Consider the following 113,443-nt stretch of genomic DNA (forward strand, 5'->3'; position numbering starts at 1 on the left):
TGGGGGACCAGGAGATGATCCTGCTGCTGTCCAAGAAGAACGCCGAGGAGCGTCTCGCCGCCTTCATCAGCAACCTTGCCAAGCGCTTCGGTAACCGCGGTTTCTCCAGTCGCGAGTTCCGCCTGACCATGACCCGGGGGGACATCGGCAACTACCTTGGCCTGACCGTGGAAACCATCAGCCGCCTGCTCGGCCGTTTCCAGAAGTCCGGCCTGATTGAGGTCAAGGGCAAGTACATCACCATACTGGATCTGGAACGGCTATCGGATCTGGCGGGAAATGCCCGCATCGCACGCTAAAACGGGGGCACCACAAGGTGCCCTTTCTGTCTCCCTCATTCGCCAAGTCGCCAGTTTTGTTCTAGAACAAACAGTATAGTGTCCGACATCTAGACGAGGCAGATATGAGCAGTGAACGACTCCTAGTGGTGATCGATCCGGACCGGGTCGAACAACCGGCCCTGGATCGGGCTCTCCACCTGGCCCGCAAAACCGGGGCCCCAATCACCCTGTTCTCGGTGATCTTCAACCTCACCTACGAAAAGACCGCCCTGCTCTCCAAGACGGAGCGGGATGCCCTCAGAGACGGGCTGATCGACAAGCACCACCGCCAGGTCGAGGAACTGGTCACCCCGCTGCAGCAGGAGGGGCTCAGCGTCGACGCCCGGGTGGAGTGGCATGACCGCCCCTTCGAGGCGATCATCCGCTATGTCCTCGACAACGACGTCGGCTACATCATCAAGAGCACCCAGGAGGGGGGCAATCGGCTGTCGGCCACCTTCTTCACTCCGACAGACTGGCACCTGATCCGCAAGGCGCCGGTGCCGGTGCTGATGGTCAAGGAGCACGACTGGCCCAAGGAGGGCAAGATACTGGCGGCCATTGACATTGACGCCGAGGATGAGGTTCACAGGGAGCTGAACGAACGCATCATCCAAACCTGCACCAGCCTGGCCAAACTGGTCGACGCCCAGGTCCACCTGGTCAACGGCTACCCCGGCCTGCCCGACAACCTGTTTATCGAACAGCCGGAGTTCAACAACCTCGGCTTCAATATCTCGATCAGCAAACAGCACCAGGAGCACCTGGAGGAGCTCGGCGCCAAGCATGGTATCGCCGCCGACCACTGCCACGCGCGCCAGGGGGACCCGGAAGAGGTGATCGTGGCGATAGCCCAGGATCTGGACGCCGAACTGGTGGTGTTGGGCACCATCGGCGAGCAGGGGATCACCGCCACCCTGCTGGGCAGTACCGCCGAGCACGTTATCTATAATATCGGATGCGACCTGCTGGCACTGAAGCCAAGTTCCTTCGAGTCGCCCCTGGCCTGACACCGGAAAGGGGGCAGTGGCCCCTTTTCTTTTGGATTAAGCCTTTGAAAATCATTTAGAAGTGATACTCTAGTTGCAGGAGTGAGTCTCAGATTGCCCGCCCGGGTGGTGGACTGAGGCACCATTGATCTGAAGCAAAGGAATGATCCGCCCCTCTATGCCACGCCGTGGGTAAGGGATACCAAGTTAGGAGAGCGTTATGAGCAGCGAACGATTTCTGGTAGTCATCGATCCCAGCCGGGATGACCAACCTGCGCTGGAGAGGGCCGCCCACCTGGCCCGGTGTGCCGGAGCCAGATTGACCCTGTTCCTCAGTATCTTTGATTTTTCCTACGAGATGACCTCCATGCTGTCCCAGGAGGAGCGAGATGCCATGCGTAACGGGGTGGTCAATCAGAGACGAAAATGGCTGGAACAACTGGCCGAGCCGCTGATCACCGACGGACTGGATGTCACCTTCGAAGTCGTGTGGCACAACCGTCCCTTCGAAAGCATCATCAATCACGTCCTCAGCCACGATGTCGCCTACATCATCAAGAGCACCCATGCCCACGACAAGCTAAAGTCGGTGATCTTCACCCCCACCGACTGGCACCTGCTTCGCAAGGCACCGGTACCCGTATTGCTGGTGAAAGAGCACGACTGGCCCGCCGACGGCACCATCCTGGCCGCCGTCAACGTGGCCGCCGACGATGAGGAGCACCAGGAGCTCAACGACCGCATCGTCGACCATGCGGTGAAGCTGGCCACCCTCATCGACGCCCGGGTGCACCTGGTCAACGGCTACCCCGGCACCCCGGTGAACATCGCCATCGAGCTGCCGGACTTCGACGCCCATGCCTATAACCAGTCGATCAAACAGCACCATACTCAACGTATCGAGGCGCTGGCCGACCGCCACGGCATCGATCACAAGCGCTGCCACGTGCTCGAAGGGCTGCCCGAGGATGTCATCCCCGAATTGGCCAGGGAGCTGGATGCCGAGCTGGTGATGCTTGGCACCGTCGGCCGCAGCGGCCTGTCCGCCGCCCTGATCGGCAACACCGCGGAGCACGTCATCGACAGCCTGGAGTGTGACTTGGTCGCCTTCAAGCCTAAGAGCTTTGTCTGCCCCCTGGCCGAGTAACCCGGCTCACCCGAGGACGCGGCCCAGGCCGCGTTTTTTTGTGCCTGAGCCTTTACCCGCCTGCGGCGAACGGGGATAATGCCAGCCCCAAATTGACACGACACCGAGGTATGGAGTGGAACTTACCCAAAAGCAGAAAACCCGTCTGAACAAACTGCAGAAACGCCTTCGGCGCGAGGTGGGCAGTGCCATCGAAGATTACCGTATGATCGAAGATGGCGACGTCGTGATGGTGTGTCTCTCCGGGGGTAAGGACAGCTACACCATGCTGGACATCCTGCTGAACCTGCAACACCGGGCACCGGTGGAATTCAAGCTGGTGGCGGTCAACCTGGATCAGAAGCAACCCGGCTTCCCGGAGGAGGTGCTGCCCGCCTACCTGGATAGCCTGGGGGTCGCCTACCATATTCTGGAGAAGGACACCTACTCCATCGTCAAGGACAAGATCCCCGAGGGCAAGACCACCTGCTCCCTGTGCTCCAGGCTGCGCCGAGGCACCCTGTACGGTTTTGCCCAGCGCATCGGCGCCACCAAGATCGCCCTGGGTCACCACCGGGACGACATGGTCGAAACCCTGTTCCTCAACATGTTCTTCGGCGGCAAACTCAAGTCGATGCCTCCGAAGCTATTGTCCGACGACGGCGCCAACGTGGTGATTCGCCCCCTGGCCTACGCCCGGGAGAAGGACATCGCCGAATACGCCGAGCTGAAGGCGTTCCCCATCATCCCCTGCAACCTATGCGGATCACAGGAGAACCTCAAGCGCAAGCAGGTCAAGGAGATGCTCCAGGTGTGGGACAAGCAGTTTCCCGGCCGCATCGAGACCATCTTCACCGCCATGCAGAATGTGGCACCCTCGCAGCTGGTCGACCGCGCGCTGTTCAACTTCACCGATCTGCGCGCCGACCCCGACGCCCAGCCCAGTGGTGAGGTGGCCGAATCGGATCTGCCGGCCTTCGATTTCTTCGATGCCGACAACAGCGGCCACATCGACCTGGATCGGGCCAGCCGCATCGACGTGGTCAACGTCTACCAGCCGTGATTCGTAGCGGCTGGACCGCCCCAGTCGGCTTCAGCAAGCCAGCCTCGGCGACGGCCGTTACCAAGAACAAGGGCGCCCTTGTTCTTGTCGGCGTCACACCGGGTTGTCCACATCGACGAAGGTGACCTGCAGGCCATACTCCCCATGCAGATACGCCCCCAGCGCCTGAATCCCGCCCCGCTCGGTGGCGTGGTGACCAGCGGCGAAATAGCTGACCCCCAGCTCCCTGGCACTGTAGAAAGTGCGCTCCGCCACCTCCCCCGACAGGTAGGCGTCCAGGTCCAGCTCGGCGGCCAGGTCGATGTAGTCCGGTGCGCCCCCGGAGCAGATCCCCAGGGTCGAGATTGGACGGTCATGGCCACTGATGCACAGCGGTTGCCGCCCCAATGCCAGATCGATACGCCGGCACAGCTCAGTCTCGGTAACCGGCGTGTCGAACCGGCCCCACACTGGAATGGAGAGGTCATTGCCAGCCTCCATGGGCCCGCACAGCGCCAGGCCCAGGGCCTTGGCAAGACAGGCGTTGTTGCCCAGGGTTGGATGGGCATCCAGCGGCAGGTGGTATCCGATGAGGTTGATGTCATTGTCCAGCAACGCCTTGAGCCGGTTGCGCTTCATGCCGGTAATCACCGGGCTCTCCCCCTTCCAGAAGTAACCGTGGTGCACCAGCAGGGCGTCCGCCCCCTGCTCGATGGCGGAATCGATGGCACTCTGACCCGCCGTCACCGCGGTCACGATGCGGCGGATCTCCTCCCGCCCCTCTACCTGCAGGCCGTTGGGGGCATAATCCTTGAACTGCCTGGGGGTCAGAAGCTGATCCAGGGCGTGGAGTAACTCGTGTCGTTTCATCTTGTCTTGTCATGCCGAAACCGAATAGCCCAAGTGTACTTCGATAGCCGGTCCCTTTGCCAATCTTTGCCCCTTCCTCCAGTGGAAACCAAAGGCTCTTAACTCAATGAATAATTGATTTGAGGGCGAATAAAGGCCGGCAATCCCGAACTACTCTGCTTTGATGGCATAAATCTCAAAACTGCTGAAATCTTGTCGCATTTATTAGACAAATTGGCCTGGAATCGGTATAAAGACAGGCTGAAATATCAGCCCGAGTCGGCGAAAAGACAAAGGTTTAAAACTACATGTCCAAACTGAATAAGGAAGAGGTACTGCAGCAGCTCAATGATGCGTACCTGGCAAAACATGGCAAGGCCCCAACCATCGAGCAGAAAGGCAGCTGGTTCAAGGTAGATGGCGGTAAATCTCTGCGTCTGGGTGACCTGGCCGAAATGGTTAGCGAATTGACCGGCGGTGCTGCAGCTGCCGACACCGCGCCCAAGGCTGAGCCCAAGAAGAGCGCACCCGCCAAGAAAGCGGCTGCCCCCAAAAAGGCGGCCAAAGCCTCTGGCAACGGCGGCCTGAGCCCCAAGCAACTGTGGGCACAAAAACTGGCTCAAGGCAGCACCCTGCCCCGGGGTCAGCGCTGATAAGCGTATGGATGAAAAAAGCCGGCTGACGCCGGTTTTTTTACGCCTGACACTGTACGCCTGATAGGCGGAGATGAAAAAAGGGACCCTAGGGTCCCTTTTTCCTGTCCAGGCAAGCGCGAGCTTACTTGGCCAGGGCCTCTTTCGCCTTCTCTACCAGGGCAGTAAATACCACCTTGTCGAATACGGCGATGTCGGCCAGGATCTTACGATCGATCTCAACAGAAGCTTTCTTCAGACCGTTGATGAAACGGCTGTAAGACATGCCGTTCTGACGAGCAGCAGCGTTGATACGGGCGATCCACAGCTGACGGAACTGACGCTTTTTCTGGCGACGGTCACGATAAGCGTATTGACCAGCCTTGGTAACAGCTTGAACTGCTACACGATAGACACGGCTACGGGCACCGTAGTAGCCTTTAGCCTGCTTGAGTACTTTCTTGTGACGAGCACGAGCGGTCACACCGCGTTTTACACGAGCCATGTTTTAATCCCTCCCAATTAGGCGTACGGCAGCATGGTGCGGATCTGAGCCACGTCAGACTTTGCAACCAGTTGCTTGGAGCGCAGATGACGCTTGCGCTTGGTGGACTTCTTGGTCAGGATGTGACGCAGGTGAGACTGCTTGCGCTTGAAACCGCCGGAGGCAGTTTTCTTGAAACGCTTAGCAGCACCTTTATTGGTTTTCAGCTTAGGCATTCTAAACTCCGCATTGTAAATAAAAATAGAACTGCAAGGCGAACAAATTCAGCCCAGTCAGCGACTGGGCTGAACTGTTACTTGGAAGCCTTACTGTTTCTTCTTAGGTGCGAGGACCATAACAGCCTGGCGACCTTCCACTTTAGGGAAGGCCTCCACCTGGGCCAGTTCCGCCAGATCGTCTTTAATACGATTCAGCAGTTTCAGGCCCAGATCCTGGTGGGCCATCTCGCGACCCCGGAAACGCAGCGTAACTTTCGCTTTGTCTCCGTCTTCCAAGAAGCGAGTCAGGTTGCGTAGTTTTACCTGATAATCGCCTTCATCGGTGCCAGGACGGAATTTGACTTCCTTAACCTGGATCCGCTTGGTCTTCTTACGCTGTTCCTTCTGATTCTTAGACTGCTCATAAAGGAACTTACCGTAGTCCATGATCCGGCACACCGGTGGCTCTGCGTTCGGACTGATCTCCACTAGGTCCAGATTCGCTTCCTGAGCCATCTCCGCCGCTTCGCGACCAGAGACGATCCCAACCTGCTCACCGTCGGCACCAATCAGTCGAACTTCGCGAGCGCGAATTTCACCGTTGATGCGAGTTTGGTCCTTGGCCGGACCTTGCTTTTTTCCGCCTTTTATAGCTTATTCCTCCAGCAATTTCAGACTACGGTCGTTGATCTCATTTTGGATCTGCTCAATCATCTTATCGACTTTGATGCTGCCCAGATCAACGCCATCGCGCGTACGCACCGCCACCTCGCCGTTTTCGACCTCTTTGTCACCAACGACAAGCAAATACGGGGTGCGCTTTAAAGTATGTTCGCGGATTTTAAAGCCAATCTTCTCGTTTCTCAAGTCCGCCTTGGCACGAATTCCAGCAAATTTGAGGGCCTCAACGGTTTTTTCCACGTAATCGGCTTGTTTATCGGTGATATTCATCACCACCGCCTGCACCGGTGCCAGCCAAGTGGGCAGTTTACCCGCGAACTCTTCAATCAGGATGCCGATGAAGCGCTCCAGGGAGCCCAGAATGGCACGGTGGATCATCACCGGTACCTTGCGGGCATTGTCCTCACCCACGTAGCTCACGTCCAGGCGCTCAGGTTGAGGCATGGAGAAGTCTAGCTGAATGGTACCACACTGCCAGGCACGATCCAGGCAGTCGTGCAGGGTAAACTCAATCTTGGGCCCATAGAAGGCGCCCTCGCCCGGCTGAAGCTCGTAGGTCAGGCCGTTGGCTTCCAGGGCTTCGGCCAGGGACTGTTCCGCCTTGTCCCACAGATCGTCGGAACCGATGCGCTGCTCGGGACGGGTCGACAGCTTCACGTCGATCTCTTCGAAGCCAAAGGTCTTGTAGGTGTCATACACCATCTGGATGCAGGCGGTCACCTCGTCGAGGATCTGCTCCTCGGTACAGAATACATGGGCATCATCCTGGGTGAAGGAGCGTACCCGCATCAGGCCGTGCAGAGAGCCGGAGGGCTCGTTACGGTGAACCAGGCCGAACTCCGCCATGCGGTATGGCAGATCACGGTAGGACTTCAGGCCCTGCTTGAAGATCTGCAGGTGGCCGGGGCAGTTCATCGGCTTCACCGCGTAGGTGCGCTTCTCAGACTCGGTGGCGAAGATCATCTCCGAGTACTTGTCCCAGTGTCCGGATCGCTCCCACATCACCTTGTCCATCACCAGCGGGGTGCGGACCTCCTCATAGCCGAACTTATCCAGCTGGGTGCGCATAAAACCTTCCAGCTCCTTGTAGATGGTCCAGCCGTCATTGTGCCAGAACACCATGCCCGGAGCTTCCTCCTGCCAGTGGAACAGGTCCAGCGCCTTGCCGATCTTGCGGTGGTCGCGCTTGGCCGCCTCTTCCAGGCGCTGCAGATGGGCCTTGAGCTGCTTCTTGTCGCCCCAGGCGGTGCCGTAGATCCGCTGCAGCATCTTGTTATCGGAATCGCCGCGCCAGTAGGCACCGGCGATGTTCATCAGCTTGAAGTGGTGGCAGAATTTCATGTTCGGCACGTGCGGGCCACGGCACATGTCGACATACTCTTCATGATGGTAGAGGCCAGGCTGGTCGTCACGACTGACGTTCTGGTCCAGGATCTCTACCTTGTAGATCTCGCCACGGGCATCGAAAGTATCCCGGGCCTCCTGCCAGCTCACGCGCTTTTTCACCACATCGTAGTTGGTCTTGGCCAACTGCTGCATCCGCTTCTCCAGAGCATCGATGTCCTCCTGGGTCAGCTTGTGCTCCAGATCGATGTCGTAGTAGAAACCGTTGTCGATGGTGGGTCCGATGGCCATCTTGGCATCGGGCCACAACTGCTTGAGGGCGTGCCCCAGAAGGTGCGCGCAGGAGTGGCGGATGATCTCCAGGCCATCTTCCTCCTTGGCGGTGATGATGGACAGGTTGCAATCCTGCTCCATGATTTCACAGGCGTCGACACGCTCGCCGTTGATGCGACCGGCGATGCACGCCTTGGCCAAACCAGGACCGATGTCGCTGGCTACATCCATGACGGATACGGGGTTGTCGAACTGGCGTTGGCTACCATCTGGCAGGGTAATAACTGGCATTGCTTTTCTCCACAGTGGTGATCCACACAAAAGATCACATGCTTAGATTTGATTGAGGTCGGTCAAAGGAGTGGGTTCGTGTGCCAAGGTATTCACCTTACAGGGCAAACAGTGCTTGGAACGGCACCCGGTCCAACCGGAGAACGCGTAGTATAGAAAGGTGGGAACGCCATTACAAATGAAATGGAGTTCAATCACCTGTGGGCGGCCGAGGTAAAACCGCCCCGGGTCATTTACACTCAGTATTGAGAGTACAACTTGGGAGTCGGCCCATGAGAACCGATGCCTTCTACAAAACCATTCGTTGCCCCCACTGTGGCCATGAAACCGCCGTGGCGGTGGATGCCAGCGGCGGTGAACAGGATTACTTCGAGGACTGCCAGGCCTGCTGCAACGCCATCCATCTGCACCTGGCGATCGATGAGCAGGAGCAGCAGCTGAGGCTGTTTGTCGACAGCGACGATGAACAGGTTTACTGAGTCAGTCCCTTCTGGGCCAGCACCCGCTCAACGGTGTCGACGATCGCCTGGGTCTGGCTGTCGATCTCAATGTTGAGACTGTCCCCCGCCCGACGCTCACCCAGGGTGGTCATCGACAGCGTCTCCGGAATCAGGTGAATGTTGAACCCACCTGGCTCGGTGTCGCCCACAGTCAGGCTGCAGCCGTCGATGGCCACGAACCCCTTGTGGAGAATGTATTTCATCCACTCCGGGTCCAGGGTCAGGTGCATGGTGCAGTTGGTCTCGGTCCGCTCGATACGGGCGATGCGGGCCTGGGTATGCACATGACCCGAGACCACGTGGCCACCCACCTCCTTGCCAAACACCAGCGAGCGCTCGATGTTGACCCGATCACCGGCGTGCATCTGGCCCAGGTTGGTGACCCTCAGAGTCTCTTCCATTACATCGAAAAAGACTCTATCATCAGCCAGTTCTGTCACGGTCAGGCACACCCCGTTGTGGGCGACACTGGCACCAACCTGCAAGTTATCCCGGTACTGAGCCGGGATGGCCACCTCGAAAGTCCGCAGCTTGTCCCTCTCTGTAATGGCCGTAATCGTTGCCGTGGTTTGAACAATTCCAGTAAACATACAACTCCAACAATCTTTTTGTAGTATCGGACCCTAAGCCCTATATGCACAGTCGCCTCTATCAGGCTAAAAGCCTCATTCGCTTGGCCCTGCCCGTTCTTGCCGCCCAGGTCGCCCAAACCATGATGGGATTCATCGATACCGTCATGGCCGGCCGGGTCAGCGCCACCGACATGGCCGCCGTGGCGGTTGGCACCAGTATCTGGCTGCCCGCCATACTGTTTTTTGCCGGTATCCTGATGGCTCTGACCCCTATGGTCGCCCATCATCATGGTGCCCGGCAAGAGCGCAAGATACGCCCCCTGATCCATCAAGGGGTCTACCTGTCGCTGATCTGCGGCGCCCTGGCCATGGGCTTGTTTACCCAGGCCGAGTGGATTCTGGCACAGATGGACCTCGACCCACAGCTGTTTGCCCTGAGTCGTGACTACCTCAGCGCAATTTTGTGGGGTGCCCCGCCGTTTCTGCTGTTTCAGGTCCTGAGGAACTTCACCGAAGGGCTCTCCTGGACCCTGCCCTCGATGGTGATCGGCTTTGTCGGCCTGGCCATCAACATCCCCGCCAACTACATCTTCATCTACGGCCACTTCGGCATGCCAGCCATGGGGGGGGCGGGCTGTGGCGTCGCCACCGCCCTGGTATTCTGGGGGATGTTCCTGGCGATGGCCCTCTACCTGCTGGTGACCCGGAGGTTTCAAGGCTACCGCCTGTTTCAGGGCTGGCGGGGCCTGAACCCGGCCCTGCAGAGCGCCGTCATCCGCCTCGGGCTGCCCATCGCCCTGGCACTGTTCTTCGAGGTGACCCTGTTCGCCGTGGTGGCGGTGGCCATCGCGCCGCTGGGGCCGATCACCGTTGCCGGCCACCAGGTCGCGGCCAATTTTTCCGGGCTGATCTTCATGCTGCCGCTGGCCCTGGGGATGGCACTGACCATACGGGTTGGCTACTACCTGGGACGAGGAGAGCACGGCACCGCCGCCATGGTAGCCCGCATCGGCCTGCAGCTCGGTCTGGGCATCGCCCTGCTCACCGCCCTGTTCACCGTCCTGTGTCGGGAACAGATCGCCAGACTCTACAGCGGCGATGTCGAGGTTCTCTCCCTGGCCAGCCAACTGATGCTGCTTTGCGCACTCTACCAGCTGTCGGACACCGTTCAGGTGGTTACCGCCGCCACTCTGAGGGGCTATAAGGACACCACGGCCCTGCTGTGGATCTCTCTGATCGCCTACTGGGGCATAGGGTTGACCACCGGCCTGGTACTGGGCCTGACCGACTGGCTGGTCCCCGCCATGGGTGCCGCCGGATTCTGGGTCGGGTTTATCGCCGGCCTGTCGGCGGCGGCGCTGATGTTGAAGATCCGTTTGCGCAGGGTGCAGCGGCGCATGGAACTGTCGACAAAGTCATCCGCCTGATCAAAAAGCGGGCCTTCAAGGGCAATCTTTAGCCAAACAAACCGCTTATCTGCAACAGGGCCTTGTCAAGCGTCGGCGCAGGCCCTAGTATTTAGCGCATCGCACAGCGATATGCGTCTGTAACTCAGTTGGTTAGAGTGTCACCTTGACATGGTGGAAGTCGGTGGTTCGAGTCCACTCAGACGCACCAAAATTCAAATATTGCGTCCGTAGCTCAGTTGGTTAGAGCACCACCTTGACATGGTGGGGGTCGGTAGTTCGAGTCTACTCGGACGCACCATTTCGAAGAGCCCGCTCAGATGAGCGGGCTTTTTTCGTTCCCCTCCGGCCGGTTGCGTCCCGCTAACCCCGCTCGGCATAGAAGGTGGAGGGACGGAACAGGTACTCGCCGGTGTCGATGTCGACCACCACAAACCGAATCGGCGTCTCCCACTGATCCGCCTCCTGGGTCAGGGCCACCGTCAGCACCTGGGTCTGGTGCTCACCGGGCGCCAGGGTGAAGTGATCCGCGCCCTCTATGGTCAATCCGTAAAATCCTTGGACGATGACGGCGTAGGTCCGCTCCGCCTGGCTCTTGTTCAGCAGTTTGAACCTGTAGGTGTTCTCCACCAGTCCCTGATCGTTGATGCGATAGAGGGCCTGGCGATCACGCAGCACATTCACCTCGAAGCTGCGACGCTGCTCGCCCCAGAAGGAGATTACCAGCAGGGTGACCAGCACGGCGACGGCGTAGCCCAGGTAACCGCCAAAGCCAAGCCGACGGCCGCTTTCAGAGCGGTAGCCGATCAGCTCCCTAGGGTAGCCGAACCTGTCCATGGTCTGATTGCAGGCATCCACGCACAGCCCGCAGTTGATGCACTCATACTGGAGCCCGTCGCGAATGTCGATTCCCACCGGGCACACCTGGACACACAGGTTGCAGTCGACGCAGTCCCCCAGCGCTTCGGGCTTGGCGCCGTTCACTCTTCGAGGCCCCCTGCCCTCGCCCCGGTTCGAGTCATAGCTGACCAGGGAGGTGGTGGCATCGAACATGACCGACTGGAACCGGGCGTAGGGACAGATGTGCTGGCAAACCCGCTCCCTCAGCCACCCCGCATTGCCATAGGTGCACAGGGTAAAGAACAGCACCCATCCCTGAACCAGCGGCGAACTCTCTCCCGCCAGCAGGCCGGGATAGAGCTCGGCGACCGGCACGAAGTAGCCCATAAAGCCTAGGGCGGTCGCTAGAGCGATGCCCAGCCACAGCAGGTGCTTCAGCCCCTTCCGTCCCAGTTTGTTCCAGCCCCAGGGTGCCCTGTCCAGCGCCCGGCTGTGGTTGTGGCTGCCCTCGATTCGGCGCTCCACCCAGTTGAACATCAGTGTCCACACCGTCTGCGGGCAGGTGTAGCCGCACCAGATTCGGCCATAGAGCTTGGTGACCAGGAACAGCAGGAAGGCGGCGAGGATAAACAGGAAGGCCACAATCAGCAGATCCTGGGGATAGAGCGAGGTGCCAAACAGGTCCAGCCGCTGCCGGGAAAGATCGATCAGCAGCGCCTGCCGCCCCTGATAGCGAAGGAAGGGCAGCCCGAAGAACAGGCCCACCAGCAGCAGATTCAGGTAACGGCGCACACGCTGGAAGCGGCCAAACTGCTCGCGGATATAGAGCTTATTCCGCGCACCGGTGAATAAGATAAGGTTGTCCTGGGACGGAGTGGATGATGGCACAGATTCTCTCCCCTTGGGTCAATGCCGCCCCAGTGTAGAGCGCCCGACTGTCATTGGTAGATACAAAAAAATCTTTTAAAATAGGGACAGATTCGATTCCGACCACCAAACCCATGACCGAATATCTCTACCAACGACTCGCCTCGGCACTGAGGCAACAGATTGAACAGGGCGTCTGGCAGGCGGGGGACCGACTGCCGTCGATACGGGCGCTGAGCAGCGATCACCGGATGGCCAAGATCTCGGTACAGAAGGCACTGCATACCCTGGAGGCGTCCGGGCTGATCGAAGCCCGGGCGCGGTCGGGCTATTTCGTCTCCCCCCGGGCTGTCCGGGCCGGGGGAAGCCAGACCGGGGACACCGACTCACCACGGACGGTGAACCTGCCTCAGCTTTTTCACGAAATCATGGCCCGCAGCGCCGCCTTTGATCTGTGCCCCGGAGCCCAGCTGGGCAGCCCGGCCCCCCACCTGCTTCGGCTCAATCGTCACCTCGGCCGCGCCCTGCGCCATCAGCCTGGGCGCAAGGCGATCTACTATGGCGACCCGGATGGGCTGCCGACACTCAGGGAGCAGATCGGCGCCCGCTACCGCAGCCGTGGCTGTCCGCTGGATCCCGCCGAGATCGCCATCACCGGTGGCTGCCAGAACAGCCTGTTTCTGGCCCTGATGGCCTGCTGTCAGCCCGGCGATACCGTCGCCGTCGAGAGCCCGGCCTTCTACGGCGTGCTGCAACTGCTGCAACAGCTGGGCCTCAAGGTGGTGGAGATCCCCGCCTGCCCGGTCAGGGGGGTGCGGGCCGAGGAGCTGGAGGCGGCGGTCCGTCGCTGGCAGGTCAAAGTGTGCGTGCTCACCCCCAGCTACGCCACCCCAACCGGCGCCACCATCCCGGTGGAGGAGCAGCGCAAGCTGGTGGCGCTGACCCGGCGCTACCCACTGACCCTGGTTGAGGACGACATCTATGGCGACCTGGGATTTCATCTCCAGGCCGAGCCCCTGAAACGTTTCGACACGCTGGGAAAGGTGATCCTGTGCGGCTCCTTCTCAAAATCCCTCTCCCGAGACCTTCGCCTCGGCTGGATCAGCGGCGGTCAATTCCATCGGCGTATCGTCCAGTTGAAGCTGATCAATCAGCTGTCGGTCAGCCAGGCCACCCAGGAGGGGCTGACTAGCTTCCTGGCGGAGGGGCACTACAAACGCCATCTCGCCAGTGTGCGGCGTCAGCTGATGAACCAGCGGGATCAGCTTGTGGACGCCATCACCGAGGAGTGGTCGGGCCCCTATGCCCACACCCTGCCCGAGGGCGGCTTGTCACTGTGGCTGGAGCTGTCTCCCGCGGTCGACACTAAGGCGGCGTACCAGGCGCTGCTGGCGCATAATATCGTCATTACCCCCGGCGCCCTGTTCACCACCAGCTCTCGCTTCGATCACTGCCTGCGGCTGAGCTTCTGCCAGCCGGTGACCGGGGTGCGCCGACAAGCCATCGCCCGGATCGCCTCGGTACTTGGCCACCAGAGCCCCTAATTTGATCCAGATCACCCGGAGGGCTTTTTTTGAGCTATAGATCACCAGTCGGGAGTAAAATCTAATCGAGGAGTGGCTCGGTATCCGACAACTCGAGACCACCATCCCAAGGAGTAGTAAGGAGGACCATATGAACCTGTTTCCCCGCGATTCATTGTTCGACTTCTGGCCTCTGATGGATCGCAGGCGCTCCCAGGACGAGGAGCACCACGCCGTGTCCATGGGGATGCCAAGGATCGACATCGTCGAAGAGGAGGACAAGTACCTGCTGAGCGCCGATCTTCCTGGCGTTAACAAAGAGGACCTTTCCATAACCCTGACCAACGGTGTACTGCGTATCGAAGCCCGTCGAAGTGAAGAAAGTGAAACCCAAGAGAAGCACTTTATCCGCAAAGAGCGCCACGAAGGGGTGTTCGTACGCAACATCGAAGTAGGTGACAGCCTCAAAGCCGATCAGATCGACGCTCATTTCGACAATGGTGTCCTGAAGCTTGTCCTGCCCAAGGTCGAGCCTAAGGCGCCGGTACGCGACCAGGTAGAGATCCATTGATAGCCTTGCCTGAGTCGTCAACCACAAGGGCCGCAACTGCGGCCCTTTCTGTTTGAGTGGTGCCCGGCTCGCTGGTATACTCGCCGCCGATTGCATTAGAGCATTAATTCTAATACGGAACTTCCATGGCTGCCTCCACCAAAAGCGCCGGTTTCACCCTGATTGAACTGGTCATCGTCCTAGTCCTGCTGGGCATCCTCGGCGCCGTCGCCCTGCCGAGGTTTCTCTCCCTCTCCTCCGACGCCCACGCCGGTGTCTACCGGGGCGCCTTTGCCGGCTTCCGTTCCGGCGTCCAGCTGTACCACAACGGCTGGCTTGCCCACGGGGCCCGGGGCGCGGTCATCAACCTGGCTAGCTTCGACGATGGTACGGTGGACAGCAATGCGCAGGGGTACCCGGCCGGCACCAGCTACGATGGTACCCTCAGTGGCGCCAACTGCGGCGAGCTGTGGCAGGCGTTGATCGACAGTGACCTGGCAACCCGGCCTGCCAGCAACGGCAGCTTCGATGGCGACACCAGCCGCCCCATCAAATACTGGTACCGAACCGGCCCGGACGCCTGCTACTACATCTACGTCGGGGAAAGGAACGATCCCGGCGTCGACCTGCCCACCCTTACCTACACTCTGGCTACCGGGGAGACAAGCGTTACCATGAGCCGCTACTCCAACGGCTGATAACATATCGCTTTTAATGCCCTCACAATGTTCATGGTCTGGACTAAGCTCTATGGAGTTTGCCCTGACCATGGAGCCCACCATGACACGCCTCCTGCTTCTCCTGCCCTTTTTGGCCTCCGCTCTGGCGGTGGCTGAGGAGACCTGTGAATCCTGCCACGCTCAGATTTCACCAGCCATCGTCGAAGACTGGAAGTCCAGTAAGCACCATGCCAACGACATCGGCTGCGACACCTGCCACGACGGCGACCATTCCAGTGCCGAGGACGTCGGCAACCTGGTCACCATCACCGCCGACACCTGCGGCGCCTGCCACAGCGAGCGGCTGGAGGAGTTTTCCAGGGGCAAACACGCCCTCTCCTGGGCGTCCGTCCAGGCGATGCCCACCACCCACGCCCTGCCGATGGCGCTGAACCAGGGGATGAAGGGGTGCACCGGCTGCCATAAGCTCGGACTGAAGAGCGACGAGGAGATCGAGGCACTCAAGCAAGCGGGCAGTGTCTTCGGCCACGCCTCCTGTGACGCCTGCCACACCCGTCACAGCTTCTCCGTCGACGAGGCGCGAGCACCACAGGCCTGCCAGACCTGCCACATGGGGTTCGATCATCCCCAGTGGGAGATGTGGTCCTCCTCCAAGCACGGGGTACGCTACCTGCTGGCCCAGAACGGCACCCTGCCCGCCAGCACCAAGGCACCAAGCTGCCAGACCTGTCACATGGTGGACGGCAATCACGAGGTCAGGACCGCCTGGGGATTCCTGGCGGTCCGGCTGCCGCTGTCGGAAGACCCCCAGTGGAAAGCCGATCAAATCACCCTACTGCAGGCCCTGGGGGTGCTGGATCTGGAGGGCAACCCCACCGCCAGGCTGGAGGTGGTGAAAGCCGCTGATGTCGCCAGGCTGGACAAGGCCTCCTTCGATGCCGAGCGGGACAAGATGATCAGAGTGTGCAGCGACTGTCACTCGGAGAACTTTGCCAAGGCGGAACTGGCGAAGGCCGACAGTCTGATCCGGGATCTGGACCACCTGATGGCGGAAGCGATCCGGGAGATCGCCGCCCTGTATAAGGATGGAGTGCTGAAAAAGCCTGAGACCTACGCCTCCCCATTTCCGGACCTGCTGACCTTCCACGACGCCCCCAGCAGCATCGAACAGATCCTGTTTGAGATGCACCTGAAACACAGGATGCGGGCGTTCCAGGGAGCGTTCCACGCCAATCCGGACTATGCCCTGTGGTACGGCTGGAGTGAGATGGTACGCGATCTCCAGGAGATCAGGGAGAAAGCCGAGGAGATGCGCCGCGCCCACACGACACAGGCTAAACGCTGACGAAGATGAAAAAGGCGCCGAAAGGCGCCTTTTCTCATCGGGTTTCAGACGAAGATCAGTAGATCTCGTTGCCGGTCTTTTGCCCCTTCTGGTAGGCCTTGATGTTGCCCAAGGTGGTCTCGGCGATCTGGTTCAGGGCCAGATCGGTAAAGTAGCCCTGGTGGCCGGTGACCAGCACATTGGGGTAACTCAGCAGCAGACCAAAGACGTCATCGTGGATCACCTGGCCGGACAGGTCACGGAAGAACAGATCCCCCTCCAGCTCGTACACATCCAGCCCCAGGTAACCCAGACGGCCGCTCTTCAGTGCTTCGATGGCGTCGGAGGCGTTTACCAGCGCGCCGCGGGAGGTGTTGATCAGCATCACCCCCTCCTTCATCTTGGCGAAGGCATCCCGGTTGATCAGGTGGTGGCTGTCCTCGGTCAGTGGACAGTGCAGGGTGACGATGTCACTCTGCTGGTACAGGGTATCCAGGTCCACGTAGGTGCCGAGCTTCTCCGCCTCCGGGTTCACATAGGGGTCGTGGCACAGCAGCTTGCAACCAAAGCCGCTCAGGGCCTTCATGGTTGCCAGACCGATCTTACCGGTACCGATGACGCCCACGGTTTTGCTGCCCAGATTGAAGCCCAGCAGCCCCTCCAGGTTGAAGTTGTGCTCACGAATACGGGAGTAGGCCTTATGCAGCTTGCGGTTCAGACACAGCATCATCGCCACCGCGTGTTCGGCCACCGATTCCGGTGAGTAGCCGGGCACCCGGCTGACAACGAAGCCGCGCCGCTTGGCCTCCTCCAGGTCCACGTTGTTGAAGCCGGCACAACGTAGGGCGATCATCTTGATGTTGGACTTGTCCAGCTGCTCCAGCACGGCGGTGTCCACGATGTCGTTGACGAAGCAGGAGATGGCGTCATAGCCCTCGACCAGCTTGGCAGTTGACGCCGTCAGCTGGGTTTTGTAGTAATCCAGCTCAAATCCATACTTCTGGTTCGCAGCGTCCATCGACACCCGGTCATAGGACTTGCTGCTGAACACGGCGATCCGTGCTTTGGTCATGGTGGTTCTCCTCGCAGAAACATAAATACAGCTTAGTTGGGTAATGGCCCGGCCCGCGACCGCCTTTGGCCAGGGTTTAGCCGGTCAACCCGTTCAGCGGGAATTTTGCTTGCCATGCTACCCTGCTCTCTTTACTATTACGACCCGTTCAGTGCTGCCTGGTCAGTAATTGACTTATACACCTGTAGCTCAGTTGGTTAGAGCACCACCTTGACATGGTGGGGGTCGGTGGTTCGAGTCCACTCAGGTGTACCAATCCTGCGTCTGTAACTCAGTTGGTTAGAGTGTCACCTTGACATGGTGGAAGTCGGTGGTTCGAGTCCACTCAGACGCACCACACTCCAGAAGCCCGCCTCCATGGCGGGCTTTTTGCGTTTATGCTGCCCGCTGTCGACATCACTGAAGCCGCTGTCCCGAGGCCGTCGCCCACTGACACCTGAATGTCATCGCCGTTGTCTACACTGTGTCTATCCAGTGACAGCGAAGGATGGCCCTATGATTCAACGGAATGCACAGACACTCCCCCTCTCCGGTACCGATGTCGACAGCAAGAGGGCCGAGCTGAAACGCTACTTTGCCACCACCTGGCGCCTCTACGAGAACCTGTTTGAGGTGATCGTCAGCGACCAGGCGTACTACCTGAAGGCGGAACCGCTGCGCCATCCTTTGATCTTCTACTTCGGCCACACCGCCACCTTCTTCGTCAACAAGCTGAAACTGGCCGGGATCATCGACAGCCGAATCAATGCCGAGTTTGAGTCGATGTTCGCCGTCGGCGTCGACGAGATGTCCTGGGATGATCTCGATGAGTCCAACTACCGCTGGCCCGATGTTGATGAGGTGCGTCGCTATCGGGACCAGGTGTTCGACCGGGTCAACCGGGTCATCGACACCCTGCCCCTCAGCTTGCCCATCGACCCGAGTCAACCGGCCTGGGTGATCCTGATGGGCATCGAGCACGAACGCATCCACCTGGAAACCTCGTCGGTGATCATCCGCCAGCTGCCACTGACCGAGGTGCGCAACCACCCGGACTGGCCCGCCTGCCCCGACAGCGGTACCGCGCCCGTCAACACCCTGGTGGAGATCGAGGGCGGGGTGGTCACTCAGGGACGCTCACCGGACAGAGACAGTTACGGCTGGGACAACGAGTATGGCCACCATCAGCAGCAGATCGATCATTTCCAGGTCTCCCGTTTCCTGGTGTCCAATCAGGAGTTCATGGAGTTTATCGACGCCGACGGCTACCAGCGCCCGGAGTTCTGGAGTGACGAGGGCCAGGCGTGGCTGGCGTACACCAAGGCCCGCCACCCCAGGTTCTGGCGGCAGCGTGACGGCCGCTGGTACCAGCGCAACCTGACCGAGGAGATCCCCCTGCCCCTCAACTGGCCGGTCGAAGTCAATCAGCTGGAAGCCAAGGCGTTTTGCAACTGGAAGGCGGAGGCCAGCCAGAGCCCGGTTCGCCTGCCCACCGAAGCGGAGTGGCAGTGTCTTCGCCGACGAGTCGATGACAACAACCCCAGATGGGACAGGATACCGGGCAACCTGTTGTTGGATCGCTGGGCCTCCTCCTGCCCGGTGGATCATCACGATCATGCTGGCCTGTTCGATGTGGTGGGCAATGTCTGGCAGTGGACCGACACCGCCATCAAAGGCTTTGGTGGATTCGAGGTCCACCCGCTCTATGACGACTTCTCCACACCAACCTTCGATGGCAAACACAACCTGATGAAGGGGGGCTCCTGGATCTCCACCGGCAATGAAGCACTGGCGGAGGCCCGCTATGCCTTCAGACGCCACTTCTATCAACATGCCGGATTTCGCTACCTGGTATCGCACCAGAAGCTGGCCGACAGCCGCTACACCAACAGCTACGAAACCGACGCCCTGGTCGCCCAGTACCTGGAGTTTCACTACGGCGTGGAATACTTTGGGGTAAGGAACTTTCCCAAGCAGGTGGTCAGCCTGATCCGCCCTCACCTCGCCGGCACCGGCCGGGCCCTGGACATCGGCTGCTCCGTCGGTCGCGCCTCCTTCGAACTGACCCGCCAGTTTGATCATGTCGACGGCATCGACTTCTCCGCCCGTTTCATTCAGCATGCCTACGACCTGTTGCAACAGGGAGAGAAGCGGTTTGCGATACCAGTGGAGGGAGAGCTGGTGGAGTACAAGACCGTCACCCTGGCCGACCTGGACCTGGAGGGGGCGCCCCTCAGCCTCAACTTCGTCCAGGGAGACGCCTGCAACCTCAAACCCCAGTTCAGGGACTACGACCTGGTGCTGGCCTCCAACCTGCTCGACCGCCTGGCCGAGCCCGGGCGCTTCCTTGACCTCATTGGCGAGCGGCTTCGTGACGGGGGGTTGCTGGTTCTGGTGTCCCCCTACACCTGGCTGGAGGAGTTTACCCCCAGAGATCAATGGCTTGGAGGGTTCAAAAAGGACGGTGAAAGCTTCACCACCCTGGCAGCCCTGAAGGAGCGGCTCACCGGTCAATTCGCCCTGATCGGGATCGAACAGGTGCCCTTCGTCATCCGCGAAACCGCTCGCAAACATCAGCATACGCTGTCCGAAATGACCCTGTGGCGCAAAAAACCATAATGACGCCCCCTGCGCTTTCCCCGGCCGATGCCGGGGTGGCGGCCTCGTCAGCAGGCGCGGGGCGAACGGTTTGCGACCGGAATGGACAGGGATTGACCACGCTGATAGGGTAGAAACAGCTGTTTCAGCCACCGCCAGGAGTCGACCATCTCAACACTGCCTCCGCTCCAGATCCAGCGCACCGCCGAACCTCTGTTGGAGTGCACTCCGGCAACAGCGGTGCCCGACCACTGCCTCGCCGCGCTGGCCCAGATGGCGAGAGACCTGCCCGGGGTGGTGGACGCCCTGTTTGCCGGCCAGACCGTAGCGCTGTGGCTCGCCGATGGCACCGACCACGAACTGGTGCAAACCCGGCTACAGAGCCTGTGGCAAGGCGCACAGCTCACCCAGGAGCCGCCCCGGTGCCTGACCCTGCCCATTCACTATGACGGCGAGGATCTCCATGAGGTGGCACAACGCTGCGGCCTCTCACCCCGGGAGGTGATCGCCCTTCACTGCGGCGTCAACTATCGGGTGGCCTGGCTGGGCTTCCTGCCGGGATTCGCCTACCTCGACGGGCTGCCGGAGCCGCTGCAACTGCCCAGGCGCTCGACCCCCAGGGTCAGCGTCCCCGCCGGCAGCCTGGCCATCGCCGGATCACAGAGTGCCCTCTATCCCTGTGAATCGCCCGGCGGTTGGCACCTGATAGGCCGCTGCAATCTCACCCTGTTCGATCCCAGAGCCGAACCACCCAGCCTGCTTCTCCCCGGTGACCGGATCCGCTTTGAGCCCGTGGGAGTGCCTGAATGAGTCTGCGCATTACCGAACTCAATGGTCCGGCCAGCATCCAGGATCAGGGGCGGTTCGGCCACCGTCACCTGGGGGTGGGCTGGCAGGGCCCCATGGACCGCCTGGCCTTCGAGAGCGCCAACTGGCTGTGCGGCAACCCCCTGCCGGCCGCAGCCATCGAGCTGGGGCCCGGGGCCCTCTCCCTGGAGTTTCACCAACGCGGCTTCGTAGCCTATTGCGGACCGGCCCATCAGGGCATCCTGGCTCGGGCCGGGGGCGAGGCCCCCCTCTATGCGGGATATCGACATCAGGTCAGTGCCGGCGATCGCCTGACCCTGCGCCCCACCGGTGAGGGCCTTTATGGCTACCTGGCGATCCGGGGCGGTATCGCCCTTCCAGAACTGCTCGCCAGCAGCAGCTGCGATCCCGCCCTGGACAGGGAGTCGCTCCCTTTCAGGCCACTGCGCAAGGGGGACCGCTTACCGATCTCCCCACAAACCGCGGCCCTGCCAACGGCCGCCGCCCTGGGGATCCGTCGCTACCGCACCCATCTCAACTTTCTGCCTGCACCGAAGACGGACGCCCGGCGCCTCAGGGTCAGGGTATCCAGTTCCCTCAGCCGGATGGGGGTGAGGCTGGAGTCCGGGCCGCCCTGGCCGGAGCTGGCGTCTCAGCCGCGACCGGTGTTCCCCGGAGCGATCCAACTCCCCGCCGATGGCCAGCCGATCATCCTGACCCGGGGCTGCCAGACCACCGGCGGCTATCCGGTGATCGGCTATGTGGTGCAACCGGACCTGGACGATCTGGCCCAGGCGCTGCCTGGGTGCCGGCTCACCCTGTCCCCCTGCACCCTGGAGGAGGCGTTGCGGGCCGGGCGTCGTTTCCAGGGGTATCGCTACCTGATCAAGAGAGGCCTCTATGGAGATGGACCTTAACGTCGACATCGGTGAAGGCTTCCCCTTCGACGCGCAGCTGCTGCTCTGGGTCAGTTCCGCCAGCATCGCCTGTGGCGGGCACGCCGGCGATCTGGCGACCATGGCCCGAACCGTCGACCACTGCCTGGCCCGGGGGGTGCGCATCGGCGCCCATCCTGGCTACCCCGACCGGGAGAATTTCGGTCGGTCTCCCTTGGCCCTCGGCGAGGCGGCCCTGTTTGACAGCCTCTGTGGCCAGCTGGCTGATCTGGACAGGATCTGCCGGGAGCGCAGTACCCGGCTCGAGTACGTCAAACCCCACGGCGCCCTCTACAGCCAGGCCGCGGCCGAAACCCGGCTGGCGACCCTGCTGTGCCGTGCCATCAAGGAGGTGGTGCCCCATGCCGCCCTGATGGGCCTGGCCGGCACCCCGCTGCTGGAGCTGGCCGGTGAAGGGGAGTTAGGCGTCATACGTGAGGGGTTTCTCGACCGGCGCTACCTGCACGGCGGCGCCCTGGTACCCCGCCACACCCCAGGTGCCCTGTTAACGGAAGAGACCGCCGTCCGGGCGCAGCTGAGTCTCATCGCCCGGCAGCAGCGGGTGGAAGCATTCGATGGCCGGCTGCATCCGGTCAAGGTCGACAGCCTCTGCCTGCACGGCGATACGGACAATGCCCTGGCACGGGCGCAGATGGTACACAATCATCTGAAGAAATTAGGTTTTTCCCTGCCGCAATATTGATCTTTTGCATCTGTCGCCTTTATAGTCACATCATCGACAGGCCAGCGGCACGGCGCAATGGACAGAAGCACGATAAAGTGGGACCAACAGTTACGATTCCGGCACATCGAGGTGGTGGCACTCTGGGAGGGACGGCTGACCACCCGCCACCTGTGCCAAACCTTCGGCATTGGTCGCCAGCAAGCCAGCCGGGACATCAACCACTACCTGAGCCTGGCCCCCACCGCCCTCAAGTACGACACCAGGCTGAAAGGCTACAAGCCCAGTCCCTACTTCAAGCCCAGATTCAGCCAGGGTGATTTCGGCGAATACCTGCAACTGCTGAAGCAGCAACGGCAACTGACGGAGAGCGGCTTCGAACTGCTGGAGGTGCGCAGCGCCGACACCGAACTGGTGATCCCGCCCCAGCGGCAGGTGGATCCGGCGGTGGTGCGCCAACTGCTCACCGCCGCCCGCACCGCCACCCGGGTCAGGCTGCTCTACGCCTCCATCGCCACCGGCAACATCGGCGAACGGGTGTTTGTCCCCCATACCCTTGTGCATGACGGCTATCGCTGGCACCTGCGCGGCTACTGCGAGCAGGCCCAGCACTACCTGGATCTGGTACTGAGCCGCCTCCGCGGCCAGCCCAAGCTGCTCTACCCCAGTGATCACACCCAGGCCCAGGACGCCAAATGGAATCGCTGGGTCCGGGTTACCCTGGAGCCCAATCCGCAGTTCAGTGACGCCCAACGGGAGGTGATCGCCATCGACTATGGCATGGAGGGGGGCGAGTTGACCCTGACCACCCGAGAGGCGCTGCTGGACTATCACTTGCGCCGGTTGCAGATCACCACCCCGATCCAGGGGTTTGACCCCGCCAGTCAACTGCTGGTGGTCAAGGCGCGGCAGCCGCTATCCCGGGTCGACGGCTAGCTTCAGGGCATCGCTCAGCTCCGGGACGAAGGCGAGCTGACCCGGGACGGGACCGATACCGGCCCGTCTCAGAGTCTTCAGCGGCTGATACTGAAGATCCGACACCACCACCTGGGTCCCCTCACTGCGGCAGATCTCCAGCCAACGCTCCAGGGCCGACAGCCCTCCGGCATCCAGCACCGGCACGCTGCTCATGTAGAGGATCACCCCTTTGACGCCCTGGGACTCTGCCGCAATTTCGGCAAAGATCCGATCCGCCGCGGCAAAGAACAGCGGCCCGTTGATCTTCAGCACCCGCCAACCCTCGGGGGCGCCTTCAGGCAACATCCGCGAGCTCAATTGAAGATCCCGCAGCCGGGTCATCTTCGCCAGTTCCCCCATAAACAGCACACTGGCCAGCATCAACCCGGCGCCGATGGCCACCACCATGTCGAAGACCACGGTCATCACCAGGCAGCAGACAAGCACCAGCTGATCCCCCAGGGGGGAGCGGCGCAGCAACCGCAGCGCCTTGGGGGCCTCACTCATGTTCCAGGCAACGGTCAGCAGCAACGCCGCCATCGCCGGCATCGGGATCCAGGAGAGCAGATCCGCCAGCAGCACCACCGACGCCAACACCACAGCGGAGTGAACCACGGCGGAGAGAGGACTGACCGCGCCGCTCTTGACGTTGGCCGCAGAGCGGGCGATGGCGGCGGTGGCCGGGATGCCGCCAAACAGCGGCGCCACCAGGTTTCCCAATCCCTGGCCCAGCAGCTCGCTGTTGGCGCTGTGGCGGGTTCCGGTCATGCCATCCACCACCATGGCACACAGCAGCGACTCGATCGCCCCCAGCATGGCAATGGCCAGGGCAGAGGGGATCAGGTCGGTCAACAGTTGCAGCGACAGCCCCACAGGCTGACCGTCCGCCCCCGGCTGCTGCCAGGGCCAGATCAGCGAAGGCAGCAAGGGCGGCACCCCCTGTCCCTGGCTGCCGTCGGGCAACAGGTAGTGAAAGCGGCTGCCCAAGGTGTCCACCGCCATCCCCTGGCCCTGCAGCCACCAGGCGGCGGCCGCCGCCAGCGCCAGCACCGGCAAGTGGGGTGGGATGCGCAACCCCAGGCGGGGCCAGATCAGCAGCAACGCCAGGGTACCCAGGCCAATCACGGCACTGGGGCTGTGCCAGTCCGGCAAGGCCGTTACCAGCCAGCCCACCTGCTGCAACGCCCCATGCAGGTCACCGTCGCCGTGCAGCCCCAACAGATCCTTAAGCTGCATGACGGCGATCACCAGGGCGATCCCCGAGGTAAAGCCCAGGGTCACCGCCGGCGGCACGTATTGCACCAGGCGACCAACGCGCAGCAGCGCCATGACCACCAGCACCAGCCCGGAGAGCATGGTCGCCAGCAGCAGGCCACCGAGGCCATACTCCTGGGCGATGGGCAGCAGCAGCACCACGAACGCCGCCGTCGGGCCGGACACGCTAAACCGGCTGCCACCGGTGAGGGCGATGATCACGCCGGCGATCATGGCGGTGTACAGGCCGTGCTGGGGCGCCACACCGCTGGCGATCGCCAGAGCCATGGAGAGGGGCAACGCGATGATGCCCACCGTCAGGCCCGCCGAGATGTCGCTCAGCAGTTGCGGACGGCCGTAGGCGGAACTGACACAGGTGGCACGCAGGGCGTGTCCCAGTCTCAACGAGAACAGGTGCGGGCGGTATTTCACTCGGGGGTTTCCAGTTGGTTGGAATCGACAGATGCCGGGCAGGCCCAATAGTGTAAGGTCATGGCCCGACCAGTTTCTGAGACGCCGCTCACACAATCGCCATTTCTGGGTCAAGGGTCACCCGTTCTCCAGCCGGTCCACCGCCCTGCCCGGGTGTCAGCCAGCCGGGGGCAACTTTGCCTCCGGATAGGGGTTACCCCTTGTCCCCGCTCCGCCCGCCGGCGCCGAGGCGTCGCTTCCAGGCGCAGGCCAGCGATTCATCGGACATGATCTGCCTGACCAGGAGCTCAATGAGCCGATCCTTTTTCTGGCGCTTGAGGTAGTTCACCAGCCAGTCGGGCGCCCGGCGCTGACGTTCCCACGCCAGGGCCACGGCCACGCAGTGCTTGCAGAACTCGCTGTGGTCCGAGGCTGGACAGGAGCACTCCCCCTCTAGCAGCCGATCATTGAGGGTCAGGGTCACCGAATAGCTCTCCCTGCCCGACACCTGGGCCATCACCTGATCGCCGCGGATGGTCAGCGTTCCGACCCGGCCCTCCTGGAAGTAGTTGAGTCCCCGTTTGGCGCTGCGTTCGCCCGCCAGCAGGCTCAGCTTGTCCATATCCATAAATCCTCCTATTTTCTGCAGCTTAATCCAATATTGTATGGAAAAGAATCAGTTGGGCTGGCCGTTGTTGAATTTCGGTCAACGGAAGGGTGACCCCATTCACATCTTAGGGTCGCCACACTCAGTCGCAGACCTGGACGCGGGTAGTATGGTAAAAAGAGTTGACCAGGCGGAGAGCCCCATGGGTAAAGCCAGACAATCCCAGATCCAAGCCCTAATCGACCAGTTGGTGGTCGGCCTGCAGGAGCGCGAAGAGACCCTGGCCATCGCCCTGCTCGGGGCACTGACCGGCCAAAACAGTTTCCTCTACGGCCCACCGGGCACCGCCAAGAGCCTGATGGCCAGGCGTATCGCCCAGGCCTTTGATGGCGACGCCTATTTCGAGTGCCTGATGAACCGCTTCAGCACCCCGGATGATGTGTTTGGCCCGGTCTCCCTCAGGGAGCTGAAGCAGGACAGGTACATCCGCCAGATCGACGGTTACCTGCCCACCGCCCGTTTCGCCTTCCTGGATGAGATCTGGAAGTCCAGCCCCGCCATCCTCAACACCCTGCTCACCCTGATCAACGAGCGGCTGTTCCGCAACGGCGAACACTCGCTGCCAGTGCCTCTGATGGCGCTGATGGCGGCCTCCAACGAGGTGCCTCAGGACGATCAGGGACTGGACGCACTCTATGATCGTTTCCTGATTAGGCTGATGGTCTCCCCCACCCGTCGCTGGGACAACTTTGAGCAGTTGCTGCAGCAGCCGCCACTGGATGCTCCCGTCGAGGTTCAGGGGCGCATTCCCCTGGCGCAGTGGCAACAGTGGCAGCAGCAACTCACCCAGGTGTCCCTCAGCCCCTGTACTCTGGCGGTAATCCGTCACTTAAGGCGACAGATCGAGACCCAGGGTGAGACCCTCAACCTCTATGTCTCGGACCGGCGCTGGCAGCGGGCGGCGCTGCTGCTGAAGGCATCGGCGTTCTTCAACGATCGCAGGGTCACCAACCAAAGCGATACGCTGCTGCTGCGCCACTGCTTGTGGTCCGATCCGGAACACCGGGACGCCGTCTGCCAACTGGTGGAGCAGACGGTGTTTGAGGTGGCCTGCGCCGAGGGGGAGGGGCTGTCCAAGCTCTATGGTGAGATCGATCAGTGGCAGGAGGCACTGCAAACCCTGCTGTTCCACCAGGAGCCGGTCTACGACACCGTCGAGTTCTACCCCCAGCAATACTTCTTCGGCGGAGAAGAGGAGCGCAGGCAGAAGGACAGAAACCGCTTCTTCTACGTCAAGGCGATGGCCACCTACCAGCACGGTCTCGCCCGCAAGGAGCCGATCTACCTGGACTTCTACGTTCATCAGGAGCAGATGAACACCCGCCGCCCCTTCCACCCCATGGATACCCTGGGTAAAGAGATGGATCTGGTGCAGTGCCAGTTCGATGAACATGGAACCCTCTCCATCCGCTACAACGACAGCGGCAACTTTGACTCCAACGCCTGGGTGGTCAACAGCTTCAAGCCTGGGATCCGCCATCATCGGGGCGACCGCCGCGACAAGGTCGACCGGGCGGAGGTGGACAGCCTCCTCGCCCGGGTGAGCCGTGCCCTGGCGCGGCTGGAGCACACCCGGTCGGTGGCAGAGCGGGAGCTGGCGGACTACCAGGGTTGCTGCGACACCCCCTTCGTGCCGTCGAACCTGGTCAATCATGCCATGGAGGGACGCCTGGCCCAGATCGCCGACATCGAGCTGCACGCCCTCAAATGCAGTCAAATCCTGGCCCTGGAGGCGGCGTGAACCTGCACCAGGAGCTTGGCGATTCGCTGTACCAGAGTTACGGCGACCTGCTCAGCGCCTCCCCGGCACTCAACGCCCGCTTACAGCAAACCCTGGACACCCTGGAGCTTAAAGCACAACGGATCCTCGAGGAGGAGACCCCCTACCTGGCTCATCGCCAGTACCTGGACGAGGCGCAAGCCAACCTGGCCCGTCAACCTGAGGATCGCGGCTGCCTCTCCGAGGAGTGGCAGCAGTTTCGCAGCCTGCTGCGACAGGAGGGGATGCCGGACAACGCCCGCTTCTGGGAGCAGCAGATCGCCACCGCCCCCGGCCGCAACCGGGGAATCACCCTGATCCGGCGGCTGCTGCAGATGGAGTGGCGAAAACAGTTGGAGCGACTGGAAGCCAGTTGGCAGATTCAGCGTCTCAGCGGCTTCAGGCAGGATATGCTGGAACAACTCAAGGCCTGGTTGAAGATGATCACCGAGTTGAGTCGCCACTTCGCCCCCCTGGGGCTGGACCCTGGCCGTCTGGTTGACTTCTCGGCGGTCCAGGGGGGCGTGACCGACATCGACCAGTTGAAACGCTGGGCCGATTATATGGCGGACAACCCTGAGGTGATGGCGTTGTGTCGCCGCATCGGCAAGATGCGCCAACCCAGCTATGGCGAACGGCTGGAGCCGGTGATGGTCAAACGCAAACTGCCCAGGCTGATGGACAACGCCCCGGCGCCGGAGTCCATCAGCGGCATCCGCGTTGGCCGCGATCTTCCCCTTGCCCTGCCGGCGGAGCTGGCGCTCATCGGCGAGGCCGCCGCCGACACCCTGTTTAACCTGCGATACCTGGAGGCGCAACTGGCCTGCTTCGATCGCCGCGGCTGGGAGCAGGAGTACGTCACCTGCGAGGTGTGGGAACAGCACGCGGTGCGCTTCCAGGAGAACAACGGTCCGATGATCCTCTGCGTTGACACCAGCCTTTCCATGCAGGGCGCTCCAGAGCAGGTGGCCAAGGCGGTCAGCCTCTACCTGGCGCTGACGGCCCGCTCTGGTCAGCGCCCCTGCTACCTGATCAACTTTTCCACCGAGGTCGCTACACTGAACCTGTCCGGCGCCGATGCTCTGCCCGCCCTGCTCGGCTTCCTGGGGCAATCCTTCTACGGCGGCACCGACGTGGTTCCCGCCCTGGAGGCTGCCCTGGAGCTGATGTCTCAGCAGGCATTCCGGCTGGCGGATCTGGTGATTCTGTCGGACTTTGTCATGGCCACCCTGCCCCAGCCCCAGGTCGAGGCGATGTCGGCCATGCGCGCCCGGGGCAACCGCTTCTATGCAGTGGTCATCGGCGAGATGCCCGGCAATGACCGCTATCAGCAGCTGTTTGACTGCCAGTGGCACTATGACGCGGAGACCGGCGCCATCAGCGAGAAACTAAGGGATCCTCAGGCGGATGCCCGACTCTCTGCCGAGGCTGCGGTGCGCACCCAGGGACTCCAGGGATCCGCCTGAACCCTGATATTTTCGGCAGTTTCTGGTACCATCTCCGGCAAATTTCTCCGGGGTCCCCCCCCTCACAGGAACAACCGATGACCGATACTCCCAACCTGGCGCCCGAACTGCAGCGGATCGCCGACTTCTACCAGCTGGAAACCGACGCCTACGACGGCTTGCGTTCCATCCATGACGCCGTGGAGCAACCGCTGCGCCACGACTTTGACCACCTGCCCGCCAGCGCCCAGGGCGTGCTGGGCAGCTTCGAGCGGCTGCACGCCTCCGTCAGCTACAACCTGCTGGGTGCCACCGCCGAGACCCTGCGCCTGACCCAGGAAGCCGATCTCTCCGAGGAGCAGCGCGCGTCCCATCTGGAGAGCGTACTGGCACGAGGCATCAAGCTGATGCTGAAAAACGTCAAGGCGGCCCGCCGCGACCCCGTTCTTAAGCGGCAGCTCAACGAACCCTTTGCGGATTAAGGAGAGAGAGAATGATCAAGTTGGATACCACCCCGGAGGCGGTCAAGGCCTTTGTCACCGCCACTTTCGAAGGACGCGGCTTCTGGGGACTGACCCAGGGCGAGGAGTGGGTCATCTGTGACTCCGCCCAGTTTGAGGAGAGTGATGTGCTGCCGCTGTGGTCCACCGAAGCGGCCGCCAAGGCTCACTGCATCGACGACTGGTCCCACTACCAGATCACCTTCATTCCACTGGAGGAGTTTTTCGAGTTCTGGCTCAATGACCTGAACGAAGACGGCGTGCTGGTTGGCTGTGACTGGCCGCTGGATGGCGACGCCCATGAGATGGATGCCATGGAGCTGGCCAAGCTCTACCGGGCCTGAGGCCCGGGCAGAGAGAGGGCCAGCCTGGCCCTCTCCGAGCCTGAGTTGAGCTCTGCCGCCATCCGTTCCTGGGCCGGAACCGGCGGCTACCACCTGCGCCAACCTGGCCGGGAGTACGCCCTTCAGCAAGCGGCCGCAGGGCGCACCGCTACAGCCCGCTCAGGGTGCTCCAGAGGATGCCGCCTCCCACCAGGACAAACACCGCGCCACAGATCCCATCCAGGGTCAGCGCGGCTCGCTGCAATCTGGCCTGCAGCGTTCGCGATGTCAGCAGCTGAGCCAGCAGGGAGAACCAGGTCAGAGACAGCGCCCACAGCAGCACCAGAGCGCCCATTTTTCCTTGTGCAGAGAGGTCTGCGGGAACTAGTGTAGAGAATAGCGACACAAAAAAGACCAGAGCCTTGGGATTGAGCAGGTTGGTCATCAAGCCACGGACAAAGGCGTTCAGAGGGCCCTCGAGCCCGGCTTCCACCTCAACCCTGGCCAGGCTGCGCCCCTCCCCCTGATGGCGCAGGACATAGCCCAAGGCCCCCACACCCAGCCACAACAGGTAGCTGCCGCCGGCCAGCTTGATGATCACAAACCACAGGGGGTGCTGCCGAATCAACAGGCTGACGCCGGTAAGACTGAGGATGGAGTGCAGCAGGATCCCCACCGACAGCCCCAGGGCGATCAGCAGGCCGGTACGACGGCCATAGCGACTGGCACTCTGAACCACCAGCGCCACATCCGGCCCCGGACTGGCCAGGGCGATGGCGTGGATGGTGGCCAGAGTCATCAGCAGATTGAGTTCAGAGGCGGTCATCGGCCCGGCCTCCCTTGGCATAGGCACAGATCTGGCCCGGCGTGGCACCGAACCGCTGCTTGAACATCCGGGAGAAGTGGGCCTGGTCATAGAATCCGACCGACTGGGCCACCTGAGTGACACCGGCCCCTTGCCGTAATCCCTGCATCGCCTTTTCCAACCTGAGCCGGGTCAGCCAGGCATAGGGGGGCAGACCGGTCGTTTCCTTGAACGCCCTCGTCAATCCCGCCTCGGTCAGGCCGCACAGCGCGGCAAGGTCCGCCAGCCGGATCGACTGGTCCAGATGCGCCATCATGTAGTCACGGATCTCATCCAGATTGCGCCGGCCAAGTTTCGGGGAGCGTCGCAGCCGAACACGGCCATGGCGAGACACCAGCTGCTCCAGCATCTCCAGGGACACACAGTCCCGGGTCAGGGTGGCCGGCTGCCGGCTCCCCAGAAAGCTGTGGGTGGCTACCAGGCCACGAAACAACTCGGGATCGCGCACCTGGTGCTGCTTGAATTCCAGCTCCTTTTGGCCGGTCAACTCGTCCAGCGAGCGGTTCAGCCACCTGGCGCCCAGGGTGAACACCTTGGCTTGATAGCCCCTGCCATCCATCGCCTGACCATCGTGAAGCTGATCCGGCGGCATGAACACCAGATGGCCCGGCGCCGCCTGGTGAGACGCACCGCGACAGTGGTAGCGCTGGGCACCGCCGACGATCAAGCCGACGTGGTATTCGAGGTGATAGTGGCGACGAAAAGCAAAGTTGGCGTAGCTGGCATCGATCAGTCCGACACCTTCGATCTCACTCTGCCTGATACAAACCCGATTCACACTGTCCCCTCATTGACGATTCATAGGGCCATTTCATCACGGCTCGCCCAGGCTCACTTGTAGATTTCCTATCTTTTTACCAGAGATCGGGCCGGATTGCCGCCAACGCGATCACCGGCAGCCACATCACGGGTGACCACGGCGCCGGCGGCGATCACCGCCTCGTCCCCTATGGTCACCCCGGGCAGGATGATCACGCCGCCGCCGATCCAGACCCGGTCGCCGATCACCACAGGCTGGGCCCGCTCCTCTCCGGCAACACGGGCCGCCGCCTCCAGGGCGTGGTTAACGGTGTAGATCTGCACCTTGGGGCCAATGAACACCTGATCGCCGATGGTCACCCCGCCATGATCCAGGATCACCGCGTCCCAGTTGATGAAGCTCTGGGCCCCCACCCGGATGTGGCAACCGTAACAGGTGGTGAAGGGCTGCTGGATATGGGCCGTCGGATGCAGCCCGATCCCAAGCTCCTCCAGGTAGGCGCGACGTGTCTGCCGATCCGGTTCATGGTTGAACAGGAACAGCAGCCGTTCCGCCTTGGTCCTGAGCTGATCCAGCTCGTCATCGAACATGGAGTACAGCTCTCCCGCCTTCATCTTTTGCAACTCGCTCAGGCTCATCTTCACCTCTTGGTATCACTGAGAGTGGCCATGATACCCCAACTCACCGCCCCTGCGGTATAAACACGATTTAACCACCTGATTTAGTGCTATTAATACAATTGTTGCGGCCATTGAAATCGGCCCTCAGTGGCCTGGCTGTTCTCCCAAAAAAACGCAGCTACCCCTATTGAGGTAGTTCACGATTCTGAACATTGTCCCGATTCAAAACTGTGGCAATGTCGTCAGAAATTTGGCTCAACTCACACTATTCGGACTTCTGTTCATATTTTTTCATATTCTGTTCTTGATCCTTCACATCCCTGCCCAACTTGTTCATACCCACTCCCTATTCTGACCCCATCGACAACCGATGGGTGGCACCCAGGTGATCACCCGCAACCCCAAGCAGACAAGAGAGTGATAGCAATGAAACGTCCTCTGCTAGTCGCACTGTTGGTCTCCGCCGCCTTTGGCGCCCCGGCCGCTCCCTGGAGCGATCGAGGTCAGGATGCGGTGATGGAGACACTGATTGACAAGTTCAATCAGGGCAACTACTCCACCAAGGGTGCGGACAGTTGCCTCATGTGCCACAAGAAAAACGACAAGGTGATGGCCCTGTTCGACGGCATCCACGGTACCACTTCGGGCAACAGCCCGATGGCCGGGCTGCAATGTGAGTCCTGCCATGGCCCCCTGGGCAAACACAACCGTGGCGGCAAGGAGCCGATGATCGACTTCGGTGCCGATGCCATGGCTACCGCCGAGGCCCAGAACAGCGTCTGCCTCAGCTGTCATGAAGACACCGGGCGTCAGAGCTGGCACGCCTCCACCCACAACCTGGAGGAGGTGGCTTGTGCCAGCTGCCACCAGGTGCATATGGCCAAGGATCCTATCCTGGAGCAGCAGGCTCAGAACGGTGTCTGTACCCAATGCCACACCGTGCAGAAGATGCAGATGCATCAGCGCTCCAGCCACCCAATGAAGTGGGATGAGATGCAGTGCAGCGACTGTCACAACCCCCACGGCAGCCAGACCGACGCCGACCTCAATCGCATCAGCCTCAATGACACCTGCTACGGCTGTCACGCCGACAAGCGGGGCCCCAAGCTGTGGGAGCACGAGCCGGTCATCGACGACTGCAGCAACTGTCATACCCCTCACGGCAGCATCAACGACAACCTGCTGAAGGCGCGGGCGCCTCTGCTGTGTCAGCAGTGCCACAGCGGCAATGTCCACGCCAGCCGACCCTATGGGGCCGATGGCGACTCCGCGTTTACCGCCGGCGGCAGTTGCCTCAACTGCCACGCCCAGGTACACGGCTCCAACCATCCACAAGGCAAAGCGCTTCAGCGCTAAGGGGAGAGACTCATGAAACTCAATCTCATCACCCTGGCGATCCTGACCGCCGCCGCCCCGGCAATGGCGGCGGACTTCAGCCTGTCCAAGGCCAACACCGACAAGGTGAGCGCTAACGAGTGGCAGTGCAAGCGCTGCATTGCGCCCTCTGAACTGAGCGGTGAGATCGCCATTGGCGCAGGTTACACCGGACTGGATGATCTCCACGCCGGTAACGCCCTGGGCCAGGAGGAGGACGGTGCCTTTGGCGCCATCAATGGCCGTGCAACCGCCAACAGCGACGGCGGCTGGCGCGCCACCACCACCGCCCACAACTTAGGTCTGGACAACGGCGATGCCGGCGTCTCCGCAAGCAACGGTACCGTCGAACTCCATGCCGACTACCGTCAGCTCAACAAGCTGGAGAGTGACCAGGCGTCGACCCCCTTCTACTTCAGCGACGATCAGCTGGTTGGCGGCGAGCCCTACACCCCAGTGTTGGGCATCGAGCGTAACCGCATCTCAGTGGGCATCAGCGCCACCACCAGCCTGGCCGGCCTGGCGCTGGATGGCGACCTGGGTTACCGCACCGAAGAGAAGCAGGGCCACAAGGTGGTGTCCGTGGCCACCCCAAGCCCGGTGAATCTGGCCAAACCGGTAGACAGCCGCACCGACGAGCTGACCGCCGCCACCAGTGTCGTAGGCGATAACTGGTTGGCCGCCCTCTCCTACCTGGGCAGCGTCTACGACAACGACAGCCAGGAGGTGTATCACAACACCTACGGCAGCCTGCTGGCCCCCGAGCCCGATAATGAAACGCACCAGGTTACCCTGTCCGGCAATCTTCGCGGCCAAAGTGGTGTGTTTGATGGCCGTGTTTCCCTGGGCCGGATGATCCAGGACAACGCCCTGGTCAATGCCCAGACCAGCCCGATTCAAAGCTGGGACGGTCAGGTGGACACCCTGGATATGGACGCCCGCTACACCCTGATGGCCACCAGCCGCCTGCGGCTTCAACTGGCCGGCCGCTACAGCGAGCGGGACAACCACAGTTCCAGCCTCGAGTTTCCCCAGTACGACTTCAATGCCACCACTGGCCTGGTTTCTGAGAACCTATTGCTCGATTCCGAAGACACTCGCGCCAGCGCCAAGGTTCAGTACCGTCTGGCCAAGGGCTACCGTGTGGACGCGGGCTACCAGTTCGATCGCCAAGAGCGCAGCCACAGCGCCCGGGAAACCACCGACGCGCACCGGCTGTGGGCCGGAGTGAAGATCACCGTTCTGGATCTGTGGCAGGTGGCGCTGAAAGGCGGCATCAGCCAGCGCGATGGCAGCCGCTACCAGGCCAACGATCTGAGCTCCAGCGAAGAGAACCCGCTGCTGCGCAAGTACCACCTGGCCGACCGCGACCGCATCGAAGCCGAGGTGAAACTGCGGCACCAGCCCATGGCCTCCCTGTCGGTGGACCTGAACCTGCAGTTTGCCGACGACCACTACTCCGATACCGAGATCGGCCTCACCGGCGCCAGCGACTATGGCTACCAGCTGGCCCTCAGCTACCTGGTCAACACGCAGTTGTCCCTGTACGGCTTTGCCGGTCAGCAGTGGATCAATACCGACCAGCGCGGGGACAACTGGCGCGCCGAGATCAACGATGGGTTTGTCTCCCTCGGCGCCGGCTTCGAGTACAGCGGCCTGCTGCAGGACAAGCTGACCCTGGGCGGTGATTACCTGTTTGCCAACAGCGACAGCAACTCCGGCGCGGCCAACGGCCAGTTCGACGACTACTACCAATACAGCCACTCAGTGGGGCTGTTCGCCGAGTACCGTCTAAGCCCGCGCAGCCAGCTGCGCCTGGATTACCGCTACGAGCGCTACTACGACACCGATTACGCCAGCGTGGCGGTGGACGCCGTAGACGGCCTGATCACCCTGGGTGATCTGGACCACAACTACAACGCCCATCAGCTGATGCTGAGCTACTCCATCTCCTTGTGAACGAACCGGAGGGAGGGGGAGATCCCCCTCCCCCAGACAAAGAAAAGAGGTAACTTATGGAACGCCGCGATTTTCTCAAAATGAGCGCCGCAATGAGTGCCGCAGCCGCCGTGACCGGTTGCAGCTCCGAGTCCGCAAAAACCACGCCGCCGCCGGTGCTGCCGGTCGAGGAGAAGCTCAACTGGAGCGCCTGCCTGGTGAACTGCGGATCCAACTGCCCGGTAAAGGTGTACAGCCGTGACGGCATCATCACTCGCATCGAGTCAGAATTCACCACCACCGACGAGTACGGCAACCACGATGTCCGTGCCTGTCTGCGTGGCCGCTCCCTGCGTAAGCGGGTCTACGCCCCGGATCGCCTCAAGTACCCCATGAGGCGTGTCGGTCCCCGCGGCAGCGGCCAATTCGAACGCATCAGCTGGGATGAGGCCCTGGATCTGGTCGCCGAAAAGCTGCAGGCCACCATCGACAACTACGGCAACGAGTCGATTCACTTCACCTACAACTCCGGTGCACGCTACCACTTCTCCGGCAAGCAGTGCCTGTACCGCCTGATGAATCTCAAGGGCGGCTACCTGAACGCCTACGGCGACTACAGCTGGTCTCAGATCTATGAGGCTGCCGGCCAGACCTACGGCTCTGCCGGCCCCGGCTGGCAGGGCAGCAGCGTCTCCGAAATGCAGAACTCCGATCTGGTGCTGATGGTGGGATACAACCCCTCCGAGATCCGCATGAGCGGCTCCGGCGAGGCCTACGACTTCCTGATGCAGAAGCGTCAGAAGCAGTTCAAGACCATCATCATCGATCCCCGCTATACCGATTCCGCCGTAGGTAAAGAGGATCAGTGGATCGCCATCCGCCCCGGCACCGACGCAGCCCTGTTCGAGGCCCTGGCGTTCGAGTGGATCACCAATAACCGTGTCAACCAGGCGTTCCTGGACAAGTACTGCGTCGGCTACGACGAAAAGACCATGCCCGCCGGCGTGGGCTACGAGGAGAGCTACAAGTCCTACATCCTGGATAACGCCACCGTGGGTGACCTGACCCCGGGCGCCAACGCCAAGACCCCGGCCTGGGCCGCCGCCATCACCGGCATCGAGGAGCACATCATCGTCGAGCTGGCCCGTGAGCTGGCCGATGCCAAAGCACCTTTCATCCAGATCGCCGCCTCCCTCAACCGCCAGGCCGCCGGAGAGAACAACACCCGCGCCGGCTACATGCTGCCGATCCTGCTGGGCCAGCTGGGTCTGCCAGGCACCAACAGCGGCGGCCTGTGCAAGGGTTCCTACCTGACCGCCCCCTTCATGCCCACCGGTTCCAACCCGGTGAAGAAGGCGATCTCCTTCTTTACCTTCACCCAGGCGATCGAGGACGGTGAGAACATGACCGTGCTGGCCGACGGCGTACAGGGTGTGGATCTGGACGAAAACGGCGACGGCAAGCTGGGCACCAACATCAAGGCGATCATCAACTACGGTGGAAACGCCCTGATCAACCAACACGCCGACGTCAATAAGACCACCAAGATCATCGCCGATGAGAGCAAGTGTGAATTTATCCTGGTGGTGGACAACTGGATGACCCCCAGCGCCAAGTTCGCCGACATCCTGCTGCCCGACGTCTCCTGGCTGGAGTCTGAGGACTTGATCTATCAGAGCTACTCCGCCGGCGACACCGCCACCCTGGTGCAGATGAGCTCCAGCGTCGGTCCCATGTTCGAGTGCCGGCCCATCTACGAGGTGTGCGTCGACCTGGCCAAGCGCATGGGTGTGGAAGCCGAGTTTACCGAAGGCAAGAGCCGCGAGGACTGGCTAAACCAGTTCTACGCCGAAGCCCAGGCCGCCACCCCGGATCTGCCTGAGAAGGAGGTGATGCTCAAGCAGGGTATCCACCGCAAGTACCTGCCCAACGGCAGTTACATCGTGCTGGAGGAGTTCCGTAAGGACCCCGATGCCAACCCGCTGGGGACCCCCTCCGGCAAGATCGAGATCTACTCCTCCCGCCTGGCGGAAAAGGCCCGCACCTGGAAACTGAAGGAGGGTGATGTCATCACCGCCCTGCCCAAGTACATCCCCACCTGGGAAGGTTACGAGGATACCGAGACCAAGAAGAGCTATCCGCTGCAGCTGTTCGGTTACCACACCAAGGGCCGGGCCCACTCCAGCTACCACAACGTGCCCTGGCTGCGCGAAGCGGTACAGGACGCGGTGTGGATCAACCCCATCGATGCCAACAAGCGCGGGCTGCAAAGCGGCGACAAGGTTCATGTGTTCAACGACCGTGGCACCATCGAAGTGGAGGTGAAGGTGACCCCACGCATCATGGTCGGGGTGGTGGCGCTGGGCCAGGGTGCCTGGTACCAGGGTGGCAGCGTCGACAGGGGCGGCTGCGTCAACGTGTTGACCACCCACCGTACCACCGCAATTACCAAGGGTAACCCCCAGCACACCAACCTGGTTGAAATCCGTAAGGTTTGATAGGAGTTTACAATGAGTACTAATGTTCAATACGGCTTTCACGTCGATACCAGCAAGTGCACCGGCTGCAAAACCTGTCAAATCGCCTGTAAGGATCGTTCCGACCTGCCGGTCGGGGTGAACTGGCGTCGTGTCTATGAGTATGGCGGAGGGATCTGGAGCGAGGCTGCCGACGGCACCGTCAGCCAGAACGTGTTCGCCTACTACACCTCCCTGGGCTGTAACCACTGCTCCGAGCCGGTGTGCACCAAGGCGTGCCCCACCGGTGCCATGCACAAGCGCCGCGAAGATGGCCTGGTGATGGTGGACGCCACAGTCTGCATCGGCTGTGAAAGCTGTGCCCGCGCCTGCCCCTATGACGCCCCGCAGATCGACCGCGCCAAGGGGGTGATGACCAAGTGCGACGGCTGCGTGGACCGCATCAAGGCCGGCCGTCTGCCCAGCTGTGTCGAATCCTGTCCCATGCGGGCCCTGGACTTCGGTCCCATGGAGGAGCTGAAAGCCAAATACCCCGGCGCCCAGGCGCCGAACTTTGCGCCGATGCCATCCGGCGACGTCACCACCCCCAACCTGCTGATCACCCCGAACCGGCTGTCTCGCCCCAGTGGCAGCAGCGAAGGTGAGGTACTAAATTCAGCGGAGGTGTAGGTCGCTGTCCCCCAAGGAGGGGAGCCTCGGCTCCCCTTTTCTCCATTCAGATCAAAGTGAGTCAAGGCGATGCTGAATCAGGAACAACTGAGCTGCTACCAGGCACAGGCCAACGTCCTCTATCATGCGCTCTACTTCGAACCCAGCGACTTCCTGCTGGGCCAATTTCGGGACAACGAGGTCGCGGTCAGCTGGCCGAACACCGGCGAAGCCTCGTCCCGAAGCCGTGGACTGGGGTTGTTGGCTCAGGCGCTGGATGAGCCCGACGAAGTGCTGCTTCCCAGGCTGAAGCGGGATTACACCGAACTCTTCATCGGCCCGGGAGAGCTCAAGGCGATCCCCTGGGGATCCCCCTATCTTCATGAAAAGCGGCTGCTGTGCGGCCCCTCTACCGAGGCATTTGCCGCCTTCTGCCAGCATCATGGCATTCAGGTCACCACCCAGACCAAGGAGCCCATCGATCATATGGGCCTGATGCTGTCGGTGGTGGCCAGTCTGCTGGCGGAGGAGGCCAAACAGGCAAACGGGGTGGCGGTCAAGGTCGCCGGTGACCTGCTTACCGAGCATCTGCTGCCCTGGGGCGGCCGCTTCTGCCAACTGATGGCCGAGGGTGCCAACACCCCCTACTACCAGGGGATCGCCCTGCTCACCACCAGCCTGCTCGAAGGACTGGAACAGGATCTGGATCTCACCCCCCTTTCCCTGCAGCTCTTCCTATAGAGTGCGCTATTGCTGACCGGGTGGTCCGTTTCCCGGTCAGCCTTTTTCCTGCAACCACTGCTCGATCGCCTCGACGCTGCCATTGCACAGGGCAATGAGGGATTCCCGTGTCTCTTCGCTCCAATGACCCGATATCTCCAATTCGGAACAGGCACTGGCGAGGCGGATCATGCCCAGGGAACCTGCCCCGCCCTTGAGACGGTGCACCGCCGCTTTCCACTCCTCACTGTCGCAGGCGAGCAACTCGGCGGCGTCCTCGGCAAACCGCTGACACATGATCTCCACCGTCTCCCTGCCCAGCACCGCCAGATCCTGCTCCAGCTGCCTGAGATTGAGCAGGTGCATCTCATCACTGTTTTCCACCGCCTTGATGGCGTCGCCCTGACCGGCGAGAACCCGCGCCAGCTCCGCCAGGCGAAGGGGCTTGGCGATGAAACCGTCGAAACCCGAGGCGATGAACGCCTCAACCTGCTCGGTAAAGGCGTGGGCACTCATCGCCAGGCAGGCGAGGTTGGCGCCAAAGTGGCGTCTGTGCCCGCTGACCAGCTGCGGCCTCAGCCGGTCGCCACTGATGTCCGGCAGGTTGATGTCCAGCAGCGCCAGGTCAAAGGGCCCCTGCTCCAGGGCAGCCAGCGCCTCCGCCCCGTCCGAGGCCAGGATGAAACTCTGCCCCAGGCGCTTGAGAAAGCCGCTGATGACCAGCTGATTGGTGGGGTTGTCCTCCACCACCAGCAGGCGGGCTTTGGGGGGCAGGGTCAACTCGCTCTCCTCCTCCTGGGGGGCGGCACACTCGAACGACGGCACCCTCAGGGTAAAGGTCGCCCCCTGCCCCGGCTCACTCTCTACGGTCAGCGAGCCCCCCATCGCCTCCGCCAGTCTGCGGCTGATCGACAGCCCCAGGCCGGTCCCCCCCGGCGTGTGGTGGGCACCGGCCTGCCTGAAGGGCTCGAAGATCGCCTGCTGGCGATCTTCGTCGATCCCCGGGCCGGAATCGATCACCTGGAAGAGAAACTGCTGGTCCCGCTGGGTCACCAGCAGGCGCACCTGCCCCTCCCGGGTGAACTTCACCCCATTGGACGCCAGATTCATCATGATCTGCCGCAACTTACCCGGATCGCCCAGGTAGGCTGGCGCCAGTCCGGCATCGACCTCCAGCTGCAGCGCCAGTCCCTTGGCGCTGGCGACCGGTCCCAGGGTATCCACCACCTCCTGGGCCAGGGCCGCCACGTCACAAGGCTCGGAGAGCAGTTCCAATCCTCCAGCCTCAATCTTGGAGTAATCCAGGACGTCGTTGATCACCTCCAGCAGGGATTCGCCGGAGCGTCGAATCACCTGCAGCTGGTTCTGCTGCTGGGCGGTGAGGTTGTCCGACTCCATCAACTGCGCCATCCCCAGGATGCCGTTCATCGGCGTGCGGATCTCGTGGCTAATGGTCGCCAGGAAGCTGCTCTTGGCCCGGCTGGCCTCCTCCGCCTGCTCCTTGGCCTGGGCCGACACCTTGAGCTGCTCCGCCAGCTTGCGGTTCACCAGAGAGAGCTCCGCGGTTCGCTCCGACACCGTCTGCTCCAGCCTGCGGTGCTGCTGCCTGAGTTCCGATTCCGCCCTGCGCCGGGCGATGACGTTCTCCTTGAAGGCACGAATCGCTCCCGCAAGCCGGCTCAGTTCATCCTCCCCCTTGGCGGTCACCTCCACATCCACCCTGCCCTCGGCCAGGGACAGCAGCGCCCCGGTGTAGTAGTTGATGCGGACCACCACATCCTTGAGCACCACCTGCCACACCAACAGCAGCCCCGCCCCCAACGCCAGGACGCCGATCACCCCCAGGGTGAGCTGAGACCAGCGAAACGCCTCGTCCGCCTGGCGACCGGCATCGCTGATGGCGTTGTTGGCCCGCAGCAGCAGATCATCCATGCGGCTGTTGAGGCGGGCGAACTCCTGCTCCACCTGGCTGCTGAGGTCTGAGAGTCGCGGCGCAAAGGTCAACTGACGCTGGCGCAGCTCGTAGAGCCGCTCCCCCTGGGCCAGCCGAGTCATCATCCCCTCCATCGCCTGGCGCCGCTCCGGGTCCCGCACCTCCTGGATCATCAGCGGCAGATAGCGGCTCAGGGAGGCGTAGCGCTCCCTCAGGGATTGCACCGACACCCTGTCCGTCGCCTGGGGCAGCAGCACCAGTTGCTGGCGCAGCCGGATCAGGCTGTACTTGAGCTCACTCATGCGGCGCAGTTGCAACAGGTCGACCTCGACCAGATCATCGACGTGCTGAACCCGCGTCTCGGCCTCCCCGTAGAGACCGATGCTGCGGGCGACGATGGCGGTCTCGGCATTGGCCAACTGGGAGTCCACCAGTTGAGCCATATCCAGGGCGACCTGATTGGCCAGGTCGATGCCCTGGTTGAAGTCATGCTCCTGGGCCAACCGCTGCCCCACCAGCTTCACCTGCTCCGACAACAGATCCGCCACCCTCTCGCTGGTGGCCAGCAGCGGCGAGCTGATCGAGGTATTGGGACCGATGGAGTCCAGGTCGGCAAGCTGACGGTTCAGGGCGGCCAGATCGCTCTTAAGCCGCTGCTCGCTGCGAATCAACTCGGCGGGATCATCCACCTGGGTCAGAAACTGGCCGGTCAGCACGATCCGCCCCCCCAGCTCCGCCAGGGAACGGCTCTGGTTAAACAGGGGCACGGCCCTCTGGGCCAGGGCATCGTGACCCGACTTTAACTCGGACAGGGACAGCCAGCCTACCAGGGAGGAGAGCACCGACAGCGACGCCAGTGCCAGGAAGGCCAGCAGCAGTTTGGCGGTCAGTGAGCGCCTTGGCAGAAATCGATTTAGTTTCAAGTTAACAGGAGCTTCTCTGGTAGACTATCTACAGTGTACCCCAAATCAGGTCGACACCAGTGTTAACCCCATCCCGCGCCGCCGCTCTGGCCGGTTCGCTGCTGGCGATCAGCGGCGCCGCCGGTGCCGCCGCCCTTAAGCTCTGTGCTCTCTACCCCCACCTCAAGGACTCCTACTGGATCAGCGTAAACCAGGGGATGGCCGAACAGGCGGCGCACTATGGTTTTGAGCTGAAGGTGATGGAGGCGGGTGGCTACACCAATCAGGAAACCCAGGTCGGTCAATACCGCAAGTGCCAGGCATGGGGGGCGGATATGGTGCTGCTCGGCAGCGTGAGCTACCAACTGGACGCCAGGATCAAACAGGGTTTGACCCAGTTGCCGACGCTGGCAGTGGTCAACGAAGTCGAGCCGAATACGGTGCTGGCGACCGTCGGCGTGTCCTGGTACGAGATGGGACAGAACCTGGGCAGCTACATCAATGCCCAGATCCCCGCCGACAGCCACATCGACACACTGCTGATGTTTGGCCCCAAGGGGCGCGGCGGCAGCCAGTTCATCTACCAGGGCCTGATGGACACCCTGCTGCCGGATCGCCTCAACCTCGTCGACCAACTCTACGGCGGCAACAGCGCCGCCGCCCAGCGCCAGCTGCTGAAAGACTATCTGGCCAACAACCCGGTGCCGCAACTGATCATTGGTGGCGCCGTTTCCGCCGAGGTGGCGGTCAACGAGCTGCGAGCGACCGGGGAGTCCGGCACCACCCAGATCATCAGTACCTACCTGACCCACGGCGTCTACCGGGCCCTGTTGCGGGGACGGATCCTGATGGCCAACTCGGACCAGATGCGACTGCAGGGGAAGATGGCCATCGATGCGGCCTACCGCTGGCACCGTGGCGAACCCCTGCCGACAATGATCGGCCCCAGAATCATCAGCCTGACCCCGGGCCACCACCTCAACCTGGTGGACGACAGTCTATCGAGCCCAGGGTTTATGCCGGTCTACGAGGTCACCGCCGCGCCAAACAGGTAACCCTCACCGTGGACGGTGACAAACAGGGTGGGAAAGCCCTCGCCCTTCTCCATCTTGGCCCTGAGCCTGCGCACCAGCACGTCGACGGTGCGATCGTTCGGCGCGTCCACCCGGTGTGAGATCAGGTTGAGCAGACGCTCCCTCGGCAGCACCTGCTGAGGATGGGCCACGAAGGCGTAGAGCAGTTCAAACTCCGCCTTGGTCAGTTTCACCTGCTCCTCTCCCCGCCAGAGCTGACGGCTGGCCGGAGAAAAGCGCCAACCGGCGAACTGGCACTCGCTGTCGTCCCGCAACTGCTCCCTGGATCCGCACTGCGCCAGGCTCATGCGCCAGAGCAGGTTCTTCACCCTGACCAGCAGCTCCCGCATCTCCACCGGTTTGGTGACATAGTCGTCCGCCCCCATCTCCAGGCCGACAATCTTATCCACCGAATCGCAGCGGCCGGTCACCAGGATGATCCCCACATTGGACTCGGATCTGAGGTTGCGGGTCAGCAGCATGCCATCCTCATCGGGCAGATTGACGTCCAGCAGCAGCAGATCATAGTGGGCAGAGGCCATCTGCCGGCGCATCTGGGCCGCGCTGTCCGCGGTGTCCACCTGGTAGCCCGCCTGCTTGAAATAGCCGGCGTGCCGCATCTGGGTGACGGGATCATCCTCCACCACCAGGATACATTGTCCTGTCTGAGTCATCTAAGGGTCCACTGTGACAATCCTGTAACGGATCTTTATCGCTGACGAGGGCAGATTCAAGGGGGTCGGTCAGAAAATGGGAGTTGCCGCATTGGCAAACGCGCACAAAAAAGCCGGCCCGAAGGCCGGCTAAGGTTTTCAGTAATGATGATTATTATTGGCCAACTTCAGTCCACACGGGAGAGACAGTTACCTTTTCTGTTGCGAAAGTCAGCGCCGCCTTCACAGTTACCGGAACGCTTTCCCACTTGAAGTTAACCGGAGTAACGGTGTAACTGCCTGGGGTGGATTCGCTCTCGGCAATCTGCACCTGGCAGTCATCGGCCGAGCAGGGGAACTGCTGCTGCTGATGAACTGGCAGAGTCACCTTGATAGCACCAGGGCCTTCGCCCTCGGTCATGTGAGAACGCTGTTTAGGTTCAGGCATACCCACATAGGCCAGGTTGAAGGCGGTGATGTTGGCTGCGTCCTGCAGGCCGGTAATGGCTTTGCCATCTTCGGTCGCCAGGGCGAAGGTAACCACACCAGACTCGGCGTTGAAAGCCAGGTCAGCAACCGCCATGGTCTCCGCTTCGGCAATGACCACGGTCTCTACCGGCGGCTCAACGGGCGGTTTATCGATTGGCTTGGTGTCGTTGTTGTCGTCACTGCCACAGCCCACCAGGGCCAGGTTTGCCAGCACTAAAGCGATGAGTGTACGTTTCATGATATTTCTCCTATCGCTTCAATTAGTCGTTACCGTGGCAGGTATCGCACTCCATGCCAGACATCACGGACGGGACAGTGGTAGACGCGGTGTTGTGACAGGTTGAGCAACTGGTGGTCGCGCCAGTCTTGCCTGGGAATACGGTCATGTCGCCGGCGTCATAGGCGGTGTTCAAGATCTCGGCAATCTTGTAGGCCATGGAGGCGGACAGCAGCTGACAGCGCATACCCTTCTGCTTGATGGACATGTCGTTGTGATCTGCCCAGCGGGTCAGGGAGGCGTGACACAGCAGGCTCTTAGCGATGGTAGGCTCACCCACCTTCTCGGCGAAGACTTCAGGAGTCAGGGCTTCATCGCGATCGTCTTTCACACCTGCCAGGAACTCGGCGGTGTTGATGGGCAGGGCGGTCTGCTCGTAGTAGGCGGAAACATTGGCCAGGTAACCGGCGGCAGACTCACCCTTGATGTTGATCAGCTTGAAGAACATGCCGGCAGCGTTGTTGTTACCACAGATGGTGCCCTGGCTGAAGATACCGCCGGAGCCGTATACGGACAAAGCAGTGGGGATGGCGGCGAACTTGGCAGCGTCTGGGCTGTCGGAAGCAGCCAGAGCGGTGATCAGTGCGTGGAACACCTGATACATGCAGCCTTTATTACGTACATCTTGGTTGTAGGCGATCTTGGCCACGGCCATAGGGTCCAGCTTAGCGTAAGCCAGGGTGCCCAGATCGGCGGGGGTCAGGCTCCATGCCTCGCCCTCTACCGCATTGGCAAAGGAAGGTACCAGGGTGGCGCCAGCGGCACAGGTGGTGATACCAATAATGTTTTTCAGTGCGTTTCTACGGTCCATACTCATCATCATTACCTCTTGGTAGGTTTAACTGGTTGTGGCCCTCTTTAGTGGCCTCGGTATCAACTGTAGAAACCCATGCCCCTTGATAATGTGAGCATCCTCCCGGTAATCTAGGCACTTAAGAATGAGCTAATATTTCGGTTCCTAAATCTTTACCTGGCCCTTCCCCAGCAGATGGTTCGGCGCAGGCGTCCGGGTCCGGACCAATACACTGCTTATTTCCGGTAATTGGCGATTACCTCCTTTGGAATAACAGTAATGGCCGTGAGCGGGATCACAGTCACTTAGGAATGCACAGGTTGAGCCCCTTAACAGTTTGGGACTCAATCACGGGTAAACAGGGTATAAGTGGAGTCGGATCACGGTCCCTGTTTAGATTCGTCCATACAATGGCTTAAGCAATTGTTTACAAAGATATAGATATCCAACTATGGATTTAGGACAGTACAGGTTTATCCCCGATCAGGGATGCTTACAGAATCTGGACAGCGGCGAAAACAAGCTGCTGACCCGCAGTGAGCTTTTGGTGCTCAACCAGTTGATTGACAACCCGGGGGTGACCCTGAGCAAACACCAGCTCAGCTGCGGCACCAAAGAGGCGCCGGTGATCAGCGAGTCTGCCGTGGTCAAGGCGATCTTCACCCTGAGACACACCCTGGGTGAGCCCGCCGCCAGTTGCATCCATACGGTACCGAAAGAGGGTTACCAGTTCGTCCCTCTCGGGACACCGGAGGGCCAGCCCCCCAAAGTGGAGAGCAGGAAGCTGTCCCCGAAGTTCGTCCGGACCATGCAGATCCTCAGTGTGGTAGCGGTATTGCTGGTGTCAGCCCCCCTGCTCTACCAGACGCTCAGCCATCACTACCAGTCTCCGCCCATCTCAACCTCGGTGCAGGAGGTGCACAACGAGTTTGGCCAGGTTATCCAGATTGAGATCGTCACCAGCTCCCAGGCGAACATCCGGGCGATGCAGAAATACTCCGATCACTTGACCAATCATTTCGCCCGCTGCGTCTACTCCCCCTGGAAGAAGGTCAAGCTGGCACTGTCCCATGACCAGCAGATGCTCAACATCACCATGTTCGGTGAGGGGCAGAGTCGCGATATTCGGAACATGAAGATCAGTGACTTTCGTGCGTCGCCCGAATTTATCAATCCCAGTTGGCTGAAACAGGTATCTATTTGTGAATAAATCCCACTTTAGACTGATCAATCTGTTTGTATTGCTGCTGCTGGTGGCGGTGCTGGTGTCCAATCGGTTGGGTGCCGGCATGAGCGCCGACCTGACCCTGAACTGCCGCAACGAACTCTATGACCGCACCGGTAATGACGATGCCAAGCACTACCTGATCGCCGACTTTGTCCTCAAGGAGGATCAGGCCAGCATCAGTTATCGTTACTTCGACCGGGATGGCGATGCCAACTCGCTGATCTCGATGAGCGGACGCATCATCGATGGTTCAGCCAAGGACAACATCTTCGAGATGGCCATCGACGAGGTCAAAACCGAGTACTACCAGCCCGAAGCCGATCCGGTTCCCCATATGCAGTACCTCAACTCCTTTGCCAAGAGCAATCTGGCCAACGTCGGCGCCCACAACCTGACGCTGCGCCTGCTGGAGCGGCACGATAAAGAGGGCTACGCGGCGGTATTCTTCCAGCCCGCCAATGCGGTGTGTGGCTGCCGAATCGTAGACTGATCTATCTTAGGGAAGGAATAAGCAGGATAAACAACAGCATAATCGCAAACGAGAACAGGTATAACCGGAAAAAGTGCAAAGCTTTCATGGTGTGCCTCCTTGCCTGAATCACCCACGTCGGCCTCCTGGCCGACGTTTTTTTGCCCGGTTCCCAAGTATAGACCAAGGTCGAACCGGGATCGGACTGTGTCGTCGCCGCTGTCCCGGCCATCGATGGTCTGATTGCAGCTATGCCCTTACCCCGTCCAATCGCGCCCAAACAAAAAGGCCGCCCTGAGGCAGCCGTTTCGAGTTATGGAGGCGCGTCCCGGAGTCGAGGGGGTTGGCTGGATCGGAGTCCACGGATGGCGATTCGCTCGCATCCGCCATTTCGACTCAAAACGAACAACGGCCGCCCTGAGGCAGCCGTTTCGAGTTATGGAGGCGCGTCCCGGAGTCGAGAGGGTTGGCTGGATCGGAGTCCACGGATGGCGATTCGCTCGCATCCGCCATTTCGACTCAAAACGAACAACGGCCGCCCTGAGGCAGCCGTTTCGAGTTATGGAGGCGCGTCCCGGAGTCGAACCGAGGTCCACGGATTTGCAATCCGCTGCATAGCCACTCTGCCAACGCGCCATATCCGACCTGTCGCCGAACGCTGCGCATTACATCAGATGAGGCTCCCGGGTTCAAGGTAAATCAGGGAAATTGGGGCAATAAATTTGAACCTGGCCAGGTTTGCATCATTATTCAACTGGATATGTCCAATTTGCGGTCAGCGCGATAAAAGTTGTCGTGCCGGGAAAGCGATGATCTCAGCCGGGCTCCGCAGGCCCCCACCCCCATGGAACCGGCTGGCCTCGGTCGGCCATCGCCAGCTCCTCTAGGTAACCCTGGTAGCGGTTGCGGGTCGCTATCAGGCAATCAACCAGATCCGCCAGCCTCTCCTTGACCCGCTCATCCCCCTCTTTGGCCCCCGTCTCGATGACTGTGGCCAAGCAGGCTGGTCTGTTCGTCCTGAGCCTGTCGATGAACCCTCTCATCGACAAACAGCGCCAGCAGTACCGCAAGCAGCTCCTTCCCGGCATCGCTGGCCAGATCCCGGATCGTGTCTTCACTGAGATTGTCGGCCACGCCAGTCAGCCTTACCATCGCCTCAGGGGACTGGGCCATGGAGGCGCTGTAGTGCTGATCTCCTCCTCCCCAGAGTCTAATTTTATTGCGCTACTCGGGATGCCGAAAGTGGCTTTTACTGAACTTATCGAGTCGCCACCGGAGCGAGTGCCAAGACTTGACCGCGCGGTACCGGGAGCAGAGGAAGTTTGTCCGGGTACCGGCTTGGCCGACCCGCGCCCTAAGGAAACGGTTCGACCGCACCGGCAGAAAACGAACGGGCCGGCTGCTGATCCCAGTGATCGGAAGCCGGCCCGGAGAGAGGCCTGAGGGTCAGCGACGCTGAGGTCAGAGTACGGCGGCGATGGCGTCCACCAGGTACTGAATGTTGGCCTGGGTCATACCCGCCACGTTGATGCGACCGGAGCGCACGATGTAGATGGCATACTCCTCCTTGAGGGCGCCCACCTGCTCCGGGTTGAGGCCCGAGAAGCTGAACATGCCGTTCTGCTGCTCAATGAAGCTGAAGTCACCAGCCACACCGGCCTGCTTCAGCCGGGCCACGAAATCGGTGCGCATCTCCTTGATGCGCTGGCGCATCTCGGCAAGCTCCTCCAGCCACAGTCCCTTAAGCTCCTCGTCCGCCAGTATGGTGGCCACCACCATGGCGCCATGGGCCGGCGGGTTGGAGTAGTTGGCTCGAATCACCTTCTTCACCTGAGAGAAGGCGCGGTTGGCCGCGTCGCTGTCGGCCGCCACCAGGGTGAAGGCACCGGTACGCTCGTTATAGAGGCCGAAATTTTTGGAGAAGGAGCTTGCGACCAGCAGCTCGGGCAGGCGCTCGGCGAACAGCCGCAGGCCGGCGGCATCCTGCTCCACATCGGTGGCAAATCCCTGGTAGGCGAAGTCAAACAGCGGCAGCCAGCCGCGGCTGGCGGCAACCTCGGCCAACTCGGCCCACTGGGCCGGAGTGGGATCGATGCCGCTGGGGTTGTGGCAGCAACCGTGCAGAATCACCAGATCGCCCTCGGCCACCTGTTCCAGGTCCGTCTTCATGCCAGCAAAATCCAGACCCTTGGCGTCGGCGTCGTAGTAGCGGTAGTGGCCCACCTCGAAGCCCACTGCTTCAAAGATCTGGGCATGGTTGGCCCAGCTGGGGTTGCTGATCCACACCTTGGGAGCGTCCAGGTTGTTCTTGGCGAAGTCGGCAGCCACTCTCAGGGCTCCGGTGCCACCCGGGGCTTGGGCGGTGCGGGCTCGCTGACCGCTGATGATGGCGTTACCGGCGCCAAACAGCAGCGCCTGGACGGCGGCGGCATACTCGGGAAGACCATCGATGGAGAGATAGCTCTTGGTCTTCTGCTGCTCCAGCAACCTGGCCTCCGCTTTCTTTACGCATTTCAGAACCGGTGTCTGGCCGTCGGCATCCTTGTAGACACCCACCCCCAGGTTGACCTTGTTGGGTCGGGGATCGGTTTTAAAGGCTTCGTTCAGGCCAAGAATTGGGTCGGCGGGGGCTTGGGCGATCTTCTCAAACATGGTGCAGCTTCTTAGAGGGTGAGTGATGGCCTAAGTTATATCACCTTCCCCATGGTTTTGGCACCGTCGACCGGTTGCAACCGCCAAAAAAACAACCCATCAAAGGAATTTGATGGGTTATCCATAACTTTTTGAAATCACGCAAGCTCTGGTCGGAGCAGATCCCGTCAGAGCAGGCGCTTCAGCAGCAGATCCGCTCTCACCCGCCGCAAGCGCTTCAGCAGTTTCTTCACCGAGTCGGGGTAGACCTCCAGGGTGTCAAGCAGATCGAACCGGCCGAGACGGGTGGTGTGGGTCATGATGGTCGCCCGCTCTCTGGCAAACGCCTCCTTGAGGTCACCTCGGGCATCGTGGATCAGCAAGCCGTTTTCCAGATCCAGCGCCCAAGCCCTGGGGTTAAGGTTGTTGCCGGTCAGCAGGTAGTACTCATCATCCACTTGGAGCCCCTTCAGATGGTAGCTGTTGCCCTCATCCAGCCACAGGTGCAGGTTCAGCAACCCCTTATCGATGGCACGGCGGTGACGCTTGGCGAATCGACGCAGGTTCTGCTCATACAGATAGGGCAAGGCGCCCACCGGACTGAAGGGTTGGCCGGGGGGAATGTAGAAGTCGTTGGCGGTCTTGTCCCCCACCACCAGATCGATGCGCACACCGCGCCGGATCAACCTGGAAAGGGCACTCATCAGCGGCCGGGGCAGATTGAAGTAGGGCGTGCAGATAAACACCCGCTCCTTGGCCTCACCCAGCAGCCTTTCGATGGTCTTGTTCAGCAGGTTCTCACCACGTCCCAGTCCGGACAGGGGGTAGATCATCGGCCCATCGCCGGCCTCTCCCGCCACCTGGTATCTGGCCCGGGACAGCCGCTGCCTTAGCTGGCGAACCGAACTCTTGATCTGCTTCAGGGTGGGCAGCGGCGGCGACAGCAGCGACACCACCGCGCTGCTGGCGATCAGGTTGTCCCTGATGTAGTCGACCATGCTGTTTGCCAGCGGCGCGTTATGGACCAGATGGTAGCGATCGTAGCGGTATCGGTCCTGCTGGTGCAGATAGACGTTGTTGATGCTGGCGCCGCTGTAGTAGACGGTGTCATCGACGATAAACCCCTTGAGGTGCAACACCCCCATCCATTCACGGTTCTTCACCGGCACGCCGTGAATCTCGATCTGGTGGTTGTAGCGGGCCGCAGTCTCACGATAGAACTGATCGTTCCCCACCTGGGGACCCTTGCCGATCAGGCCACGACGGGAACGGTGAAAGTCCACCAGCAGGTGCACATCCAGTTCCGGGTTAGCCTGTTTCGCCTCATACAGCGCTTCCAGAACCTCCCTACCCGCCTCATCGTTTTGCAGGTAGAGCGCAACCAGGTAGATGCGGCGCTTGGCCGCACGAATCCCCTGCAGCAACCGGGTCTTGAAACTGGCCGTGTCCAGCAGGATCTCGACGCTGTCCGGGCTCAGTGACGTGCCGGGCAGATCGAGCAGCCACGCGGGTGGCTGTGAGGGCGCCATCTTCATGATAATGACGGTACTCCATAGAATGGCTATTGGGCGGATCCTCTGGATACTGCGGGCCATCAACTGGCACTTGTACAGGGATCGACGCAGGTCCGATTTAGCAAGGTAGTAAAGCAAACCCTTGATTGACGGGCAAGAGCAGAGGAATCAACAGTGGCCTAAATGTTGATTTACTGAACAGAAAATCGGGTTTTTGTGCGAAGCCAGGACCCGGCGAGGCGGGGCGGCACCTGGCCAGGGTGATCAGGCGTAGGTGATGGCCACCAGTCCCAGCGCCACAATCGCAGCCAGGATCGCCACGGAGCTGATGAGGGCGAACTTCATATCCTGAGTCATGGGCACTCTCCTTTTTGTCATGAACTCCCCTTCATTATTGGCAAGCGCCCGGACGGGAATCAAGCCGACAGGGCTATGTGGCCGGCAATTTTTATACTATGCTGGCGCTGTCAGCCGGTTAAATACCATTGTGAAACCAGAGGCCCAGGGACGGAGGGCGCAGATGGACAGTCAGCACCTTCATGAAAAGATCAAAGAGGTCGAAGCCTGGCGGCGGCTGGCTCAAGCCGCGGAAGGCGAATCACTGCTTCACCATATCGGACTGAGCCTCTATCGCTTACAGGGGTGGCCATGGGTCGCCCTGGCCGAAGTCGCCAAAGGCCAGGTGCATATCCTGCTGCTCAGCGAAGCGGGAAGCCCCAAGGCCGTCCCCAGCTACACCCTGGAGGACGCTCCCTGCCGGATGCTCTACCCAGCCGGTGAGCACGCCGACTTCATGTTATTCAGCAATAACATGCGCCGCTTCCCTCAGTGGGGCCTGCTCAAGCAACTGCCGGTTCGCAGCTATCTGGCCCAACGACTGAGCGACACCCGGGATCACCGCCACTACCATCTTATCGCCCTGCACAACAACCTGGTGGAGGAGCAGAACCTGCCCAAAACCCTGGTGGCCACCGCTGCCCGACGCATGGCGGTGGAGATCCGCCAGAAGGCGGAGCATCGCGAACTGGCTCGATTGCAACAGATCACCCAGCACCCGGCCCTGGCCCTGGCCTACGTCAACGACCGCCAGCAGCTGGAGTGGGCCTCACCCGGTTTGAGCCAGCTGCTGGGCAGCCCGCTGACGGCACTGCTCCACCAGCCGGTCAGCCGCCTGTTTCCCATGGTGACGCCCGCCAACCTCGCCCACAGCCGCCAGCAACCGGTGCAGCTGAACCAGATCTGCACCCTGGCCGATGGCCAGAGGCAATCGCTGGAGATCGCCATCCACAGCATGACCGATGGCTTCCTGTTGAGCCTGGTCGCGCCCCATCGCGGGGGCACCCTGATCGGAGAACCTCAGCCCCAGCAGCTGACCGGCCGTCTCGAGCAGGAGCTGGCCAGGCTTCAGCGCAAGGGGGAGGTGTCGGCCCTGCTGTTTGTCGACTTCTCCGGCCCGGAGGCCGATCCCCTCATTGAGGATCAGCTGGAGCGCGTGCTCAGCTGGGGGGCGGAGCAGCTCCGCGGGGTGCTGCGCAAAGAGGATTTCGTCAGCCGCCTGGGGAACCGTCTGGTGGTGCTGACCGCCTGTTTCGACCACCATGGCGAGGTGCCACGCAACCAGCTGACCGCCATTGCCGCCAAGGTGGATACCCGGCTCTCTCTCGGTGTGCCGATGGAGGGGGTGGCCGTCTGCCACAGCCTCAGGATCCGCCTCATCACCAGCTGGGACAGCGACATCGACGAGGTGCTGGACCCCGCCCACGCCACGCCCTGGCAGCCCCAGTCCCAGCCGACGCCGCTGAAGATCCTTTCCTAGACAGCAAAACGGCGCCCTGAGGCGCCGTTTTCTCATCCACCGGCTCGGCTCAGAACCAATCGTTGGGCATCGCCATGATCACCTCGGGATCCTGGTGGATCACCTGCAGGTGGTAATCGGCGCGGGGCAGCTGCCGCTCGAAGAAGTAACGGGCCAGCATCCCTTTGCGGGCGACAAACTCCGGTTCCATCTCGCCAGCTTCCGCGGCCTTGACCATCTTCAGCCACATCCAGCCATAGACAGCGTAGCCGGTGGCATGCAGGTAATCGGTGGCGGCGCTGTTGATGGCATCATTGCGGGTACTGCTGTTGCCCAGTTCCGCCGCCTTGTCCAGCAGAGCATCGAACAGCGCCAGCAACTGGGTCCGGTAGCCCTGCCAGGGCGCGCCCAGCCCCTCCAGCTCCTGCGTCACCTGGGCCTTGAGTTGAGACAGCGCCTGACCCCGATCGCCCAGCACCTTGCGGCCGAGCAGGTCCAACGCCTGAATGCCGTTGGTGCCCTCGTAGATTTGGGCGATGCGCACATCGCGCACCAGCTGCTCGACGCCCCACTCACGAATGTAGCCATGACCGCCAAACACCTGCTGGGCCGCCACGGTGGACTCCAGCCCCTTGTCGGTGAAGAACGCCTTGGCCAGCGGCGTCAGCATCGCCACCTGGGTAGCCGCCTGCTTCTGCACCTCCCCCGCGCCGAGTTTGGCCAGGTCCAGCTGCATCCCGGTGTAGACGCTCAAGGCCCGGCCCGCTTCGGTGACACTGGCGATCTCCAGCAGCATGCGGCGCACATCACCGTGCACCACGATGGGATCCGCTTCCCCGCCGAGGCCACGGCCGCTGCCCTTACCCTGTTTGCGCTCGCGAGCGTAGTTCACCGCCAACTGGTAGGCCGCTTCGCCGCATCCCAGCCCCTGGATGCCGATGGAGAGACGCTCATAGTTCATCATGGTAAACATCGCCACCAGGCCGCGGTTGACCCGGCCCACCAGGAAGCCTTCGGCGTCGTCGAAATTGATGACACAGGTGGCGGAAGCCTTGATCCCCATCTTGTGCTCGACGGCACCGCAGCTCACTCCGTTGGCCTCGCCAACACTGCCATCCGGGTTCACCTTGAACTTGGGTACCAGGAACAGGGAGATGCCGCGGCTGCCCCCTGGGGCATCAGGCAGCTTGGCCAGCACCAGGTGCACCACGTTGTCGGTCAGGTCATGATCGCCGCCAGTGATGAAGATCTTGGAACCGGTCAGCCGGTAGCTGCCATCCTCCTGGGCCACCGCCTTGGTGCGCAGTTGGCTGAGGTCGGACCCGGACTGAGGTTCGGTCATGTCCATGGCGCCACTCCACTCGCCGGAGTAGAGCTTGGGCAGGTAGGTCTGCTTGAGGCTCTCCTCGCCGTGGGCGGCGATGCACAGGGCGGCGCCGGCTGTCAGGGAACCGTACAGGGCGAAGGCGTTGGAGGCGGAGTAGACCATCTCGTCAAACAGCACCCCCAGCATCTTGGGCATCCCCATGCCGCCGTACTCCGGCTCGCCGGAGAGCCCCACCCAGCCGGACTCGGCGTAGGTCTGGTAGGCTTCCCTGTAACCCTTGGGGGTCAGCACCCTGCCCTGTTCGAAGCGAACCCCCTCCTCATCACCGTCGCGGTTTAGCGGCGCAATCAGGTTCTGGGTGATCTTCGCTCCCTCCTCCAGGATGGCGGCCGCGGTATCCATATCGATGGCTTCACTGAGGGCGGGCACGGACTGCCACACCTCAGACGCCTTGAACACATCCTTGAGTAGAAACTGCATCTCGGTAAGGGGGGCGTTATATTGCATCGTCTCTTCCTGACTGGGTATCTAAACACAAATTTTAAACGTGCGTTTAGTTTCAGAGATAATGGCGGGGAGATCAAGGTAAATCGGGGTGGCGGAGCAAAATGCTTTCTCCTTTGTCCCTCAGGGATCTGAGGCGGGTTTGATTGCCAGATGCAATACGGCGTCAGTGAGTTGGTCGGAACTCAGTTCGCCTTTGGCATCAAACCACTTATCGGTCCAGGTGATGGCACCATAGAGCAGTTTACGCAGAACCTTGGGGGATGCTGTGATCAGCCTCTCCTTCTCGGCCTGGACCAGCAGATCCAACCACATCCGTTCATACTCATCCCGCAGGGCGAGGATATCCTGCTGGCCACCATCGGAGAGGAAGCGCCACTCGTTGATCACCACCGCCATGGCATCGCCCCAGTCGCCATTGAGGGCGTCCAGCTCACAGGCGATCAGCGCCCGCAACTTGGCGGTGGTGCCCTGCGCCCGCTGCAGATCCCGCCGCATCCGCGCCATGGTGTGGTGGATCCCCTCCACCATCACCGCCTTGAGTATGGCGTCCTTGTTTTTGTAGTGATGGAAGATACTGCCGGAGAGAATGCCCACGGCACTGGCCAGGTCTCGGACTGTCGTACTTTGATACCCATTTTCCCTGAATAGCCTTGCCGCCTGGGTTAACAGCTTACCCCTTGCGCTACTGGGGTCCACCAGCACCCCGCGGTCGATCAGATCCCGCTCCAGCTCCTGTTCCATAGTGCTCTCCTGATCGATGCCCGCGATACGGCGGGGCCGGTGCCCTCAGATGGTGTTCAGAGGGTAACGCCTCCCTTCCAAGGTTGCAAACCAAGCGCTTGCTAGGCTAGCTTAAAAATTCAGCAATACGTCGTTGGACATTCGACGGACAAGGAGTCCTCCATGCACTACCAAACTGTCTTTCGCCCTGGCCTGTTCCTGGACCAGGTGATCCTGGTGACCGGTGCAGGCAGCGGCATCGGCCGTTGCATCGCCCATGAGATAGCCAGCCTGGGCGCCAGGGTGATCCTGCTGGGACGGCACGCCCACAAGCTGGAGCGGGTGTGTGCCGAGATCCTCGAGGATGACGGCCGCGCCTTCCTCTGTCCGCTGGACATCCGTGATGAGCCGGTGGTGGCCGACACCATCACTGCCATACTGCAACAGCACGGGCGCATCGACGCCCTGGTCAACAACGCCGGTGGCCAGTTCCCCTCGCCGCTGGAAGGGATCAGCCTCAAGGGGTTCAACGCGGTGGTCTCCACCAACCTCATCGGCGGCTTCCTGATGGCCCGGGAGTGCTACCGTCAATGGATGAAGGAGCATGGCGGCGCCATCGTCAACATCACCGCCGACTTCCACAACGGCATGCCCGGCATGGGTCACTCCGGCGCGGCCCGGGCCGGCATGGACAACTTCACCAAGACCTCCGCCTGGGAGTGGGGCCACCGAGGGGTGCGGGTCAACGCGGTCGCCCCCGGCTGGGTGGCCTCCAGTGGCCTGGACAGCTACGACGAGCCGATGCGATCGATGATCCCCAAGCTCACGGCCCAGGTGCCGCTGAAGCGGATGGCCACTGAGGCGGAGATAGCCGCCGCGGTCACCTTCCTGCTCTCCCCTGGGGCGGCCTTTATCAACGGCGCCTCGCTGAGAGTGGATGGCGGCGCCTCCCTGGGGGCCGCCACCTGGCCCATCGGTGGGCAAGTACCCTCCAACGTGGCGGTGTACAACGGCTTCCACCGGGCCAGCTCGCCCCAGGTGCTGAAGGAGCCCGTGGATGACACCGATTAGAAGCCAACTGCAGATGGGCTCCGCCGAGGCCCGGGCGAACCGCAGCGCCATGGAGCAGGCGCTGGAACGAGTCCAGCAGGCCATCGCCCTGGTGGAGGACGCCGCCGAATCAACCCGGCCCCGCTACCAGGCCAGAAATATGCTGATGCCCAGGGACAGGTTGTCGCTGCTGCTGGACCGGGACGCTCCCTTCCTCGAACTGGGAAGCCTGGCGGGCTACCGGATGGATGACGACCGGGACGGCAGGGGCGCCGGCGGCGGCTGCATCGCCGGCCTGGGTCGGATCCGCGGCATCCCCTGCGTGGTGGTGGTGGATAACTTCGCCGTCAAGGGGGGTACCGTCTCCCCCATGGGACTGAAGAAGAAGCTGAGGATGCAACAGATCGCCCTGGAAAACCACCTGCCCCTGGTGACCCTGGCGCAGAGCGGCGGCGCCAACCTCAACTACGCCGCCGAAACCTTCGTCGAGGGCGGGCGCGCCTTCGCCAACCAGGCTCGGCTCTCCGCCGCCGGCATACCCCAACTCACCCTGGTGCACGGTTCCGCCACCGCCGGCGGCGCCTACCAGCCCGGGTTGTCCGACTGCGTCATCATGGTCCGGGGCCAGGCCACCATGTACCTGGCCGGTCCCCACCTGCTCAAGGCCGCCACCGGGGAGGTAGCGGACGATGAAAGCCTGGGCGGCGCCGAGATGCACCTGGGCCAGGCGGGCAGTGGCGAATACCTGGCCGAGGATGACCGCGACGCCATCCGCCAAGCCCGGGCGCTGCTGCCGTTGTTGGCCCAGCGCTTTCTCCTCCCCAGCCACCCACCCGGGCAGCCACCGCGCTACCCGGCGGAGGAGCTGCTGGCGATCGTCCCCGGCGATCCCAGGCGCCCCTACGACGTCCGCGAGATCCTGGCACGACTTGCGGACGACTCCGGCTTTATCGATTTCAAGACGGGATACGACCGCCAGACGGTGTGCGGCCATATGGCCCTCGACGGCCAGGCCCTGGGGGTGATCGGCAACAACGGCCCCATCACCGCCCAAGGCGCCGCCAAGGCCGCCCAGTTTATCCAGCTGTGCCAGCAGGGGGATCTGCCGCTGCTGTTTGTCCACAACACCACCGGCTTCATGGTGGGCACCCGGGCCGAACAGAGCGGCATCATCAAGCACGGCTCCCGGCTGATCCAGGCGGTGGCCAACGCCACGGTACCCAAACTCAGCCTGATGGTGGGCGGCTCCTACGGCGCCGGGAACTACGCCATGTGCGGCAGGGGGCTGGATCCCCGCTTCATCCTGGCCTGGCCCAACAGCCGCACCGCGGTGATGGGTCCGGTCCAGGCCGGCCAGGTACTGCGCAGCGTCACCCAAGCCCGCATGGCCAGGGCGGGCCAGGTGGACCCAGAGGCACTGGATGCCCTGCAGCGGCAGACCGAGGCGATGATGGAGGCGGCCTCCACCTCCCTCGCCTGCAGTGCCCGGCTGTGGGATGACGCCATCATCGACCCCAGGGAGACCCGAAGCCACCTCAGCCTGCTGCTTCGGCTGTGCCTGACCACGGCGCAGCGCCCCCTCACCCCCACCAGCTTTGGCGTCAGCCGCTAACCCAGGAGAGACAGGATGTTTACCGAGGAACATGAGCAACTCAGGCAGACGGTGCGCCAGTTTGTCGAGCGGGAGATCAACCCCCATGTGGATCAGTGGGAGCGCGACGGCATCTACCCGGCCCGGGAGCTGATGGCCAAGCTGGGCAAACTGGGGCTGCTGGGGATCACCAAGCCGGTGGCCTTCGACGGCCTGGGGCTGGATTACAGCTACCAGCTGGTGTTCGCGGAGGAGATCGGGGCAGCCCACTGTGGCGGAGTGCCCCTGTCCATCGGCGTCCAGACCGACATGGCGACTCCGGCCCTGGCCCGCTTCGGCTCCGACGCACTGAGGCGACAATACCTGGCCCCCGCCATTCGGGGTGAGATGGTGGCCGCCATCGGCGTCAGCGAACCTGGTGCTGGCTCGGACGTCTCCGCTATCAACACCACGGCGCGCAGTGACGGCGACCACTATGTAATCAACGGCAGCAAGATGTGGATCACCAACGCCACCCAGGCGGACTTCCTCTGCCTGCTGGCCAACACCTGTGAGGGGCCGGCCCACAGCAACAAATCGCTGATCATCGTCCCCATGGACACGGCGGGGATCAGCCTCTCCGCCAAGCTCGACAAGCTGGGGATGCGCAGCTCGGACACCGCCCAGATCTTCTTCGATGAGGTCAGGGTGCCAAAGACCAATCGGGTCGGCGATGAGGGCGCCGGCTTCACCCTGCAGATGCTGCAGTTTCAGGAGGAGCGGCTGTTCGGCGCCGCCATGTGCATCCGCATGCTGGAGAACTGCATCACTCAGACCATAACCTACGCCGGTCAGCGCCAGGCCTTCGGCCAGGCGATCCTGGACAACCAGTCGGTGCACTTCCGCCTGGCGGAGCTGCAGACCGAGGTGGAGTGCCTGCGCGCGCTGGTGTATCGAGCCACCGCCGCCCACATCAAGGGAGAGCAGGTCACCACCCTGGCCTCCATGGCCAAACTCAAAGGGGGACGGCTGTGCCGGGAGGTCACCGATGCCTGCCTGCAGTACTGGGGCGGCATGGGGTTCATGTGGGACAACCCGGTGTCCCGCGCCTACCGGGATCAGCGGCTGTGCTCCATCGGCGGCGGCGCCGACGAGGTGATGCTGACGATCATCTGCAAGGCCATGGGCACCCTGCCCGGTCGTCGCTGAGGGGGTGCCATGGGATTCGACACCCTGCTAGTGGCCAACCGCGGCGAGATCGCCGCCCGCATCCTCCGCTGTGCCCGTGGGCTGGGTTACCGCACCGTCGCCGTCTACTCCGACGCCGATGCCGACTCGCCGGTGCTGGCCCTGGCCGACGAGGCGGTGCGGTTGGGCCCCGCCCCGGCAACCGACTCCTATCTCAACATCGACGCCCTGCTCGGGGCGGCCCGGCGCACCGGAGCCGATGCCATCCACCCCGGCTACGGCTTTCTGTCCGAACAGGCCGAGTTTGCCCGACGCTGCCGCCAGGCGGGGCTCCTGTTCATCGGCCCGGAAGAGGAGACCATCGAACTGATGGGCGACAAGGCCCGGGCCAAGGGGGCGGCGCTGGAAGCCGGCGTACCCTGCCTCCCAGGTTACCAGGGCGAGGATCAGCGCACCGAGCGCCTGTGCACCGAAGCCCGGGCCCTCGGCCTGCCGGTGATGATCAAGGCCGCCGCCGGAGGGGGCGGCAAGGGGATGCGGCTGGCCCGGCGTGACGAGGAACTTGCCGACCTCATTGCGCTGGCCCGCTCCGAGGCCGCCAGGACGTTCGGATGCGACCGGCTGATCCTGGAGCCGGCGCTGGCACAGGCCAGACACATTGAGGTGCAGGTGTTTGCCGACCACCACGGCCACTACCTTCACCTGGGTGAGCGCGACTGTTCACTGCAGCGCCGCCACCAGAAGGTGGTGGAGGAGGCGCCGGCGCCCGGCCTCGGTGAGGCGCTGAGGCGGCGACTGGGCCGGTCCGCCGTGGCCCTGGCCAGCCACTGCCGCTACCAGGGGGCGGGCACCGTCGAGTTTCTGCTTTCACCCCAGGGGGAGTACTACTTCCTGGAGATGAACACCCGGCTGCAGGTAGAGCACCCGGTGACCGAGCTGATCAGCGGCCAGGACCTGGTGGCCTGGCAGCTGAGGGTCGCCGCCGGCGAGCCGTTGCCTCTGACCCAGGCACAGCTGTGCAATCAGGGCTGCGCCGTCGAGGCCCGGGTCTACGCCGAGGATCCCGAACGCGGGTTTCTGCCGGCCACCGGTGTCATTAAACGGTGGCGGCCGCCGGCAGGGCCCGGCATCCGGGTGGAACATGCCCTGGCCGCCGGAGTAACCGTCAGCCGCCACTACGACCCACTGCTGGCCAAGGTGGTGGCCTGGGGCGAGGATCGCCCTACCGCCCTGCGCCGCCTGCGGCGGGCGCTGGAGCGGACCCAGATCCTGGGCGTCACCACCAACCTGGGCTACCTGGTGCGCCTGCTCGGCAGCCGACCGGTGATCGACGCCGAAGCCAACACCGGTTACCTGGACAGTGCGCCTCAGCTGTGCGCCGCCCCGGAAGCCCCAGACTGGCTGTGGGCCTGCGCCGCACTGGTGTTCTGTGGCACTTCCCCGCCCCGGCGCCCCATGAGCCTGACTCTGGACTATGGTAAAGAGAGCCGCTGCCTGCGCCTGGAGCCCCGAGGAGAGCGGTGCCGGGTCCGGCTCGGCCAGAACAGCGTCGACGCCGAGGTCTGCCGGCAGGACAGTCAGCTGATCTGCACCAGCGACGGCCACCGGCGCACCCTGGAGATCCTGCGGCAAGACGCGGCGCTGACGCTCACCTACCAGGGTCAGTGCTACCATTTCCTCGACCAGACCCTGGCGCCCCCCGCCAGCGGAGCCGCCGTGGGCGATGGCCAGGCCCTGGCCCCCATGGACGGCTGCATCCGGTCGGTGCTGGTTCAGCCGGGCCAGAGCGTCGAGCAGGGGCAGCCACTGCTGACCCTGGAGGCGATGAAAATGGAGCTGCCGCTGACCGCCGGGCGCAGTGGCACCGTGACCCGGGTGTCGGTGACAACGGGCGAACAGGTGACCGCACAACAACTGCTGATCACCATCGAAGACTAGGGAGAGACCATGTTGAATCTAGAGGGAAAAGTGTACGTGATCACCGGCGCCAGCCGAGGGATTGGCCGGGCGATGGCGATGAAGCTCGCCTCCCACGGCGCCGCCGTGGTGGTGGCCGCCAAGTCCGACAAACCCCACCCCAAGCTGCCGGGCACCATCCACAGCGTCTGTGACGAGATCCTGGCCACCGGCCAGAGGGCGCTGCCGTTGCAGTTGGATGTGCGCCAGGAGGCCTCGGTCCAGCAGATGGCCGAGCGGGTGGAGGCCGAGTTTGGTCGCCTCGACGGACTGATCAACAACGCCGGGGCGATCCGGCTGACCAATGTGGAGTGCACCCCGGTGCGCAAGTACGACCTAATGTTCCAGGTCAACAACCGGGCGGTGCTGCTGTGTGCCCAGGCGCTGCTGCCGCTGATGCGCCGCAGCGGCGGCGGGCATATCCTCAACCTGTCGCCCCCAATCAACCTGGACCCCAAGTGGTTCAAGGATTACGGCCCCTACACCACCACCAAGTACGGCATGTCGATGCTCACCCTGGGGATGGCGGAGGAGTTCAGGGGGGACAACATCGCCGTCAATTCGCTGTGGCCCAAGACCACCATCGCCACCGATGCGGTGAAGTACGAAGCCGGCGGCGAGCAGCTGTTCGCGGTCAGCCGCACGCCGCAGATCATGGCCGATGCCGCCTACACCATCCTCAGCCAGCCTACCACCCAGCTCAGCGGAGAGCTGCTGGTGGACGAGGACCTGCTGCGTCGCTTCGGTCAGACCCAGTTTGATCACTACGCCTACCAGCCGGGTACCACCGAATTCTTCACCGATCTGTTCCTGGATAGGCCCTAGCCGTGACCGGGAGGGTGACCCGCGGCGAAGCAGACCACTCGGTCGCCGCGGTATTGAGCCGGACGAGGCGTTATTTCGAGGGAGGACGACTGCCTTGGCGAGCGGACCGGCAGACAATGCGCGGCACCCGGCGGAGCCCCGGCGTCCGTGTCGGGTTACATCAGCGGCGAGAGAGTACGGGGCGGCCGGCTCAGGATCAGGGTGGCGCCAACCAACTGCTCGGGCGTCAGCATCAGCTTGCCATCAACGCTCTGCGGCACACTGCCCTCCCCCTCCAGGCTCACTTTGGTCCCCTCCACCAGGCTCAGGGTCACCCCCTTCACCTCCGGCTGAAGCCAGCCAAAGCCCACGCCGGCGTAGGAGCGCATCAACCGGTTCATCTGATCGCGGATCTCCGCCAACTGGTCGCCGCTGAAGCGAGTCTGATCCAGGGTTTCCGCCTGGATCTGCATGGCGAAGTCACAGCGAGGCTCATTTTCCAGCGCCACCTGGATCACCGCCGCGTTCTGGCGCAGATCCCGGTCGAACGGCAGCAGCAGTTGCTGCTGTTGCCCCACCAGCAGCGGCTGCGCCGTCTCGTGACGCAGGATGCGGCCGGCATTGACCCGGCAGGGGGCGCCGGTCTCCCGGTCCTTGAAGTAGAACACCAGCTTCAGCCGGTTGATGCCGGGCTGATAGAGCTTGTCGAGGCGGTCGTAGAAGCCCTTGTAGTCCAGGGTCAAGGCCTGGGCCGAGAATGACAGCGCCAGACTGGCGGCCAACAACATCCCTGTGATCGGTTTCATTACATATACCTTCGGTTGGTTTCCAACATGTTCAGCAGTTCATCCACGTAGGCCTCTTTTCGCTCCGAGTAGCGGATCAGGCCGGGGATCAGGCTGGCGGCGGTCACCTCCATCCGGGCGCCACGCAGCTCCGAACGGATCGCCCTCAGATCCTGGTAGGCAGGATTGGTGTTGAGGTTCTTCAGGTAGGAGCTGACAGAGGCTTCGACGGTATCAAACTTGGCCACTTCGTGGTTGCGGCCATCGTCCCGGCCCTGGGGCACCAGGCCGCACCCGGCCTTGAAGCACCACTGACCGAAGAAGTTGAGCCCGTCCCGGGCAAAACGGGAGCTGCCCCAGCCGGTCTCATTGGCCGCCTGAACCAGCACCATCTCCACCGGAATGGTGTCCACCCGGACCAGCAGCGGCGCCAGGGTCTCGCTGGAGATCTGGCGCAGCTCATAGCCGTACTGCTGGGCAATGCGTTCCGCCTTGGCAGCCTGGGGGCCGCTGATGGTTAACCCCTGGTCCAGTCGCTGCTTCAACTGCAGCAGGAACTGGCGCTGGCCGTTGATCTTCAGGTTCACCTGCTCCACCGTGGGGCGCAGGAAACCGAAGAAGGCGCGCTTCTTCTCCCGCACGTCGGCGATGGCGGCAAAGTCAGGCAGGGCACTGACCGCTGTGTTGGGCTGAATCGGCAGCCTGGCCACCTCGGGCCGCTTCTCATCTACCTGGGTCTCGATCCACAGAATGCCAAGGGCCACCAGCCCAAGGGCGACTATCACGCCCGCTAAGGGTCTCATCAGGTTCTCCTTAAGCCTCAAAGTGGCCCTTGCCACCGCCATCTGTGGTGGTGTCCGGGTTCAACTTCGACTCCCCCTTAACAACGAACAGGTGCTTGTAGAGCACGCCCTTAAGCTGGAAGAAGAAGGGTATCATCCAGCACAGCGCCAACAGGGTAACGACGGAAGCCAGCAGTTCGGTGGTGCCGTCTGCACTGCCGCCCTGCATCTGGCTGCCCATCACCATGGCCAGCGGCCAGAAGGCGGTGATCAGGCCCAGTACCGCCAGTGAGTAGGCGCCAAAGGCCGGCAGCAGGTGCTTGAGCATCACCCGGGCGCTGTCGATGATGGAGCGTACCGGACTGGTGCGGTTCACCACATAGTAGAGGTTGGCCTGGCTCAGCAGCACCATCAGACCCAGTCCCAGCATGAAGAACAGGGCAAAGCCCAGTTGCCCCACCATGCCGGTGATCAGGCTGATCAGCAGCAGCGGTGCGGTCAGGGGCAAAACCCGAAGCATGTCCGAGGCACTGGCCGGTTTGCCCAGGGCGCGCTGCAGGCCGATATAGGCCAAGCCCGCTTCCACCGGGGCGGTGACAACCACCATCACCAGCTGCAGGATCATAAAGCCTTCCGAGGCCTGCTCCAGGCTCACCTCAATGGGCATCCCCAGCAGGGTTTCGATGACCCAGTAAAACAGGAAAAACACCAGGGTCATGGCGACGGCGCTGGCAACGGTGGCGTACAGGAGTGGCCGAATATCCTGCCGGACCAGGGAAAAGGTCTCACGCAGGACGGAAACTAGATTCAAAGATTGCATTAAAAACGGGCGTAGCTCGCTAAAACAACAGGTTAATCTAACATTATACCCGGGAATACCAAGGTTCCCAATCCCTGTTACGGCAAAGTTGCCGTCAGCGTCAGCGGCGGTTCAGTCGCAACCGGGCCCACCCTCAGAAATTCGGCTGATTTCTCCGAGGCATAATCAGGCAACGTGATCTGGCGCACATCGTCGCTCAACGGCTAAAATTCGCCGCTTTTACGGGGAAAACTGTGCTTGGAGTTTTGCCGGTTAACCACTAGAATTCGCCGCCTCATTTTGCTTTTTTAACCCTAGCCGCACTGGCTCCTTGAACTGGAATCGCCCATGAGTCACTCCACTCAAGAGACCCTGGTCCGCCTGGACTCTGTCACCAAGTCCTACGACGGGGACAGGACCATCATCGACAACCTCTCCCTGGCGATCTACGACGGCGAGTTCGTCACCCTGCTGGGTCCCTCCGGTTGCGGGAAAACCACCGTACTCAGATTGATCGCCGGGCTGGAGGAGTGCAGCGCCGGCCGCATCCTGCTGGGTGGCCAGGAGATCACCCATCTGGGCCCGGAACAGCGCAACGTCAACACCGTCTTCCAGAGTTACGCCCTTTTCCCCCATATGACGGTGTACGACAACGTCGCCTTCGGCCTGCGCACCGCCAAGGTGCCGGAGGGGGAGATCAAGCCGCGGGTGATCGAGGCGCTGAAGATGGTGCAACTGGACGCCATGGCGTCCCGCAAGCCGGATCAACTCTCCGGCGGTCAGCAGCAGCGCATCGCCATCGCCCGGGCGGTGGTCAACCGCCCCAAGGTACTGTTGCTGGATGAAAGCCTCAGTGCCCTGGACTACAAGCTGCGCAAACAGATGCAGATCGAACTCAAGCAGTTGCAGCGCAAGCTGGGGATCACCTTCATCTTCGTCACCCATGATCAGGAGGAGGCGCTCTCCATGTCGGACCGCATCCTGGTGATGCGCGAAGGCGAAGTGGTGCAGACCGGCACCCCCAAGGAGATCTATGAAACTCCGGCCAGCCGTTTCGTGGCCGAGTTTATCGGCGAGTCCAACCTGTTCGCCGCCGAAGTGCTCGAACCCATGAAGGAACGTCACTACCGCTGCGACATCAGCGGCAAGATCTATCCTGTCTACAGTGAGAAGCCGCTGCAGTTGGGCAGCAAGATCAACGTCCTGCTGCGACCCGAAGATCTGCGCCTGGAGGAGATCCCCGCTGACGGCGACAGCGAGTTCCTCACCGGCACCGTCACCGAGCGCACCTACAAGGGGATGACCCTGGATTCGGTGATCGCCCTGGACAACGGTCAGCAGATCCAGGTGTCCGAGTTCTTCAACGAAGACGACCCCGACGTAGACCACAGCCTGGGCCAGCGGGTGGCCGTCACCTGGGTGCCCAGCTGGGAGGTGGTGCTGCCCTATGACGGCCAGTAACAAGTTCAAGTGGTTCTCCATCGGACTCATCAGCCTGTGGCTGGTGAGCTTCGTGCTGATCCCCAACCTGATGGTGCTGGTCGCCAGTTTCCTCACCTCCGACATTCACGACCTGGTGCGCTTCAGCTTCACCTGGGAGAACTACGGCCAGCTGATTGACCCCATCTACGCCAAAGTGGTGGGCTATTCCGTCTACCTTGCGGGCTTCACCACCCTGCTCTGCCTGCTGATCGGCTACCCGGCCGCCTGGTTCATCGCCCAGTTCAGTCCCAGGGTGCGCGGCATCCTGCTGTTTATGGTGATCGTGCCCTTCTGGACCAACTCGCTGATCCGCACCTACGCCATCAAGATCATCCTCGGCACCCGCGGCGTCCTCAACTGGGGCCTGCTGGAGCTGGGGATCATCGATGCCCCGCTGCGGCTGATGTACACCCAGGCGGCGGTGCTGATCGGCATGGTCTACATCCTGCTGCCCTTCATGATCCTGCCGCTGTTCTCCAGCATCGAGAAGCTGCCCCGCAGCTACATCGAGGCGGCCCGGGATCTGGGCGCCACCAGGCTGCGCATCTTCCGCACCATCGTCCTGCCCCTGACGCTGCCCGGGATCATCGCCGGCAGCCTGATGGTGTTTTTGCCCGCCATGGGGATGTTCTACATCTCCGACCTGCTGGAGGGCGCCAAGAACCCGCTCATCGGTAACCTGATCAAGGACCAGATCCTGGTGGCCCAGAACTGGCCCTTCGGCGCCTCCCTGAGCGTGGCGCTGCTAATGATGATGGCGGTGATGCTGGTGCTCTACCACAAGGTGGGACAGATGCTGCGCCGCAAGGAGGAGCTCGATGTCTAAATATCTGAAGTGGGGCTTCCTGGCCCTGCTGTTCACCTACCTCTATGCCCCCATCGCGGTGCTGGTGGCCAACTCCTTCAATGCCCACAAGTACGGCATCAAGTGGATGGGGCTCACCGGCAAGTGGTACCAGGCACTGATCGACAACGCCGGCCTGATGGAAGCGGCGCGCCACTCCCTGACCATCGCCGTGTTTTCCGCCACCCTGGCCACCGCCATCGGCACCCTGGCGGCGGTGGCCCTGTTCCGCTACCGCTTCCGCGGCAAGATGGCGCTCAACGGCATGCTGTTCGTGGTGATGACCTCGCCGGACATCGTCATGGCGGTCTCCCTGCTGGCGCTGTTCGTCAGCTTCGGCATCGCCCTGGGGTTCTGGTCGCTGCTGATGGCCCACATCACCTTCTGTCTGCCGTTCGTGGTGGTGACCGTGTTCGCCCGCCTCAAGGGGTTCGACAACGCCATCTTGGAAGCGGCCCGGGATCTGGGCGCCAGCGAGTGGCGCATCTTCCGCAAGATCATCCTGCCGCTGGCGGCACCGGCCATCTTCGCCGGTTGGCTGCTCAGTTTCACCCTCTCCCTGGATGATGTGATCATCAGTTCGTTCGTGACCGGACCGGCCTACGAAATTCTGCCGCTGAAGATCTACTCTATGGTGAAGGTGGGCGTCTCTCCTGAGGTGAACGCCCTGGCTACCCTGATGCTGATCCTGTCGCTGCTGCTGGTAGCGGCCGCCCAGTTGGTACTAAAGCGAAAAACGGCGTAAGCTTCGCTTGCGCATCACCTGCCCACTCCGTTGATTCGAGGAAACAAAAACAATGATCCGCACCCTGGCTAACTTCGCGTCTGCTGCGCTTATCGCCCTGTGCAGCTTCGCCTCCCAGGCGGCCAACGACGTTGTCTACTTCTACAACTGGTCCGAATACATCCCGGAAGGCCTGTTGACCGAGTTTGAGAAAGAGACCGGCATCAAGGTGATCTACACCACCTACGACTCCAACGAGGCGATGCACGCCAAACTGAAGCTGACCGGTGCAAAAGGCTACGACATCGTGGTGCCCTCCACCTACTTCGTGGCCAAGATGCGGGACGAGGGCCTGCTGCAGCCCGTCGACCACGCCAAACTGAGCAACTTCAAGCACCTGGATCCGCTGATGCTGGATAAGCCCTACGATCCCGGCAACCAGTACTCCATCCCCTACGTCTGGGGCGCCACCGGCATCGGCATCAACACCGACTTCGTCGATCCGGCCACCATCAGCGGCTGGAAAGATCTGTGGGATCCCAAGTGGAAGGGCCAACTGATGCTGATGAACGATCAGCGTGAAGTGTTCCACATGGCCCTGCGCATCCTGGGTTACTCCGCCAACTCCACCGATCCCAAGGAGCTGGAGGAGGCCTACCAGTACCTCAGGAAGCTGATGCCCAACGCCCTGGTGTTCAACTCCGACACCCCGTCCCTGCCCTACATGGCCGGTGAGGTCTCCCTGGGGATGATCTGGAACGGCTCTGCCTTCGAGGCCAACAAAAACGATCCGGCCATCACCATGATCTACCCCAAAGAGGGCGCCATCTTCTGGATGGACAACCTGTCCATCCCAGCCGGCGCCGAGAACGTGGAAGCGGCCCACAAGCTAATTAACTTCCTGCTGCGCCCAGAGGTGGCTGCCAAGGTGTGTCAAGAGGTGGGCTACCCCACCCCCAACAAGACCGCCAAGGCGATGCTCGACCCGGAGTTTGCCAACAACCCCATCATCTACCCGCCCTCCGAGGTGATCGAGGCCGGTGAGTTCCAGTCCGACGTCGGCGAAGCGGTTCGCCTCTACGACAAGTACTGGCAGAAACTGCGCACCGGCAACTAAACCGATGCCTGATCTGAAAAACGCCGCGAATTCGCGGCGTTTTTACTCCCGGTCTTGGCAAAGGCATCAGGTCGAACCGATCTCAGGGGCCAGGGCCTCGAGCCACTCCCGGGGATGCGCCACCAGGAACTCAAAGACCCGTCCATCGGCCAGGGTCAGGCGGATGGCGTCGGTGGTGATCGGCAGTACCCCGGCCCCCTTGCCCAGGCAGGTTTCCGATTCGGCCACCTCGCTCCGGGCGAAACGGTAGGGCCCCAGGCCAAACTGGTGGTTAAAGGGCTCGAAGCCGATCTGCTGCTCACTCAGCCACAGGCGCCCGTCCGCCTTGGCCACCCCCTGCTGCACCGTGGCTATCGAAGATTTGATCATCTTGTCTGACATCGACTCTCCCTATCTCGAACGGTTGGGCCCCTCAGTGCTCCTCACCGGAAATCCGCTTTTCCCTCTGGTAGACCATGATCGCCGCCACCCTGATCGCCCCCAGCACCAGCAGGAACACTGAAAAGGCGTAGATCAGCTCCGCCTTCACCTCATGCTTGAACAGGGTAATCAACACCTCCCTGACGACAAAGACGATGGCCGCATCCAGGATAAAGGTCAAACGCAAGCGGTGGGAGCGGAAATACTCCACCAGGGACTTGGACAGTTCAATCATCACGTACAGAGTCAGCACATCGGTGATGATGTGAATGTAGCTGCCGGTCACCCCGGCGGCGCGCACCAGGTCCCAGGTGGTAAAGAACAGCTTCAGCGCTCCGATGGCCACCGCAATGGAGATGAACAGCAGTATCAAGCCGAAAACCGCATCGATCGCTTTATCGTAGTAGACCTTGATTCTGTCGCTGAACATGCCGAATCCCCTTCGCGAATGGCCCCCCGGCCCAACCGGGTCGACAGGCCCGGTGAGCACAGTCAGAGTAGACTAACTGTAGCCGCTTAGTGGGAAATTTCCCTGATAGTCCGAGACCTAGGCGGTCCAGGTTGCCGCTATACTCAGAGGGCGAAGTCCGCCAAAAGCCGCGAGGGTTCGCCCCACGGTCGCCGGCCCAACAGTCAAGGAGACGCGGATGTACCGAACCACCCTGTTGCTTGGCGCCCTTCAGGGCGATGTCGGCTTGCTGAGGTCAAAGATTCGGGCGCTGTCCCGAAGCCTTGTCTCCCCCTGCCGGGTCATCGTCCACGGCGAATCGCCGCCGCTACAGCGCTTCTACCTGTTCGATGACGACGAACTGGCGGCGACGGCCGAAAGCTACAAGGCCTCGGTGGTGCGCTGGGCGCAGTCGCTGGTGGCCCCGCTCACCTCGGACCGGTTGGCCTTTACCCTGGAGTATGTGTGGACCAAAAACCTGTCGGCGGAGCGCCACCGCTGGGAGTCCGACGGCGAGCTGCTGATCGTCTACTGCGCCGGCAAGCGAATCCCGTCGCCGTTCCGGCACGTGGTTGAGGAGAGCCAGTGTCCGGTGCTGCTATTGAGCGACCGGCCCTGGCACACCCCGCCGCTACTGCTGGCCGGCATCGACCCCTTCCACAAGAGTGATCGTCCGGCCAACATGGATATCAAGATCGTCAATCAGGCGCTGGCCCTGAGCCGGGCCCTCAAGGGGGAGATCACCCTGGTGCACAGCTGCTATGTGCCAGCCTACATGGTCAAGTACCGCAGCATGATTCAGTCCACCCACCAGCAGGGAGTTCAGGAGTTCATCACCGCCAACGGCTGGCGCAAACTGGACTGGCGGCTGATCCAGGGGGAGCCGACTCAGGCCCTGGTCCACTACTGTCAGAGCCACCGCACCGACATCCTGGTGGTGGGGTTGGTGGCCCGTGGGGTGTGGCAACGCCAGATCACCGGCAGCACCAGCGATGGGCTGCTGGAGATCCTCTGCTGTGATCTGCTGATGGTACCCAAGGAGGCGCAGCCCTCGGGCTAGAGCCAGCGGTTGCGTTTGAACAGCCACCACTGCAAACCCACCAGGGCGGTCAACAGCCCGCAGAATATCCAAAAGGAGAAGCGAAAGTTCGCCCCGGGGATGCCGCCAACGTTCACCCCCAGCAAGCCGGTGAGAAACCCCAGGGGCAGGAAGATAGCCGCCACTAACGACAGCACATACATGCGCTTGTTCATCTTCTCCGACAGCCTGTTGTTCTGCTCCTCCTGGGCGACCACCGCTCGCTCGCGCACCGAATCCAGCCCCTCGATAAAGCGGCTGAGGTGGTCGGCCACTTCGCGCAGGGCCTGGCGATCCTCTTGGTTCAGCCAGACGATCCTCAGGGTCTGCAACTGCTGAAGCGCCTCGCGCTGCGGCGACAGGTAGCGCCGCAGCGAGATCACCGTACGCCGCACCGAGGCAATCTGGCTGCGAAGGACCGGGGGGGCACCGCTGAGCATCTGCTCCTCTATCTCATCAATCAACTCCTCGGTCTGGTCTATGGTGCCCTGCATCCGCGCCATCAGTCGCCCGGTCAGCAGCACCAGAAACTCGCCGACGTTACGTGGCCCGTCACCCTGCTCCCAGCGGTCGGCCACGTCCCGTACCGACAACAGCTGCCGTTTGCGGGTGGTTAAGATCCGCCGCCCGTCGGTCCACAGGCGAATACCCACCATATCCTCCGGATCGGATCCCGGGCTGAGGTTGACGCCGCGCAGGTTGAGCAGCAGCCCGTCGGTCAACAGCGTCGCCCTGGGACGGCTGCCTTCGGAGAGCAGGGCGTCGACGGCGACCCGCTCCAGACCACTGTGGTGCTCAATCCACCCCCTGGCGCCCTCATCGGTGTAGTCGAAATGGAGCCAGACACTCTCCTCGCCCGCTCCCCAGTCGTCGGCGTCGGCCAGTGCCAGCGGCTGAGCGCCTCCCTGCCCGTCGAAACGGCGACCAATGATCAATCCTTGGCTATCCTTCATCTCAGTCTCGTCCCTAAAAATACTCCTCTAATCTTAGATAGATGGCTGACAGAAATAAACGATAAACCGGCGGTGAGCCCTGCCCCGACCACGGAGACGCAGCCCAGCTGAAACTTGGTGCGGTCGGGCCGCAAAATAGGGTTGTGCAACTGCCGTTTTGGGCGCATGATCCTATTGAAATACTGACTCTTTTTTAACCACGCTTTTAACGACGGAGAACAGATTGGCCGACCTACCGAACGAACTGGACACCTCCCGTGAGGAGGTCAGCCATCTGGTCGAACGACTCAGCCTGGCCAAGGAGGAGCAGCAGGAATCGCTGTTTGAGCAGGCCATTGAGCAGGTCGAACCCGGCGAGATCGCCCTGCTGCTGGAATCGCTGCCCATCGGTGACCGTCTGGAACGATGGCAGCAGGTGGCCCAGGATGAACAGCTGGATGTGCTGGTGGCGATGCGCGCCGAAGCCCGTGGCGCCATCCTGCGTACCCTGCCGGAGCCGACTCTGGCCGCCCTGCTCGACCGGGTCGATGCCGAATCCCTGATCGAGCTGGCGGACGACCTGCCGGTGGCCATCGTGGACGACGCGGTCACCAGGATGACCGCCAGGCAGAGAAACTGGTTCGAGCAGGCCAGCCAGTATGGCGACGACGAGGTGGGGCGCTACCTGAACCACGAGATGGTGCTGGTGCCCGCCAACGCCCGCGCCGGCGACGCCCTTCGGGTGCTGTTGCGCAGCCACTACCCCTTCAGCGACCAGGCCTACCTGGTGGATGCCCTGGGACTCTACCGCGGCGCCATCTCGCTGAAGCAGCTGGCCAGCCTGCCCGACACCCAGCGGCTGAAGGAGGTGCCGCTGCTGGACCTGGTGCCGCTGCAGGCCACCACCAGCGTGGTGGATGCCACCGAGGCGGTGGAGCACTCCGGGCTGGCGGCGCTGCCGGTGGTCGACACCGAGGGGCGGTTGCAGGGCCGGATCAGCCTGCAACTGGCGCTGGAGCTGACCCGGGAGGAGTACGAATCCCGGCTGATGGCCACCGTGGGTCTGGATGAGGAAACCGACCTGTTCTCGCCAGTACTGCAAAGCAGCAAGCGACGGGCCTTGTGGCTGGGGATCAACCTGCTGACCGCGCTGCTGGCCTCCTGGGTGATCGGCCGCTTCGAAGCTACCCTGGTGCAGGTGGTGTCCCTGGCGGTGCTGATGCCCATCGTCGCCTCAATGGGGGGCATCGCCGGCAGCCAGACACTGACCCTGGTGGTCCGCGGCCTGGCCATGGGACAGCTGGCCCAGGGTAACCTGCGCGCGCTGCTCTCCAAGGAGATCGGCGTGGGCGTGCTCAACGGCATCGCCTGGTCGGTGATCATCGGCGCCGTCGCCGGACTGTGGTTCGGCGACCTGGCCACCGGCCTGGTGATGGCGGCGGCCATCATCATCAACATTACAGTGGCCGCCCTGGCCGGGGTGCTGGTGCCGGTGGTGCTGGACCGCCGCGGCATCGATCCTGCCCTGTCGGGCTCGGTGGTATTGACCACGGTCACCGACGTAGTGGGTTTTCTGACGTTTCTGGGACTGGGCAGCCTTGTGCTGGTGCCCTGACGACCGGCCTCGAAAGCCGGGCCGCGGACTTAACACTGGGAGGCACTATGGATAGCTCGAACGCATCCTCGCTGCAACGCGCCGGTTGGCGCGAGTGGGTGGCACTGCCGGAGCTGGGCATCACCCGCATTAAGGCCAAGATGGACACCGGCGCCCGCACATCCTGCCTGCACGCGTTCTACACTCGGGTATTCGACAACGGGGGTCGGCCTTGGCTGGAGTTCCACGTCCACCCCAACCAGGGGGACGTCGACACCGTGGTGGTGTGTCGGGCCCCCATCGTCGACCAGAGAGACGTCAGCGACTCCGGCGGCCACGTGGAGAACCGGCCGGTCATCCTCACCCGGCTGCACCTGGGTGAGGTGAGCTGGCCGATAGAGATGACCGTCACCAACCGAGACACCATGAAATTTCGCATGCTCATCGGTCGGACCGCCATGCGCGGCCGACTGCTGATTGACTCCGACTCATCCTTTTTGCTTGGAGGGCACCCAAAATGAAGATCGGCATCCTGTCCCGCAACAAGTCGCTCTACTCCACCCAGCGGCTGATGGAAGCCTGTGAGCAGCGCGGCCACCAGGCTTTGGTGATCGACGCCCTGCGCTGCTACATGAACATCAACTCGGACCAACCCAGCATCCACTCCCGGGGGGAAAGTCTGGACGGCTTCGATGCCATCATTCCCAGAATCGGCGCCTCTGTCACCTTCTACGGCTGCGCCGTGCTGCGCCAGTTCGAGATGATGGGGGTATTTCCGGTTAACGAGTCGGTGGCCATCACCCGCTCCCGGGATAAGCTGCGTTCGATGCAGCTGCTGTCCCGGCGCAAGATCGGCATGCCGGTGACCGGCTTCGCCAGCAAACCCGATGACATCAAGGACCTGCTGGACATGGTCGGCGGCGCCCCGGTGGTGATTAAGCTGCTGGAGGGGACCCAGGGCATTGGCGTGGTGCTGGCGGAAACCCGCAAGGCCGCCGAGAGCGTCATCGAGGCGTTTCTCGGCCTCAAGGCCAACATCATGGTCCAGGAGTTCATCAAGGAGGCCGGCGGCGCCGACATCCGCTGCTTCGTCATCGGCGACCGAGTGATCGCCGCCATGCGCCGCCAGGGCGCCGAAGGCGAGTTCCGCTCCAACCTGCACCGGGGCGGCAGCGCCTCGCTGGTGCGCATCACTCCGGAGGAGCGGCGCACCGCGGTGGAAGCCGCCAAGGTGATGGGACTGAGAGTAGCCGGGGTCGACCTGCTCAGATCCAGCCGCGGGCCGCTGGTGATGGAGGTCAACTCCTCCCCAGGCCTGGAGGGGATCGAGCAAGCCACCGGCAAGGACGTCGCCGGCATGATCATCGAATACATCGAGAAGAACGCCAAACCGCAGAGGACGCGCACCCGTGGCAAGGGCTAAGGCGAACCGGCCCGTCCTCTTCAGCGGGGTCGAGGTCAAGCCGGGACAGCGGCAGACCATCCACCTGGATGTGGCCCAGCTCTACACCCACACCCCGCTGACCATCCCCATGGAGGTGGTCAACGGCCGCCTGCAGGGGCCGGTGCTGCTGATCAGCGCCGCCATCCATGGCGATGAGCTCAACGGCGTCGAGGTGGTGCGGCAGATCCTGTCACTGGTGGACCCGCACAAGCTCAAGGGCACCCTGGTGGCGGTGCCGGTGGTCAACGTGTTTGGCTTCCTTCAGAAGAGCCGCTACCTGCCGGACCGGCGCGATCTGAACCGCAGCTTCCCCGGCAGCCTCAAAGGCTCCATCGCCGCCCGCCTCGCCAACCAGTTCTTCAACCAGGTGGTGAGCCGCTGCAGCCACATCATCGATCTGCACACCGCGGCGGTACACCGGACCAACCTGCCCCAGCTCAGGGTCAACCTGGACGACCCGGTGAGTGCGGCCATGGCCCAGGCGTTCGGCGCACCTGTGGTGATCAACGCCGCCACCCGCGACGGCTCGCTGCGGGCGGTGGCCCAGGCCGAGGGGATACCGGTGCTCACCTACGAGGGGGGCGAGGCACTCAGGTTTGACAGCAGCGCCATCAGCATGGCGGTCAAGGGGTGCATCCGGGTGATGCGCAGCCTGGGCATGCAGCCCTCGCGCCGCCGCAGCCCACCCCACCCCATGGTGGTGGCCCGCTCCACTTCCTGGGTGCGCGCCGAGCAGGACGGCATCATCCGCTCCCAGGTCGCCCTGGGGGCCAAGGTGCAGAAAGGCGAGGTGCTGGCCAAGATCGCCGCCCCCCTGGGCCACGGCGAGTTTACCCTGCTGGCCCCCAAGGAGGGGATCGTTATCGGCCAGCACACCCTGCCGCTGGTGAACGAGGGGGATGCGCTGTTTCACCTGGCCTATTTTGAACAGCAACAGGTTGAGGAGGCGCAGGCGCACATCGACTCGCTCCTCGAAGAGGAACCCAACCATGGGATGGTTTACGACGTCGAAGAGCCCGGGCTGACCTGAGGCGATAAGGAGAACGGCATGCAATGGATACTGGCTGGGGTCGTGATACTGGCCTACGCCTTCGCCCTGAGGGTAGTGAGCCGCGGAGTTGAAAACTACGGGATCAGCCGCGCGGTCAAAACCTACCGGATCCGCTACCTGGTGAGAACGGTCAACTTGCTGCTCTCCCTGGCGTTGCTGCTGACGCTGTTCGTGGTGCTGGGGGTCGAGTATGAACAACTGGCCCTGGTGGCCTCCTCGATCTTTGCCGTAGTCGGGGTCGCCCTGTTCGCCCAGTGGTCCATTCTCAGCAACATCACCGCCAGTTTCGTGATCTTCTTCGCCTTTCCCTACCGAGTGGGCGACTACGTCAAGGTGGTGGACAAGGACGAAGACATCTCCGGCGAGATCGAGGATATCGCCCTGTTCCACGTGATCATCCGCCAGGGCGAGCGGATGATCACCTACCCCAACTCGATGATCCTGCAAAAATCGGTGATCAAGCTTCCCCGCCCGGCCCCGGAGGCCACCGAGGCAGAGTCGCCCTAATCCCACCAGCCCCCCCCTCCGGCACCGGAGGGGGGACCCTACACTCTGTCAGGTTCAACCCCTGAGGGTCTAGGCTCTGTGATTATCACCCCTGGCGATTAATGCCATTACAGCAGTCTGTTATAGATCGTGGCCAACAGCCAGCCCAAAAGCCCCGCCACCACAGACCAGGCGATCAGGCCGATCAATACGCCACCAACCGACAGGTGCCACCCCATCTGAGACCAATCGCCATGTGTCATATGCCCGGTCATATCCATCATCATCGACGGCAGTACCCAAACGAGCAGACTGCAGACAATCCAGAAACCGGCGAATGCGACGGCCGATGCCAAACCAAATTTTGTCGCGTTTAAGCTCATGATGCCCCCTCGATATCACCAGTACTCACCAATCCGGCCTTTCATACCCCAGGCTACAGGCAAACCGCTGCAGTTGGGCCTAGGTACTGATCGGTAATCTCCATCGATGCTCCCCCTCTAAATCTGCCCCGCATCGCTTTCGAGCCGGGATTCCTGACCAGCATAAGCAAAAAGGTGACAAGACCATGGCAAGAACAACAGTTGTAATTATAGTTTTCACGTACTGACTGTCATTGACCCTAGGGCAAGGTCTGACATCCTCGGTGACTCGGGCAGACAGTTCGAGAGCTCCCGCTAACCACTAGGCCGCAAACAACAACGAACTCGGAAACATCTCCTGAATATCGATGTCGACCGCCACGGCGAAAATCCATTATGGCGAGAATAGACGCCAAAACAGGTCGGGTAGCGAGCGCCGGCAGCTCAGGCCACCTCGGTGTTGTTGCCAGCCTTTTCCCGACGCAACTTGTTGCACTGGTACTATGCATCAGGATGATAAAAGGGACTCCATGCAGGCAAAGCCAGCTTCCTTGAATAGATTTAAATCTATAGATTAGTGGCTTAACCACTGGCAACTAGAAGGCTTGATCCGGATCAATGGCCTTTCCCAGATCACTCCTAAGCTTTAAGTGTTATTTGTTCACAGGGAGAAGGATGATGATGCTTACAAATAGATCACTATTGGCAACATCGGTGGTACTGCTAGCCTCGTGCGGTGGCGGCGGGAGTGGCCCCAACACCCCACCGGCGCCACCTCAGGACAACGGCACACTGACCGTGACCATCTCCGATGCACCGATGGACGATGTTGACCGGGTTTGGTTGAGCATGGGTGAACTGGTGATGACCGATGAGGCGGGCATTGAACATCGTCATGCCGTGCACAATGGCGAGTTCGATCTTCTGCGATTTCAGGGCATGGACAGCCACCCCCTAGTCTCCGACCTAGATTTGCCAGCGGGTCACTATCACAACGTGCATCTGACCCTTCACCCCGGTACCGGCAACCAGGGCAGTGCCGTCGAAAACGGACAGGGCCGCCACGGTCTCTCTATCCAGTCCGGCTACCTGCCGATGGCGGATTTGACCGTTATGAGTGGCCAACACCTTGTTCATACCATCGACGTGGATCTCTACCGCGGCATGTTCCAAACCTCGGACGGGTTTGAATTGCGCCATCGCGGTATCAGCAGCGTTAATTACCAGCACATGGGTCACCTTATCGGTGAAATGGACCCCCAATGGGTGGCTGACTGTGAAATGGAGTTTGCCTCTCTGGGCTTGCCCGGAGCCACATTCAAACACCTGGCCTACCTCTACCCTGAGGGCGTGACTGACATCGGCCAGATGGCGGACTCAAGCGTCACACGCAACGATCAGCGCGTCCCCCCTGTCGCAGTCAGCCCCGTCTTTGCCGACGCTCAGGGTGACTGGCATTTTGTCATGGGCTTCCTCTCGGAAGGACACTATCGCGTAGGCTACAGCTGTTTAGGGCACCTGGACGATCCTCAAGCCGACGACATCAATGGCGGGCAGTTCGTCATCTACCGAGATGGTGGCACCCTGACGGTCTCGGCCGGTGACAGCGGTGGTCATCAGAACGTCCATCAGTGCGGCAATGGACATGCCGGTGGTGGCCATGGGGGACACGGAGGATAGCAAGGCAACCTAGACAACCCAACCTGCCACCCGGAACCGGGTAAGCGAGGGGCCTTCATCGAGGCCCCTCGCTATCTGTGTGACGACGGTAAAGGCGTCGCATCACAGCCTATCGAAAACTCCCGCATCCGGTTGCTTAATAGCACAGTCCATTTGATCGCAGTCCCTGGGCACCCTCCATTAACATATAGTTGACCAACCACAAAGATTTTCCCGCCACTTTCACACTACCCTCAAATGACCGAAACGTTGCAAGGAAGCAAAACGTGCCGAATATCAGTGGGCTCCTCTGCCCAACCTGGGAGACACTTCACCTGCCCCGTTTTGGTTGCGCCATCGCCTGTCTCAGGCTGGGATGGTCATGGATAATTGGCAATCCGATTGCTGCCCAGCAGGCAGCAATCCACGGAGGTAAGGGATGAAACAGTATATTTGTGTGCTTTGTACGGCCCTGGCTTTGACGGCCTGTGGCGGCAGTGACGATAACGACGGCATAGGTGGCGGCGATCCCATCGAGCGGGCGTTTGGCGCCTTCGACATTCAAACCACCATGGGCGGTTACTCGGTGTTAAGTTTCGGCATCTTGACTCAGGACCGGATGGCGGTAGTCAGTGAATACGGCGAAATAGCGATCTATCACTACAGCGTTCGCGGCACGGCGCTGTCTGGCTACGGCAAGCACTACTACCTGGGAGACAGATACAGCGGCAAGATCGACTCAGGCACGGTCAGCTATGATACCATCGATGCCAATTTCAGCGTCACCGGCATGGGCAAGGGTACGCTCCGTGCCGAACACCACCCCCAACCTGCCAAACAGCTCAAAAACCTGGCCGGGACCTGGGTGGACACCGCAGATGGCATCAGTTCCTACGTCATCAGTGAAGACGGCGAGGTGACCGGCTCAGACGTCTATGGCTGCCAGGTGCTCGGCTCCGTAGAGCAGAGGATGGCAAATTCCATGGTCTACGAAGGGCACATCACGGTCTTCAACTGCGGTGAGTACAACGGCGAACGCGATGTGATCATGGCTTGGCTGGATGACATCCAGGCTGCCGCCGTGTTTAGCTTCAACGATGAACTGGCAATGTTCAACCTGCTTCAGTAGATGATGTCAGGGCGGGTTTTCCCGCCCTTTGAATAACCATCATTTCCCTAAACGCTCAATAAGAATAATAAACCACGGCTCCAACCAGGAATCGAAGCCGGCACCATGAAAAAAAGGACAACGAACACCTCAAAGCCCCTGTTCATAATTTCTCACTGACGTGAGAGTTATGAACGATTCAGCGATCCGCGCCATGCGTTTCCCCTCTGTCCGGCAGCCACATCAAAACCGCCAAGCCAACCACTGCAGAAGAAACTGATGCGAGGAAAATCCCCAATTTGACGCTATCAATCAGTTCCTTTGGAAAGGCTATATTTGCTATAAAAAGTGCCATAGTGAAACCAATTCCTGCAAGCAAGCTTACGCCAAACAATAGTCTCCAAGTAAGTTCTTGGGGACGAGTTGCTATGTGCAAGCGTATAGCTATCCAGCTAAACAACAAAATACCAATAGGCTTACCAATCATGAAGCTTATTAATATCGCCAAGATAACCGGATCCCCAAAATCACTTAAAGTTAGTGACAGCCCAGCGTTTGCAAACGCGAACAGTGGCATGATGACAAACACCACCCAAGGGTGCAGTGCAATCTCCAGGCGCTCAACTGGAGACAGCGTTTCACGCGCGGCAATTTCGGCCATTTGCAACGTTCGTCGATCCTTTGTATCCCCACTGCTTTCACTACCGTCTGGATGTGCAATCACTTGGCTCAATATCGCGTACAATCGCTCGTCGCTGACCCACCGGCGCGCCGGAGTCATCAGTCCGAGGAATACGCCAGTGATGGTAGGATGAATTCCGGACGCATCCACTAGGATCCATATGCCCCCTCCGATAACCACATAGAGTGGATAACCGCGAAAGCCGAGCATTGTCACAACACGAATAATCACCAAACCAAATGCAGCTGCCGCCAAAGACCACCAGACAATATCGCTACTGTAGCCGATCGCGACCACGAGAATGGCACCGATATCATCCACAATCGCCAAAGACAGCACAAATACGCGTAAACAGTGAGGAATACGCGAACCAAGCAGGGCCAGACAACCTATAACAAACGCCGTATCAGTTGCCATCACAGTACCCCACCCATTCTGACCGGGCTGTCCTGATTGGAATGCAAGATATATCGTAGCCGGGACGATCATACCGCCTAGGGCAGCAGAGATAGAAAGCGCTGCTTTGCGAGGTCGATTTAATTCACCGAGGACCAACTCTCGCTTGAGTTCCAGAGCCACAAGAAAGAAAAACAGTGTCATCAGACCATCGTTGATCCATTCTCGAAGCGAACGGGAAAAGTCAAATGAGCCAACCTGAATACCTAACAGAGTCTCCCAAGCATGTTCGAACGAGTCTGACCACGGCGAGTTGGAAAGACCGAGCGCAGCAATAGTAAAAAATAGAAGGACTCCCCCACCTGCTGATTCAATACGCAAGAAACGAACAAAGGGGTTCTTCATCCGATCAATGACTTCCTTTGGCAGCCGGGTCCTTTCTGGACTTACTTGCTGATCTTTAGTCATAAGAATTCACCCACTCATCTATTGCTCGATATCACAAAACTCGGTGAGATGGTTAAATTTTTTGCAATTTTTTGCAGATTAAAAATTAGAACCACACTGCACACTGTATGTGGAGTCACTCAATCAAAGATCGCTGGAGACCGCCATCACTAAACCTAACACACTTTCAACCGGGCGGTAGCCTTACAAGTTGATCACTACACACGCTGCTGTAATAGGCGTTTTGGTGGTATACAGCTTGGCGCAGGCCACCTTGGAATAGGTATCAACGAAGGTCCCTGCCAACACCCTTGAGCGTGCCGACGTAGAAGGTATCTTGCGATTCCAGGTAGCCAGGATGATGCATTTCTATCTCTCCGCTGGCTTCATCATCGTGCTGCTTGCGCTCAAAGGCTATCACCCGGGCTTCGGTGACTCAGCCACCTTGGCTTCGAGAGCCTTCAGACGCAGCTTGAAGTTCTCCAGCTGATGCCTGAGCCAAATGCTTCTGATGCCACTTGCTGAGACAAATACGCCCCGCTTTCGGAGTTCGTTACTGACCCTGACTTGCCCATGGGCCGGCTGCTCTATGGCGTACTCCACAACCGCCTGTTCAACGACCTCGTCCACTCGATTTTTGACGTTTGGCTTGCGGCGTGATTTATCGATGAGCGCCTCTACACCACCGTTCTCCATGGCGAACTTGTAACGATAGAAGGTGTCTCGAGACAGGCCCATCACCTTGCGGGCCTTGGATTCGTTGCTCAGCTCTTCCGCTAAATTCAGCAAACCGAGCTTGTGTTTGATGATACGTTGGATACTCTGAATCATGAGGGTTAGCTTTTGCTTTATTGAATGTTTGGTCACAATTAATCAAAGTTGGTAACCCTCAGTTTTTCAAACCGAAGTGTCAGGTAAAATCTGAACTAACCCAATTCAGTTGGCCATTACAAATTTACAGCAAGCTAAAATAATGTCGCAAAGAAACCTCTAAACATGAGCATGCCATTACCTCGCATATCGACAGGCACCTCCCTGTGGATTGTTGTCCGGTAAGCGGAATGCCGTTAAGCCTGATGCCTCGAAAGTGCCTTGAATTCAAGCAGACTGAAGTGCTGTTCTGGAAATACCTTCAGGCTGCATATTCGAGTATCGAACTTCTGAGTTGTAATCGCGCAACCCTTTACCTCGCCGGCAACATTCTAACTGCCATAGTCGCATTTGGACATTTAATCACCTTAATTAAATGGCATGCAATTAATTATTCCAACCTCGAACGCCCAACCTATATGCCTGAGTCAGACTCAATCACCCAGAACCAATAAAACCCTGCACCCCACACAGACCATTTTTTCAATCCGCCCAGCCCAATGTTAATCGAACGTACCCCTTACAGGGTAATTTTCATTACGAATGAAATCAATGCCGCTTAACAACACGTCAATTTCAGGTCGAGCAAAGGGGCCATTGGAAATATCCAATATCTGAATCTCATTGCGGTCATTTACAATAAAGACACCTGGTTCAGAATAGAAGTGATTTGTCTCGCCAATAGAGAGAGGGCGAGAGATATACAGACCAAGCTCCCGCATCATATCTACAGTTAAACCGTAGGTCACTGGGTAGTTTACTTTCAACTGCATAAAGTGCTCTAGCGCCTGCGACTCATTGTCAGCAGAAGTGGCGACAATATCGACACCCAGCTTTGCAAAATCCGGCTTAGCATCGCCAATTTTTTTAAGGTACCGAGTGCACATCGGGCAGTGCCCGCCACGATAAACCACGACCATTTTCCAATTGGTCTTCTTTTCTGGAGCACCTAGATTGATTCTACCGCCACCAAGTTTTGGCAGTTCGATAGAGGGAAACTGAGACCCGCCTTTCACCTTCTTTGACATCACAAGCTTACCTTCCCCCCTGCTTTACCGAAGATGAAATCACCTCTGTTTCATCACTACTCGATCTTACTCAGCATCAAAACAACACCGTCCTGGTCATCGATGCCGGATGATGTGCGAGCCTCCCATCTCCGAATCCTGATAAAGGTGCAGCCAATGCAAGAGCCCCATCAGGCCTGAAGAGGAAACAGTTCGGATTGTAGGGTCATAACAGAAACCATAATAGATACAAAAGTGGCACGCTTATGCATAACAGATGACGCCTGGAACTGGTATGATCACGGTTACCAGCTTAAAAGTGATCATGAGAGGCTGATCTCCGTGAAAAAGTACGAGGAACTCATCGAGCAGATCCGCAGGCAGATCCAAAATGAGATCTGGCAAACCGGAGAGAAACTCCCTTCCCTTAGGAAGCAAGCCGAAATGTCAGGCGTAAGCCTGATGACGGTGGTGCACGCCTATCAGGTCCTGGAGAGTCAGGGGTGGATAGTGTCCCGGGCGCGATCAGGCTATGTGGTAACTCCCAAGATTGAAAACTGTGACTCGACGCCCTCGAATGAACCGGTGCAAAAAACTGAGTCCGTAGATATCAACGACTTTGTTTTTGAAGTGCTGCAAGCCAGTCGTACGCCCAACATCACTGATTTTGGCAAGGTGTACCCGGACCCTACGCTCTACCCTCGTCAACATGTAAACAAATCTCTGATCAGTACCGCTCGCACCCTGTCGGCATCCAGTGCAATGGATAACCTGCCACCAGGAAACCTGGAACTGAGACAGCACATCGCCAAGCGCTATGCCGCTCAGGGCTTGGCTGTGCACCCAGACGAGATTGTGATTACCACTGGCGCGCTTGAGGCGCTGAACCTAAGCCTGCAATCGGTCACTCAACCGGGCGACTGGGTTGTAGTAGAATCTCCCACTTTTTACGGAGCACTTCAGTCACTGCAAAGATTGAGTCTAAGAGCGCTCTCAATAAGAACTCATCCAACAGACGGAATTGATCTGGAGTCGCTTGAGGATGCTCTGCAGTCCCACCAGGTTAAAGCATGCTGGTTGATGACAAACCATCAAAACCCTCTGGGGTTTACCCTGTCGCTGGAGAAAAAGAAGCGTTTAATGGCGTTGCTGTCCAAATATGACGTCTACCTGATCGAAGACGATGTATACAATGAACTCTATTTCGGCAGCGAAAAGCCTTTGCCGGCAAAAGCATTTGATAATCACGGCAAGGCCCTTCACTGTTCATCCTTTTCCAAGTCGTTGGTGGCCGGGTTTCGTATCGGTTGGGTCGCTGCGGGAAAGATGGCCGTCACCATTCAGAAACTGCAAATGATGAGCACACTCTCTGCCAGTGCACCGATCCAAATGACACTTGCGTCCTATCTTTCTACTCGCAACTACGAAAGACACCTGCGTCAATTACGTAGAACCTTGGAACAGAGAAAATTTGCGACCTGGCAGGAACTGCGTAATCACCTGCCCGCCCAAGTGAACATCAATTGCACGGATGGAGGGTACTTCTTATGGCTTGAGCTGCCCAGAGGTTTTGACGCTACCGAACTCTACAGACGTGCGTTGAAAGAGAACATCTGCATTACTCCCGGCAAAATGTTTTCTGCCGGAGATTTTCATAATCACTGTTTTCGTTTAAATGTCTCTTTCGAACTTTCTGACTTAAGGTTGAGAGCGATTAGAACCTTAGGCGAACTCATCAGAAGCATGTTAGCGACGCGTTCCTAAACCGTCTGTTACCCCCTAAAGCGGTGTCCGGGATCATTAAACCACTACACCTTGCCATCTTGGCTTGGCAATAATGATAGAACATCGGCCTTTCTCGATGCTCGAACAAATGGCTGGGTTTAGCCCGGGGCTGCCAAACTCATAGGACGCAGAGAGAATAAACAAACAGGACGACCTGAATAGGTCATCCTGTTCATTGGCCCTCTCGAACAAGAGAGCTCAGCTCGATAGGCTCCCCTTACGAGGACACCTCGTACACTCAGAGGGTGATATTAAAATTGCACCTTTATTGGCCACTCTTTCTGTACGCGCTCCTCCAGGAATTTCTTCTTCTGTGCATCCAGTTTGGCTTTGTCCAGACCGACCAACACTTGAGCTTTTGCTTTGGTTGAGTAGTCAGGGTAACTGACTTTGACTACGCCATGATTCGCCAAAATGGTCTTGAGTTTAGCGCGAGCGTCTTCACCAATCTTCTCGGCTTTGGCCAACTCTGTCAGTGCGAGCTCTGGGTTATGAGCGTGAATACCATGAGACGCAATGGCGTAGTCCCAATACCACTGGGCGTGGCGGATGAGCATCAGAGCGGACTCCATTTCAGAGTCGGTCGCCCCTGCCTTCCAGGCTTCACCTGCGTCGAAGTGCGCCTTCACGATGACCTCTTCAGCAGCGAGCTGAGCCTTGTGAACTGCCTTCTTAGTCATTGCCAGGGTATCAACCAGCTCGGCTTTGCTGTCGTGGCAGTTGGAACAGGTCTGCTCGAAATTATTGATAGCGTTGCCGACATTATGCTTGGTGAACTGTTTACCGGAAGCGCTTTCAACCTTTGGCATGTGGCAGTCGATACAGGTCACATCCATCTCGGCGTGTACCGTTGGTTGCCAGGTTTCCCACTCAGGGTGCTGAGCTTTCAACATCGGGGCTTTGGAGATCTTGTGAGTCCAATCCTTGAAGTTCAGCGCGTCGTAGTAGGCCAGCATGGCATCGGGGTTCTGACCACCGTTCCATGGAAACTTAACTTTTTTATGGTCGGTACCATCGAAGTAGTATTCGACGTGGCATTGAGCACAGGTCATGGCTGCCTGAATGTTAGGCTCCTGGTCTTCAAACTTTTGACCAGCAGCAGCGAAACCTCGCATGGCAAAAGGACGGGCGGGAGTGGGTTTGCCGGTTTCGGCGTCATGGCAATCGGCACATCCTACGTTATTACCAATCTCATGACCCGTAGCGCCCCATTTTTTATCGGAGAAGCTTCCTTCGCCGATCTTATCGTACATACGGCCCAGATCCGGTGTCTTACAACCCCAGCAAGAGGCTGGCATAGGCCCCTCAGAATCGGTCATCGGGCCGCCGGTACGCAGGCTGCGAGTCAGGTCGGCAACCGCGAATTGGTGACCACGAGGCTTGTTGTAGTCTTTTGCAAAACCATAACCACCATAAAGAATCACGATCATAGGATCGTGCTCCAGAATGTCGCCTTGCTCCGTAGACTCAATAGTAGATGCCCAAGAAGCGTATTGGTCGGGATATTTATCTTGCCAGGTAATATTGTTGGCATCTTCAGGGGCATTTTTAGCAAACGAAGAACCACTAATAACGGCGATGGCAATGGCTACAGCCAGTTTATTCAGTTGTTTCATTTCATCCTCTCCGAGGCTTTACTTATCTCTCGTCAGGAATCATAGGGAGCTGTTAAAATCGCATGCATACCTCTTTGGGGGTATTGGCCAGGAAACCTATTTAGGATCACTCTTTGGGCCATATTTTGGCCAAATTAATGTGAGTTTTTGAATTTTTTTACCGTCAGCAGCCAAAAAATTAGACGAGTCGCGGTTGCGAATGTATAGGGTCATACATATCAAAGATTTGAATAAAGAGACGCTCTTGCAGCAAAGTGCTGCTATGCCTTACGGCAAGACAATTGCCAACTTCTTGTCACTGTTCGGGGCAGGATTTTACGCCACCTAGAGCTGAGAAACGTAGAGCGGACATTCATGTTATCAGCGGCAAACCACATTCACGTCGATCCCTAGTGTTCATTCTCATGCAGCGAGAACGATACCTAAAACAGATCCGCTCGGACTAGACCCGCGACTACTACTGTCAGTCGCTGTGTCCTTGAGCCTATTCACAACCAGAAAATCAAACAGACTCGGTTGTACTGCTTCTCGCCGGGCATTTGTTCAACAAAAGCCCGCTTCGGCGCCTTACAACATCAGCCTAATCAGCTCACCTTCAGACTCTTTGTCGTAAGGAGTGCAGGTTCAATAAACGACCGTTAAACGCCCCCCGATGTAGGCACCACAAACCGGGTTCACCAATCTAGGTAAATACCTCGTTAGACCCAATGGACAGATGAACCCAGGATTGTTGGGCGCGGAGCTTAACGTCGTCTTCCGCCACAAAAACTGAAAGGTCAGCCTCCCTGCCCGCTTTGCTACCCGCCTCTCTTCAGTCGCGGCAAACACAGTGCTACTATCCGGACCTACTATCGAATCAGGCCATACCCGGAGAGAGTTAAGATGGCAATCATTCCAAAGAACTATTCACAGCTTGAGCAGGGCTACCGTGACAAGGCGCTGAAGCTGTTTCCCTGGGTATGTGGCCGCTGTGCCCGTGAGTTCCAGTACTCCAACCTGCGCGAGCTGACGGTGCACCACATCGACCATGATCATACCAACAACCCCAACGACGGCTCCAACTGGGAGCTGCTGTGCCTCTACTGCCACGACCACGAGCACTCCAAGTACACCGAGGCGGCCGCCTACGGCAGCACCGTCGAGGCCGGGGCCGATCTCAAGCAGGAGATGGCCACCAGCAACCCCTTCGCCAACCTCAAGGCGATGATGGACGCGAACAACCAAGGTTAACCTTACCGGTGTCGGACACCAGCCTCGGCAGCGCCAGGCTCAGGGTAACCGCCACCGACACGCTGGTCATCACCAGCACCGCCACCATGATCACCATCTGGTACTTGATGGCGACGATGGGATCGGCGCCGCCGAGTATCTGACCGGTCATCATTCCCGGCAGGGTTACCAGCCCGGTGGTGGCGGTGGTGGCCAGAATCGGCCCCTGGGCCGCCGCCAGGGATTCGCTGACGAAATCCGCCGCCGCCACGGTGGGCCTGGCCCCCAGGGCCAGCGCCCCTTCGTACTCACCCGCCCGCTCCTGGAACGAGGCACCGAGCCGCTGCAGGGCGATCACGTTCGCCCCCAGGCTGTTACCCAGCAGCATTCCGGCCAGGGGGATCATGTAGCGCGCCCCCAGCACCGGCTCCGGGCGGATCAGCGCCATCAGCATCAGTCCCAGCAGCGGGATCACCACCAGCGCCAGCCCGGCCGCCACCGGCAGCATCACCCGCTTCAGCGGCATCCGGCTCTTGCCGGTCACCGAGTGAGCCCCCACCACCACCATCAGCAGGATCCAGCCCAGGTTGAGCCACAGGCTGTCCAGGGCAAACAGGGTGTTGAGGTAGAACCCCACCAGAGCCAGTTGCACCAGCATCCGGCCCACGGCGATGCCGCCCTCTCTGCCCAGCCCCAGCCTGAATTTGTGATTGATGTACAGCGGCACCGCCAGCACGCTGAGAAACAGCGCCAGCTGCCACCAGGGGATGTCCACCACCTGGTTCATTAGCAAGACCCCTTGGCAATCGGAGTGATCGTAATCCTGGAAATCACCTATAAACGCATTGATTTACCTGAGTATAACCCCCAAGTCTACACTTAGGGTTACAGCACTTGCTGAAAGGGCGCAGGGGTTCCGCCGGTCCGTTCAAGCAGGCCGGGGTTTTGAGGGAGGTGACATGGGCAGAGAGTATTCCATCTGGCGCAGCATCAGGGTAAGCGCCGCCTTCGTCACCCTGTTGTGGATGGTGATGGTGTTCGAAGCCTTTACCGGATGGTACCTGGGTCACTTCGGCATCTACCCCAGGGAGCCCTTCGGCGCCATCGGCATCCTCACCGCCCCGCTCGTCCACGGCTCCGCCGAGCACCTGGCCGCCAACAGCCTGGCGCTGCTGGTCCTGGGCTCCGCCCTGCTCTACGGCTATCCCCGTTCCCGCTGGCCGGTGCTGATCATCATCTGGCTCGCCTCCGGCTTCGGGGTGTGGCTGTTTGGCCGCTCCAGCTTCCACATCGGCGCCAGCGGCCTGACCCACGGGCTGTTCTTCTACCTGTTTTTCATCAGCCTGCTCAGGCGGGACAAACGCTCCATCGCCCTGATGATGATCGCCTTCTTCATGTACGGCGGCATGCTGATGGGGATCTTCCCCCGGGATCCGCAGATCTCCTTCGAGTACCACCTGTTCGGCGGCCTGGCCGGACTGATGTGCGCGGTCATGTTCCGCCACTGGGACCCGCTGCCGGCGCCCAAGGTGTACGACTACGAGAAGCCGCAGCGGCAGGAGGAGGACGCCATCGGCGATCTGTGGCAGGAGACGCCGCCAGAGACGTCGCGGCGCCATTGGGACTAGGGCACTAGGCCACCTGCTGCGGACACTCCCCCTCCAGCCAGGCCAGCACCTGGGCGTTAAAACGCTCGGGCTGCTCCACCATCACCCAATGGCCGGTCTCCATCTCCACGACGGCGCTGCCCGGGGTGGCGTTGAGCCTCTCCAGCCAGGCCTGGGAGTGAAAATGAAACGGCTTGTTGCGCCCATAGAGAAACAGCGTCGGCTGGGTGAGCTCCACCGGACGAATCCCCAGCTTGCCGCCGGTGAGCAGCCCCTTCCACAGCCAGTAATAGGGGAAGTTCATGCCGCTGTGGATATCGCTTCTGGCCGCCGGAGCCCCCAGGGCCTTGGCCAGCATCCGGGTCAGCGGGTTGCCAAGGAAACTGCCCAGTTTCCAGCTCAGCGCCAGGTAGAGCTGGTAGGCGGCGGCCATCGCCTTGGCCCGCGCCGTGAGTTGGTGATCCCTGGAGCCCGAATCCCCCACGTCCACGGCGATGATGCGGCTGACCCGCTCGGGGAAGCGCATGGCGTACTGGTAGCCGTAGAAGCAACCCCAGTCGTGGAGCAACAGGGTGACCGGCTTGTCCGGGGAGGCCTGGGCAATGGCGCTGTCCAGGGCGGTGAGCATCTGGCGCATGTTGCGCAACTGCCTCGGCTGGCCACGCTCGAAGCCGGGAAGGGAGAAGCGCACGCAGCGGTAGCGGGACTTGAAGGCGGCCACCTGCCTGTCCCACAGCCGATAGTCGTCCGGCCAGCCATGAATCATCACCAGGGTCTGCTCGCCCTGCCCCTCCAGGTGCAGATCCACACCGTCGCGGCCCATTATGGTTTCCATACTCTGTTCTATTTTTCCGTAGGTTACGTTGGCTCAATGGGGCCATAGTGTGACATGGCGCACACCAAAAACAAGGGCGCCGTAGCGCCCTGGTTCGATCAGGCGGCACTCTCTGTGGATGGTGACTGCGCCCTGTCCAGCCAGGCCACCACCGCCTGGTTGAACTGCTGCGGCGCCTCAGACATCACCCAGTGGCCGGTGTCCAGCCCTTGGACGTGGTTTTCCGGCCTGGCGGCCATCTCCTTCTCCCAAGCCTCGGAGTGGAAGCTGACCGCCTTGTTGGCACCATAGAGGAACAGCAGCGGACACTCGACCTTGAGTGGCAGGTTGCCCAGTGGCCGGTTTTGAAAGGTGCGGCCCCACTTCCACCAGTAGGAGTAGGTCATGCCGCTGTGAATGGTGTCTGGCTCACCCGGCGCCTTCAGCCAGGCAGCCATCTTGCGGGTCATGGCATCGCCTACCGCACCGCCAATCAGCCAGGCGGTGGCCAGGAAGATCTGGTAGCCGAAGGCGAACAACTTGGCCTTGGCGGGCAGTTGGTGCGCCTCAGACCCGGCATCGCCAATGTCCACCGCCACGATGCGCCGAACCCGGCTCTGGTGGCGCAGGTAGTACTGATAACCCCAGATGCACCCCCAGTCGTGGATCATTAGGGTGACCGGCTTCTCTGGGCTGATCCGGTCGACGATATCGGCAATCTGGGCCACCAACTCCTCCAGGGTGTAGAGCCTGCGGCTGTGGGCAGGGTCGTACCCCGGCAGCGTGAACCGGGCGCAGCGGTAAAGGTGCTTGAGCGCCGCCACCTGGCTGTCCCACAACCGGTAGGTGTCGGGCCAGCCGTGGATCATCACTATGGTTTCATCACCCTGCCCCTCCAGGTAAACCTCGATGTCGTTCACTTTCACGATTTCCGTCATCTTCCATGTCCTCAGCAAGTGTTAGAGTAAATACTCTATTTTTATAGGGGCGGAATTTCCGTGATCTCCGTCAAAGGGAATGGTCGGACACTTTTCCCTGCAAAAAAGGCGCCTTAGGGCGCCCCTTCTCTGCAGCAGAGTCGTTACTGATTCAGGTACCACTCGAAGTAGCTTTGGCTCTTCAGCGCCTTGGTGGAGCCCTTGAGGCTGAAGTCGTAACCGCAGAGGCTGAAGCTGCCGCGGCGGGCCAGCTGCTTGATGATTATCTCGGTGTCCATGGGGGAGAAGCTGGCCATGAAGAAGCTGTCTGCCTCGACCTCGACACGGTAGGGGCGATAGGCGCTGTCGTCGTTAAACACCAGCTCGGCGCAGCTGCTGTCCCCCTCGGCGGTGGCGTAGTCCCACAGGGGGCCTGCCGCGGTTTCATCCCCCTGCCAGCGGACGGTCAGTGCTCCCTTGGTCATCCACAGCCAGTAGCTGTCGGGCATCTTCAACTCCGCCTCGGCCCGGGGACGCTCGGCCACCACCGGCTCGGACGACTGCTCGACCGGGGTCGCCTCGGGCTCGGCGGCGGCCATCTGGGCCAGCATGCCGGGCACCAGAGGCGCGGCCAACGCCGACATCAGCACCAGACCCAGGGCTCCCTTGGCGGTCGCAGGCAGGGCAGACAGGTTGAGGCTATGGCGCCACAGCTGCAGATACAGCACCGTTCCGGCGGGCAGATCCTGACTCTCCTCGGCCAACACCGGCGATTCCGGGGCGGCCACCGAACTGCCCGCCAGGGAGGGCTCGACCCGGTTACGGTTCACCACCGAGGCAACCGACTGCACCATGGGACCTCGGTAGCCGTTCACCTGGACGGTGTCCAGCAGCCTGTTGGTGGGACGCAGGGCCAGTTGGGCCACCGCACCGGCCCAGACAACCAGCAGCAGCATCGCCATCCCGCTGGTCAGGTAGGGGATGGCGGCGATGAACACCAGGGTGGCCGCCAGCGGCAGCGCCACGGGCCAGCCTACGGTGCCACATTCGTGGGCCCGGCGCTCGCTGGAAGCGCGCAGCACCGGGTAGAGGCCTATCGCCAGGGACAGCGCCAGGTAACGGGCCACCAGCGGGACCCCAAGAAACAGGCTGATGATGGCGGCGCAGCCAAGCAGGGCCATCCCCTGAATGGCGGCAAAGCGTAGCGGGCTGTCTTGCCCTTTAACACAAAAGAGGGTTTTCAAATCCGGTCCCAAAAATTCCGATTGGCGATACAACCCCTCAAGGGTATCGAAATCCATCCCCGCTGTCAGTGCAAATTGTGCCCAGTCAGGCCCGCAGTGCCTATGGGCTCTGCCTTGAGAGCGGTGGGCCATGGCAAGCTAAAGCCAGGCTAAACTGCCGGAGAAAGCTACTGAAATTTGGCAATTTCTAGGATTTCGGGCGATAGTTAATCCAACGAGGATCACCGAGGTGCCGCCCTTGAAACCCTGCTCATTGCCGACCTGCATCCTGCTCCTGGCCATCTTTAGCCAGTGGGCATCGGCCGGCCAGGGCAGCGAGCGAGATTCAACCGGCAGCCGTGAGCATCCGTGCCTCCCGGTCCGGGTAGAGACGGTGCAGCACAACGTGTTCGACCCCGACGAATCGGGCTTCACCTGGCTGCACGAATGGGCCAACAAGATCCACATCATTACCAAACCGGTCACCATCGACGATCAATTGCAGGGGTTCGATCTGTGCGGCGATCCCGACGCCCTGTACGAGGTCGAGCGCCACCTGAGGGATCTCGGCTACCTGCGTAACGCCCGGGTGACGATGAAGGAGGAGAGCGCCGACGGCAATGAACGGGTGGTGCTGGTGGAGACCTGGGATACCTGGTCACTTCTGCCCAAGTTCGACTTCAGCCGCCAGGGCGGAGAGTCGAAGTTTGACATCGGCATCATCGAGAGCAACCTGCTGGGCTACGGCGCCCACACCGAACTGGCCTACTTCTCCGAGACCGACCGCAACGGATACATCTTCGATCTGGAGAGCGGTCTGTTCCAGGGACGCCACCTCACCAGCCGTATCACCCTGGTGGACTCGGACGACGGCGAGCGCACTCGGCTGCGCATCGAGCGCCCCTTCTACTCGGTCAACACCCCCTGGGCCACCTACGTCGACTGGGACAACGAAACTCGGGAGGACAGCGTCAAGCAGGGGGGCGAAACCATCAACGAGTTCAGCGTGGACATCCGTGCCTTCCTCGCCTCCTGGGGCTGGTCGAGGGGCCTCAAGGGGGACTATGTGCTGCGATACCGGCTGGGGTACACCTACGAGGATCGGGAGTTCAGCCCCATCCCGGAAACCACCCTGCTGCCCGATGACCGCAGGCGCCTGCAGGGCTGGCTGCAGCTGGAGTACCTGCAGGATCGCTTCTCCGAAGTGTACAACCTGTACCTGATCAACAAGGTTGAGGATGTGAACTTCGGTATCACCGCCTGGCTCAGGGCCGGTTGGGATTTCGAGCACCAGGGACTGGTGCTGGCCGGCGGCTTCAGCCGCGGACACCACCTGACCGATCACTCCCGCTGGTTCTACCGCATGACCGTGGACAGCGAGCCCATTGATGCGGACAGCTTCCGCTACCTGGTTAACATGCGCAACGAGCTGTTTGTGGACATGAACGGCCGCTGGCGCTGGTACAACAAGCTGGCGGCGGTGGCCAGCCACAACCAATACCTGGACCGGCCGGTGGCCCTGGGGGGCGATACCGACATGCGCGGCTTCCCGGTGCAGTTTCAGCACGGTGAGCATAGCCTGCTGATGAGCAATGAACTGCGCTACTACCCGGGCTGGACCTGGTACCAGATCCTGGAGGTGGGTTGCGTCGCCTTCTGGGATCTCGGCAAGACCTACGGCGGGACCGTCTATCAGCAGGAGAATGACGAGTTGCTGCAGAGCGTGGGCCTCGGCCTGCGGCTGTACGCCTCACACTCCAGCAACAACGTCATCCATATGGATCTGTCCCACCCCATCAGCGACCAGCCCGGGGTGGACAACATCGAGTGGCGCCTGCAGGTGCGCGCCTACTTCTAGGGGCGGGCGCCCCTAGGCCAGGCAAGCGACCACCTCGGCCGCCTGACGGATGGCCCGCTTGGCGTCCAGCTCGGCGGCCACGTCGGCACCGCCGATCAGCATGTAGGGGATCTGGCGCGACTCCAACTCCGGCACCAGGGCCCGGTTGGACTCCTGGCCGGTGCAGAGCACCACGGTGTCGGCGGCAATCACCTTCTCCTGATCGTCATGGCGGATGTGCAGGCCGGCGTCGGAGATTTTGAGGTACTCGACACCGGAGATCATCTTCACCCCGCGATCCTTGAGGACGGTACGATGGATCCAGCCGGTGGTCTTGCCCAACCCCTTGCCGGGCTTGCTGCTCTTACGCTGCATCAGGGTGATCTCCCTGGCGGACTCGAAGGCGGTGCTGTCCCGCTCGGTCAGGCCGCCTCCGGTCAGATAATCCGGGTCGACGCCCCACTGCTTGAGCCACACCTGCGGATGCAGAGTCGCCGACTCATGGGCCTCTGACAGGTACTCGCCCATGTCGAAGCCGATGCCGCCGGCGCCCATCAGCACCACCCGCTTGCCTACCTCGACATCGCCCCTGAGCACCTGCTGGTAGGTCACCACCTTGGGGTTGTCCACCCCTTCCAACTCCGGCACCCGTGGGCTGACCCCGGTGGCCACCAGCACATGGTCGAATCCCTTGAGCCTGTCCGCATCGGCCGCCTCGCCCAGACACAGCTGAACGCCCAGCCGGTTCAGGCGCTGCTTGAAGTAATCCAGTGACGCCTTGAACTCCTCCTTTCCGGGGATCTTGCTGGCCAGCTTGAACTGGCCCCCAAGCTCGGGATCGCGCTCAAACAGGGTCACCTTGAAGCCGCGTTCGGCGGCGTAACAGGCACTGGCCATGCCGGCAGGCCCGCCGCCAATCACCGCCACCCGCTTGGCGGAGGCAACCGGCTCCAGCTTGAGCTCGGTCTCATAACAGGCGAAGGGGTTCACCAGGCAGGTGGCACGCTTGAGGGAGAAGGTGTGGTCCAGGCAGCCCTGGTTACAGCCGATGCAAATGTTGATGTCCTCGGCCTCGTCCCGGGCGGCCTTGTTAACGAACTCGGCATCCGCCAGCAGTGGCCGGGCCATGGAGACCATATCCGCCTGGCCGCTGGCAAGGATGGTCTCCGCCACCTCCGGGGTGTTGATGCGGTTGGTGGCCACCAGCGGAACGGACACCTCACCTTTCAGGCGCTCGGTGATAAAGGCAAAGGCGCCCCGAGGAACGCTGGTGGCGATGGTGGGGATGCGCGCCTCGTGCCAGCCGATGCCGGTGTTAATGAGCGTGACCCCGGCCTGCTCCAGCCACTTAGCCAACTGCACCACCTCCTCCCAGTCGTTACCCCCCTCCACCAGGTCCAACATGGAGAGGCGGAAGATGATGATGAAGTTCTCCCCCACCTCCTGGCGTATGGCTCTGACCACTTCCAGCGGGAACTTGGCCCGGGCGGCGATATCGCCGCCGTACTCATCCCGGCGCTTGTTGGTGCGGTTGCACAGAAACTGGTTAAGCAGATAGCCCTCGGAACCCATCACCTCGACGCCGTCGTATCCGGCTTTCTGAGCCAGCTTGGCGGACGCCGCGTAATCCTTCACGGTACCGCGGATCTGCCTCAGGCTCATCTGCCTGGGCTTGAAGGGGGTGATGGGCGCCTTGATGGCGCTGGCCGACAGGCTGAAGGGGTGGTAGCCATAGCGGCCCGCGTGCAGCAGCTGCATGCAGATCTTGCCCCCCTCCCGCTGAACCGCGTCGGTGATCTTGCGGTGCCGGGCAACCTGCCAGGGGAAGCTCAGCTGACTGGCATGGGGGGCCAGACGGCCGCGGAAGTTAGGGGAGATCCCCCCGGTCACGATCAGGCCAACGCCCCCACGTGCGCGCTCGGCATAGAAGGCGGCCAGCTTATCGAAACCGCCCTTCTCCTCCTCCAGGCCGGTATGCATGGAGCCCATTAACACTCTGTTTTTCAGTGTGGTAAAGCCCAAATCCAGGGGCGCTAGCATGTGAGGGTAACTCATGACACAAACCTTAAACATCCATTTAAAACTAGTGTTCAGATTACCCCGGAGTGATCAAGATCACAACCACGTCGTGGGCGCCACTTTAAAAAGCCTTACAATTGCAGTCTGACATGGGCGCTGGGCGCCTGTAATATAGAAAGGTCAATAGTTTAAGGATAGAGATACGCATGCCTCAGAAACGATCATTACCGGTTCGGCTGCTCGCCTTTGTGTGGTCCGCCATCAACGGTACCCGACGGCTGATCCTCAACCTGGTGTTCTTCGGGCTGCTGGCTGTCATCCTGGTCGGCATCAGCCAGGACCAGGTGCCCCAGGTTCCCGAGGGGGCGGCACTGGTGCTGAACCTCGAAGGCAAACTGGTGGAGCAGCCGCGAGATATTGACCCCTTCAAGATGCTGGCCGGCGGCGCCGATGACGAGCAGGAGATCGTCATCGGTGACCTGCTCAAGGTGATCGAAGCCGCCGCCGAGGATGATCGCATCGCCGGCATCGTACTGCGCCCCGGTGGCGTCCAAGGCGGCAGCGCCAAGCTGGAGCTGGTGGGCCGGGCCCTGGCCCGCTTCCGCGACAGCGGTAAACCGGTGATCGCCCAGTCCGGCTGGTACTCCCAGGGCCCCTACCTGCTGGCCACCTTCGCCGATGAGATTCAGCTCAACACCGCCGGTACCGTTGCCATCCAGGGGATGGGGATGTATCGCCTGTTCTACAAGGATCTGCTGGACAAGATTGGGGTCAAGACCCACCTGTTCCGCGTCGGCAAGTACAAATCCTTCGCCGAGAGCTATTACCTGAAAGAAATGTCCGAGCCGGCCAAAGAGGCCAACACCGCCCTGCTGGAAGACATCTGGGGTCGCTACAAGGCCACGGTCAACGCCAACCGCAGCCTGCCTGAGGGGCTGCTGGACCGCAACCTGGCGCAGCTGGAAGCCGCCCTGGAGGAGGTTGATGGCGACTTCAGCGATTACGCCCTGGCCAACGGCATGGTCGACAGCGTCCTCACCTCGGTGCAGATGCGTGACCAGCTGTTTGAGCGTTTCGGCGCCAAGGCCGACGACGACAGCAAGTTCAACGGCATCGGCTGGGAGGATTACCTGGGTCAGATGCTGCCCGAGATCCAGCTGCCCGGTCGCGACCAGGTGGCGGTGGTGGTCGCCCAGGGTCCGATCCTGCCTGGTGACCAGCCGGCCGGGACCGTCGGCGGCTACTCCCTGTCCAAGTTGCTGCGCCAGGCCCGCGAGGATGACCAGGTGAAGGCGGTGGTGATCCGGGTCGACAGCCCCGGCGGCAGCGTGTTCGCCTCCGAGCAGATTCGTCAGGAGATCCTGGCGCTGAAGGCCGCCGGCAAGACCGTGGTCTCCTCCATGGGCTCGGTGGCAGCGTCCGGCGGCTACTGGATCTCCGCCAACGCCGACCGCATCTACGCCCAGCCGAACACCATCACCGGCTCCATCGGCATCATCGGCATCATCCAGACCTTCGAGGAGACCGCCAAGACCATCGGCGTCAACATGGACGGGGTGGGCACCACAGAGATGGCGGGACTGAACGTGTTCAAGCCCCTGCCCGACGCCTTCAAGCGGATCATGCAGATGAACCTGAACAAGGGTTACGCCGACTTCATCAACCTGGTGTCCAGCGCCCGCGGCATCCCGGCCGAGCAGGTCGATGAGATGGCCCAGGGCCGGGTCTGGAGCGGCACCGCCGCCAAGGAGCTGGGACTGGTGGATGAGTTGGGCAGCCTGGATGACGCCGTCGCAGGCGCCGCCGAGATCGCCGGGCTCGGCGACTATGACCGGGTGCTGATCGAGAAGGAGCTGACTCCGGAGCAGCAGATCATCCGCGAGATCATGAAAAACGCCGCCATTGAGATGCCGGAGAGCGGCAACAGCCGCCTGATGAGCCTGCTCAAGCAGTCGGTGCTGGGTCCGCTACAGCAGCAGCTGACCCTCTCCGACCCGCAAAACGCCTACATGCTGTGCCTGGAGTGCAGCGAGCTTTAGGGCAGCGACATGCATGACGACGACCGTCGCCAGCCAGAGGCCTCCTTCGGGAGGCCTTTTGCACTCCCCTGCCGCAGGGCCTATAATCCGGCCATCCCGGCCTACCCCTTTGAGCATAATGACAAAAAAACGGATCTACATCGCCTATACCGGTGGCACCATCGGTATGCAGAAAACCGACCAGGGCTACGCCCCCACCGCGGGCTTTTTGACCGAGCGGGTCAAGGCCAACCCCGAGTTCCAGCGGGAGGAGATGCCGGAGTTCGTCATCAACGAGTATGACGTACTGATGGACTCGGCCAACATGACCCCGGAGGACTGGCAGCACATCGCCGACGACATCCAGGCCCGCTATGACCAGTTCGATGGTTTCGTGATCCTGCACGGCACCGATACCATGGCCTTCACCGCCTCCGCCCTCTCCTTCATGCTGGAGGGGCTGACCAAACCTGTGGTGGTGACCGGGTCCCAGATCCCCTTCGCCGAACTTAGATCCGATGGCCAGCACAACCTGCTGAATGCCCTCTACCTGGCCGCCAACCACCCCATCGGCGAGGTATGCCTGTTCTTCAACAACAAGTTGTTCCGCGGCAACCGCACCACCAAGGTCCACGCCGACGGCTTTGACGCCTTCGACAGCCCGAATCTGCCGCCACTGCTGGAAGCCGGGATCCACATCCAGTCCGGTCCCGGGGTGACCCTGCTGGAATCGACCGGCCCACTGCGAGTACATCCCATCACGCCCCAGCCGGTGGGAGTGGTGACCCTCTACCCGGGGATCTCCTCCGAGGTGATCCGCAACATCCTGCAGCAGCCGGTCAAGGCCCTGATCCTGCTCTCGTTCGGCGTGGGTAATGCCCCGCAAAGACCCGAGTTGCTGGAGCTGTTTCGCGCCGCCCGCAAGCGCCAGGTGATCATCGTCAACCTGACCCAGTGCCTGCAGGGCAAGGTGAACATGAGCGGCTACGCCACCGGCAACGCCCTGTCCCGGGCCGGGGTGATCAGTGGCTACGACATGACCACCGAGGCGGCCCTGGCCAAGCTGCACTTCCTGCTAAGCCAGCCCCTGACCTTCCAGCAACGCATCGACGCCATGGAGCAGAGCCTGCGCGGCGAACTGAGCCGCTAGCCACCAAGGGCAAAAAGCCCCCGAAACGGGGGCTTGTCAGGGGTGGAGCCGGACTAGGCCGGCCCCAGGACACTGTCCAGGGTGCGTCTCGGGGTCGGCTCACTCGCCCGCAGCGGGCGCCCAACCCTGAGCAGGATCTGCGGCGTTCCCTGGCCGACCACCGACGCCAAGCGCTGCCGGATCGGCGCCACCTGCATCACCTGGTTGAAAAAGGACGCCTGGTAACCCTGCTCGCAGGCCCCCAGCAACAGCTTCTGCAACGCCTGCCCGGCCTGCAACCACTCCCGCGATGTGTCTCCTTCGGTGAAAAGCATCGCCAACATGGGCGCCTTCTCCAGCAGCTCGCTGTCTCTCCTGGCCATCAATGCCCCCAGGTTGAGCCAGCGGACCGCGGCCCGGGCCAGGAACACCCAGGGCCGGGGTACCCCGAGCCCCTCTCCCCGAACATAGGGGTGCATCCACTTGGCCAGCTCCCGGCGCCACCTCGGGTCGGCCCAGAGCGTTCTGTCGCCCTCGGCCACCAGTTGGGCCAGTTGCCGGCGCACGCCTTCGTCGGTAATGGGCAGGAGACGGGCGCCCTCCTGCGCCACCAGTTTGGCCAGTGTCCCCCCCAGGCCCGGCGCCGGCAGGTCCCGGGCGTAGCCGCCCCGATCGGTATGGCGCGCCTGAATCAGTGCTGCCAGCCTGGCTTCCGGCGTCGCGACAGGGCGGTTGCCATCCGCCCGCAGTCGCGCGAGCAGATCGGGATCATCGGCATCGGGGAGCAGCTGCAGATCGAGGGCGACCCCCTGCTGGAGAGCCGTCAGCCGCAGGTTCATCAGCGCACAGCCGCAGCTGATCAGCAGCTCCCTGTCGTTGGGGTCATTGATGGGCAGGGCGCGGCTGCGGTCTGCCAGCATCTCCAACCGGTCACCCTGGACGCGAAAGCGCCACGGCTGAGAGTTATGACTGGAAGGCGCCAGTGCGGCACTGTGCACCAGCTTGCGGGCAATCTCTTTATCCATGGGACCTCCCAATTCGATGCGCCATCAACCCAAATTTAATCGGTAACCGATCAGAGCGACAGGGAAACTTGACCGACAGAGGTAGTCGGTACCCGCGGTCACCGCAACCCACGGGAAACATTAAGGCTTATATCATTATGAACCCGATATCAGCGGGATGCAGACCAATACCGTCAAGGCAAACAAGGGGATATTGGAGAGCACGTACACCACAAACCTCAGCTGCACCCGGTTCCCCAGCGCCTGCACCAGGCTGTGGATCACCCTGAGCAGCACATAGGCCCAGGCCAGGGCCAACACCAGGGCGCCCTGCTCCCCCAACCAGGCCAGGCACAGGATCAGCGGATAGAACAGGGTGGGCTGCTCCATCAGGTGGTTGTAGTTGTCCGCCTTCCAGCGGACCCGGGCGGGCAACTGGTCCATCTGCCGGCCACGGGGGGCCTGTGGGTCCAACTTCATGCCGGCTTCGAGGATGGCGGGCACCCGGGTGAGGTACATCCACAGCCACATCATCAGTGACCAGGCGATCAGGGCGACCACCGGCCCAAGCAGCGGGGTGGGTTCGGGCATATCAACTCCCTGTCGATAAAATGGGCTAGGGTTTCAGTAACTCACACCTTAGGAAAAGGGTCAACCCGGCCCTGAATCAGGGCAGTGCCGCTGCAGGCATTACAGGACGGCCACCTCGTCTAGGCTGGCACGCTGCTCGCGCACCAGCCTCTGCTCCACCAGGTAGTGCTCCAGTTCATGGAGCATCTGCATCACCAGGTCCGACTGCCGCGACAGTTTGCGCACCAGTGCCGTCAGTTGCTGGCCAGTGTGGCCACCGTCGACCGCCACCATCAGCTCTGCCAGGGTGTGGTGCAGATCCTTGTGGCTCTGATGGAGCTTATTAAACCAGATGGTGTTAGAGAAGCACCGGCCCGGTCCGTAGAGCCACTTCCCCAGGCGGCACTGAGTATGGTGCGCTTCCGGCCAGCTGAACCCTTGGACGTCGGAGATCATGTCCAGGTAGTAGACGCTGTCGATCACCGACTTACGCCACTGAATATGGTCGAGTTGGGCCATATGCAGCATGCCGAGCAGTTGCGACGGCCAGTGACGCCCCTCCTTGAGAAAACTGAGGAAGCTGGCCATGGGCAGCGGCGGGCTGATCCAGTATCCCTGGGCCACGCTGCATCCGGTGTTTTGCAGCAACCGGTAGCAGGACTCGGTCTCCACCCCCTCGGCGACGATATCCAGATCCATGTTGTGGGCCATCTGGATGCTGGACTGGACGATGGAGAGCTCCTTTTCGGACTGTTCGACCTGGCTGATGATGGATTTGTCGATTTTGATGGTACTGAAGGGCCAGCGGGCCAGGGTGCCCAGGTTGGAGAAGCCGCGGCAGTAGTCATCCATCACCAGGCGAATGCCCAGCGTCTTCAGCGTGTTCAGGTTGTCGATCACCACCGGACAGTCGTTGAGCACCACGGTTTCTGTCAGCTCGATCTCCAGTTGCTCAGGGATGATCTCGCCCCGCTCTATCGCCGCCATCAGCAGGTTCACCAGCTTGCGGTTCTGAAAGTCGTGGGCGGATACGTTGAAAGAGATGGGCAGAGGCACACCCCGTTGGTTGATCCGGTCAATATCCTCGATAAGGCGTTGGACCATGCACAGGGTCAGCCGGTTGATGAAGCCGTTGGACTCAGCCTGGGGAATGAAGGCACCGGGCAGCACCAGGGTGCCGTCCGGCTTGATCCAGCGAATCAGGGCTTCGGCGCCACAGATCTCTCCGGTGACCATGGAGACCTTTGGCTGGTAGTAGAACTCAAACTCCCGCTTGTGCAGCGCGCTTTCCAGTTCGCGTCTTGTTATGGCCCTGGCGCTCATAGAGATGTCCAATGTTGGTGGCAAAGTGGCTGGCGGTAACCTTGTGGTCCCGCCCAATGTCCCTAGCATCCTTGTCCCTCAAAGCGCCCGAACAATGTTATATATGTTCAGCAACTTCAATAAGTTGTACCGCGCTCTCTTAGGCTGACTGAAACTCTAATTTCTAAAATCTGCAATCGATAGTGCGCAGATCTCAGTTTTAGCCAAGACAGTTGTAAAAAAGGCCAACCACGGAAATATTCCCCATTATTCCGCGGCCGCACCGACAAATCCGGTTCGAATGATTCCACAGATAATCGCAACACCGGCCATCATCAGCGGCGGTTCAGCCCGGTGCTCCCAAGCCCATCAGTCCCATCAGCCAGGGCAAGAACACACCGTTTAGCAGGGCGGACAGTGCCATGGTCAGCCCGGAGAAGGACCCTGCCTGCACGCCGATCTGGAAGGCCCGGGCGGTGCCGATGCCATGACCGGCCAGCCCCAAGGCGATCCCCTGGATGCGCTCGTCCGCGATCCCCAGGCGGCGAAATACCCAGGGACCGAGGATCGCCCCGATGATGCCGGTGGTCACCACGATGAAGGCGGTCAGGGAGGGCTCCCCGCCCACGGCCTCGGTGATCCCCATGGCCACCGGGGTGGTCACCGACTTGGGGGCCAGTGACTTCAGGGTGATCTCGTCGGCGCCGAGCAGCGCGGCGGTGATCAGGGCACTGGCGGCGCTCAGCAGCGATCCCAGCACCAACACCACCCCCAAAGGCAACAGCAGCGCCCTGAGGCGGGCCAGTTGCTGGTACAGGGGAACCGCCAGGGCGACGATCGCCGGCCCCAGCAGGAAGTGGACGAACTGGGCCCCTTCGAAGTAGTGGCGATAGGGGATGTCCGCCAGCAGCAGCACCAGGATGATCAGGGTGCAGGAGACCGCCACCGGATTCAGCAGAGGGGTACTGCCGCAGCGACGGTGAAGCTCACAGGCAAACTGATAGGCCAGCAGGGTCAGCAGCAACCCCAGCAGGGGACTGGCGGCCAGGTAGAGCCAGATGGCGTCCAACTCAGCGCTCATCGACGGTGCTCCCCAGCAGCCACTTCATCAGCAGGGCGCTCACCGCCAGGGTCAGCAGGGTGCTGACCACCATCGCCGCGACGATGGCCATCCCCTGCTGCTGCAGGGTCGGCACATGGGTGATCACCCCCACGCCAGCGGGCACGAACAGCAGAGAGAGGTGTCCCAGCAGGGTGGCCGACACCCCCTCCAGCCCCCGCGCCAGCCTGCGGTTGGCCACCAGGGTACAGAACAGCATCAGCATCCCCATCAGCGGCCCTGGCAACGGCAACCCCAGCAGCCGTACGCTCACCTCTCCCGCCAGTTGATAGACAAGAATCAGACTAAATCCATTTACAACACTCACCGATCGCCTCGCAACATCCTGTTGACGCTTTCAATCTCGCCGGGAGGGGTCAGCGGGCCCCTCGCGCCTTTTCACCCCGTCAGTGATGCTCCCCTCTGGCCCTGTAGGCCCGGGTGCCCCACAGCGGCACGGTGGACAGCGAATGCTTGTAGCTGCCCTTGGTCTCCTTGGTGCTGTAGGCGATGTAGAGCAGAGTCTGGTTGTCAGCATCGAGGATTCGCCTGATCTTGAGGCTCTTGAACAGCACGCTCTTGGACTTTTTGAACACCACCTCGCCAGACTTGCCCTTGTCGATGGCGGCGATCATCTGTGGGGTGATCTCGCCGGTCTGGCGACAGGCGATCCCCATGTCACTGGGATCGGCAAGATCCAGATCCGCCTCGACGTTGGAGATGTGACAGGTCACGCCGGTCACTATGGGGTCCCGCAACACCTCCACCTTGATGTCCTTGGTGGTAAACAGTCCCAGGGAGACATCCCCCACCTCGTTGTTGTCACAGCCGCCGAGGGCCAGGGCCGCGACGGCCAGCATCCAGGCTCTCATCGGCTACTCCGGTTTCAGGCGGGTGATCTGGTTATCGTCGAACTGGTGCTTGAGCACATCCTTGGAGAGATGGTTGATCTCGCCATCGCGACCAACGGTCAGGTGCTGGTTGTCGGTGTTGTGGTTTGACTGCCACAGGATCAGCGCCTGCATGGCGGCCTCGCGCTGTTCCTCCGTCACCCTGGTGCCATCGGGCCACTTGCCAATCTCCACCGCCGTCTGCAGTTTATGCGCCAGTTCCGGATCCATGCTGGCCGCCAGTTGTTGCCACTCCATTGTTATCCCCTCTTGTTCAACGCAATTCTTACCCGGGTCACCAGATAACCCACGAAACCCACGGCCATCAGGCCGATGCCGGCGGGCTTACGCCAGTTCTCTGCCTGTTCGCCGCCCCAGAACCACAGGGCAAAGCCGCCGACAAAGGCCAGCAGGGCCAGGAAGCTGTGATTCATCAGCTGGGTTTTCCTGTTGATGGAGGCGATGCGCTGGGCCGATTCAATCTGTTCGCTGTTACCATCGAGCACCACTTTGCAGTGGCTGCAACTTTTTGCCTTGTCCGAGATGCGTTTGCCACAGGCGGGGCAATCAATTAACGCCATGTCCACTCCTTGTCATCTGGGCTCCGACCGGCGCAGGTCGGGGCTGTCATGCGCCGCCCACTATTACAGAGGCGATTGCCAAGGTAAAGGGTTTCGTCGCCCGCGCCCTGCCGGTGCCGGGCCGCAAACAAAAACGCCGCCCTCAGGAGCGGCGTTTTACCAGGGTTTGGCACTACTCGGCCGGTGTCTGGCCCTTGCTCCCCTCGTGCTCCACGTCCGGCGAGGTGGACCAGTAGCCGGCCACGGTGTCCTTCATCTCCTTGGACAGCAGCAGGATGCCGAACAGGTTCGGCAGGGTCATCAGTACGATGGACACCGCCGCCAGGTTCCAGACGATGGTGGTGTCCGCCACCGCGGCGATCATGAAGCCCGCCACGTAGAACACCCGGTAGGTGAGGATCCAACGGCTGCCGAACAGATAGGTCACCGCGCGGTCACCGTAGTAGGACCAGGCAATGGCCGTCGAGAATGCGAACAGCAGCAGGCCGATGGAGACCACGTACTGGCCATACTCCCCGAAGTAGCCCCGGGTGAAGGCCTTGGTGGTCAGCTCCGCCGAGTGCAGCAGCGAGCGTCCCTCGATGGTCACATCCAGATCCAGGGGTTTGCCCTGAGCGATCTCCAGGTTGCCGGTAAACGGGAACCCCTTGACGGTGTAGCGAACCTCTTCGGCCACGGAGCGCGCCGCAATGAGGGTGAAGTCCTGGTTGACCGCCTCGCCGTCACGAATGACGATGACGCCGTTGTAGGCCTGCACCCTGGATTCCTGGCCGGTCAGGTAGTGGAACAGCTCGCTCTTGTCGACGTCGATGGCATCGCTGTAGTGTCCCTGGACATACTCCACATCCGCAGTCTGGAAGGTGTTGTGGTGCTTTTCCGTCCACACTCCGGAGGAGAGGATCACCATGCCGGTGAGGGTACAGACGATGATGGTGTCGATAAAGGGCTCGAGGATGGACACCATCCCCTCGGACACCGGCTCATCGGCCCTGGCGGCGGCGTGGGCAATGGGCGCGCTGCCCTGACCCGCTTCGTTGGAAAACAGGCCACGGTTGACGCCGCGGTTAAAGGCGTAGGCGAAGGTCGCCCCCAGGAAGCCGCCGGTGGCGGCGGAGCCGGTAAAGGCATCGGCGAAGACCGACACGAAGGAGGAAGCCAGGTTGTCGAGGTTGTAGATGATCACCGCCAGGGCACCGATGACGTAGAGCACCGACATGAAGGGCACCAGGGTGGCGGTCACCTTGGCGATGCGGCTGATCCCCCCGAGGATCACCAGTGCCAGCAGGATGGAAAGCACGGCGCCGGTCACCACCGGGGCGATGCCGAAGGTCGCCTCCATGGAGACGGCGATGTTGTTCACCTGCGGCATGTTGCCGGTACCGAAGGAGCTGACAATGGTGGCCAGGGCGAAGATCACCGCCAGCCACTTCATGTTCAGCGCCTTGTCCATAAAGTACATCGGGCCGCCGGCCATGGTGCCGTCATCGGTCTTCTCCCGGTACTTGTGGGACAGGGTAACCTCGACGAACTTGGTGGTCATCCCCAGAAAGGCGGTCATCCACATCCAGAACAGCGCCGCCGGGCCACCGAGAAAGATCGCCAGGCCGACGCCCCCGATGTTGCCGGTGCCGACGGTACCGGAGAGTGCGGTGGACAAGGCCTGGAAGTGACTGGTGTCGCCCGCCATTTTGGAGTGGTCATGTTTGCCCCGTACGATGCTCCAGGCGCGGCCGAAATAGCGGATCTGCGGGAAGCCCAGGTAGAGGGTGAAGAACAGACCCACCCCCAGCAGCACCCAGGGGAACCAGGCTGCGGAGCCAAGAAACCCATCAAGGGTCAGGAGGTAGTGGTTAATTGCCTGCAAAACGATTTCCTTATTATTGTTCGGGGCCGTTTCCCGGGCCCGGTATGTTTTGTCCTCCCTACCCTATCAACAAGCCTCCTTCGGGCTCAAGATCGTCCACCGGGGCCAGCAACAGCGGGATTACCCGTCGCAGCGGCCCCACCCTAGCAGAGTGTCCTGACAGGATGGCGGCAAGGCCAAATAGTGCGTTGTGGTACGGGCGTACACCGCCGGATCGTCCGTGGCGATTTGTAAAGAAAAAGTGGCGTCTTAGCCCGTCCCGGGCCGAACCCTGGCAAAGAGATAACCGATGGCCGATCGGCGGCGTCGTTCAGAAACCCGCAGGGTTGGGCGGTTTATGCTGGAGCCAGACCCAAGTTCGTCACCAAGCCAAGGAGTAAATATGAGCAAGCTCAGATATCTGCCCCGCCCCATCCCCTGGGCGGTAGTGCTGTCGCTGCCCCTGATGCTGGCAGCGTTGATCTTGGTACCACCGGCGTTGGCCGATGAGGCCGATTGCCACAGCTGCCACGGCACCGAGGCGATGGCCGAATCCGGCCATTTGGACGCCCAAGGGATGAGCTGCCTGAGCTGTCACCAGGGCCACGACTAGAGGTTGTCGGCGGCGGCTTGCAGGGTGTAGCCCCCGGCGGGCGAGGTCGCAGACAGCCTGGCTTCCACCCGAAGGATGCCGTCCAGCAACGGAGAGTCCTTGCGATAGGCCAGGTAGACCTCCCGCCCCAACAGGCTGGATTCACACAGCCTGTGCAGCTGGCCACTCTCCAGGAACGGCTCCACCATGGAGAGCGGCAGATAGGCGGCGCCGCCCCTTTTCAACAAAATGTCCAGCGCGATGCGGGCGCTGCTGGTGCGCATCGCCGGAGGCGGCGCGTCGGCATGCAGCGCCGCATGCTCCTGGGCAAACTGCACCCCCCAATCCACATAGATGTACTCACCCGCCAGGGCTTGCTCCATCGACTCACTGCGGGTGCTGACCAGCACCAGCTCCAGCCTGGCGACCTCGCTGCATTGCAGCAACTCCGATTTCACCGGTTCAAACAGGATCCCCATATCCAGGGTCCGCTGCAGCAGGGCGCGGTTGACCTGCTCCTGGCTCAGGGTGTCGGCGCTGAAAGCGTAGCCGCTCATCGACTCGGTGATCACCCCCAGACAGTGCTGCAGGTAGGCATCCCAGATATTGGGGGTACCCGCCAGGGTCAGCTGGGCCTGGTCCCCCTTGGCCAGCTTCAGATCGTCCTTGGCCTGCTGCAGGGTGGTGACCATCACCTCGGCGTAGCGCACCAGCCGCTCCCCGGTGGAGGTCAGACGAATGTTGTTGCGCTGGCGCACAAACAGGGTGGCGTCGAAATACTCCTCCAGTTGTTTGATGCGAGCACTGACCGCCGCCTGGGTGATGTTCAGGCTCTCGGCAGCCCGACCAAAGTGACGCTCCTTGGCCACTTCCAGAAAGGTTTTAAAGACTTTGACGTCCATGGTGACTCCAACGGTTTTCTGGGCCGATGTTAACAATGAATTTTTATCGAGACGATAGAAATTTATCGTTTTTCTTTGGGGAGTTTCAGATCTATCTTTCGCGCGATCTCATGCCTTGAGAAATTGTTCTCAAAATATTGAATTGTTTAATTTTAATTGGGGTTTGCCATGTCTGACGTCGATTTTCGTTTCGGTAGCAGAATCTTTGTGGACAACAAAAGGTACGCCAGGGGGTTCAATCGCTCCGGCGACTTCACCATAGGCGAGAGCAACCTGCTCACCAACTTTGGCGACACCATGCTGAAACTGGCCACGGGACAGATTGATCCCCTGTCGGACACCGAGCGCCGTTTCCAGGAGGTGTGTCAGGCCAGGGCGGACGCCGAAACCCCGCTGGAGCGGGTCTGGCTCAAATACCAGAAGTTGGCCCACGGCAAACCCCGTTTTTACACACTGCACGACGCATCAAGCGTCAGCTTTGATCTGGATACCCCCATTGATGATGATTAATTTTGGGCAGGCTCGATGAACATCTGTTTTCTCATGTACCCCTGGCAGCGTATCGACCCTGCCTTTGACTCCACTCTGCGCCTGATCCATGAGTGCGCCCTGCGGGGGCATACCGTCGCGATCACGACCCCCAACAGCCTGACCATGCGCGATTCCACCGTGTATGGCTTTTGCGACGTCATCATCAAAAACCGCGCAGTCTCTGATAAGGCGGAGCGTTTCTACGCCACCGCAGAGATGCGCCGGGTCAAGCTGCCGATGGCCGGGTTTGACTGCATCTTTATGCGGGCCAACCCGCCGCTGGACACCCTGGCGCTCAACTTCCTGGACTCCATCAAGCAGGACACTCTGATCATCAATGATCTGGAGGGGCTGCGTATTGCCAACAATAAGCTGTACACCGCCGGCTGGTCCGGACCCGCCGGCCGGTTCATTCCCAACACCCACGTCTCCAAGAACAAGGAGTACCTGATGCAGGTGTTGGAGGAGAATGACGCAGGCAAGATGATCCTCAAGCCCCTTAACGGTTACGGTGGCCATGGCGTCATCGTCATAGAGAAGAGTGCCCAGCAGAGCGTCAGCTCCCTGCTGGACTTCTACATCGGCTCCGGCGACAAGACCAACTACGTCATTCTCCAGGACTACATCGAGGGCGCCGAGGAGGGCGACAAGCGGATCCTGATGCTCAACGGCGAGCCGATCGGCGCCATGCGCCGGGTCCCGGCCAAGGGGGACGTCCGCTCCAACATCCATGCCGGCGGCAAGGAGGTCAAACACACCCTGACTCGTCAGGAGAAGCAGCTGTGTGCCACCGTGGGCCCCAAACTGGTGCGCGACGGCCTCTACTTTGTTGGCCTGGATGTGATCGGCGACAAGCTGCTGGAGGTCAATGTCCTCAGCCCCGGCGGCATCACCCGCATCAACAAGCTCAATCGCACTCGGCTGCAGCGCCAGGTCATTGACTGGGTCGAGAACATCATCAACAGCCGCGAACTGCTGCTGCAGCGCAAGTCCGACTACCGTCAGGCGATTCTTGATGCAAACATTATCCCTGACTGAATCGATCGCGCGGATCGAGGCCGCCATCCCCTTCACCGCCGTGGTGGAGGGAAGCCTGGAGATCAAGGTTGACGCCTACCTGCCGGTGGTGGCGACCGCCATCCATGCCGGCGGTCGGCTCAGGCGGGAACTGGCGGACAACTGCCTGCTGAGCGACCAGGAGCGCTACTTCGAGGAGGATCCGGCCACCGACCAGTTTATCTCGTCACAGCCGATCACCCTGGTCGGCCGGGACTCCAGGTTCGAGTATGACCTCAACCGCCCCCGGGCGCTAAGCACCTACTACAAGTCGGCCTGGAGCAAGCAGGTATGGCGCCGTGCCCTGAGCGACAAGCAGCGTGCGGCCAGCCAGAACAAGCACCTGACCTTCTATCGGCTGTACGATGCGCTGATTCAGAAACTGGAGAGCCTGCACCGCAACGTGCTGGTGTACGACATCCACAGCTACAACTACCGGCGCATCGACCGGCCAACCCCGGTGTTCAATGTGGGCACCGCCCAGATCGATATGGAGCGCTGGGGCTCGGTGGTGCAGCGATTCTGCCGGGAGCTGGGCAGAATCCAGTTGCCCGACGTCGAGGTCAACGCCAGCCTGGATGAAGTGTTCCAGGGCCGGGGCTACCTGATCGCCCACACCAACGCCCGGTTTGACCGCACCCTGGTGCTGCCTACCGAGGTGAAGAAGGTGTACATGGACGAGGAGCAGGGTTCCCTGTTCCCCCTGGTGGTTCAGTCCCTGAGCATGGGGATGAAGGAGGCGTTTACCCAGACCGCGGCCTACTTTGACCAGCGCCACAACAAGAGGGTCAAGGCCAACAAACACCAGATGCTGAGTCAGGTGATCGATCCGGACGTGCTTGAACTGGACCGGCAGTTGGCCGCCATCGGCAAGGGATTGGAAACCCTGCCCTACCTGAACCCGCTCAACACCGAGCAGGAGCGACGCCGCTACCGCAGTGGCTGCGCCCGCTACAGCCCGAGGTTCCGGTACAAGCCGCTGACGATGGATCCCTTCCTGTTCAAGGAGAAGCTCTACCAGCTTCCCTTCGAACGGATCTCCGATCCCGCCATCCGCGACCTCTATCAGGGCATCGCCGACAACCTCTCCCGTAGGGTGGATATGCTGACCTCGGTGGGCAGTGAGGAGTTTCGCTACGCCAGCCTGCGCTACTACGGCCGGCCGGATCTGGAGGCGGTGCAGAAGGCGCGCTTCCTGCTGCAGGCGGCCCCGCTGCCCACCGATGAGCAGAACAAGCCGGCGGTCAGCGCCGAGCAGGCGGTACACCGCCTGCAGCTGTGCGCCGACGGCTGGGGACTCAGTTGCCGGGTACAGCTGAGCAGCCGCCTGGCGGCGAAGGCGATGGTGGTCTCCGGCAAGGGGAAACCCTCGCTGCTGATCAACAAGAACCGCAGCTACACCGACAGGGAGCTGTCGGCGCTGGAACTGCACGAGTTGGGTATCCACGTGGCGACCACCCTCAATGGACGGCGCCAGCCTCTGCAGGTGCTGAACCTGGGCCTTCCCGGCGCTAACCAGACCCAGGAGGGGCTGGCGATCATGGCCGAGTACTGCGGTGGCACCCTGACCCTGGAGCGCCTGAAGACCCTGGCAAGCCGGGTGCTGGCGGTGGACTCGATGCTGGTGGACAACAACTTCGAGATGACCATGCAGATGCTGGTTGACGAGGCCAGGTTGAACCAGGACAGCGCCTTCGACGTGGCCGTCAGGGTGTACCGGGCCGGCGGACTGACCAAGGACTACCAGTACCTGACCGGCTTCTTGAAGATCCTCGAGTTGGCGGACAACCGCTCGCTGGCGCCACTGCTGGCCGGCAAGGCCTCTCTGGAGAATCTGGACCTGCTGGAGGAGCTGTGCCAACGCTGCTGGCTTACCGCCCCCGCGTCGCTGGTGGCGCTGAAAGCGGAAAAAGGGGCGGATCCCATCATTCAGTACCTGGTCAGGAGCCTGCGCCACTGAGCCGACAACAGCAAAGGGTCACCGGGTGGTGACCCTTTTTCTGTGCGCCGGGGGACGCTATGCAGTATGCTGGTGATCTGATCCTCACGGGAGCCCGATGTGCATATTGAAAACAACCGCGTCGTATCCATCGCCTACACCCTTCGCCTGGTCACCGGCGAGAAGGTGGACGTGGTGTCACGCACCGATCCCTTGGAGTATGTCCACGGCCAGGGGCAACTGGCGGATGGCTTGGAGGAGGTGCTGCTGGGGCACAAGGCCGGCGATCACCTGACCGTGACCCTGACGCCGGAACTGGCCTTCGGCGACCATGACCCGGCGCTGGTGAAACAGGTTCCCGCCGCCATCATCAAGGGGACGGACCAGCTCAAGGTGGGGATGCAGATCCAGGCGGACACCGATCAGGGCCCGATGGAACTGACCCTCACCGCCATCGACGGCGACACCCTGACGCTGGATGCCAATCACCCCCTGGCGGGCAAGACCGTCATCTTTGACGTCTATGTGTGCAAGGTCGCCGCGCCGCAGGGCGAAACGGCCAATCCGCTGAACTGACTCCGGGCGCCGAAATCCGTTCAGCCAGAGGACGCACACCCTTGGCTGCCGATCCACAGCCGCTGGTATACACTTTAAGGGAGACCCAATACCAAGGAGGTTCCTATGGGCGCCGCCATTAAAGTTATCGACTATCTCGATTCCCTTGGGGTTCAATATCAGTTGGTTCCCCATGCCCACAGCCAGTCGTCCATTCAATCCGCCACCAATGCCGGTGTTCCGGCCCGCCAGACCGCCAAGTCGGTGGTGCTGGAGGACAACGAAGGCCGCCGCATCCTGGCGGTGGTACCCGCCGCCAGCCGGGTGGTAATCCAGAAGCTGAGCGATCAGCTCAAACGGGAGCTGCATCTGATCCCTGAGTCCAAACTCAAGGGCCAGTTCAACGATTGCGAACTGGGGGCCGTCCCCCCTGTCGGCAAACCCTATGATCTGATGGCCGTCTACGAAGATGACCTGTGCAACGAGGAGCACATCTACCTGGAAGCCGGCGATCACGAGCACCTGATCCGCATCAGCCGCAAGGGGATGCAGGCGCTGATGGCCAACCAGGCCCACGGTCACTTCAGTGCCACCACGGTGGCCAACGAGAAGCCCAGGCGCGCCTGGGATTGGCAATAGACCGACAAGGGCGCCCGCGGGCGCCCTTTCTATTGGCCGTCGCTGCGGATGGAGGCCAGCCGCGACAGGAAGAACCCGGCCCCGCGCTTGCGGGCGAAACGGATGTTTCTCTCGGGGATCCCCTCGGGGTCGTCATGCTGCGCCAGCGCCCGGGCCATGCTCTCCTCCCGGATCAGGTGCAGGGTCGGCCAGGGAGAGCGGTTGGTGAAGTTGGCCGGGTCCTCCTCGGGTTCACCGTCGAAGCAGTAGTCGGGGTGGAAGCTGGCCAGTTGATACACCCCCTGGTAGCCCTGCAGCGCCAGCAGGCCATTGGCCAGCTCGGCCAGCTCCAGGTAGTGGTCGAAGGAAGCAAAGCCCCGGGTGAACACGCACAGGGTGGTCTCCACTTCCGGGTGGCCATCCAGGTAGTGGCATTCGGCGATCACCGCCTCCAGCGCTTCGGGCAATGCCGTCGCGTCGATCTCGGCGTAACGGATGCTGTCCCGCTCCACCTCGGCGCGGGCAAAGGGGCAGATATTGTATTTCATGATGACCCGCTCGACCCACTCCCGGGTCTGGCTCAGGGCCTGATGATCGGTCACGCGAATTCTCCTTTCTCGGGCCAGGGCGGCCCGAACGGCGGGAAGAATAGCACAGCATCGGACTGTGCCCCAGGGTGGTCAGGACAACCCGCGCCTGGGACGAAAGGGCGATGGAGCGGCAACGACCAGAGCAACAATGGGGAGCGACCGGCATCAAGAAAGATGGAGCCTGCTACGGCGGCCGGGTTTTGACGGCAACGTCCAGGCCCCACAGCAGACGCTAGCGGGTCACCATCTTAGCGATCGCCTCGGCGCGCTCCTCATCGGTCATCTCGGCGGGCGGGGGTATCATGATCCCCCTCTGGCAGGCCGGTCTTTGCGCCAGCTCCTCCAGCCAGCGCTGCAAGTTGGGCAACCCGGCGATGGAGACCCCACTCCACTCGTGAGTGCGCACCCACGGCCAGGTAGCCATATCGGCGATGGAGTACTCCCTGGTGAGATAGCGGGTCTTGGCCAGCTGCGCCTCCATCACCTCGAACAGACGCCG

At 61.2% G+C, this 113,443-nt stretch carries 108 protein-coding genes, 5 tRNA genes and 1 pseudogene (2 of these 114 running past the window's edge); 62 read left to right on the forward strand and 52 right to left on the reverse strand.

Features of this window, described 5'->3' with window-relative positions:
- From etrA to ttcA, 4 genes are all read left to right on the forward strand, one after another.
- A protein-coding gene (etrA, locus tag FCL40_RS04685; protein WP_028108498.1) for an electron transport transcriptional regulator EtrA crosses the window boundary here: on the forward strand, positions 1 to 299 show its end. It extends 448 nt beyond the left edge of the window; 299 of the gene's 747 nt are visible here — the last part of the coding sequence; the start codon falls outside the window, past its left edge; it ends in the stop codon at positions 297 to 299.
- A 104-nt stretch (positions 300 to 403) separates the two neighbouring features.
- Entirely contained in the window at positions 404 to 1,330 is a 927-nt protein-coding gene (uspE, locus tag FCL40_RS04690; protein ID WP_136851846.1) for a universal stress protein UspE, read from the forward strand.
- 199 nt (positions 1,331 to 1,529) lie between these two features.
- Positions 1,530 to 2,456, forward strand: a complete 927-nt coding sequence (gene uspE / locus FCL40_RS04695; protein ID WP_136851848.1) for a universal stress protein UspE — start codon at positions 1,530 to 1,532, stop codon at positions 2,454 to 2,456.
- 115 nt (positions 2,457 to 2,571) lie between these two features.
- Positions 2,572 to 3,498 carry a tRNA 2-thiocytidine(32) synthetase TtcA gene (ttcA, locus tag FCL40_RS04700; protein ID WP_136851850.1) on the forward strand — a complete coding sequence of 309 codons (927 nt, stop codon included), beginning with the start codon at positions 2,572 to 2,574 and terminating at the stop codon, positions 3,496 to 3,498.
- Positions 3,499 to 3,591: 93 nt separating this feature from the next.
- Here the strand turns inward: ttcA and FCL40_RS04705 are convergent, their stop codons facing one another.
- On the reverse strand, positions 3,592 to 4,347 hold the full coding sequence (locus FCL40_RS04705) for a Nif3-like dinuclear metal center hexameric protein (RefSeq protein ID WP_136851852.1): 756 nt from the start codon (positions 4,345 to 4,347) through the stop codon (positions 3,592 to 3,594).
- A 287-nt stretch (positions 4,348 to 4,634) separates the two neighbouring features.
- On the opposite strand from FCL40_RS04705, the gene FCL40_RS04710 reads away from it, so the two are divergent.
- Positions 4,635 to 4,979 (forward strand): hypothetical protein, encoded by a 345-nt coding sequence (locus FCL40_RS04710; protein ID WP_136851854.1) that lies wholly within the window; start codon positions 4,635 to 4,637, stop codon positions 4,977 to 4,979.
- 124 nt (positions 4,980 to 5,103) lie between these two features.
- On the opposite strand, the gene rplT is transcribed toward FCL40_RS04710, so the two are convergent.
- The 4 genes from rplT to thrS all read right to left on the reverse strand — a co-directional run bounded on the left by rplT (position 5,104) and on the right by thrS (position 8,249).
- Entirely contained in the window at positions 5,104 to 5,463 is a 360-nt protein-coding gene (rplT, locus tag FCL40_RS04715; protein ID WP_028108504.1) for a 50S ribosomal protein L20, read from the reverse strand.
- Between the two features lie 17 nt (positions 5,464 to 5,480).
- Positions 5,481 to 5,678, reverse strand: coding sequence for a 50S ribosomal protein L35 (gene rpmI / locus FCL40_RS04720; RefSeq protein ID WP_136851856.1), 198 nt, complete (start codon positions 5,676 to 5,678; stop codon positions 5,481 to 5,483).
- Positions 5,679 to 5,768: 90 nt separating this feature from the next.
- Positions 5,769 to 6,311 carry a translation initiation factor IF-3 gene (gene infC, locus FCL40_RS04725; RefSeq protein WP_136851858.1) on the reverse strand — a complete coding sequence of 181 codons (543 nt, stop codon included), beginning with the start codon at positions 6,309 to 6,311 and terminating at the stop codon, positions 5,769 to 5,771.
- Between the two features lie 3 nt (positions 6,312 to 6,314).
- Entirely contained in the window at positions 6,315 to 8,249 is a 1,935-nt protein-coding gene (gene thrS, locus FCL40_RS04730; RefSeq protein ID WP_136851860.1) for a threonine--tRNA ligase, read from the reverse strand.
- 272 nt (positions 8,250 to 8,521) lie between these two features.
- Between thrS and FCL40_RS04735 the strand changes: the two genes are divergently transcribed.
- Positions 8,522 to 8,728, forward strand: coding sequence for a CPXCG motif-containing cysteine-rich protein (locus FCL40_RS04735; protein ID WP_136851862.1), 207 nt, complete (start codon positions 8,522 to 8,524; stop codon positions 8,726 to 8,728).
- On the opposite strand, the gene FCL40_RS04740 is transcribed toward FCL40_RS04735, so the two are convergent.
- On the reverse strand, positions 8,722 to 9,339 hold the full coding sequence (locus FCL40_RS04740; RefSeq protein ID WP_136851863.1) for a riboflavin synthase subunit alpha: 618 nt from the start codon (positions 9,337 to 9,339) through the stop codon (positions 8,722 to 8,724). The two genes, FCL40_RS04735 and FCL40_RS04740, sit on opposite strands and share 7 nt — an antisense overlap.
- Before the next feature lie 44 nt (positions 9,340 to 9,383).
- On the opposite strand from FCL40_RS04740, the gene FCL40_RS04745 reads away from it, so the two are divergent.
- The 3 genes from FCL40_RS04745 to FCL40_RS04755 all read left to right on the forward strand — a co-directional run bounded on the left by FCL40_RS04745 (position 9,384) and on the right by FCL40_RS04755 (position 11,028).
- Entirely contained in the window at positions 9,384 to 10,748 is a 1,365-nt protein-coding gene (locus FCL40_RS04745; protein WP_136851865.1) for an MATE family efflux transporter, read from the forward strand.
- A gap of 113 nt (positions 10,749 to 10,861) precedes the next feature.
- A tRNA-Val gene (locus tag FCL40_RS04750) sits at positions 10,862 to 10,938 on the forward strand.
- 13 nt (positions 10,939 to 10,951) lie between these two features.
- A tRNA-Val gene (locus tag FCL40_RS04755) sits at positions 10,952 to 11,028 on the forward strand.
- A 62-nt stretch (positions 11,029 to 11,090) separates the two neighbouring features.
- Here the strand turns inward: FCL40_RS04755 and ccoG are convergent.
- Positions 11,091 to 12,455, reverse strand: coding sequence for a cytochrome c oxidase accessory protein CcoG (gene ccoG, locus FCL40_RS04760; protein WP_136851867.1), 1,365 nt, complete (start codon positions 12,453 to 12,455; stop codon positions 11,091 to 11,093).
- Positions 12,456 to 12,568: 113 nt separating this feature from the next.
- On the opposite strand from ccoG, the gene FCL40_RS04765 reads away from it, so the two are divergent.
- The 4 genes from FCL40_RS04765 to FCL40_RS04780 all read left to right on the forward strand — a co-directional run bounded on the left by FCL40_RS04765 (position 12,569) and on the right by FCL40_RS04780 (position 16,532).
- Complete coding sequence (locus tag FCL40_RS04765; protein ID WP_136851869.1) at positions 12,569 to 13,978, forward strand: aminotransferase-like domain-containing protein; 1,410 nt, start codon at positions 12,569 to 12,571, stop codon at positions 13,976 to 13,978.
- 130 nt (positions 13,979 to 14,108) lie between these two features.
- Entirely contained in the window at positions 14,109 to 14,528 is a 420-nt protein-coding gene (locus tag FCL40_RS04770) for an Hsp20/alpha crystallin family protein (RefSeq protein WP_136851871.1), read from the forward strand.
- A gap of 125 nt (positions 14,529 to 14,653) precedes the next feature.
- Complete coding sequence (locus tag FCL40_RS18870; protein WP_136851873.1) at positions 14,654 to 15,205, forward strand: type II secretion system protein; 552 nt, start codon at positions 14,654 to 14,656, stop codon at positions 15,203 to 15,205.
- Between the two features lie 82 nt (positions 15,206 to 15,287).
- Positions 15,288 to 16,532, forward strand: a complete 1,245-nt coding sequence (locus FCL40_RS04780) for a multiheme c-type cytochrome (RefSeq protein ID WP_205729088.1) — start codon at positions 15,288 to 15,290, stop codon at positions 16,530 to 16,532.
- 55 nt (positions 16,533 to 16,587) lie between these two features.
- Here FCL40_RS04780 and FCL40_RS04785 read toward each other — a convergent pair whose 3' ends face one another.
- The gene (locus FCL40_RS04785; RefSeq protein WP_136851875.1) at positions 16,588 to 17,583 is read right to left on the reverse strand and encodes a 2-hydroxyacid dehydrogenase; all 996 of its coding nucleotides are present in this window, start codon (positions 17,581 to 17,583) and stop codon (positions 16,588 to 16,590) included.
- A 178-nt stretch (positions 17,584 to 17,761) separates the two neighbouring features.
- On the opposite strand from FCL40_RS04785, the gene FCL40_RS04790 reads away from it, so the two are divergent.
- The 7 genes from FCL40_RS04790 (at position 17,762) to FCL40_RS04820 (ending at position 23,520) form a co-directional block, all read left to right on the forward strand.
- A tRNA-Val gene (locus FCL40_RS04790) sits at positions 17,762 to 17,838 on the forward strand.
- Between the two features lie 5 nt (positions 17,839 to 17,843).
- Positions 17,844 to 17,920 (forward strand) — tRNA-Val (locus FCL40_RS04795).
- A 158-nt stretch (positions 17,921 to 18,078) separates the two neighbouring features.
- Positions 18,079 to 20,181 (forward strand): 5-histidylcysteine sulfoxide synthase, encoded by a 2,103-nt coding sequence (gene ovoA / locus FCL40_RS04800; RefSeq protein ID WP_136851876.1) that lies wholly within the window; start codon positions 18,079 to 18,081, stop codon positions 20,179 to 20,181.
- A gap of 219 nt (positions 20,182 to 20,400) precedes the next feature.
- On the forward strand, positions 20,401 to 20,970 hold the full coding sequence (pxpB, locus tag FCL40_RS04805) for a 5-oxoprolinase subunit PxpB (RefSeq protein WP_267873499.1): 570 nt from the start codon (positions 20,401 to 20,403) through the stop codon (positions 20,968 to 20,970).
- Positions 20,967 to 21,884, forward strand: a complete 918-nt coding sequence (locus FCL40_RS04810) for a 5-oxoprolinase subunit C family protein (protein ID WP_136851880.1) — start codon at positions 20,967 to 20,969, stop codon at positions 21,882 to 21,884. The genes pxpB and FCL40_RS04810 overlap by 4 nt, the downstream gene beginning before the upstream one ends.
- Positions 21,868 to 22,605 carry a 5-oxoprolinase subunit PxpA gene (pxpA, locus tag FCL40_RS04815; protein ID WP_136851882.1) on the forward strand — a complete coding sequence of 246 codons (738 nt, stop codon included), beginning with the start codon at positions 21,868 to 21,870 and terminating at the stop codon, positions 22,603 to 22,605. Before FCL40_RS04810 ends, pxpA begins: the two co-directional genes overlap by 17 nt.
- A 57-nt stretch (positions 22,606 to 22,662) precedes the next feature.
- On the forward strand, positions 22,663 to 23,520 hold the full coding sequence (locus FCL40_RS04820; RefSeq protein ID WP_136851886.1) for a WYL domain-containing protein: 858 nt from the start codon (positions 22,663 to 22,665) through the stop codon (positions 23,518 to 23,520).
- On the opposite strand, the gene dauA is transcribed toward FCL40_RS04820, so the two are convergent.
- Together dauA and FCL40_RS04830 are read right to left on the reverse strand one after the other, a co-directional pair.
- On the reverse strand, positions 23,500 to 25,227 hold the full coding sequence (dauA, locus tag FCL40_RS04825) for a C4-dicarboxylic acid transporter DauA (RefSeq protein WP_136851888.1): 1,728 nt from the start codon (positions 25,225 to 25,227) through the stop codon (positions 23,500 to 23,502). The two genes, FCL40_RS04820 and dauA, sit on opposite strands and share 21 nt — an antisense overlap.
- Positions 25,228 to 25,420: 193 nt before the next feature.
- Positions 25,421 to 25,834: an SWIM zinc finger family protein gene (locus FCL40_RS04830; RefSeq protein ID WP_136851889.1), complete on the reverse strand. Its 414-nt coding sequence runs from the start codon at positions 25,832 to 25,834 to the stop codon at positions 25,421 to 25,423.
- Between the two features lie 148 nt (positions 25,835 to 25,982).
- On the opposite strand from FCL40_RS04830, the gene FCL40_RS04835 reads away from it, so the two are divergent.
- The 4 genes from FCL40_RS04835 (at position 25,983) to FCL40_RS04850 (ending at position 29,921) form a co-directional block, all read left to right on the forward strand.
- Positions 25,983 to 27,614 (forward strand): AAA family ATPase, encoded by a 1,632-nt coding sequence (locus tag FCL40_RS04835; RefSeq protein ID WP_169307003.1) that lies wholly within the window; start codon positions 25,983 to 25,985, stop codon positions 27,612 to 27,614.
- Positions 27,611 to 29,098: a VWA domain-containing protein gene (locus tag FCL40_RS04840; RefSeq protein ID WP_169307004.1), complete on the forward strand. Its 1,488-nt coding sequence runs from the start codon at positions 27,611 to 27,613 to the stop codon at positions 29,096 to 29,098. The genes FCL40_RS04835 and FCL40_RS04840 overlap by 4 nt, the downstream gene beginning before the upstream one ends.
- 77 nt (positions 29,099 to 29,175) lie before the next feature.
- Positions 29,176 to 29,559 (forward strand): DUF3069 domain-containing protein, encoded by a 384-nt coding sequence (locus FCL40_RS04845; protein WP_136851894.1) that lies wholly within the window; start codon positions 29,176 to 29,178, stop codon positions 29,557 to 29,559.
- Positions 29,560 to 29,570: 11 nt separating this feature from the next.
- On the forward strand, positions 29,571 to 29,921 hold the full coding sequence (locus FCL40_RS04850) for a DUF2750 domain-containing protein (RefSeq protein WP_136851896.1): 351 nt from the start codon (positions 29,571 to 29,573) through the stop codon (positions 29,919 to 29,921).
- 148 nt (positions 29,922 to 30,069) lie between these two features.
- Here the strand turns inward: FCL40_RS04850 and FCL40_RS04855 are convergent, their stop codons facing one another.
- The 3 genes from FCL40_RS04855 to FCL40_RS18875 form a co-directional block, all read right to left on the reverse strand.
- Positions 30,070 to 30,726, reverse strand: a complete 657-nt coding sequence (locus tag FCL40_RS04855) for a LysE family translocator (protein ID WP_136851898.1) — start codon at positions 30,724 to 30,726, stop codon at positions 30,070 to 30,072.
- Positions 30,713 to 31,543 carry a helix-turn-helix transcriptional regulator gene (locus FCL40_RS04860; protein ID WP_136851900.1) on the reverse strand — a complete coding sequence of 277 codons (831 nt, stop codon included), beginning with the start codon at positions 31,541 to 31,543 and terminating at the stop codon, positions 30,713 to 30,715. Before FCL40_RS04860 ends, FCL40_RS04855 begins: the two co-directional genes overlap by 14 nt.
- 68 nt (positions 31,544 to 31,611) lie before the next feature.
- A complete protein-coding gene (locus tag FCL40_RS18875; protein ID WP_205729089.1) occupies positions 31,612 to 32,163 on the reverse strand; it encodes a sugar O-acetyltransferase in 552 nt (183 codons plus the stop codon).
- A gap of 408 nt (positions 32,164 to 32,571) precedes the next feature.
- On the opposite strand from FCL40_RS18875, the gene FCL40_RS04870 reads away from it, so the two are divergent.
- The 5 genes from FCL40_RS04870 (at position 32,572) to FCL40_RS04890 (ending at position 39,323) form a co-directional block, all read left to right on the forward strand.
- Positions 32,572 to 33,501 (forward strand): DmsE family decaheme c-type cytochrome, encoded by a 930-nt coding sequence (locus tag FCL40_RS04870; RefSeq protein WP_136851902.1) that lies wholly within the window; start codon positions 32,572 to 32,574, stop codon positions 33,499 to 33,501.
- Positions 33,502 to 33,513: 12 nt separating this feature from the next.
- Positions 33,514 to 35,478 (forward strand): MtrB/PioB family decaheme-associated outer membrane protein, encoded by a 1,965-nt coding sequence (locus FCL40_RS04875; RefSeq protein WP_136851904.1) that lies wholly within the window; start codon positions 33,514 to 33,516, stop codon positions 35,476 to 35,478.
- 56 nt (positions 35,479 to 35,534) lie between these two features.
- Positions 35,535 to 37,955 (forward strand): DMSO/selenate family reductase complex A subunit, encoded by a 2,421-nt coding sequence (locus FCL40_RS04880; protein WP_136851906.1) that lies wholly within the window; start codon positions 35,535 to 35,537, stop codon positions 37,953 to 37,955.
- A 12-nt stretch (positions 37,956 to 37,967) separates the two neighbouring features.
- Positions 37,968 to 38,603, forward strand: a complete 636-nt coding sequence (locus FCL40_RS04885; protein ID WP_136851908.1) for a DMSO/selenate family reductase complex B subunit — start codon at positions 37,968 to 37,970, stop codon at positions 38,601 to 38,603.
- 69 nt (positions 38,604 to 38,672) lie between these two features.
- Complete coding sequence (locus tag FCL40_RS04890) at positions 38,673 to 39,323, forward strand: TorD/DmsD family molecular chaperone (protein WP_136851910.1); 651 nt, start codon at positions 38,673 to 38,675, stop codon at positions 39,321 to 39,323.
- Between the two features lie 36 nt (positions 39,324 to 39,359).
- Here the strand turns inward: FCL40_RS04890 and torS are convergent, their stop codons facing one another.
- Complete coding sequence (gene torS, locus FCL40_RS04895; protein WP_136851912.1) at positions 39,360 to 42,158, reverse strand: TMAO reductase system sensor histidine kinase/response regulator TorS; 2,799 nt, start codon at positions 42,156 to 42,158, stop codon at positions 39,360 to 39,362.
- A gap of 59 nt (positions 42,159 to 42,217) precedes the next feature.
- Between torS and torT the strand changes: the two genes are divergently transcribed.
- Complete coding sequence (torT, locus tag FCL40_RS04900; RefSeq protein WP_169307005.1) at positions 42,218 to 43,192, forward strand: TMAO reductase system periplasmic protein TorT; 975 nt, start codon at positions 42,218 to 42,220, stop codon at positions 43,190 to 43,192.
- Here the strand turns inward: torT and torR are convergent.
- From torR to FCL40_RS04915, 3 genes are all read right to left on the reverse strand, one after another.
- Positions 43,162 to 43,884, reverse strand: coding sequence for a two-component system response regulator TorR (gene torR, locus FCL40_RS04905; protein WP_136851916.1), 723 nt, complete (start codon positions 43,882 to 43,884; stop codon positions 43,162 to 43,164). The two genes, torT and torR, sit on opposite strands and share 31 nt — an antisense overlap.
- A 154-nt stretch (positions 43,885 to 44,038) precedes the next feature.
- Entirely contained in the window at positions 44,039 to 44,590 is a 552-nt protein-coding gene (locus FCL40_RS04910) for a hypothetical protein (RefSeq protein ID WP_136851918.1), read from the reverse strand.
- A gap of 22 nt (positions 44,591 to 44,612) precedes the next feature.
- Complete coding sequence (locus FCL40_RS04915; RefSeq protein WP_229360270.1) at positions 44,613 to 45,440, reverse strand: cytochrome C; 828 nt, start codon at positions 45,438 to 45,440, stop codon at positions 44,613 to 44,615.
- 433 nt (positions 45,441 to 45,873) lie between these two features.
- On the opposite strand from FCL40_RS04915, the gene FCL40_RS04920 reads away from it, so the two are divergent.
- Positions 45,874 to 46,632: a winged helix-turn-helix domain-containing protein gene (locus FCL40_RS04920; protein ID WP_136851922.1), complete on the forward strand. Its 759-nt coding sequence runs from the start codon at positions 45,874 to 45,876 to the stop codon at positions 46,630 to 46,632.
- The gene (locus FCL40_RS04925; protein WP_136851924.1) at positions 46,625 to 47,140 is read left to right on the forward strand and encodes a hypothetical protein; all 516 of its coding nucleotides are present in this window, start codon (positions 46,625 to 46,627) and stop codon (positions 47,138 to 47,140) included. The genes FCL40_RS04920 and FCL40_RS04925 overlap by 8 nt, the downstream gene beginning before the upstream one ends.
- Positions 47,141 to 47,681: 541 nt before the next feature.
- Here FCL40_RS04925 and FCL40_RS04930 read toward each other — a convergent pair.
- The 5 genes from FCL40_RS04930 to pssA form a co-directional block, all read right to left on the reverse strand.
- Positions 47,682 to 47,755, reverse strand: a tRNA-Cys gene (locus tag FCL40_RS04930).
- Positions 47,756 to 47,934: 179 nt separating this feature from the next.
- Positions 47,935 to 48,117 (reverse strand): hypothetical protein, encoded by a 183-nt coding sequence (locus tag FCL40_RS04935; RefSeq protein WP_136851926.1) that lies wholly within the window; start codon positions 48,115 to 48,117, stop codon positions 47,935 to 47,937.
- Positions 48,077 to 48,253, reverse strand: a complete 177-nt coding sequence (locus FCL40_RS04940; protein WP_169307006.1) for a hypothetical protein — start codon at positions 48,251 to 48,253, stop codon at positions 48,077 to 48,079. Before FCL40_RS04940 ends, FCL40_RS04935 begins: the two co-directional genes overlap by 41 nt.
- Positions 48,254 to 48,580: 327 nt before the next feature.
- Positions 48,581 to 49,771: an amino acid aminotransferase gene (locus FCL40_RS04945; protein ID WP_136851930.1), complete on the reverse strand. Its 1,191-nt coding sequence runs from the start codon at positions 49,769 to 49,771 to the stop codon at positions 48,581 to 48,583.
- A gap of 167 nt (positions 49,772 to 49,938) precedes the next feature.
- Positions 49,939 to 51,279 (reverse strand): CDP-diacylglycerol--serine O-phosphatidyltransferase, encoded by a 1,341-nt coding sequence (pssA, locus tag FCL40_RS04950; RefSeq protein WP_136852231.1) that lies wholly within the window; start codon positions 51,277 to 51,279, stop codon positions 49,939 to 49,941.
- Between the two features lie 505 nt (positions 51,280 to 51,784).
- On the opposite strand from pssA, the gene FCL40_RS04955 reads away from it, so the two are divergent.
- Complete coding sequence (locus tag FCL40_RS04955; protein WP_136851932.1) at positions 51,785 to 53,080, forward strand: nucleotidyl cyclase domain-containing protein; 1,296 nt, start codon at positions 51,785 to 51,787, stop codon at positions 53,078 to 53,080.
- A 49-nt stretch (positions 53,081 to 53,129) separates the two neighbouring features.
- Here FCL40_RS04955 and FCL40_RS04960 read toward each other — a convergent pair whose 3' ends face one another.
- Entirely contained in the window at positions 53,130 to 54,893 is a 1,764-nt protein-coding gene (locus FCL40_RS04960) for an acyl-CoA dehydrogenase C-terminal domain-containing protein (RefSeq protein ID WP_136851934.1), read from the reverse strand.
- A gap of 120 nt (positions 54,894 to 55,013) precedes the next feature.
- Positions 55,014 to 55,634 (reverse strand): TetR/AcrR family transcriptional regulator, encoded by a 621-nt coding sequence (locus FCL40_RS04965; RefSeq protein ID WP_136851936.1) that lies wholly within the window; start codon positions 55,632 to 55,634, stop codon positions 55,014 to 55,016.
- Between the two features lie 162 nt (positions 55,635 to 55,796).
- Between FCL40_RS04965 and FCL40_RS04970 the strand changes: the two genes are divergently transcribed.
- From FCL40_RS04970 to FCL40_RS04990, 5 genes are read left to right on the forward strand one after another with little or no spacing between them, the layout of a single operon-like run.
- Positions 55,797 to 56,684: an SDR family oxidoreductase gene (locus tag FCL40_RS04970; RefSeq protein ID WP_136851938.1), complete on the forward strand. Its 888-nt coding sequence runs from the start codon at positions 55,797 to 55,799 to the stop codon at positions 56,682 to 56,684.
- Complete coding sequence (locus tag FCL40_RS04975; protein WP_136851940.1) at positions 56,671 to 58,275, forward strand: acyl-CoA carboxylase subunit beta; 1,605 nt, start codon at positions 56,671 to 56,673, stop codon at positions 58,273 to 58,275. The genes FCL40_RS04970 and FCL40_RS04975 overlap by 14 nt, the downstream gene beginning before the upstream one ends.
- Positions 58,276 to 58,290: 15 nt before the next feature.
- Positions 58,291 to 59,442, forward strand: a complete 1,152-nt coding sequence (locus FCL40_RS04980; protein ID WP_136851942.1) for an acyl-CoA dehydrogenase family protein — start codon at positions 58,291 to 58,293, stop codon at positions 59,440 to 59,442.
- A 9-nt stretch (positions 59,443 to 59,451) separates the two neighbouring features.
- Positions 59,452 to 61,359 (forward strand): acetyl/propionyl/methylcrotonyl-CoA carboxylase subunit alpha, encoded by a 1,908-nt coding sequence (locus FCL40_RS04985; protein WP_136851944.1) that lies wholly within the window; start codon positions 59,452 to 59,454, stop codon positions 61,357 to 61,359.
- A gap of 9 nt (positions 61,360 to 61,368) precedes the next feature.
- On the forward strand, positions 61,369 to 62,202 hold the full coding sequence (locus tag FCL40_RS04990) for an SDR family oxidoreductase (RefSeq protein ID WP_136851946.1): 834 nt from the start codon (positions 61,369 to 61,371) through the stop codon (positions 62,200 to 62,202).
- A gap of 155 nt (positions 62,203 to 62,357) precedes the next feature.
- On the opposite strand, the gene FCL40_RS04995 is transcribed toward FCL40_RS04990, so the two are convergent.
- From FCL40_RS04995 to FCL40_RS05005, 3 genes are read right to left on the reverse strand one after another with little or no spacing between them, the layout of a single operon-like run.
- Positions 62,358 to 62,987, reverse strand: a complete 630-nt coding sequence (locus FCL40_RS04995; protein WP_136851948.1) for a DUF2987 domain-containing protein — start codon at positions 62,985 to 62,987, stop codon at positions 62,358 to 62,360.
- Positions 62,987 to 63,769, reverse strand: a complete 783-nt coding sequence (locus FCL40_RS05000) for a glucosaminidase domain-containing protein (RefSeq protein WP_136851950.1) — start codon at positions 63,767 to 63,769, stop codon at positions 62,987 to 62,989. Before FCL40_RS05000 ends, FCL40_RS04995 begins: the two co-directional genes overlap by 1 nt.
- A gap of 10 nt (positions 63,770 to 63,779) precedes the next feature.
- Complete coding sequence (locus tag FCL40_RS05005; protein ID WP_136851952.1) at positions 63,780 to 64,559, reverse strand: hypothetical protein; 780 nt, start codon at positions 64,557 to 64,559, stop codon at positions 63,780 to 63,782.
- 336 nt (positions 64,560 to 64,895) lie between these two features.
- Between FCL40_RS05005 and potA the strand changes: the two genes are divergently transcribed.
- From potA to FCL40_RS05025, 4 genes are read left to right on the forward strand one after another with little or no spacing between them, the layout of a single operon-like run.
- A complete protein-coding gene (potA, locus tag FCL40_RS05010) occupies positions 64,896 to 66,008 on the forward strand; it encodes a spermidine/putrescine ABC transporter ATP-binding protein PotA (protein WP_136851954.1) in 1,113 nt (370 codons plus the stop codon).
- Entirely contained in the window at positions 65,995 to 66,855 is an 861-nt protein-coding gene (gene potB, locus FCL40_RS05015; protein ID WP_136851956.1) for a spermidine/putrescine ABC transporter permease PotB, read from the forward strand. The genes potA and potB overlap by 14 nt, the downstream gene beginning before the upstream one ends.
- Positions 66,848 to 67,618 carry a spermidine/putrescine ABC transporter permease PotC gene (gene potC, locus FCL40_RS05020; RefSeq protein WP_136851958.1) on the forward strand — a complete coding sequence of 257 codons (771 nt, stop codon included), beginning with the start codon at positions 66,848 to 66,850 and terminating at the stop codon, positions 67,616 to 67,618. The genes potB and potC overlap by 8 nt, the downstream gene beginning before the upstream one ends.
- 52 nt (positions 67,619 to 67,670) lie before the next feature.
- On the forward strand, positions 67,671 to 68,714 hold the full coding sequence (locus FCL40_RS05025; RefSeq protein WP_136851959.1) for an extracellular solute-binding protein: 1,044 nt from the start codon (positions 67,671 to 67,673) through the stop codon (positions 68,712 to 68,714).
- A 66-nt stretch (positions 68,715 to 68,780) separates the two neighbouring features.
- Here FCL40_RS05025 and FCL40_RS05030 read toward each other — a convergent pair whose 3' ends face one another.
- Together FCL40_RS05030 and FCL40_RS05035 are read right to left on the reverse strand one after the other, a co-directional pair.
- On the reverse strand, positions 68,781 to 69,095 hold the full coding sequence (locus FCL40_RS05030) for a hypothetical protein (RefSeq protein WP_136851961.1): 315 nt from the start codon (positions 69,093 to 69,095) through the stop codon (positions 68,781 to 68,783).
- Between the two features lie 31 nt (positions 69,096 to 69,126).
- Entirely contained in the window at positions 69,127 to 69,564 is a 438-nt protein-coding gene (locus FCL40_RS05035; RefSeq protein WP_136851963.1) for a phosphate-starvation-inducible PsiE family protein, read from the reverse strand.
- A gap of 217 nt (positions 69,565 to 69,781) precedes the next feature.
- Here FCL40_RS05035 and FCL40_RS05040 point away from each other — a divergent pair, with 217 nt between their 5' ends.
- Positions 69,782 to 70,642, forward strand: coding sequence for a universal stress protein (locus tag FCL40_RS05040; RefSeq protein ID WP_136851965.1), 861 nt, complete (start codon positions 69,782 to 69,784; stop codon positions 70,640 to 70,642).
- On the opposite strand, the gene FCL40_RS05045 is transcribed toward FCL40_RS05040, so the two are convergent.
- Entirely contained in the window at positions 70,639 to 71,613 is a 975-nt protein-coding gene (locus tag FCL40_RS05045; protein ID WP_136851967.1) for a zinc transporter ZntB, read from the reverse strand. The two genes, FCL40_RS05040 and FCL40_RS05045, sit on opposite strands and share 4 nt — an antisense overlap.
- A gap of 223 nt (positions 71,614 to 71,836) precedes the next feature.
- Here FCL40_RS05045 and FCL40_RS05050 point away from each other — a divergent pair, with 223 nt between their 5' ends.
- From FCL40_RS05050 to FCL40_RS05070, 5 genes are read left to right on the forward strand one after another with little or no spacing between them, the layout of a single operon-like run.
- The gene (locus FCL40_RS05050; RefSeq protein ID WP_136851969.1) at positions 71,837 to 73,207 is read left to right on the forward strand and encodes a magnesium transporter; all 1,371 of its coding nucleotides are present in this window, start codon (positions 71,837 to 71,839) and stop codon (positions 73,205 to 73,207) included.
- Positions 73,208 to 73,254: 47 nt separating this feature from the next.
- Complete coding sequence (locus FCL40_RS05055) at positions 73,255 to 73,707, forward strand: ATP-dependent zinc protease family protein (protein WP_136851971.1); 453 nt, start codon at positions 73,255 to 73,257, stop codon at positions 73,705 to 73,707.
- Positions 73,704 to 74,609: a 30S ribosomal protein S6--L-glutamate ligase gene (rimK, locus tag FCL40_RS05060; protein WP_136851973.1), complete on the forward strand. Its 906-nt coding sequence runs from the start codon at positions 73,704 to 73,706 to the stop codon at positions 74,607 to 74,609. Before FCL40_RS05055 ends, rimK begins: the two co-directional genes overlap by 4 nt.
- Positions 74,596 to 75,660, forward strand: a complete 1,065-nt coding sequence (locus FCL40_RS05065; protein ID WP_229360271.1) for a succinylglutamate desuccinylase/aspartoacylase family protein — start codon at positions 74,596 to 74,598, stop codon at positions 75,658 to 75,660. Before rimK ends, FCL40_RS05065 begins: the two co-directional genes overlap by 14 nt.
- An 18-nt stretch (positions 75,661 to 75,678) precedes the next feature.
- Positions 75,679 to 76,188, forward strand: coding sequence for a mechanosensitive ion channel domain-containing protein (locus FCL40_RS05070; protein WP_136851975.1), 510 nt, complete (start codon positions 75,679 to 75,681; stop codon positions 76,186 to 76,188).
- Between the two features lie 107 nt (positions 76,189 to 76,295).
- On the opposite strand, the gene FCL40_RS05075 is transcribed toward FCL40_RS05070, so the two are convergent.
- Positions 76,296 to 76,550, reverse strand: a complete 255-nt coding sequence (locus FCL40_RS05075; protein ID WP_136851977.1) for a DUF5676 family membrane protein — start codon at positions 76,548 to 76,550, stop codon at positions 76,296 to 76,298.
- Positions 76,551 to 77,210: 660 nt separating this feature from the next.
- Between FCL40_RS05075 and FCL40_RS05080 the strand changes: the two genes are divergently transcribed.
- Both FCL40_RS05080 and FCL40_RS05085 read left to right on the forward strand, forming a co-directional pair.
- Positions 77,211 to 78,209: a DUF4382 domain-containing protein gene (locus FCL40_RS05080; RefSeq protein WP_136852233.1), complete on the forward strand. Its 999-nt coding sequence runs from the start codon at positions 77,211 to 77,213 to the stop codon at positions 78,207 to 78,209.
- Between the two features lie 418 nt (positions 78,210 to 78,627).
- The gene (locus tag FCL40_RS05085) at positions 78,628 to 79,317 is read left to right on the forward strand and encodes a hypothetical protein (RefSeq protein WP_136851979.1); all 690 of its coding nucleotides are present in this window, start codon (positions 78,628 to 78,630) and stop codon (positions 79,315 to 79,317) included.
- A 178-nt stretch (positions 79,318 to 79,495) separates the two neighbouring features.
- Here the strand turns inward: FCL40_RS05085 and nhaA are convergent, their stop codons facing one another.
- From nhaA to FCL40_RS05100, 3 genes and pseudogenes are all read right to left on the reverse strand, one after another.
- On the reverse strand, positions 79,496 to 80,842 hold the full coding sequence (gene nhaA / locus FCL40_RS05090) for a Na+/H+ antiporter NhaA (protein WP_136851981.1): 1,347 nt from the start codon (positions 80,840 to 80,842) through the stop codon (positions 79,496 to 79,498).
- A gap of 204 nt (positions 80,843 to 81,046) precedes the next feature.
- A pseudogene (locus FCL40_RS05095) lies at positions 81,047 to 81,652 on the reverse strand (helix-turn-helix domain-containing protein); the annotation flags it as partial.
- A gap of 542 nt (positions 81,653 to 82,194) precedes the next feature.
- The gene (locus tag FCL40_RS05100) at positions 82,195 to 82,719 is read right to left on the reverse strand and encodes a redoxin domain-containing protein (protein ID WP_136851983.1); all 525 of its coding nucleotides are present in this window, start codon (positions 82,717 to 82,719) and stop codon (positions 82,195 to 82,197) included.
- A gap of 321 nt (positions 82,720 to 83,040) precedes the next feature.
- On the opposite strand from FCL40_RS05100, the gene FCL40_RS05105 reads away from it, so the two are divergent.
- Positions 83,041 to 84,462, forward strand: a complete 1,422-nt coding sequence (locus FCL40_RS05105; protein WP_136851985.1) for an aminotransferase-like domain-containing protein — start codon at positions 83,041 to 83,043, stop codon at positions 84,460 to 84,462.
- 272 nt (positions 84,463 to 84,734) lie between these two features.
- On the opposite strand, the gene FCL40_RS05110 is transcribed toward FCL40_RS05105, so the two are convergent.
- Positions 84,735 to 86,099 (reverse strand): ammonia-forming cytochrome c nitrite reductase subunit c552, encoded by a 1,365-nt coding sequence (locus tag FCL40_RS05110; protein WP_136851987.1) that lies wholly within the window; start codon positions 86,097 to 86,099, stop codon positions 84,735 to 84,737.
- 882 nt (positions 86,100 to 86,981) lie between these two features.
- Between FCL40_RS05110 and FCL40_RS05115 the strand changes: the two genes are divergently transcribed.
- Positions 86,982 to 87,329: a YajD family HNH nuclease gene (locus FCL40_RS05115; RefSeq protein ID WP_136851989.1), complete on the forward strand. Its 348-nt coding sequence runs from the start codon at positions 86,982 to 86,984 to the stop codon at positions 87,327 to 87,329.
- Here FCL40_RS05115 and FCL40_RS05120 read toward each other — a convergent pair.
- Complete coding sequence (locus tag FCL40_RS05120; protein WP_136851991.1) at positions 87,295 to 88,095, reverse strand: ABC transporter permease; 801 nt, start codon at positions 88,093 to 88,095, stop codon at positions 87,295 to 87,297. The two genes, FCL40_RS05115 and FCL40_RS05120, sit on opposite strands and share 35 nt — an antisense overlap.
- A 172-nt stretch (positions 88,096 to 88,267) precedes the next feature.
- On the opposite strand from FCL40_RS05120, the gene FCL40_RS05125 reads away from it, so the two are divergent.
- The gene (locus FCL40_RS05125; protein ID WP_136851993.1) at positions 88,268 to 88,936 is read left to right on the forward strand and encodes a rhomboid family intramembrane serine protease; all 669 of its coding nucleotides are present in this window, start codon (positions 88,268 to 88,270) and stop codon (positions 88,934 to 88,936) included.
- Positions 88,937 to 88,940: 4 nt separating this feature from the next.
- On the opposite strand, the gene FCL40_RS05130 is transcribed toward FCL40_RS05125, so the two are convergent.
- From FCL40_RS05130 to FCL40_RS05140, 3 genes are all read right to left on the reverse strand, one after another.
- Positions 88,941 to 89,750, reverse strand: a complete 810-nt coding sequence (locus FCL40_RS05130) for an alpha/beta fold hydrolase (protein WP_136851995.1) — start codon at positions 89,748 to 89,750, stop codon at positions 88,941 to 88,943.
- 98 nt (positions 89,751 to 89,848) lie between these two features.
- The gene (locus tag FCL40_RS05135) at positions 89,849 to 90,667 is read right to left on the reverse strand and encodes an alpha/beta fold hydrolase (RefSeq protein WP_136851997.1); all 819 of its coding nucleotides are present in this window, start codon (positions 90,665 to 90,667) and stop codon (positions 89,849 to 89,851) included.
- 143 nt (positions 90,668 to 90,810) lie between these two features.
- On the reverse strand, positions 90,811 to 91,890 hold the full coding sequence (locus tag FCL40_RS05140) for a hypothetical protein (RefSeq protein ID WP_136851999.1): 1,080 nt from the start codon (positions 91,888 to 91,890) through the stop codon (positions 90,811 to 90,813).
- Between the two features lie 238 nt (positions 91,891 to 92,128).
- Between FCL40_RS05140 and FCL40_RS05145 the strand changes: the two genes are divergently transcribed.
- Entirely contained in the window at positions 92,129 to 93,727 is a 1,599-nt protein-coding gene (locus FCL40_RS05145) for a ShlB/FhaC/HecB family hemolysin secretion/activation protein (protein WP_136852001.1), read from the forward strand.
- A 12-nt stretch (positions 93,728 to 93,739) separates the two neighbouring features.
- Here FCL40_RS05145 and FCL40_RS05150 read toward each other — a convergent pair whose 3' ends face one another.
- On the reverse strand, positions 93,740 to 95,761 hold the full coding sequence (locus FCL40_RS05150) for an FAD-dependent oxidoreductase (RefSeq protein ID WP_136852003.1): 2,022 nt from the start codon (positions 95,759 to 95,761) through the stop codon (positions 93,740 to 93,742).
- A gap of 170 nt (positions 95,762 to 95,931) precedes the next feature.
- Here FCL40_RS05150 and sppA point away from each other — a divergent pair, with 170 nt between their 5' ends.
- A complete protein-coding gene (gene sppA, locus FCL40_RS05155; protein WP_136852005.1) occupies positions 95,932 to 97,764 on the forward strand; it encodes a signal peptide peptidase SppA in 1,833 nt (610 codons plus the stop codon).
- 118 nt (positions 97,765 to 97,882) lie between these two features.
- Complete coding sequence (gene ansA, locus FCL40_RS05160) at positions 97,883 to 98,893, forward strand: asparaginase (protein ID WP_136852007.1); 1,011 nt, start codon at positions 97,883 to 97,885, stop codon at positions 98,891 to 98,893.
- A gap of 53 nt (positions 98,894 to 98,946) precedes the next feature.
- On the opposite strand, the gene FCL40_RS05165 is transcribed toward ansA, so the two are convergent.
- The 9 genes from FCL40_RS05165 to FCL40_RS05205 form a co-directional block, all read right to left on the reverse strand.
- A complete protein-coding gene (locus FCL40_RS05165) occupies positions 98,947 to 99,897 on the reverse strand; it encodes an Acg family FMN-binding oxidoreductase (protein ID WP_136852009.1) in 951 nt (316 codons plus the stop codon).
- Positions 99,898 to 100,032: 135 nt separating this feature from the next.
- On the reverse strand, positions 100,033 to 100,467 hold the full coding sequence (locus tag FCL40_RS05170) for an MAPEG family protein (protein ID WP_136852011.1): 435 nt from the start codon (positions 100,465 to 100,467) through the stop codon (positions 100,033 to 100,035).
- 99 nt (positions 100,468 to 100,566) lie between these two features.
- A complete protein-coding gene (locus FCL40_RS05175) occupies positions 100,567 to 101,769 on the reverse strand; it encodes an EAL domain-containing protein (protein ID WP_169307008.1) in 1,203 nt (400 codons plus the stop codon).
- 325 nt (positions 101,770 to 102,094) lie between these two features.
- Positions 102,095 to 102,829: an LrgB family protein gene (locus FCL40_RS05180; RefSeq protein ID WP_136852014.1), complete on the reverse strand. Its 735-nt coding sequence runs from the start codon at positions 102,827 to 102,829 to the stop codon at positions 102,095 to 102,097.
- Positions 102,819 to 103,175 carry a CidA/LrgA family protein gene (locus tag FCL40_RS05185; protein ID WP_136852016.1) on the reverse strand — a complete coding sequence of 119 codons (357 nt, stop codon included), beginning with the start codon at positions 103,173 to 103,175 and terminating at the stop codon, positions 102,819 to 102,821. The genes FCL40_RS05180 and FCL40_RS05185 overlap by 11 nt, the downstream gene beginning before the upstream one ends.
- Positions 103,176 to 103,254: 79 nt before the next feature.
- Entirely contained in the window at positions 103,255 to 103,719 is a 465-nt protein-coding gene (locus FCL40_RS05190; protein WP_136852018.1) for a CreA family protein, read from the reverse strand.
- A 3-nt stretch (positions 103,720 to 103,722) separates the two neighbouring features.
- Complete coding sequence (locus tag FCL40_RS05195; protein ID WP_136852020.1) at positions 103,723 to 103,995, reverse strand: YeaC family protein; 273 nt, start codon at positions 103,993 to 103,995, stop codon at positions 103,723 to 103,725.
- A 2-nt stretch (positions 103,996 to 103,997) separates the two neighbouring features.
- Entirely contained in the window at positions 103,998 to 104,318 is a 321-nt protein-coding gene (locus FCL40_RS05200; protein ID WP_136852022.1) for a zinc ribbon domain-containing protein, read from the reverse strand.
- Between the two features lie 172 nt (positions 104,319 to 104,490).
- Positions 104,491 to 106,182: an alanine/glycine:cation symporter family protein gene (locus FCL40_RS05205; RefSeq protein ID WP_136852024.1), complete on the reverse strand. Its 1,692-nt coding sequence runs from the start codon at positions 106,180 to 106,182 to the stop codon at positions 104,491 to 104,493.
- Between the two features lie 382 nt (positions 106,183 to 106,564).
- Here FCL40_RS05205 and FCL40_RS05210 point away from each other — a divergent pair, with 382 nt between their 5' ends.
- Positions 106,565 to 106,774 carry a hypothetical protein gene (locus FCL40_RS05210; protein WP_136852026.1) on the forward strand — a complete coding sequence of 70 codons (210 nt, stop codon included), beginning with the start codon at positions 106,565 to 106,567 and terminating at the stop codon, positions 106,772 to 106,774.
- Here the strand turns inward: FCL40_RS05210 and FCL40_RS05215 are convergent.
- Complete coding sequence (locus FCL40_RS05215) at positions 106,771 to 107,655, reverse strand: LysR family transcriptional regulator (RefSeq protein WP_136852028.1); 885 nt, start codon at positions 107,653 to 107,655, stop codon at positions 106,771 to 106,773. The two genes, FCL40_RS05210 and FCL40_RS05215, sit on opposite strands and share 4 nt — an antisense overlap.
- 207 nt (positions 107,656 to 107,862) lie before the next feature.
- Between FCL40_RS05215 and maoP the strand changes: the two genes are divergently transcribed.
- From maoP to FCL40_RS05240, 5 genes are all read left to right on the forward strand, one after another.
- A complete protein-coding gene (maoP, locus tag FCL40_RS05220) occupies positions 107,863 to 108,165 on the forward strand; it encodes a DUF413 domain-containing protein (protein ID WP_205729090.1) in 303 nt (100 codons plus the stop codon).
- Positions 108,166 to 108,180: 15 nt separating this feature from the next.
- On the forward strand, positions 108,181 to 109,224 hold the full coding sequence (gene gshB, locus FCL40_RS05225; protein ID WP_136852032.1) for a glutathione synthase: 1,044 nt from the start codon (positions 108,181 to 108,183) through the stop codon (positions 109,222 to 109,224).
- Positions 109,202 to 111,202, forward strand: coding sequence for a flavohemoglobin expression-modulating QEGLA motif protein (locus FCL40_RS05230; protein ID WP_136852034.1), 2,001 nt, complete (start codon positions 109,202 to 109,204; stop codon positions 111,200 to 111,202). The genes gshB and FCL40_RS05230 overlap by 23 nt, the downstream gene beginning before the upstream one ends.
- 99 nt (positions 111,203 to 111,301) lie before the next feature.
- Complete coding sequence (locus FCL40_RS05235) at positions 111,302 to 111,757, forward strand: FKBP-type peptidyl-prolyl cis-trans isomerase (RefSeq protein ID WP_136852036.1); 456 nt, start codon at positions 111,302 to 111,304, stop codon at positions 111,755 to 111,757.
- A gap of 105 nt (positions 111,758 to 111,862) precedes the next feature.
- Positions 111,863 to 112,375: an aminoacyl-tRNA deacylase gene (locus FCL40_RS05240; RefSeq protein WP_136852038.1), complete on the forward strand. Its 513-nt coding sequence runs from the start codon at positions 111,863 to 111,865 to the stop codon at positions 112,373 to 112,375.
- A 29-nt stretch (positions 112,376 to 112,404) separates the two neighbouring features.
- Here FCL40_RS05240 and FCL40_RS05245 read toward each other — a convergent pair whose 3' ends face one another.
- Both FCL40_RS05245 and FCL40_RS05250 read right to left on the reverse strand, forming a co-directional pair.
- On the reverse strand, positions 112,405 to 112,956 hold the full coding sequence (locus FCL40_RS05245; protein ID WP_267873501.1) for a DUF1415 domain-containing protein: 552 nt from the start codon (positions 112,954 to 112,956) through the stop codon (positions 112,405 to 112,407).
- Positions 112,957 to 113,176: 220 nt separating this feature from the next.
- A protein-coding gene (locus FCL40_RS05250; protein WP_136852042.1) for a glutathione S-transferase family protein crosses the window boundary here: on the reverse strand, positions 113,177 to 113,443 show its 3' end. Its footprint extends 399 nt past the window's final position; the window shows 267 of its 666 coding nt (coding positions 400–666); the start codon falls outside the window, past its right edge; its stop codon occupies positions 113,177 to 113,179.

The organism is Ferrimonas sediminicola, from assembly GCF_005116715.1.
GTDB lineage: Bacteria > Pseudomonadota > Gammaproteobacteria > Enterobacterales > Shewanellaceae > Ferrimonas > Ferrimonas sediminicola.

Excerpts from the sequence above, each read along its gene's own strand:
- FCL40_RS05195 (WP_136852020.1), bottom strand. The coding sequence starts at position 103,995 with ATGGAGTGGCAACAACTGGCGGCCAGCATGGATCCGGAACTGGCGCAT.
- FCL40_RS04740 (WP_136851863.1), bottom strand. The coding sequence starts at position 9,339 with ATGTTTACTGGAATTGTTCAAACCACGGCAACGATTACGGCCATTACA.
- FCL40_RS04820 (WP_136851886.1), top strand. The coding sequence starts at position 22,663 with ATGGACAGAAGCACGATAAAGTGGGACCAACAGTTACGATTCCGGCAC.
- FCL40_RS05190 (WP_136852018.1), bottom strand. The coding sequence starts at position 103,719 with ATGAGAGCCTGGATGCTGGCCGTCGCGGCCCTGGCCCTCGGCGGCTGT.
- pxpA (WP_136851882.1), top strand. The coding sequence starts at position 21,868 with ATGGAGATGGACCTTAACGTCGACATCGGTGAAGGCTTCCCCTTCGAC.
- FCL40_RS04890 (WP_136851910.1), top strand. The coding sequence starts at position 38,673 with ATGCTGAATCAGGAACAACTGAGCTGCTACCAGGCACAGGCCAACGTC.
- FCL40_RS05135 (WP_136851997.1), bottom strand. The coding sequence starts at position 90,667 with ATGACGGAAATCGTGAAAGTGAACGACATCGAGGTTTACCTGGAGGGG.
- FCL40_RS05200 (WP_136852022.1), bottom strand. The coding sequence starts at position 104,318 with ATGGCGTTAATTGATTGCCCCGCCTGTGGCAAACGCATCTCGGACAAG.
- FCL40_RS04745 (WP_136851865.1), top strand. The coding sequence starts at position 9,384 with ATGCACAGTCGCCTCTATCAGGCTAAAAGCCTCATTCGCTTGGCCCTG.
- FCL40_RS04850 (WP_136851896.1), top strand. The coding sequence starts at position 29,571 with ATGATCAAGTTGGATACCACCCCGGAGGCGGTCAAGGCCTTTGTCACC.
- FCL40_RS05080 (WP_136852233.1), top strand. The coding sequence starts at position 77,211 with ATGCTTACAAATAGATCACTATTGGCAACATCGGTGGTACTGCTAGCC.
- potB (WP_136851956.1), top strand. The coding sequence starts at position 65,995 with ATGACGGCCAGTAACAAGTTCAAGTGGTTCTCCATCGGACTCATCAGC.
- pssA (WP_136852231.1), bottom strand. The coding sequence starts at position 51,279 with ATGGCGCCCTCACAGCCACCCGCGTGGCTGCTCGATCTGCCCGGCACG.
- FCL40_RS05175 (WP_169307008.1), bottom strand. The coding sequence starts at position 101,769 with ATGAGCGCCAGGGCCATAACAAGACGCGAACTGGAAAGCGCGCTGCAC.
- FCL40_RS05045 (WP_136851967.1), bottom strand. The coding sequence starts at position 71,613 with ATGAAGGATAGCCAAGGATTGATCATTGGTCGCCGTTTCGACGGGCAG.
- FCL40_RS04910 (WP_136851918.1), bottom strand. The coding sequence starts at position 44,590 with ATGAAACGTACACTCATCGCTTTAGTGCTGGCAAACCTGGCCCTGGTG.
- uspE (WP_136851848.1), top strand. The coding sequence starts at position 1,530 with ATGAGCAGCGAACGATTTCTGGTAGTCATCGATCCCAGCCGGGATGAC.
- FCL40_RS04885 (WP_136851908.1), top strand. The coding sequence starts at position 37,968 with ATGAGTACTAATGTTCAATACGGCTTTCACGTCGATACCAGCAAGTGC.
- potA (WP_136851954.1), top strand. The coding sequence starts at position 64,896 with ATGAGTCACTCCACTCAAGAGACCCTGGTCCGCCTGGACTCTGTCACC.
- FCL40_RS05075 (WP_136851977.1), bottom strand. The coding sequence starts at position 76,550 with ATGAGCTTAAACGCGACAAAATTTGGTTTGGCATCGGCCGTCGCATTC.
- FCL40_RS05150 (WP_136852003.1), bottom strand. The coding sequence starts at position 95,761 with ATGAGTTACCCTCACATGCTAGCGCCCCTGGATTTGGGCTTTACCACA.
- ovoA (WP_136851876.1), top strand. The coding sequence starts at position 18,079 with ATGATTCAACGGAATGCACAGACACTCCCCCTCTCCGGTACCGATGTC.
- FCL40_RS04980 (WP_136851942.1), top strand. The coding sequence starts at position 58,291 with ATGTTTACCGAGGAACATGAGCAACTCAGGCAGACGGTGCGCCAGTTT.
- FCL40_RS05040 (WP_136851965.1), top strand. The coding sequence starts at position 69,782 with ATGTACCGAACCACCCTGTTGCTTGGCGCCCTTCAGGGCGATGTCGGC.
- nhaA (WP_136851981.1), bottom strand. The coding sequence starts at position 80,842 with ATGACTAAAGATCAGCAAGTAAGTCCAGAAAGGACCCGGCTGCCAAAG.
- FCL40_RS04845 (WP_136851894.1), top strand. The coding sequence starts at position 29,176 with ATGACCGATACTCCCAACCTGGCGCCCGAACTGCAGCGGATCGCCGAC.
- FCL40_RS05210 (WP_136852026.1), top strand. The coding sequence starts at position 106,565 with ATGAGCAAGCTCAGATATCTGCCCCGCCCCATCCCCTGGGCGGTAGTG.
- FCL40_RS05170 (WP_136852011.1), bottom strand. The coding sequence starts at position 100,467 with ATGCCCGAACCCACCCCGCTGCTTGGGCCGGTGGTCGCCCTGATCGCC.
- FCL40_RS04975 (WP_136851940.1), top strand. The coding sequence starts at position 56,671 with ATGACACCGATTAGAAGCCAACTGCAGATGGGCTCCGCCGAGGCCCGG.
- FCL40_RS18870 (WP_136851873.1), top strand. The coding sequence starts at position 14,654 with ATGGCTGCCTCCACCAAAAGCGCCGGTTTCACCCTGATTGAACTGGTC.
- potC (WP_136851958.1), top strand. The coding sequence starts at position 66,848 with ATGTCTAAATATCTGAAGTGGGGCTTCCTGGCCCTGCTGTTCACCTAC.
- FCL40_RS04785 (WP_136851875.1), bottom strand. The coding sequence starts at position 17,583 with ATGACCAAAGCACGGATCGCCGTGTTCAGCAGCAAGTCCTATGACCGG.
- FCL40_RS04915 (WP_229360270.1), bottom strand. The coding sequence starts at position 45,440 with ATGGACCGTAGAAACGCACTGAAAAACATTATTGGTATCACCACCTGT.
- FCL40_RS05100 (WP_136851983.1), bottom strand. The coding sequence starts at position 82,719 with ATGTCAAAGAAGGTGAAAGGCGGGTCTCAGTTTCCCTCTATCGAACTG.
- FCL40_RS04970 (WP_136851938.1), top strand. The coding sequence starts at position 55,797 with ATGCACTACCAAACTGTCTTTCGCCCTGGCCTGTTCCTGGACCAGGTG.
- FCL40_RS04965 (WP_136851936.1), bottom strand. The coding sequence starts at position 55,634 with ATGGAACAGGAGCTGGAGCGGGATCTGATCGACCGCGGGGTGCTGGTG.
- FCL40_RS04855 (WP_136851898.1), bottom strand. The coding sequence starts at position 30,726 with ATGACCGCCTCTGAACTCAATCTGCTGATGACTCTGGCCACCATCCAC.
- FCL40_RS04985 (WP_136851944.1), top strand. The coding sequence starts at position 59,452 with ATGGGATTCGACACCCTGCTAGTGGCCAACCGCGGCGAGATCGCCGCC.
- FCL40_RS05115 (WP_136851989.1), top strand. The coding sequence starts at position 86,982 with ATGGCAATCATTCCAAAGAACTATTCACAGCTTGAGCAGGGCTACCGT.
- FCL40_RS04810 (WP_136851880.1), top strand. The coding sequence starts at position 20,967 with ATGAGTCTGCGCATTACCGAACTCAATGGTCCGGCCAGCATCCAGGAT.
- sppA (WP_136852005.1), top strand. The coding sequence starts at position 95,932 with ATGCCTCAGAAACGATCATTACCGGTTCGGCTGCTCGCCTTTGTGTGG.
- FCL40_RS04960 (WP_136851934.1), bottom strand. The coding sequence starts at position 54,893 with ATGCAATATAACGCCCCCCTTACCGAGATGCAGTTTCTACTCAAGGAT.
- FCL40_RS05180 (WP_136852014.1), bottom strand. The coding sequence starts at position 102,829 with ATGAGCGCTGAGTTGGACGCCATCTGGCTCTACCTGGCCGCCAGTCCC.
- FCL40_RS04780 (WP_205729088.1), top strand. The coding sequence starts at position 15,288 with ATGACACGCCTCCTGCTTCTCCTGCCCTTTTTGGCCTCCGCTCTGGCG.
- FCL40_RS04835 (WP_169307003.1), top strand. The coding sequence starts at position 25,983 with ATGGTAAAAAGAGTTGACCAGGCGGAGAGCCCCATGGGTAAAGCCAGA.
- FCL40_RS05110 (WP_136851987.1), bottom strand. The coding sequence starts at position 86,099 with ATGAAACAACTGAATAAACTGGCTGTAGCCATTGCCATCGCCGTTATT.
- FCL40_RS05130 (WP_136851995.1), bottom strand. The coding sequence starts at position 89,750 with ATGGAAACCATAATGGGCCGCGACGGTGTGGATCTGCACCTGGAGGGG.
- FCL40_RS05125 (WP_136851993.1), top strand. The coding sequence starts at position 88,268 with ATGGGCAGAGAGTATTCCATCTGGCGCAGCATCAGGGTAAGCGCCGCC.
- FCL40_RS05165 (WP_136852009.1), bottom strand. The coding sequence starts at position 99,897 with ATGGATAAAGAGATTGCCCGCAAGCTGGTGCACAGTGCCGCACTGGCG.
- FCL40_RS04955 (WP_136851932.1), top strand. The coding sequence starts at position 51,785 with ATGGACAGTCAGCACCTTCATGAAAAGATCAAAGAGGTCGAAGCCTGG.
- FCL40_RS05035 (WP_136851963.1), bottom strand. The coding sequence starts at position 69,564 with ATGTTCAGCGACAGAATCAAGGTCTACTACGATAAAGCGATCGATGCG.
- uspE (WP_136851846.1), top strand. The coding sequence starts at position 404 with ATGAGCAGTGAACGACTCCTAGTGGTGATCGATCCGGACCGGGTCGAA.
- FCL40_RS04990 (WP_136851946.1), top strand. The coding sequence starts at position 61,369 with ATGTTGAATCTAGAGGGAAAAGTGTACGTGATCACCGGCGCCAGCCGA.
- FCL40_RS04705 (WP_136851852.1), bottom strand. The coding sequence starts at position 4,347 with ATGAAACGACACGAGTTACTCCACGCCCTGGATCAGCTTCTGACCCCC.
- FCL40_RS05215 (WP_136852028.1), bottom strand. The coding sequence starts at position 107,655 with ATGGACGTCAAAGTCTTTAAAACCTTTCTGGAAGTGGCCAAGGAGCGT.
- FCL40_RS05000 (WP_136851950.1), bottom strand. The coding sequence starts at position 63,769 with ATGAGACCCTTAGCGGGCGTGATAGTCGCCCTTGGGCTGGTGGCCCTT.
- FCL40_RS04920 (WP_136851922.1), top strand. The coding sequence starts at position 45,874 with ATGGATTTAGGACAGTACAGGTTTATCCCCGATCAGGGATGCTTACAG.
- FCL40_RS04995 (WP_136851948.1), bottom strand. The coding sequence starts at position 62,987 with ATGAAACCGATCACAGGGATGTTGTTGGCCGCCAGTCTGGCGCTGTCA.
- FCL40_RS05025 (WP_136851959.1), top strand. The coding sequence starts at position 67,671 with ATGATCCGCACCCTGGCTAACTTCGCGTCTGCTGCGCTTATCGCCCTG.
- rplT (WP_028108504.1), bottom strand. The coding sequence starts at position 5,463 with ATGGCTCGTGTAAAACGCGGTGTGACCGCTCGTGCTCGTCACAAGAAA.
- FCL40_RS05240 (WP_136852038.1), top strand. The coding sequence starts at position 111,863 with ATGGGCGCCGCCATTAAAGTTATCGACTATCTCGATTCCCTTGGGGTT.
- ansA (WP_136852007.1), top strand. The coding sequence starts at position 97,883 with ATGACAAAAAAACGGATCTACATCGCCTATACCGGTGGCACCATCGGT.
- FCL40_RS05030 (WP_136851961.1), bottom strand. The coding sequence starts at position 69,095 with ATGTCAGACAAGATGATCAAATCTTCGATAGCCACGGTGCAGCAGGGG.
- torR (WP_136851916.1), bottom strand. The coding sequence starts at position 43,884 with ATGACTCAGACAGGACAATGTATCCTGGTGGTGGAGGATGATCCCGTC.
- FCL40_RS04770 (WP_136851871.1), top strand. The coding sequence starts at position 14,109 with ATGAACCTGTTTCCCCGCGATTCATTGTTCGACTTCTGGCCTCTGATG.
- gshB (WP_136852032.1), top strand. The coding sequence starts at position 108,181 with ATGAACATCTGTTTTCTCATGTACCCCTGGCAGCGTATCGACCCTGCC.
- rimK (WP_136851973.1), top strand. The coding sequence starts at position 73,704 with ATGAAGATCGGCATCCTGTCCCGCAACAAGTCGCTCTACTCCACCCAG.
- FCL40_RS04945 (WP_136851930.1), bottom strand. The coding sequence starts at position 49,771 with ATGTTTGAGAAGATCGCCCAAGCCCCCGCCGACCCAATTCTTGGCCTG.
- FCL40_RS05055 (WP_136851971.1), top strand. The coding sequence starts at position 73,255 with ATGGATAGCTCGAACGCATCCTCGCTGCAACGCGCCGGTTGGCGCGAG.
- FCL40_RS04765 (WP_136851869.1), top strand. The coding sequence starts at position 12,569 with ATGACCGAATATCTCTACCAACGACTCGCCTCGGCACTGAGGCAACAG.
- FCL40_RS05085 (WP_136851979.1), top strand. The coding sequence starts at position 78,628 with ATGAAACAGTATATTTGTGTGCTTTGTACGGCCCTGGCTTTGACGGCC.
- FCL40_RS05070 (WP_136851975.1), top strand. The coding sequence starts at position 75,679 with ATGCAATGGATACTGGCTGGGGTCGTGATACTGGCCTACGCCTTCGCC.
- thrS (WP_136851860.1), bottom strand. The coding sequence starts at position 8,249 with ATGCCAGTTATTACCCTGCCAGATGGTAGCCAACGCCAGTTCGACAAC.
- FCL40_RS04875 (WP_136851904.1), top strand. The coding sequence starts at position 33,514 with ATGAAACTCAATCTCATCACCCTGGCGATCCTGACCGCCGCCGCCCCG.
- FCL40_RS04710 (WP_136851854.1), top strand. The coding sequence starts at position 4,635 with ATGTCCAAACTGAATAAGGAAGAGGTACTGCAGCAGCTCAATGATGCG.
- FCL40_RS04870 (WP_136851902.1), top strand. The coding sequence starts at position 32,572 with ATGAAACGTCCTCTGCTAGTCGCACTGTTGGTCTCCGCCGCCTTTGGC.
- FCL40_RS04735 (WP_136851862.1), top strand. The coding sequence starts at position 8,522 with ATGAGAACCGATGCCTTCTACAAAACCATTCGTTGCCCCCACTGTGGC.
- FCL40_RS05230 (WP_136852034.1), top strand. The coding sequence starts at position 109,202 with ATGCAAACATTATCCCTGACTGAATCGATCGCGCGGATCGAGGCCGCC.
- FCL40_RS05120 (WP_136851991.1), bottom strand. The coding sequence starts at position 88,095 with ATGAACCAGGTGGTGGACATCCCCTGGTGGCAGCTGGCGCTGTTTCTC.
- FCL40_RS04880 (WP_136851906.1), top strand. The coding sequence starts at position 35,535 with ATGGAACGCCGCGATTTTCTCAAAATGAGCGCCGCAATGAGTGCCGCA.
- FCL40_RS18875 (WP_205729089.1), bottom strand. The coding sequence starts at position 32,163 with ATGAGCCTGAGCGAGTTGCAAAAGATGAAGGCGGGAGAGCTGTACTCC.
- rpmI (WP_136851856.1), bottom strand. The coding sequence starts at position 5,678 with ATGCCTAAGCTGAAAACCAATAAAGGTGCTGCTAAGCGTTTCAAGAAA.
- FCL40_RS04830 (WP_136851889.1), bottom strand. The coding sequence starts at position 25,834 with ATGGATATGGACAAGCTGAGCCTGCTGGCGGGCGAACGCAGCGCCAAA.